The organism is Salinicola avicenniae (assembly GCF_023736115.1).
GTDB classification, from domain to species: Bacteria; Pseudomonadota; Gammaproteobacteria; order Pseudomonadales; family Halomonadaceae; genus Salinicola; species Salinicola avicenniae.
Map to the genome: position 1 here is coordinate 286,351 of NZ_JAKQZC010000005.1, position 115,343 is coordinate 401,693.

The following is a 115,343-nucleotide window of genomic DNA, read 5'->3' on the forward strand; positions in this document are numbered from 1 at the left end:
CCGCGGTGGACTCCGGTCTGCCCATCGTCGGCAGCGTCGCTGCCGGCAGCCCGATACTCGCTGCTGAACATATCGACCGCTACTGCCCGCTGCCGGCGGACTATTTCTCGCCTCGGGCGGACTACCTGCTGCGCGTGCGCGGTCTATCGATGAAGGACGTCGGGATACTCGACGGCGACCTGCTCGCGGTCCACCGTACCCAGCAGGTCCGCGACGGACAGATCGTGGTCGCGCGGCTTGAGGACGACGTCACGGTGAAACGCTTCCAGCGCGACGGCAACCACGTCACGCTGCTGGCCGAGAACCCCGACTTCGCCCCGATCGAGATCGACCTGGCGCATCAGCATCTGGAGATCGAGGGGCTGGGCGTCGGTGTCATCCGCGGCGACAATGGTTCCGGGCTGGGCTGATCGGCACGCCGTGCGCAAGATTCTCCACGCCGATTGCGACTGCTTCTATGCGGCGGTCGAAATGCGTGACGACCCGTCGCTCAAGGACGTACCGCTGGCGATCGGCGGCCGCCCCGAGCGGCGGGGCGTGGTCGCCACCTGCAACTACCCCGCCCGGCAATTCGGCATCCATTCCGCCATGCCCATGGCTCGTGCCCTTCGACTCTGCCCGCATCTCAAGGTTCTGTCGCCCGATTTCCCCAAGTACCGCCAGGTCTCCCAGCAGATCCAGGCGATCTTTCACCAACTGACCCCGCTGGTCGAGCCGCTGTCGCTCGACGAGGCCTATCTCGATGTTAGCGAGGTCTCGCGATTCCAGGGCAGCGCCACTTGGATGGCGCAGTGGCTCAAGCAGGAAATAGCCGCCCACACCGGCATCGTCGTCTCGGTGGGCGTCGCGCCCAACAAGTTTCTGGCCAAGATCGCCAGCGACTGGGACAAGCCGGATGGGCTCTACGTCATTGCGCCGGCGGAAACCGAGTCGTTCATCACCGATCTGCCAGTCGCCAAACTCCACGGCGTCGGCCCCGCGACGGCGACCAAGCTCAGCGCTCTTGGCATCGAGACCTGTGCCGACCTGCGCCAGCAGCCGTTGGATAAGCTCTTCGACCAGTTCGGCAAGTTTGGCCGGCGCCTCCACGAACTGGCGCACGGTATCGACGAGCGGCCGGTCAACGTGACGCGAGAGCGCAAGTCGATCAGCGTCGAGAATACCTACGAACGCGATCTGCCCAACCTGGCCGCCTGCCAGCAGGCGCTCGGCGAGCTGATCGAGAAACTCGATGATCGCATCACGCGCCATGGCCACCCGGGCATCGCCAAGCAGTTCGTGAAAGTCCGCTTCGACGACTTTACCAGCACGACGCAGGAAACCGGCGCCCGCGGGGTCGTCCATGCGCGTTTCCAGGCCCTGATGGAGAGCGCCTGGCAGCGCGGCGGACGCCCCGTGCGACTGCTCGGCGTCGGCGTGCGACTACTGTCGGCCGACGAACAGCGCCAGTTGACGCTGTTCGAGGCATGGCCCGAATCAGGCGACTGAACGCCCCGCCGACAACGTTACGAAAAGACGACCGTCTTGTTGCCGTGGATCAGCACACGGTCCTGCAGGTGCCAGCGCAGGCCCCGGGCCAACACCGCTTTCTCCACGTCGCGGCCGAGACGTACGAGATCTCTCGGCGCATGACAGTGGGACACGCGCTGAATGTCCTGCTCGATGATCGGCCCTGCATCGAGCTCCTCGGTCACATAGTGACAGGTCGCACCGATCAATTTCACGCCACGCTCGAACGCCTGATGATACGGTTTGGCCCCAGCGAACGACGGTAGAAAGCTGTGATGAATGTTGATTACCCGCCCGCTAAAGCGCTGGCAGAGCGCCGGCGGTAGGATCTGCATGTAACGCGCCAACACCACGCTATCCGCCTCGGCGTGCTCGATCAGACGCTCCACTTCGGCAAACGCGGGCGCCTTGTCGGTGGGATCGACCGGCACGTGATGGAAATCGATGCCATACCAGGCCACCAACTCACGCAGATCCTCATGGTTGGAGATAACGCAGGGGATATCGCAGTCGAGCTCTCCCGCCGACCAGCGATAGAGCAGGTCGACCAGGCAGTGGGACTCTCGCGACACCATGATCACCACCCGCTGACGCCGCTCGGACTGACTCAGACGCCAGTTCATCGAGAACTCTTCGGCAATCGGCGCGAAGGCGTCGCGGAAGGCATCCGCGCTCAGCTCGTTCGACTGAATGTCGTAACGCATGAAAAAGCGTCCGGCATCCAGATCCGAGTGTTGATTCGCCTCGATGATCGAGCCGTTCTGGCCGGCAATAAAACTGGAAACGCGAGAAACGATGCCCACACGATCAGGGCAGGAGACGATGAGACGATAATGGTAAGGCATAACTCTCGAGCACTCAGGGTGCCATCGTGGCGGGCACAGTCATAACAGCGTCTAGACGCAGACACCGCGTGATCGGCCAACGATAGCGAAATGGATCAACAAGGCGAGCATTGTACCCCAAAGGCACAGCGAGACTAACGGCGCGCGATTCGCTGGTTTGAGCCTGCCGAGAGGCATGACTTATAGTGAGTCCAGATTTCCCCATCCAAGGATGCCGATGTTTCCTCCGCGCGCGCAGATACGCCCTCGCACCTACCCTCCCCTGCAGTTTCACCCACTGGGCGGCTGCGGGGAGATCGGCATGAATCTCTCGCTCTACGGCTATGACGATCACTGGATTGCCGTCGACTGCGGCATGATGATTCGACAGGATCTGCCAGACCAGCCGCTGCAGATTCCCGACGTCGAGCACCTTGCAGCCCACGGCATGATACCGGACGCCGTTTTCATCACCCACGGCCACGAGGACCATATCGGTGCGCTCGCCTGGATCTGGCCGCGCTGGCAATGCCCGGTCTATGCCACGCCTCTGGTCGTGGAAATGCTGCGCGCCAAGTTCCTCGAACAGGGGCTCAGGACCGACGCCTTGAAGACTGTCCGCCCGGGTGCCGATGTGGCGTGCGGCCCCTTCCGGGTCACCTTTCTTCCCGTGACCCACTCGATTCCGGAAAGCTGCGCCCTGTCGATTGTCACCCCGGGCGCCCGCGTTCTGCACACGGGGGACTGGAAAATCGATGCCAACCCTCTGACCGGCGAACCAATGCAACCCGCGCTCTTTCAGTCGTTGGCACCAGTGGACCTGGTCGTTGCCGACTCGACGAATGCCGACGTCGAGGGACATTCCCGAAGCGAGGCCGAAGCCTCGGCAGCCCTGGAGGCCGTGATCCGCGAGTGCAGCGGACGTGTGGTAGTCAGCTGCTTCGCCAGCAATATCGCGCGCATCCGCGCCCTTGGCAGTATCGCCGAGCGCAGTGGACGTCGCGTCGCCCTGCTGGGGCGCTCGATGGAGCGCATGGCCGCCATCGCGGCACGACTGGGCTATCTGGACGACTTCCCGGCACGCGTTCCCACCCATGATCTGGGCTATCTGCCGCCAGAGGAAGTCCTGATCATCGCCACCGGCAGCCAGGGAGAGCCTCGCTCGGCCCTGTCGCGGATGGCGCAAGGACGTCATGCGGCGATCGACCTGCAACCGGGCGATGACATCATTTTCTCCGCGCGCGCCATTCCGGGTAACGAGCGTCCGATCGAACGCCTCAAGGCCGGGTTCAAACGACTCGACGTGCGCGTACACGATGAGCACAGCGACCCCGCTCTGCACGCTTCCGGTCATCCCGCGCGCGAGGAGCTGCGCCTGCTCTACACCTGGCTCAAGCCAAAGATGCTGCTGCCGGTCCATGGGGAACTCGCGCACCAGGAAGCGCATCGGGCGCTGGCAACGTCACTGGGCATCGCCGTCCCGGTTCTGGCACGCAACGGCAACGTCGTGACGCTCAGGCACGATACCCTCGACGTGACCGACCAGCACCATCCCCGACCGCAACTGATCGCCTCTCGTGATCGCCCGCCGGCTAACGGCGACACTCGCCGTTCGGCGGCCAGCCATCAGCGTTCGCTCTCGATTGCCGTGACAGTGCTGCCGATGGAAGCCGGCTGGACGCGAATTGGTCGCCTGCTGTGGGATTGCGACAGCGCGCTGCCGCTGGACGAAGAGGCGCTCGCCGACTGGCTGGACACTCGCATCGACCGCATCCCGGCGGACACGGTGCTGCAGCTCCGGCAACAGCTATTTCGCCCGCTGCAGGATTGGCTGAGCGAGCGACTGCCTGACTTGCCGGAACTGCATCTGCAATTGATGCCGGCGGACCCGCAACCCGAATACGAAGTCCGCTCCACGTCTTCCCCTTGAAAACGACTGGCGGGGTTTCAACTCGCTGGATAGCCCCAAAAAGCAAAGGCGCACGTGACAATTCACGTGCGCCTTTCTTGAAACGGCTGCTAATCCGACGCAACAGCTCGCTTGAAACCGAGTGCATGGACACGGCAATCGCCGTACTGCTATCGGTGCGTGTCGCACCGCACTCCAGATCTCGCGAAAGCGTAGAGTCTTACCGAAACGTGAGGCCTTGCCAAAAGCGTCAGGCTTTATTGGCATTCTTCGGCGGACGACCACGGCGTTTCCGTGGCTGCTCGCCGACCAGATCATCCATGGAGAGCCCGGCGCTATTCATCGCTTCGCGAATCTCGGCGAGCTTCTTCTGCTTATCCGCTTCATCCTGCTGCCGCTGGTGGTCTTCCTGCTGTTTCTGCTCGATCACTTCGCCGATGACCTCAGACAGTTTGTGAAGCTGTTCCATGCTGAGTTGTCGTGCGGCGGCACGGGCGACATTCTTATTGCGAGCGATGCGCTCCAATGAATCGGTGGACATCGTCCTCTCCTTGCTAGGTACTCATAACGGCGTGACACCGCATGTTTTGCTGAAAGTATATGCTCGCAGCTTTTTTTGGCAAGGAATTAAATTGAAAAAGGCACGCCCGGAAGACGTGCCTTTTCTCTATTCACGGTATGCAAAGCCGTTGCAAAACGTCGGCTCAACCGCCGGTCATATTCATGAAGCGGACCACCTGAACATCACCATCCGTCGTGAAATGGTGACGCTCGGGCTTCAGATCCATGGCAGCGATAATCTGCGCCTTCAAAGGTTCCAGCTCACCGGGATAACGGCGCAGCGTTTCGCGCAGATCGACCGAATGCTCGTTACCAAGACAGAGAAGCAGGCGCCCTTCGACCGTGACCCGGACGCGATTGCAGGTACTGCAGAAGTTATGGCTGTGCGGCGAGATGAAGCCGACCCGACTGTCGCTGTCCGACATGCGAAAATAGCGCGAGGGACCCAGCGTGGATTCCGGCGACGGCATCAGGGGAAACCGCGATTCGATCGCCGCTTGCACATCGTCGCTCGAGTAAAAGGTTTCCCCCCGAGAGTGGTCGGAAACATCGCCCAGCGGCATCTCCTCGATAAAACTAATGTCGACGCGCTCACGACGCGCAAACTCAACGAGATCGACGATTTCGTCCTCGTTACGCCCCTTGAGGATCACTGCGTTCAGTTTGATACGCTCGAAGCCGGCATCCTGCGCGGCATGGATACCGTCGATCACCTTATCCAGGTCACCGGTACGGGTGAGGCGACGAAAGCGATCCCGATCAAGCGAATCGAGACTGATATTCAGACGCGACATGCCACCCTGGTAAAGGCTGTCGGCATGCTTGCGCAAGCCGGCGCCATTGGTGGTCATGGCAAAATCCTTGAGCCCGGGCAGCTGGCCGATATCATTGACCAGCTTGCCGATCCCTTGGCGCACCAGCGGTTCACCGCCGGTCAAACGAATTTTCTCGACCCCGAGCTCGGTAAAAGCCCGGGCAATTTGATGTAACTCTTCCAGCGTGAGCACCTGGGCTCGCGGCAGAAAGGTCATATCCTCGCTCATGCAATAGACGCAGCGAAAATCGCAGCGATCTGTCACCGAAATTCGCACATAGCGAACCTGTCGCGAGAATTTATCGATCAACGCATTCATTCATGACTCCCATCGGCTGGCATCCAGGCGATCGCTCTGCCGCTCGGACACCCAGTAATCGCCGCTCGATGTGTGCTCCTTTTTCCAGAAAGGCGCCCGTGTCTTGAGAATGTCCATCACGAAATCGCACGCTTCGAATGCCGCACGGCGATGGGCACTTCCCACCACGACCAATACGATCGGGTCGCCCGGTTGCAGCTCGCCGACACGATGGACGACGGTGACGGCGTCCAGGCCCCAGCGCTGGCATGCCTCCTCGGCAATATCAGTCAACGCACGCTCGGTCATGCCCGGAAAGTGCTCGAGTGTCAGCGCCCGGACGTCGGGGCGCTCATTGAAGTCACGCACCAGCCCGGTAAAGCTGACCACGGCACCGATATCCGTTCTCCCCGACAGCAACCGCTGCTGCTCGTGGCCGACATCGAAACCGGCCTGCTGCACGCGAACGTCGATCATCATGTCGCGCCCCCCGCTCATCCGCCCGTGACGGGAGGAAAGAACGCGACTTCATCTCCCGCTCTCACGCGCGTCCCGTCGTCGACCATTACCTGATTGCAGGCGGCAAGCACCCGCCGCTCTGCCAACAGGGAGAAGACCTCATCTTCGGCGATCAGCGCTCGCTTGATGCCGGCGATATCGGCCTGTTCAATCCGCGCCCAGGGCAGGTCGTGCTGCTCCCGCCCCAGCCGCTCCCGTAGCTCTGCCAGAAAGCGTACGGTGACAACCGGCGAGGCCGGCTGCCGCGTGACCGGGTCCAGCGGCGTACTGGCCGGGGCCACTGCGGGCGCGGCAACGGCCTCGCGGGACCAATCGCCGGAGCGCCCGCCGCGCTTCTCCTCGAGCCGTACCGCCTCGATCGTCATCGCCTTGTCGACAGCCTTACACATGTCGTAGAGGGTCAGGCAGGCCACGGAAACCGCCGTCAACGCCTCCATTTCCACCCCGGTACGACCATTGAGGCGGCAGTTGGCCTCGACGTGCACGCAGCTTTGAACGACATCCAGCGTGAATTCTACCGTGACCTTGGAGAGCGCCAGCGCGTGACACAGAGGAATCAGTTCGTGGGTGCGCTTGGCGGCCTGAATGCCGGCGATTCTGGCCGTGGCCAGCACATCACCCTTGGGCAGGCCGCCTTCCGCCAGTAGTGCCAACGTTTCGGGCGCCATGCGGATCATTCCGCAGGCGCGCGCCTCGCGGCGCGTTTCCTGCTTATCGGCCACGTCAACCATGTGGGCCTCGCCGCGCGCATTGAGATGCGTTAGCGTCATGCTGTATTCGCCTCATTGCTGAGTAAGCGGAAGTTTCTCATTACCAGTGTGGATGCTCGACGGATGTCTGTCATGCCAGACGATAGCGAAGCTGACGGCCTACCCGATCGTCGTTCAGGTCATGCCCCCCTACCCTCGGCAGCCCAGGCGATCATCCATTCGACAATGGCGTCGACATCGTCGATATCCAGGCGCACGACGGCTTCGGACACCGCTTCGAATTCAGAGGTCAGGCCCGGTTTGATGGCCAGGCCATGCACCCAAGGGTCATGTCGCGCCAGCGGCGGTTGCCCGAGCGGCTCCCTTACCAGCTCCAGCTTCGGCAATGGCCATGTCTTGAAGCCCTCGACCAGAATCAGGGCCGGCCCGAGTGCCGCCACTTGGGCCACCAGCGCCGGCAGATCCGGCTCATCGGCCCCCGGCGTTTCCATCATCAGCGCGTAGCGCTGACCCGACGCCACAACCATGGGAGCCGCCCCCGCCTGCCGCAGACGATGGCTATCCTTGCCCGGCGTGTCGATATCGAAAGCGTGATGCGCGTGCTTGATCACCGCCGTCGGCCAGCCCCGCGCGCGCAGCCTGGGGAGTAGTGCCTCGATCAGCGTCGTTTTCCCGGTACCGCTCCAGGCCACGATACCCAGAATCGGAATGCCGCCGGTCGGGAGATCATGCGCATCATGCATGGTCGGAAGGCTCCTGGCCGCGGCCGTCGCTCTCCGGCGCGCGCTCGACCGGCCGCTTCAGTGACTCGAGCGTATTCAGATTATGGAATCCCGCTCGGCAGTCACTCATGTCGAGCTCATGCCAGTCATGGCGCGCGTACCAGTCGATCGGTCGGCGGCCGCCGTCGGCGAGCCACTGGGCAAGATCCTCGCGCAGGGAACGCCGTATCAGCGCGACCAGCGGCTGGCGATGCGCGCCATCATGGACACTGACAATGTCGCCAGAACCCATGGCGCCCTGCAGGCGAGCAAGCGTGTCGAATGGGACAGCTGGCATATCGACCGGCATCACGAATAGCCAGTCATCTTGCGCCTCTCCCATGCCGGCCAGGACGCCCGAGAGCGGCCCCGCGAAGTCGGGCAAGGTATCCGCCACCACGGCGTGGCCCAGCGCCGCATAGCGCGCGTGATGCCGGTTGGCGCTGATGACCACGTGATGAACCTGCGAGCGCAGGCGGCCCAGCGCATGTACGACGAGCGGCTCACCTTGCCAAAGGGCCCAGCCCTTATCGATTCCCCCCATGCGCTGACCTCGACCGCCAGCCAGCAGCACCCCTGTCACTGCTGTCACGGGGTTCAACGCGTACCGAAAATCTTGTCGCCGGCATCGCCAAGCCCGGGCACGATGTAACCACTGTCGTCGAGCCGCTCATCCACCGCCGAGGTGTAGATCTCGACATCGGGGTGCGCCTGCTGCACTCGCGCGATGCCTTCCGGCGCGGCGACCAGCACGATCACCTTGATCTGCTGGCAGCCACGCTGCTTGAGCATATCCAGCGTAGCGACCATCGAACCGCCCGTGGCGAGCATCGGATCGATGACAATCGCCAGGCGCTCATCGAGCGCGCTGACGAACTTCTCGAAATAGGGTACCGGCTCCAGCGTCTCTTCATTGCGATACAGACCGACCACGCTGATGCGAGCGCTGGGGATGAGGTCGGTCACGCCATCCAGCATGCCGAGCCCGGCACGCAGGATCGGGACAATCGTCACCTTCTTGCCCTTGATCTGCTCGATCTCGATCGGCGAGCCGTTCCAGCCTTCCAGCGTCGCCGGCTCGAGTTCCAGGTTCTGCGTCGCCTCATAGGTCAGGAGCTTGGCGACCTCACAGGCCAGCTCGCGAAAGCTCTTGGTGCTGATATCGGCTGCACGCATCAGTCCCAGCTTGTGTTTGACCAGGGGATGGGCGATGTGGTGAACACTCATGGTCGGCGCCTTCGTAAAAATGAGAAACGTAACAGCGCCATTATACGCGAGGAGGCCGGTTTCAGGCGACGCTAGCGGGCAATTGCCATTCGATGGCGCCTCGGCCACGCCCGCTCAGGAACGCGTTGGCCTGCGAAAAATGACGCTTGCCGAAGAAACCACGATGCGCGGAGAGCGGAGACGGATGCGGCGCGTGCAGCACCAGATGACGCTGGCGATCGACGAAACTTGCCTTCTTCTGGGCATAGCTGCCCCAGAGCAGAAAGACAACCCCTTCGCACTGTTCGTTGATGACCTGAATCGCCCGGTCGGTAAACGTCTCCCAACCGCGATTGCGGTGGGAGCCGGCGTTGCCCTGCTCGACGGTCAACACGCTGTTGAGCAGCATGACCCCCTGCTGCGCCCAGCTCTCGAGGAAGCCATGGTTGACCGGCGTGGTGCCGACGTCCGTCGCCAGCTCCTTGTAGAGATTTTTCAGTGACGGCGGCGCCGGTACGCCAGGACGTACCGAGAAGCAGAGACCGTGAGCCTGGTTCGGCCCGTGGTACGGGTCCTGACCCAGAATCACCACCCGAACCTGCTCCAGCGGCGTCAGATCAAAGGCGCGAAACCAGTTCGATGAGTGGGGATAGATGACCTTATGTGCCGCCTTCTCGGCGGCCAGAAATGCGCGCAGGTGGCGCATGTAGTCGGCGTCGAACTCACCGCCTAGATGGCGGTTCCAGCTCTCCGGCAACGGCGACTGCGGCATGCTCGGTCGCTCCGTCATAGCGTAGCTTTGCGTGGAAATAGTGTTGCTTTGCGTAGAAATAGCGTGGCTTTACGTGGAAAATCGGCCCTGCGGACATTCACGACTTGGGCGGGCGCACCTGGTCGACCAGCGGTTCGACATAGGCATGCCCGAGATCCCAGGGAAACTGGATCCAGCAATCCTGCGCCACTTCGGTCAGGTACTGGTCCACCAGCGGGCGCCCTTCCGGTTTCGCGTAGACCGTCACGAAATGCGCCTTCGGCAGCATCTCGCGCACGGCGCGTGCTGTCTTGCCGGTGTCGACAAGATCGTCGACCAGCAACCAGCCGTCGCCATCGTGGTCGACGCCCTTCATCACGTCGAGCCCACCCTGGTCCTGATGCTCATAGCTCTTGATGCAGACCGTATCGATCAGTCGCACATTGAGCTCGCGAGCGATCAGCGCTGCGGGGATCAGGCCGCCGCGAGTGATCGCGACGATACCGGCAAAATCGCGCTCGACAAGCTGATGACAGAGGGCGCGCACGTCCCGATGAAGCTGATCCCAGGAGACCGTGAAATGTTGATGATAGCGATCGGCAGTCATGGCGTGTCCACCCGGTTGGAAATCGTCGTCACCGGCCGATGACGACAGCGCTAGCCTCACTCGTCTTCGTTGAAACTGCAGACGGAAAAGACACTGTAACCGGCATCCCGGATCTTTTCCGACCCGCCCAGTTCGGGCAGATCGAGGATCGAGGCCAGCTCGACGATATGACCGCCGCTGCGCGTGATGAGGGAGGCTGCGGCTAGCATGGTGCCACCGGTGGCGATCAGATCATCGATCAGCACGATTCGGTCGTGCTCGCGGAACGCATCTGAGTGCAGCTCGACCGTGGACTGCCCATACTCCAGAGAGTAGGTCTCGCTGATCGTCTTGAACGGCAGCTTGCCCTTCTTACGTACCGGCACGAAGCTGCAGCCCAACTCGTAGGCAAGCGGAGCGCCGACGATGAAACCGCGGGCATCGATCGCCGCAATCGCATCCACTTCCAGCTCCTGATAACGGTGCACGAAGCTGTCGACGAGCTTACGAAACGCCGCTCTATTCTGCAGCAGCGGGGTGATGTCGCGGAAGTTGACGCCCGCCTGTGGCCAGTCGGGCACGGTGCGGATGACCGACTTAATATAATCGCCGTAGATACTGCTCATCGAGAAAACTCCATTGGCCCGAGGGGACGCGCCGTCAGGTGTCATCATGGCGCAAAGGTCCGTATGTTACCCAAGCCGACAGCGACACGCGACCCGTCGGCGGTTCACTGGCGTGCAGCCAGTACACGTTCCACGGTCTGGACGATAGCCTGGGTCTGGGGATCGATCTCGATATTGACCCGGTCTCCCGGCATCCGATCACCTAGAGTCGTTCTGGCCAGCGTCTCCGGAATGAGATTGACGCAGAATCGCGCACCCTCGACCGCACCGATGGTCAGACTGATGCCATCGACTCCAATATAGCCCTTGTCGAACACGAAGCGCTCCAGCTGCGAAGGTAGCTCGAACCATAACCGGCGATTGTTCGGCGCTTCGTCGATTTCCGTCAATGTCGCCATGCCCATGACATGACCGGACATGGCATGACCGCCAATCTCGTCGCCGAAACGCGCCGCTCGCTCGAGGTTGACGCGTCCGCCAGGCTTCAGGGCCCCGAGATTGGTCAGGCGCAGGGTCTCGCGCATCAGGTCGAAGCTGACGTGCTCACCCTCGATTGCCGTCACGGTCAGACAGCAGCCGTTATGGGCAACCGATGCGCCCAGCGCCAGCCCTTCGCGCATGGCCGGCGACATGGCAACGACATGCGTATTGAGCTGCTCGCGCTCCTCGATGGCCACGACGGTGCCGATATCCTGCACGATGCCGGTGAACATGACGTTTGCCTCTCCCGCGTTGAATCTGAAGTCGTCGCTGCCGAAGCGCCGAGCGTCGTCGATCGCCAGGGCGATCACGCCACCGGTCGGCAACGGCGCGACAGTCTAGCATGACGCATGGCAAGCCAACGAAATTGACGACCCCGCGCGGTCTCTCTAAGATTGCGCGCAATCAATCGCGCCGATTTATCCCCGACTTGCAGGCGCGCCGGCCTGGCCGGGCAGTTTCGCTAAAGGGGTGTGTCCAGCGTTGATGGCCACCCGCACGGGTGGCCTTTTTTTATGCGGGTGTGCCAACGGATATCGACACAGCCCCCTGCCCGCCCCTCGGGGTCTCCAGCCGCACTCGCGCCGTGCTCACGACGCTCCATGCTCAGGACGCACCGACCCGTTCGACGACGGGCAGGTCGGCGTTGGCCTCCCGCGTCACGACGAATCGACATGCCAGGTAATAGACCGCGGCTCCCAGCAGAGAGCCCGTGAACCAGCCGTAGTCGTAGAACCAACGGCCGATACCCGTTGTCAGGGCGATGAGAGTCAACACGACCGGCACACCGAAAGCGATGAAGCCGGCCACGTTGATGGCAGGATACCGACCACCCTCCCGATACAGACTGATCACGTCCAGGCGCTGTCGCTTGATCAGGAAGTAATCGACCGCCATGATCCCGGCAATCGGCCCAAGCAGGCTCGAGTAGCCCAGCAGCCAGTTCGAATAGAGGCTCTCCATGGTGACATCCGACACGATGACGCCCGCTTTCTGCAGCAGGTCGTAGCCCATCAGCAGCGTGCCGACGAGCCCTGTCAGCAGTACGCCACCGGTACGATTGATCAGCTTCGGGGCGATATTCTGAAAATCGTTGGTCGGCGAGACGATATTGCCGGCGGTGTTGGTGGAGATCGTCGCGATCACAATCAGGACCATCGCTACTGCCACCCAGCCGGGGCTGTCGATGTGGCCGATCAGACTGACCGGATCAGCCACCGTCTCCCCGACCAGCGAGGCCGATGCCGCGGTCATCACCACGCCCAGCGCGGCAAAGAAGAACATCGTCAGCGGCAGCCCTATGATCTGGCCGACAATCTGATCCTTCTGGCTACGCGCAAAACGGCTGAAGTCCGGAATATTGAGGGAGAGCGTGGCCCAGAACCCCACCATCGCCGTCAGACCAGACAGGAAATAGGGGATCACCGAGTCATCGGCCGGACGTGAAGGAGCCCGCGCCATCAACTCGCTCAGAGAAACATGGGGCAGCGCCCATACCATCAGGCCCAGCGCCACAAGCAGCAATAGCGGAGCGGAGAGCGTCTCGAGCCACTTGATCGACTCCGCGCCCCGAATGACGACGTAAAGGTTCATCGCGGCAAAGAGGAAGAAGCCGATCACCTGTCCCAGCCCACCCAAGGTCTGCCAGGGCGGCACGATCGCCGACAACAGCAGATGGATCGCCAGACCGCCGAACATCGTCTGAATACCGAACCAGCCACACCCGACAAGCGCACGGATCAGACAAGGTACGTTGGAACCGCGGATCCCGAACGATGCGCGCAGCACGACCGGAAAAGGAATGCCGAAGCGCGTACCGGGAAAGGCATTCAACGTCAGCGGGATCAGCAGAATCACGTTGGCCAGCAGGATAGCGATCAGCGCCTCGCCGACACTCAAGCCGAAATAGGCCGTCAGCACGCCGCCGAGGGTATAGGTCGGCACACAGATCGACAGCCCCACCCAGAGTGCGGCGACGTTCCATTTCGTCCAGGTTCGCTCGCGTGCCTCGGTCGGCGCGATATCGTGGTTAAAGCAGGCGCTGTCGCGTACGTCATCGCCGAGGCTGAGTTCGACTTTGCCGTCGCGCTCGATCATGCGAGAAACGGAGGTTGTCATTGTTGGTCTCCCAATCCCGATATTGTGAATGGTGACCGCTCAGGCGAGGGAAGCGACCGGCGGCAACTGGTGATACTGCCTGTCGAAATAGAGCAGGCACTCGCGTTCGTCACAGGTAGTCATCGACACGATCTCGCCAAACAGTACGTCGTGCGTGCCGACCGTCACGCGTTGGCTGATGCGACACTCGAAGTGCGCCAGCGCATCCTCGAGCACCGGCACGCCGGTCTCTCGCGTGGTCCAGTCGGCTCGCGCAAAACGCGCCGCCATCGGCGTCTTGCCACCGAAGGTATTGGAGACATCGCGATGGTCGGCACCCAGCACGTTGACGCAGAGCGCCGGATTGTCGGCAAACGCCGAATAGGCTGAGGACCCTCGGTTGATACACACCAGCAGCGTCGGCGGCGCGTCGGTCACGCTACAGACTGCCGAAGCGGTGAAGCCGGCGCGCCCTCCGGGTCCATCCGTCGTGACGACATTGACCGCCGCCGCAAGCCTGGACATGGCGTCGCGAAACGCCGCCGAGGAGACTGCCTCGCGAGTCTCTAGTGTTTCCTCAGGAACTGCCATTGACATCATCATGATGGATCTCTCCTCGAGCCGGCGGCACGCCAGGCGGCCTACCGGCGCCGTGATTCAACGAGTTTCAGTGGCCAGGAATCCGGCGACCGCCGCATTGAAGGCTTCGGGGACGGTCACCGTCAGGCCGTGTCCGCCGTAGTCGAACAGGGCCAGCCGCGCATGCGGCAACCCCGCTGCCAGCCTCTCACTCCGGGTGTAAGGCACCAGCAGGTCATCGCGGGCGGCGACAACCAGCGTCGGGGAAGCGATCTCCGCCAGCCGCGTATCGATATCGAACGCGCGCAACGCGGCGATTCTGGCTGTCACATTCGCCTTACCCGGAAAGTGCACCAGCGCTTGCGCTTCTTCCTCTAGCAATCGGTCGTGATGCTCGGACAGCCAGTCAGCCGGATAGAGAAACAGGGGCTGCGCGTGAAGATAAGGCTGTACGCCACTGTCCTCGAGCAACGCCAGACGCACTCGGAAGCAGCGCTCGCTCTGCACATCGACTCGGCTCCAGGCGTTCACGACCACGAGGCGACCGATCCGCGCAGGCGCCAGCAAGGCCATCTGCAGGCCGACCAGGCCACCCAGTGCATGGCCCATGAAATCGACGTGCTCGATCTCCAACTGATCGAGCAGCGCCAGAGCTTCCCCAGCCATGTCATCGATCGTGTAGTCGTCGGGCAGCATTGCCGGGCTACCGCCAGTGCCAAGATGGTCATAGAGGATGATGCGATGCGTCTGCTCCAGCGCGGCGAGCTGCGGCCCCCAGAAGCGCCCGGCACCGCCGAGCCCGGCGGAAAGAAGCATCGTCGGCGCCTCGGACTCGGTTCGTCCCAGTATTTCGTAGTGCATATCAGGGCGTCTCCGAAAACGGCCGAGTCAATGCGGCAGATGCGCAATAGAAGCGATCTCGATCAGCGCCTCAGGCTTTACCAGGCCGCACTGAATGCAGTAGCGGGCCGGTTTGTCGCCCGGAAAGAACTCGGCGTAGACCGCATTGATGGCGGCGTAGTCTTCCCAATCGCGCAGAAAGATCGAGTTAAAGGTGACATCGGACAGGCTGCCGCCTGCCGTCTCGACCACGCTCTGAATCAGCGTGAGCACATGGCGCGTCTGGGCGCCAGCATCGCCGACATGGACCACGTTGTTCTCCTGGTCGAAAGGCAGCGTACCGGAGACGTAAAGCACGTTATCGGCCTGCGTGCCAGGAACGAAAGGTGCCAGCGGTGCGCCGGAACCGGCGGGAATGACGGAAGTCTTGGGCATGATGTTGTCCTCGATGGTGTTGTTTATGTTGTCTGTATTGTCTGGGATGCGTTCGCGTGTCTTGTCTTTATGTGGCGAGCAGGTGCTCATACCGGCACACTCAAGCCGGCTCGACGCGGTTCGTGGTCGCTTCGCGGCAGGCGGACTGGAACGCCGCGACGCTGGAAACCCAGCCGAAGAAGGTTTCGATATTGAAAATGGCACCGGCCTGCGCCGACGGCGGCCCCGCCTGATACGTTGCATCCTCGAGAACGGTGCCGAAGTACTCGAGGAAGAAACCATCCCGCAGGGTGGATTCCACGCAGACGTTGGTGGCGATACCGGTAAACAGCAGGTGATGGATACCGCGGGCGCGCAGGATGCTGTCCAGCGGTGTGTTGAAGAACCCGCTGTAACGGGGTTTGGGCAAAACGATATCACCCGCCTGAGGCTTGAGTGTCTCGACCAGCGCATAGTCCCAGGTACCGCGAGCCAGAAGCTGACCCTGCAGTTCCGGGCGTAGGCGCATCGTCTTGAGCGCGTTTGACTTGTGCCAGTTGGGAGACCCGTGACCGCCAGCTTCGATATATTCGGCGTCCCAGCCGTTCTGGAAGAAGATCACCTGAATGCCGGCGGAACGGGCAACGGCGATTGCCTGCGCGATGCGTTCGATCACCGGCTCCGTGGCCTCGACGTCGAAACCTGCCAGATCGAGATAGCCGCCCTTCGAAGCATAGGCGTTCTGCATGTCGACAACGATCAACGCGGTCTCCGAGCGCGGCATCGCAATCGCTTCAGGTCGCCCCGCCAGACAGATCTCGTCGCTGACCTTCGACACGCCCCGGCGCACGACCGGCGTGGTGCGCAAGTCGCTCATGACACCACCTCCGCTGGCGCCGGGCGAGACGCCACCTCGACACGCGTCTTCATCAATGGCTGCACCTTCTCCCCAAAGGTATCCAGCCCGACAAGAAAGTCGTCGAAGGTCAGCATCACGCCGCCGATACCTTCGACGGTATCGATCTCGTCGAGCATCGCCGCCACACTCTCGTAGGAGCCGACCAACGTCCCCATGTTGAAATTGACCGCCGACGTAGGATCGGTCATGTGGCGAACATTGGTATCCTTGCCGGAGCTCTTGTCCTGGCTGCCCTGGTCCGCCATCCAGTCCAGCGCTTCCTGATCCGCGCCCGCCTTGTAGTGCTCCCAACGCGCCATGGCGGCCTCGTCGGTTTCGTCGGCGATCACCATGAACAGCACGTAGCAGGCAATCTCGCGCCCGGTCTCCTGCCCGGCCTGGCACAGGCGCTCAGCGGTCTCGGCAAAGGCCGTGGGGGTGTTCAGCCCCTTGCCGAAACAGAAGCTGTAGTCGGCATGCTTGGCGGTGAACGCCATGCCGGCATTGGACTGTCCCGCGCAGACGATCTTCACGCCTTCCGGCGGCCGCGGGCTCAAGCGACAGTCGTCCATTTCGAAGAAGTCGCCCTTGAAATCACTGTGGCCCTGCTCGAGCAACTCGCGCATCACCGTGGTGTACTCGTCGAGATAGGCGTAGCGCTTGGCAAAGTACTCGTCGCCCGGCCACAGCCCCATCTGGCTATATTCCGGCTTCTGCCAGCCGGTCACCAGATTGATGCCGAAACGCCCAGGCGCAATGGAATCGATAGTGGAGGCCATGCGCGCGACGATCGCCGGCGGCATCACCAGCGTCGCGGCCGTCGCATAGAGATTGATCTTCGACGTCACGGCGGCAAGCCCCGCCATGAGCGTGAACGACTCGAGCGCGTGCTCCCAGAAATCGGTCTTGCCACCGAAACCACGCAGCTTGATCATCGACAACGCAAATTCGAAACCGTAGTGCTCGGCCTTCTGCGTCACCGCCTTGTTGAGTTCAAAGGTCGGCATGTACTGCGGCGCGTTCTCGGAGATCAGCCAGCCGTTGTTGCCAATGGGGATGAAAACGCCCAGTTGCATGGAACACCTCCTGGTCGATACGGATTGTCGAGCGCCGAGTCATCGGCGTCGGCCCATCCAACCTGTAACAACCGCCGTGCCAGGTCCGCGCAACATTCTCGTTTTCAAGGGTTTGCCGGGCATGGACGATCAGCGACAGGACCAAATGGTCCAATTGCCATTCCGCGCCCGCGCCAAAATGACGCACCCGACACGCTTTTCGCGCATGGACAGTGCATCGACCGGTTGGGGAGGAAGCGCTGGGACGTGAGAGTCTCGGCGCGAAGGTCGAAGGCGCGCTATCGAGAGCACCATGCTAGAGTGCCTTCACTCGCGCCCGGCACCGTCACGATCGGCGGCACATGCCGAGCCATTGACGGGATACGCAGGAAGAGATGTACCAACGCTCATGAGCCAGACACCCAACCCGCCCCCCGGCCGCCGCGCCACCAGCGAAGCCCGCAAACAGCGCATTCGCGATGCCGCCCTCTCACTGTTTTCTCAGTTCGGTCTGCGTGGCGCGAGCCTGGACGCGATCGCCGAACAGGCCGGCGTCTCCAAGACCAACCTGCTCTACTATTTCGTGTCCAAAGAAGCGCTCTATGTCGAGGTGCTGCAGCAAATACTCGACAGTTGGCTCGAGCCGATGCGCGCCTTCAATGCCGATCAGGCCGCGCACGAAGCGATTGCCAACTACATCTGCATCAAGGTTGCGCTGGCGCGGGACCATGTCCAAGCGTCTCGCCTGTTCTGCCTTGAGATGATCCAGGGTGCACCGCTGCTGAAAGCTGTGCTGGAAGGAGAGCTACGACAGCTGGTCGAAGAGAAGTCGCAGGTCATCGAGGCCTGGATCGAGCGGGGCCAGCTCTCCCCCGTCGACCCGCACCATTTGATCTATCTGCTCTGGGGGACAACCCAGCACTACGCCGACTTCGCAACGCAGATCGAAGCGATTTCCGGCCAGACGCTGTTGGACCCCGAGTTTTTCGAGGCGACGGTCGACAACATCCAGCGCATCGTACTGAATGGACTGTTGCCGCGCCCCCGCTCTCCCGAGTGAACGCGCCGGCGCGAGTGACGGGAGGCAGGCACGCGACGACGGCTTCTACGCGAGCTGACAGGCGTCGTCGAAATCGAGTCGCGGCAGACGCGGCTTGACGCTCGAAGCCTCGCCATAGCCCAGATTGATCAACAGGTTGACGCGCCAGGTCGTACCGGCAAAGAACGCCTCATCGATGGCGTTGGCATCAAAACCGGACATCGGTCCGGTATCCAGCCCCACGGCCCGCGCCGCCAGGATCAGATATCCCGCCTGCAGTGAGCTATTGCGCAAAGCGGTCTGCTCGGCGAACGCCTCACTGCCGGTGAACCAGCTACGCGCATCGGTATGCGGAAACAGCGTCGGCAGTTGATCGTAGAAACGCTGGTCGTAGGCGACAATCACGGTGCAGGGTGCGGTAGCGGTCTTGTCCGCATTGCCGGCAGACACGCACGGCAGTAGCTTGTCCTTACCCGCGGTGGTTCTGACGAACACGAAGCGCGCCGGGCAGCAATTGGCCGAGGTCGGGCCCATCTTCACCAGATCGTAAAGACGCCGTAGCGTTTCTTCGCTGACTTCGCGGTCTTCCCAGGCGTTGTGGGTGCGCGCTTCCAAGAACAGTTGGGCGAGCGCTTGATCGTCGAGTGACGGCAACATGCGTTCTCTCCTTCTTTTTTGTCGTTGAATGGCGAGATCACGGAACGACAAGCCCCCTCCTGCCTTGCCGGGGACTTGATACCTGTATCTTGCCAGAGGCTTGATACACGAGGCGGCCGATGATCGACGTCGCCAATAGGCCGACCTCGACCCTAGCCCGGTCAGGCGCCCATTGCCAGCCGGAAATGCACCTGACGGACCAGGCGGTCTACCCCATGGGACGCGGCGTTCGCTCCCTGCCCGGTGGATCAGTATACTAGCGCCCTCGTCGTGGGCGGCGACCGGCAAGTATTGGGGCGCCCCCACCCATGCCCAGGATTATCGATAGGATCGTTTCTCCCGCTCTCCTCATGATTTCACTCGAGAAGGTTTCCAAGACCTACGGCAGTGGCGCGCGCGCCGTTCAGGCCCTGGCGGATATCGACCTGGAGGTCCCGAAAGGCACCATCCATGGCGTCATCGGCCTATCCGGCGCCGGCAAGTCGACGCTGATCCGCTGCGTCAATCTGCTGGAGCGCCCGACAGCCGGCCGCGTCTACGTCGACGGGCAAGAACTGACAGCGATGAGCGCTGCGGACCTGCGCCAGACCCGCCATCAGTGCGGCATGATCTTCCAGCACTTCAACTTGTTGACCAACCGGACCGTCTACGACAACGTCGCCCTGCCGCTGGAACTGATGCGAGAATCGCGACAGACCATCCGCGAGCGGGTGACTCCGCTGCTGGAGCTCACCGGCTTGGCCGACAAGGCCGGCCAGTATCCCGCTCAGCTCTCCGGAGGCCAGAAGCAGCGTGTGGCAATCGCCCGCGCCCTGGCCAGCCGCCCGAAGGTACTGCTGTGCGACGAGGCAACGTCGGCGCTCGATCCACAAACCACGGCTTCGATCCTCACGCTACTGCAGGAAATCAACCAGCAACTCGGCCTGACCATTCTGCTCATCACCCACGAAATGGAAGTGGTCAAGAGTATCTGCCACCGGGTCGGCCTGATCTCCGGCGGACGCCTGGTCGAGGAAGCGGACGTCGGCGACTTCTTCACCGCCCCCGCCACCCAACTCGGTCGCGAGTTCCTGGACGAATTCCTCAAGCTGGAAGCTCCCCAGGCCCTGGTCGAGCGTCTGCTGCCAGCGCCGACCGCGCAGACCCATCCGGTCGTGCGCCTCACGTTCTCCGGTGACAATGTGGCGACGCCGCTGATCTCGCGCCTGGCGCGCGAACACGGCGTCGATGTCAGCATCCTGCAGGCCAAGGTCGAGTCGATCCAAGGGCGTACGCTGGGGCTGATGATTGCCGAGTTGATGGGCGATGCCGCGCGGACGCAGGACGCACTCGCGACACTTCAATCCTTCGATCTGCAGGTGGAGGTACTGGGCCATGTCCAGCGCACTGATTGATCTCGTCTGGCAGTCCACGCTAGAGACACTCTACATGGTGGCAGTCGCCGGGGTGATTTCGGCGCTGGCTGGCGTACCGCTGGGCGTACTGCTCTATGTCACGCGGCCCGGGCAGATTCTGGCACAGCCGGTACTCAACGGCATCCTGGGCATCGTGACCAACGTCGGCCGCTCGATTCCGTTCATTATCTTGCTGGTGGCGATCATTCCGTTTACCCGCATGATCGTCGGCAGCTCGATCGGCACCAATGCCGCAGCCGTGCCGCTGACCATTGCCGCTATCCCGTTCGTCGCCCGGCTGGTCGAGGGCGCGCTCAACGAAGTGCCGCCGGGCCTGGTGGAGGCCGCCGAGTCGATGGGCGCCACGCCGATGCAGATCATCATGAAAGTCCTGCTGCCCGAGGCGCGCGGCGGTATCGTCAACGGTTTGACGATCACCATCGTGGCCCTGGTCAGTTACTCCGCCATGGCCGGCGCCGTTGGTGGTGGCGGTCTCGGCGACCTTGGCATTCGCTACGGCTACAACCGTTTCAATCCGACGGTGATGCTGATCACCGTCGTGGTGCTGGTCGTCATGGTGCAGCTGTTCCAGAGCCTTGGCGACTACCTGGTTCGCAAGAGCGACCACAAGTGATCGCTGGAATCCACTAGTTTCATAACCAGAATGAATTACCACCACCGCCGTTATTCCGTTATATTGCACCGGTTATCGGTGGTGGCGGCTTCGTGACCACCACCTTTCGCTACACCGATCAGGGAGAGTCTCGCCCATGCCGATTTCACTCACGCGCGCTCTGAGCACCGCCGCACTGGGCCTGGGTCTGGTCGCCGGCGCCGCACATGCCGCCGAAGACAGCATCAAGGTCGGCACCATGGCCGGTCCGGAAACCGACGTGATGCAGGTCGCCAAGCAAGTGGCGCAGGAGCGTTTCGGTCTCGACGTCGAGATCGTCGAATTTACCGATTACGTGACGCCCAACGCCGCGCTGGCCGACGGCAGTCTGGATGCCAACGCCTACCAGCATGAGCCCTACATGCAGGCGATGATCCAAGATCGTGGTTATGATTTCGCTATCGCGGGCAAAACCTTCGTCTATCCGATCGGCGCCTACTCCAGCCGCTACGACAGCCTCGACGAACTGCCCGATGGGGCGACAATCGCACTGCCCAATGATCCGACGAACGAAGGCCGCGCACTGATCCTGTTGCATGACAAGGGGCTGATCGAGCTGAACGATCCGGAGAATCTGGAAGCGACACCGATCGATATCGCCGAGAATCCGCACGACTACGAATTCGAGGAAATCGAGGCCGCACAGATGCCGCGCATTCTGCCGGACGTCGACATGGCCTTCATCAACAGTACCTTCACCCAGCCCGCCGGTCTGACGCTGGACGATGCGCTGGTCAAGGAAGGTCCGGAATCCCCCTACGTCAACCTGATCGTTGTGCGTGGCGGCGACGAGGACCGGGAAGCGATTCGCCATCTGGTCGATGCCTACCAGTCCGAGGCAGTCGTCGAGAAAGCCGAAGCACTGTTTCAGAGCGGAGCTGTTCCCGGCTGGGAATGACCGCTCACGCCCGGCCCTCCATGAACCAGCGCTTCGGCGCTGGTTCTTCGTTTCTATACTCTGCCCTCCTCCCCTTGCACGCTTCAGGAGATCGTCTCGTGAACGACTATGACACGCTTGCCGCGCAGCTGACCGCACTGCTCGACACCCGCGACTGGCTCACCAATAGCGCGCAGACCAGCGCCTTCATCATGCAACAGGTACCCGATCTCAACTGGGTCGGCTTCTATCTGCAGCGGGAGCCTGAGACATTGATCCTCGGGCCATTCCAGGGGCAGCCGGCTTGCAACCCGATTCCGTTCACGCGCGGTGTCTGCGGAGCGGCAGCACGCACCCGACAGACCCAGCGCGTGGATGACGTGCATGCCGTCCCCGACCATATCGCCTGCGATGCCGCCTCGCGTGCCGAGCTGGTCGTACCGCTGCTGGTGGATGATAAGGTATGGGGCGTGCTCGATATCGACAGCCCGCGGCCGTCACGTTTCAGCGCCGAAGACCAGGCCGGTATCGAGCAACTGTGTCGTGTTTTCCTCGCCGCCAGCGATATCGTCGACGAGCATTCGCACTAAGGCTGGCAAGCCTTGTCCGCGGCACATCTGGTCACCTTGTCATTCAATCGTTATCAGGAATCCCCGCCATGTCGACCACTGCCACCCCGAACACCGCCTTGCTGATCATGGATCTGCAGAATGGCATTCTCGCCTCCTATGAGGAGAAGCAACGGCATACGGTTGTCGAGCGCGCCAACCGGCTGATCGCCGATGCACGCCATCGCGGATTGCCGGTCATCTTCGTCGCTGTCCGTTTTCGGCCCGGCTATCCGGAAGTCAGCGACGACAACAAGCTGTTCCGTAACATTCGCGACGCTGGCGTCCTGATCGAGGGCAGCGACAGTGCAGCCTTCCATCCCGACCTGGATTGGCGTGACGACGATATCGTGGTCATCAAGCGTCGTGTCGGCGCCGCCTCGACGACCGATCTGGCAACCTGCCTGAAAGCCAACGATATCCAACACCTGGCCATGGCCGGCGTGGCCACCAGCGGCGTGGTGCTCTCGACCGTGCGCTGGGCAGCCGATCTCGACTATCGACTCACCGTCATCGGCGACGCCTGCCTCGACCAGGATGCGGAAGTTCACCGGGTGCTGACTGAGAAGGTCTTGCCCGTGCAGGCCACGGTCACCGACTGCGAAGCCTGGCTCGGTCAGTCCTGAACGACGCGAACGACCTACCCGGCGCGTTGCCTCTCGCCTTGCACGAGAGGCGACACCCACACCTCACCCCACTGACAAACCGATTAGCTCAGGAAGATATCCAGCTCGTCATCGGCACGCACGTTCTCGAGAATCTCCTCGTAGAGCGCCAGCAGGTCGAGCGCCAGCGGCCGGCGCACCGCCTTCGGCATCTCACCCAAGGCATGCTCTTCTCGCCGTCCGTTGGCAATCTTCTGATAAAGCCCGATCGCCAGATGTACCGCTGCCGCGTATGGCGAAAACGGAACCGCCTCCAGCGGCCTCTCCTGGAACGTCAAGGCGTTGCAGATCGTTTCTGGAAAGCGCCAGCGGCGACCGAGTGCCGCGCCGACTTCGCTGAAGGTGTAGCCAAACTGATTGGCCTCGAGCTCGTCTCGCGGCGCCCCCTGGTCGACCAGGGTGTCGATACGCTGCATGACCTCGGGTTCAGCGATATGCATCAACGCGGACCCGACATGGTGCAGAATGCCACAAGTGAACGCAGTTTCCGGCGACAGCCGTTCCAGGTGGCTGTGACGAACGATGGTACGGCTAAGATTGGCGACCATGAACGACTCTTTCCAGAACGCTTCGCGGTCCAGTCCAGGCACATCCTTGAGCATGCCGACCATGCCCGAGGCAATAACCAGCGTGCGCACACGGTCGAAACCCAACAACAGCAGGGCATCATCGATTGAAGAAACATTGCGTCCGACGCCATAACGGACGGAGTTGGCCGAACGCAACAGTTTGAGACTGAGACTCGGGTCCTTGCGGATGGTGGCTGATACACGGTGAACGCTGATCTTGTCATTGTCCAAGCTGGCCATCAGCTCGGCCACGACAGCGGGAACGCTGGGTAATTGATGAATATGTTCGAAAAGTGAATCCAGTGACATGGTTTAACTCCTGCTATCCCATGCCATGGTAGCGGCCACCACGACAAAAGTCGTGCATGACACCAGAGGCAAAACGCCTCGTCGCGACACGAAGTGCCCCGCCGACAGCCGGTCGGCAGGGCAAATACCACCTACGATATCAATCCGCTGTTTTTACCCCTCGTGTTCATCCTTCCTGCCAGGACTGCACCATCTCGTCGTAGGGCACCGTTCGCCCCTGCGGCTTCTCGTTATCGAGTGGCGGCTTGGGCGCCCCCGGCTGATCCAGCCAGTACTGCGCATCGCGCGGCTCATTCAGGCGCGGACCGCATTGCGGCTGCACGTTGGCGCGCTCCAGGCGCTCCATGATACGGTCCTGGGCCTCCGCCAACCCGTCGAGCGCCGCCTGAGCAGTAGTCTCGCCACTGGCTGCCCGCGAAATATACTGCCACCACAGCTGCGCCAGCTTCGGATAGTCGGGCACATTGGTCCCGGTCGGCGACCACTGCAGGCGTGCGGGGCTACGATAGAACTCCACCAGCCCCCCCAAACGCGGCGCCGCATCGCTCATGGCCTGGGACTGGATGTCCGACTCGCGGATCGGCGTCAACCCGACCAGCGTCTTCTTCAACGAGACCGTCTTGGCCGTCACGAACTGCGCATAGAGCCACGCGGCCAGTCGGTTATCCGTCGGTGTAGAATCGAGAAAGGTCCAGGAGCCGACGTCCTGATATCCTTTCTTCATACCCTCCTCCCAGTATGGGCCGACCGGTGACGGCGCCATGCGCCACTTCGGCGTGCCATCGTCGTTGACCACCGGCAGGCCGGACTCGGTCATGTCCGCGGTGAAGCCTGTGTACCAGAAGATCTGCTGGGCGATATTGCCCTGCGCCGGCACCGGCCCGGCTTCCGAGAACGTCATGCCCTGCGCCTCCGCGGGTGCGTAATCGTGCAGCCAGTCGATGTACTTCTGAGTAGCGAAAACCGCCGCCGGCGCATTGGTCGCCCCACCGCGCGTCACGCTCGAACCGACCGGGTGGCACTCCTCGACTCGGATACCCCACTCGTCGACCGGCAGCCCGTTGGGAATCCCCTTGTCACCAGCGCCGGCCATCGAGAACCAGGCGTCGGTGAAGCGCCACCCTAACGACGGGTCCTTTTTCCCGTAATCCATGTGTCCATAGATGCGCTCTCCGTCGATCTCGCGCACCTCGTTGGTGAAGAAGTCGGCAATATCTTCATAAGCCGACCAGTTTACCGGGACCCCGAGCTCGTAGCCGTAGGCCTCCTGAAAACGCGCCTTGATCTCGGGATCGTCGAACCAGTCGGCACGAAACCAGTAGAGATTGGCAAACTGCTGATCGGGTAGTTGATAGACCTTGCCGTCGGGCCCGGTCGTGAAGGAGAGTCCGATGAAATCGTCGAGATCCAGCGTCGGCGAGGTCACCTCCGCACCATCACCCTCGATCATGTCCGAAATGGGCACGACCTTACCGTAGCGCGCGTGAGTCCCAATCAGGTCGGAATCGTTGACGTAGCCGTCGTAGATATTGCGACCGGACTGCATCTGCGTCTGCAGCTTCTCGATCACATCGCCTTCCTGAACCAGATCGTGAGTGACCTGGATGCCGGTAATTTCCGTGAAAGCTCTGGCCAGAACCTCTGACTCATACTTGTGCGTAGTAAGCGTCTCCGACACGACGTTGATCTGCATGCCCCGGTAGGGCTCGGCGGCATCGATGAACCATTGCATCTCTTCCCGCTGCGCGTCCGGTGACAGCGTCGACGGTGTGAACTCCTCGTCGATCCAGCGCTGCGCCGCCTCCTGGTACGGGTCGGCCATCGCCGTCGCAGAGATGGCCAGCAGGCCCATGACACCCATTGTCAACGGCACTCGGCGACGAGCCCCGACGTGTAATCGCTCGAACATGGCGTTTTCCTCGTTATCGTCCATCAGTGAGTCGCTGCATGCCCCCGCAGCGTTGAGCCGGACCTGCCTTGCCTACCCCCATTTCATGATGATGATCATGACCACCAGAGAGCCGATGCTGGCGCCCCATAGCGGCCAGTCGGTCAAGGCCAGCACCAGCAGGTGCCCATAGGCTGCGACCAACAGCCCGATAAAAAGGCGATCGCCGCGGGTCGTCGTGAGGGGCAAGAACCCCTTGCGTTCATGCCCCGGCGACAGCACCTGCCAGGCCGTCATCGCCGACAGCAGCAGCGCGATGCCGGCGAAGAACAGCGCCGTCGGTAGTGTCCAGGCCATCCATCCCATAGCGCCTCCTGTCGAAGCCGACGATCACACGCGCCCTAGGGCAAAACCCTTGGCGACGTGATTGCGAACGAAATAGATCACCGCGACGCCTGGCAACAGCGCCACGACGCCGGCCGCCGCCAGCACCCCCCAGTCGATGCCTGCGGCGGATACCGTGCGCGTCATCTGCGCGACGATCGGTTTGGCGTCCACCGAGGTCAGCGTGCGTGCCAGCAGCAGCTCGACCCAGGAGAACATGAAGCAGAAAAAAGCGGTGACACCGATGCCCGGCCGAATCATCGGCAGAAAGATCCGAACGAAAAACTTCGGAAAGGTGTAACCGTCGATATAGGCGGTCTCGTCGATCTCCTTGGGCACCGACGACATGAAGCCCTCGAGAATCCAGACCGCCAGCGGCACGTTGAACAGGCAGTGAGCGAGCGCCACGGCTATCGGCGTATCGAATAGCCCGACCGCAGAATAGAGCTGGAAGAACGGCAACAGGAAGACCGCAGGTGGCGCCATGCGATTGGTCAACAACCAGAAGAACATGTGCTTGTCGCCGAGAAAGCGAAAGCGTGAGAAGGCATAGGCGGCCGGCAGCGCCACCAGTAGCGAAATCACTACGTTCATCGAGACATAGGTCAGCGAATTGAGATAGCTGGTGTACCAGCTCGGCTCGGTGAAGATGACCCGGTAATTGTCGAGCGTCGGCGCCGTCGGCCAGAGCGTGAGCCCGCCGAGGATTTCGCGATTCGACTTCAGCGACATGTTCACCAGCCAGTAGATCGGCACCAGCACGAACAGCAAATAGAGCAGCATCACCAGACTTTTTCGAAGAGTCATGATCGCCTCAACGCATGTCGTCGCGATGGGTCATCGCGGTGTAGAAAACCCAGGTCACCAGCAGAATGATCAGGAAGTAGATCAGCGAGAACGCCGCAGCCCGCCCCAGGTCGAACTGGCCCAGCGCCATCTGGGTCAGTGTCTGACTGAGAAAAGTGGTCGCGGTGCCCGGACCGCCCCCCGTCAAGACAAACGGTTCGGTATAGATCATGAAGCTGTCCATGAAGCGCAGCATCACCGCGATCAGGAGCACGTTCTTCAATTTCGGGAGCTGGATGTAGCGGAACACGGCCCAGTTCGAGGCGCGATCGATGCGCGCCGCCTGGTAGTAGACATCGGGAATCGATCGCAGCCCTGAATAGCACAGCAGCGCTACCAGCGAGGTCCAGTGCCAGACGTCCATCACCAGCACCGTGATCCAGGCATCGCGCGGGTTGGAAGCGTAGTTGTAGTCGATCCCGGCATGGTTGATCAGCCACCCGTAAAGGCCGATATCCTCACGCCCGATGATCTGCCAGATCGTGCCGACCACGTTCCACGGCACCAGCAGCGGCAGCGCCAGTAGAATCAGGCTGACCGGTACTCCGAGCCCGCGTCGTGGCATCGACAGGGCGACGACAATGCCAAGCGGCACTTCGATCGCCAGCACGCAGGCCGAATAGAGGAACTGGCGCAGCAGAGAGTCTCGCAAGCGAGGATCAGCGAGGATCTCCCGATACCATTCGGTACCCACGAAGTAGCGTGTGCTGGGGTCGAAGATATCCTGCACCGAATAGTTGACCACCGTCATCATCGGAATGATCGCGCTGAACGCGACGAGCACGAACACCGGTAGCACCAGCCACCAGGCACGATTGTCACGAATCTTCATGCGCGACCTCCACCAGCTGATCGTCCGCATAGGCGCGTAGCCACGTCAGCGGCAGATCGATACCGACACGCCCTTCCGGCACCGTCACCTCCTCGGCGACGCGCGCCTTGATGACCGATTCCGCGGGCGTCGACAGGCGAATATCGACAATCCGAAACGTGCCCTGATCCTGGACCTGAGCGACCGTGCCGGTCAGCGGCGCCGTCTCGGCGTTCACCAGCGACACGAACTCGGGTCGAATGCCGACCTGCAGGCGCCGCCCCGCCTGCCCTGCGAAGGCTTCGCGCCAGGCGCGAGGAAAAGGATAAGGCGCCCCTGCCAACGTGACGATATCGCCATCCCGAGAGACATCGAGCAGGTTCATTCCCGGGCTGCCGATAAAGTAGCCGACAAAGGTGTGACGAGGATTCTCGAACAGCTCGCGAGGCGTCCCGAACTGGACAATCTGGCCGTCGTACATCACCGCGATCTTGTCGGCGAAGGTCGACGCCTCGAGCTGATCGTGCGTGACATAGATCATGGTCACGTCGAAACGCCGATGGATCTCCTTCAGCTTGCGCCGCAGCCGCCATTTCAACTGCGGATCGATCACCGTCAACGGCTCGTCGAACAGAATCGCCGCCACGTCGTCCCGCACCAGGCCGCGCCCCATCGAGACCTTCTGTTTCTCGTCGGCACTCAGATGGCGCGCCCTGCGCTGCAGCACCCCCTCGATCTCCAGGGCCTTGGCGACCTCCCTGACACGGGCGTCGATGGTGTCACGGGGCTGGCCCTGATTGCGCAGCGGGAAGGCCAGATTGTCGTAAACCGTCATGGTGTCGTAGACCACCGGGAACTGGAAAACCTGGGCGATATTGCGCTGCTGCGGCGTCAGGTCATTTACCGGCCTGCCATCGAAAAGCACCCGCCCCTCGCTCGGCGCCAGTAGCCCGGAGATGATGTTGAGCAGCGTGCTCTTGCCGCAGCCCGACGGCCCCAGCAAGGCATAGGCCCCGCCCTGCTCCCAGACATGCGCCATCGGCCGCAGCGCGTAGTCGGTTGCCGGCGCCGCGCGTCCGCCATAGCGATGGGCCAGCTGTTCCAGTCGAATCTCGGCCATGATGTTTCCTCAAACCCGGGAGAGTGAAGGCTGCGGTGCCGAAGGCGAGAGCAGCAGATTGCCTTCGGCATCGAAGACGAACAGGCGACGACAGGCCACCTGCATCGTCAGGGCCTGGTCGACATCCAGCTCGTGAATCCCCTCGAGATGCGCCACCATTTCGAGATCACCATGGCCGATATGCAGGAAAGTTTCCGAGCCGCTGATCTCGGCCACCCGGACGTAGGCGGGAAAGCGCCAGACCACCTCCCCGGCCGAGTCCACTGCGCTACCACTCTGGCGCCCAGGGCTGCCGGCTTCCGCTGCGGGAACGCTCAGAAGGTGATGTGGCCGAACGCCGAGCGAGTAATCTCCGTCCGGCAGCGTCTGCCAGACCGATGGCACCGGCAACGCCCCCTTGCCGATATGGCACTCTTGCCCCCGACGACGCATCGCCACTAGATTGATTGGCGGCTCGCCATAAAGCCTCGCGGCTTCGCGATTGCAGGGCGCGCGATAGACCTGATCGCTGGAGCCGCTCTGAATGATTCGCCCCTCGTGCAGAAGCGTGGTGGTACCGCCGAGCGCCAGTGCCTCGGCCGGCTCCGTGGTGGCGTAAACCGCAATGGTGTGGCGGGAGGCGAACAGCTTGCGCATCTCGTGACGCAGCGCCTCGCGCAGCTTGTAGTCGAGGTTGACCAATGGCTCGTCGAAGAGAATCACGTCGGCATCCTTGACCAGCGCCCGGGCCATGGCCGTACGCTGCTGCTGCCCGCCAGAAAGCGCCTGCGGATAGCGGTCCAACAGGTTGTCGATGCCCAGCATCGCCGCCGTCTCTTCGACACGTCGCGTCACCTCGCGACGCGCCACTCTCGCCTGGCGCAACGGCGAGGCGATATTGTCGAACACCGTCAGCGTGGGGTAGTTGATGAACTGCTGATAGACCATGGAAATATTGCGTCGCCGCACCGGCTCGCCGGTCACGTCGCGACCGTCGACGAGAATGCGACCACGATCCGGTCGATCCAGGCCTGCCATCAGACGCATCAACGTGGTCTTGCCGGCCAGGGTATGTCCGAGCAGGACGTTGAAGGAGCCTGGCTCGAGCGTCAGGCAAGCATTATCGATATAGGTCTCGCCATGCATCGTCAGCGTGACGCCGTCGAGTTGTAATGACATTCGCGGCGCGCTCCCCTGTTCTTTTTCGAGCATCCTAGAACACCCGTTTAAGAAAGCTATACGACCAAAACAGGAGAGCAAAAAAGCGTCTATGCTCCCGATCCAAGCATCTGAATTAAGGGAACAAAAAAAGTTTGTGACCTTAGTCTCAACCACTAATGTTGAACGGCGATATCGGAAAAATGCGATAGGGACACCTGCCAGAACAGTCTGCACCTCGTCCTATTTTTCGTTACGCAACATCGTCCGATGCCTTTCGATGGTCATAGTGCCGGGCGTATTTCGAGCGAGGAATAACACAGCGGGTGTACCGACACCGGTCAGCGATTCAGATTGGTCGGTAACTCAGGAGTTGGTCGGTAACTCAGGAAAGAGAAAGCGGGGGCTGAAACGAAAAAACCTCGAGCCGAGGCTCGAGGTTTCGAATCTGGTAGGACCGAGCGGATTTGAACCGCTGACCTCCACGATGTCAACGTGGCGCTCTAACCAACTGAGCTACGGTCCTGAAACAGTGCGTCATCGGCGTCCAACCCAGTACTGCGAACGATTGGTAGGACCGAGCGGATTTGAACCGCTGACCTCCACGATGTCAACGTGGCGCTCTAACCAACTGAGCTACGGTCCTACTGTTCGGCAGTGCTTGCCGTGACAACGGATGCGAATTCTACCGGCGCGGCGGTGAATTGCAACCCTCTGATGATAAAAAATTTTATCATCCCCACGCGGCTTCGCGCGTCGCTCGATCGCAGACACCGCAGCTGTCCGCCGGCACCCGGCGGACAGGCACAGGAAGCCCGGGGTTAGACCGGCAACAAGCGATGCCACATGCCCGCCGCGACCACGGCCCCGAGCATCGGGCCGACGACCGGAATCCAGGCATACTGCCACCCCGAGTCACCTTTGCCATGAATCGGCAGAACCGCATGGGCCAGACGCGGCCCGAGATCGCGAGCCGGATTGATGGCGTAACCCGTCGGCCCACCCAGCGACAGGCCAATCGCCCACACCAGCATGCCCACCAGGTAGGGCATGAGGCCGCCCCCGATTCGCCCCGAGCTGGCAATGGCACCGATGCCGAAGATCAGCACCAGTGTGCCGATCAGCTCACACAGCAGATTGCCGGTGCGATGAGCCACCGCCGGGTCCGTGCAGAAAACCGCGCGTTTCAAATCACTGCTTTCGGTACGCTTCCAGTGTGGCAGATAGGCCAGCCAGACACCGATGGCCCCGGCAAACGCCCCCGCCATCTGCGCGACAATCATCGATCCGACGAGCTCGGCGCCCGTATGGATACCCAGAATCCACTTGGAGAGCGTCACCGCCGGATTGAGGTCGGCTTGCGGTGAGCCCGTTGCCATGGCGACGAAAACCCCGATCATCACGGCGAAGCCCCAACCGGTCGCGATCACGATCCAGCCCGAGCCGTTCCCCTTGGTATCGGTCAACAGCACGTTGGCGACCACACCGCCGCCGAACACGATCAGAAACATCGTACCCAGAAATTCGCCCCGCATGATGTCCCATATCATGCTCCGGCCTCGCTGGTCTCACGCTGCTTGACGCGTTCAATGGCATCCAGCCAGCCATCGTAGAGACGCTGCCGTTCCGCCTCGGGCATGCGCGGCTCGAAGGTGCGCTCGCAGTCCCAGAGCTGAGCGATCTCGTCGAGATTCTGATACCAGCCGATCTGCAGGCCGGCGAGATAGGCCGCCCCCAGCGCCGTCGTTTCGAGAATCGTCGGCCGGTCGACCGGCACACCCAGCATGTCGGCAAGGAACTGAATGACCCAGTTGTTGCTGACCATGCCGCCGTCGACTCGCAGCCGATCGATCGGCGTACCGATATCGGCGTCCATGCATCCCTGTAGATCACGGGTCTGATAGCAGACGGCCTGCAACCCCGCCGCGACGATTTCGGCAATCCCGGTATCGCGGGTCAGGCCGAAGATAGCCCCACGGGCCTGTGGGTCCCAGTGCGGCGCCCCCAACCCGGTAAAGGCAGGCACCAGATAGACGCCGTGGCCGATCTTGGTGGTCCGCGCCAGCGCCTCCGTCTCCGAGGCGGCACCGAAAAGCTTCAAGCCATCGCGCATCCACTGCACCGTCGCGCCCGCGACGAAGATGCTCCCTTCCATGGCATAGGTGGGCTTGCCGTTGAGCCGATAGGCTACCGTGGTCAGCAGCCGATTGTCCGAGATTGCGGGCGTGTCCCCCGTGTTCATGATCATGAAGCAGCCGGTGCCATAGGTGCTCTTGCACATGCCCGGCGAAAAGCAGGTCTGGCCGATCAACGCGGCCTGTTGATCGCCGGCAATGCCCGCCACCGGAATGGGCCCGCCCAGCAGCTGTGGACTGGTAACCCCGAACTCGGTACTCGAATCGAGCACTTCCGGCATCAGCGAACGGGGAATGTCGAACAGTGCCAGCAGCTCGTCGTCCCAGGACTGGGTATGGATATTGAACAAACAGGTGCGGCAGGCGTTGGTGGCATCGGTGGCATGCACCCGCCCGTCGGTCAGGCGCCACAAGAGAAAGCTGTCGATCGTGCCGAAAGCCAACTCGCCCCGCTCGGCGCGCTCGCGGGCGCCCTCCACGTTCTCCAGCAACCATCGCAGCTTGGTTGCGGAGAAGTACGGATCGATCAACAGGCCGGTACGAGACTGGATGAATGACTCATGCCCCTGACCGATCAACTCACGACAGTACGCACTGGTGCGGCGATCCTGCCAGACGATCGCGTTGTAGAGGGGCTCCCCGGTCCGACGATCCCAGAGGACGGTGGTCTCACGCTGATTGGTAATACCGATACCGGCAATATCGCTGGAGGAAATGGACAGGTTCTGCATCACCTGACGGCAGGTCCGCAGCACGGACTGCCAGATATCCTCGGCGTGATGCTCGACCCAGCCATCATGGGGAAAATGCTGGGCGAACTCCTCCTGAGCCACGCCGGCAATCTGCCCCTGGCGATCGAACAGAATGGCCCGAGAGCTGGTCGTGCCCTGGTCGATCGACAGAATGTATGAAGCCATCGTTTCTCTCCTTGATGTAACGAACCTGGGTACCGATGATCAGTACGCCGCGAGCGCAAGGTTCACAAAGCGTCATCAACCCTATTTTCATTTTCGATTGACAACAATACGAATTCGCATTCCAACACTTAGACCATGGTCTAAAACCTGGTTGCCGGCCAGCGCCCCGCCGGAGCACCGATGGACCAGGGGTTTTGGTAAACTGCGTGTCATGATGCCACTTTCCAAGGCCGCCCGAGGCGCATGCAGGACAACAGAATGACACAGCAGGAACGCCACGAAGCGATCGTCGAACTGGTCCGCCGCCAGGGCTATGCCTCCATCGAGCAACTGGCCAAGGATTTTGCCGTCACCCCGCAGACCGTCCGCCGCGACCTCAACCAGCTCGCGGACGAGGGCATCGTCAAACGCGTCCATGGTGGCGCCGGGCTGGAATCGAGCACCGTCAACACGGCCTACCACACGCGCAAGACGCTCAATCTGGATGCCAAACGCCGGATCGCGGAAATGCTGGCGGCGCAGATCCCGGACTCCGCGTCGCTGTTCATCAACATCGGTACCAGTAACGAATTCATCGCCGAAGCGCTTTGTCACCACAGCGGTCTCGAGGTGATCACCAACAACCTCAACGTTGCCGCCATCCTGCAGCACAAGACCGACTTCAATGTCATCGTCGCCGGCGGCCAGGTGCGCTCCCGCGATGGCGGCATCATCGGCGAGGCGACCATCGATTTCATCAACCAGTTCAAGGTGGATTTCGGCATCATCGGGATCAGCGGCATCGACCGCGACGGTTCGCTACTGGAGTTCGACTATCAGGAAGTCCGCGTCGCCCAGGCGATCATTCGCAATTCGCGTCAGGTCCTCCTCGCCGCCGACCACTCCAAGTTCCACCGCAATGCGGTCGTGCGTCAGGGCAATCTCAGTCAGGTTCATGCGTTCTTCACCGACCGCCAGCCACCCGAGCCACTGTTGCGACTGATGCGTGAACACGATGTCGCCCTGCACGTCGCCGAACCGCTCCTCTCCGCCGACACCAACCGCTCCCTGGCCATGGACGACTGACACGGGACATCTCCGTCCCGCCTCGTTGTCTTCTTGGCGCACGCTCGCTCGAGAACATCTCAGGGCTATGCCATCCGAGCGAAGATAGCGATCGCGATGTTCAGTCGAGGTTGGCTATCCGGCGCCCGTCTCGGGCAGGCCAGACAGCTGTGTTGGCGCAAGATAGCCTCCCCCGCCGGCTGCGCTCCTCTACGTCTGCCGCCGGTTGTATCGCATGCCTGCCGTTGCCGATGCCTCCCAATCGCCGGAGAAACCGCTCGACGCCCCTTGATGTTCGAAATTGATTACACTATGTTCGCATACGAACATCGCGGGATGATCTTCCTTGTGAATCGACGCAGCCCTCACGGAGAGCGCCATGACTTCAGCGACCCAGCCTCATGTCCATGACATCCTCGTCGTCGGCGGCGGCATCAACGGCACCGGCATCGCCAACGACGCGGCGGGGCGCGGGCTCTCCGTGCTGCTCTGCGAACAGGCGGATCTCGCCAGCGCTACTTCGTCCGCCAGCAGTAAGCTGATTCACGGCGGACTGCGCTATCTGGAACATCGTGAATTCCGCCTCGTCCGGGAGGCGCTCAAGGAGCGCGAGGTCATGCTGCGCAAGGCGCCGCATATCGTCTGGCCTCTGCGTTTTATCCTGCCCCACCAGCCGCATCTGCGACCCGCCTGGATGATCCGGGCCGGGCTCTTTCTCTACGATCATCTTAGCCATCGGGACAGCCTTCCCAATGCCTGTACGCTCAAGTTCGATGGAGCAGGACCGCTGGTACCGGCGATCAAGCGCGGCTTCGAATATTCCGACTGCTGGGTCGATGACGCCCGACTCGTTGTTCTGAATGCCCTCCAGGCACAAGATAAAGGCGCCGATATCCGCGTACGAACCCGCTGCGTATCGGCGCACGAGGAGAACGGCGAATGGGTCGTGGCGCTAGAAGATCAGACCACCGGCGAACGCGAGACGGCCAGAGCCAAGGTGCTGGTCAATGCCAGCGGCCCCTGGGTCGAGTCGTTCGTCAAGGGCAACGCGCAACGGGACTCCCGCTACGGGATTCGCATGATTCAGGGCAGCCACCTGATCGTGCCGCGCCTGAACGAGGACGAACGCGCCTATATCCTTCAGAACGAGGATGGTCGCATCGTCTTCGTACTGCCCTATCAGCAGCAGTACAGCCTGATCGGTACCACCGACCGGCGCTATCAGGGCGACCCCTCGGCTGTCGGCATCAGCGATGATGAGGTCGAGTATCTGCTCGATGTACTCAACGCCCATTTCGTCAAACAGCTGACCCGAGATGACGTCATCGCCACCTATTCGGGCGTGCGCCCGCTGTGCGACGACGAGTCGGAGAACCCCTCGGCCATGACGCGCGACTACACGCTGGATCTCGACCGGCATGGCGCACCGCTGCTCTCCATCTTTGGCGGCAAGATCACGACCTACCGCAAGCTCGCCGAGGCCGCCTTGCACAAGCTGGATACGCTGCTGCCGGCCATGGGCGCACCATGGACCGCCGAGTCTCGGCTGCCGGGCGGTGATATTGTCTCTCGCCAGCAGTTTACCGAGCAGCTGCTGGCAGATTATCCCTTCCTGGGTCAGGAGCGAGCCCAGCGCTTCGCCTCCAGCTACGGCACGCTCTGCCTCGAGTTCCTCGACGGCAAGCAGAGTCAGGAAGCGTTGGGCCAGCACTTCGGTGCCGGTCTGACCCGTGCCGAAGTCGACTACCTGGTGGATCATGAATGGGCGCGATCCAGCGAAGATATTCTCTGGCGCCGCACCAAGCTGGGGCTTCGTCTCGATGCCGCGCAGCACCAGAGCCTTGAACACTATCTCGTCAACCGCGCCACCGGCCACTCTGCCGCGCAAGCCGCGACCGCATGAGCGCAATGGGTGTCGCGCTTCTCTGCTACCCTGTGAGGCTCGCGACATCCATTTCTATCAACGAGGTATGGCCAGTTGCTCCAAGTCTTATTCACGCTGCTCGGCTGCCTGATACTGGCAGTCACCCTGGTTCCCTACCTTCGCATCCGCCATTGGAGTGTCCGCAGCTTTGACTTCCCGCTGCTCCAGATCGCCTGCCTGGCAACCGTCCTGGCGCTGGTTCAGCTAGCTTTCGCACCCGATACCTGGCTTGACTGGTGTGGCGTTGCCGCAAGTCTGACCGCCGCGGTCATCCAGTGGTTGCGCATCTATCCCTGGACACCCGTCGCCCGTCGCACTGTGGTAAATGCCGCCGGCGAGCCCTCGCCGCATGATCTGACCCTGATGGTTTCCAACGTTCTGACCCCCAACCGGCAATCGGACAAGCTGATCGCGCATGTCAAACGTCACCAGCCCGACATGTTGCTGACGCTGGAGTCGGATCAATGGTGGGGAGATCGCCTCGACGAGGCTATCGCGACCGAGATGCCGGAAGCTGTGCGCATCCCGCTGGACAACCTCTATGGCATGCATCTCTATTCTCGCCTGCCACTGGAAGACGTCGAGATCAAATGGCTGATACAGGATGATATTCCCTCGATCCATGCCTGGGTTCGACTGGAGAGCGGTCGCCGGGTGCGCTTCCATGCGCTTCACCCGCGTCCACCGGCGCCTTCTGAGAGCGAGGAGTCGCTGTGGCGGGATGCCGAACTGCTGCTCGTCGGTGAGCAAATCGCCCGCAGCGCCAATCCGACCATCGTCGCCGGCGACCTCAATGATGTGGCCTGGTCGCGCACCACCAAGCTTTTCTGCAAGGTCAGCCATATGCTCGACCTACGTCGCGGCCGCGGTCAGTACAGCACCTTCCACGCCAAATATCCGATGCTACGTTGGCCGCTGGATCACGTCTTCGTCACGGACCACTTCACGCTTGTCGACATGCACCGCCTGAGCGAAATCGGCTCCGATCACTTTCCGATTATGGTCACGGTGCGCTACAACCCTTCGCGCGCGGAGGAGAACGAGCCGGAAGGAGCCGACAACGAGGAGCAGGAAGCCGCCGAAGAGACGATCGAAGAGGCACGGGAAAGAAACGACATCTGAACGTGGCGCATTCATCGTTTGCGCTGCGCTTTTGACCCAGCGCACCCTTGACCCACAGCACCGGTTGACCAGCATGAAAAACGGGGCTGCAATAGCCCCGTCAGGTGTCATTCGCCGCTGTTCGCGAACGGCGTGTCATGTATCGACCTTATTACTCGATCTCGATCAGCACCTCGCCCGGCGTGACCCGATCGCCTTTCGCCACATGCACGGCCTTGACCGTACCGGCAACCCGCGCCTGGACCTCGGTCTCCATCTTCATCGCCTCGGTAATCAACACGGCCTGGCCTTCCTGGACGCTGTCGCCTTCGGCCACCAGGACGTCGACGATGTTGCCCGGCATCGAAGTCGATACGTGTCCCGGCGAGCTGGCCTGTGAACGCCCGGCGCCTTTGCTCTCCTGCACGAACTCGTCCTTGGCCTCGAACACGACCTCTTCAGGCATGCCATCCAGCGTGAGATAGACGCGGCGCTTGCTGCCGTTGCCACTGCCGACGCCGGTGATCTGAACCTCGTATGATTCGCCGTGCACGTCGATGACGAACTCGGTCGGTACGCCTTCCGAGACCGGCCGTCCCGCGCCGCCGGTCGCCTCGGCCGCCGGAATGGCTTCCGGCACCAGCGTGCCGTCGCGCCGCCCCTGCAGATAATCGCGACCGAGATCGGGGAACATCGCAAAAGTCAGCACATCCTCCTCGCGCTCGGCGAGATCGCTGATCTCCTGTTCCAACCTGGCCATTTCCGGGCTGAGCTGGTCCGCCGGACGTCCTTCGTCGACCGGCTCGCTACCGATGGCCTTGCGCCGAATTTCGGCATTCACTTCCGCGGGCGGCTGGCCGTACCCACCCAGCAGATAGCGCTTCACCTCGTTGGTGATCGACTTGTAACGCTCGCCGGTCAACACGTTCATCGCCGCCTGCGTGCCGACGATCTGCGACGTCGGCGTCACCAGCGGCGGGTAGCCAAGGTCGGCCCGCACGCGAGGAATCTCGTCGAACACGTCCTGAATGCGACCCAGCGCATTCTGCTCCTTCATCTGATTGGCGAGATTGGACATCATGCCGCCCGGCACCTGCCAGATCTGGACGCTGACATCTTCACGCGTGTATTCGCTTTCGAAGGCCGCATACTTCTTGCGCACCTCGCGGAAGTAGTCGCCGACTTCCTTGAGTGCCACCAGGTCCAGCCCGGTATCGTGGGCGGTCCCCTGAAACGCCGCGACCATTGCCTCGGTAGACGGATGGCTCGTGCCGCCGGCGAACGCGGAAATACAGGTGTCGATATGGCGACAGCCTGCCTCGACGGCCTTCATCTGGCTCAGCGAGGCCAGCCCTGCGGTCGCGTGGGCATGCAGGTGAATCGGGACCTCGACCGCGCTGACCAGCGATTCGATTAGCTCACCGGTCGCGTAGGGCGTCAGCAGTCCCGCCATATCCTTGAGCGCGATCGAATCGGCGCCCATGTCGACCAGACGCTTGGCCTGTTCGACATACATTTCTCGTGTGTGCACTGGGCTAACGGTATAGCAGATCGTCCCCTGCGCATGCTTGCCGCTCGCCTTGACCGCCTTCATCGCGGTCTCCAGGTTGCGCAGATCGTTCAACGCATCGAAGACGCGAAAAATATCGATCCCATTCTCGGCCGATCGGGCCACGAACCGCTCGACCACGTCATCGGCATAGTGACGATAGCCGAGCAGGTTCTGTCCGCGCAGCAGCATCTGCAGCGGCGTGTTGGGTAGTGCCTCGCGCAGCGATTGCAGACGCTCCCACGGGTCTTCCTTCAGGAAACGCACGCAGGCATCGAAGGTTGCGCCCCCCCAGACCTCCAAGGAGTGGAAACCGATGGCGTCCAGCTTGGCGCAGATCGGCAGCATATCCTCGGTGCGCATACGCGTGGCGATGAGCGACTGGTGGCCGTCGCGCAGAACGACATCGCTGATGCTGACGCGTGACTCGGCTTGGTTCATGGCTCTCTCCTGATTCTTGTCGGTTCAGCGTGTCACAGTCCGGCGTGGGCCGAGATGGCCGCCGCGATCGCCAGCGCCACCTCTTCGGGATTGCGCTTGACGGAGTAGTTGAGCAGTTCCGGGTGCGCCGGCACGAAGCCCGTATCGAAATGACCGCTGCGGAAATCCGGGTGACGCAGGATCTCCTGGTAGTAAGGTGCGGTGGTCTTGACCCCTTGCAGACGCATGTCGTTAAGCGCGCGAATGCCGCGATCCAACGTCTCTTCCCAGGTCATTCCCCAGACGATCAGCTTCAGGCACATGGAGTCGAAATAAGGCGGAATGGTGTACCCCGTATAGATCGCGGTATCCGTGCGCACGCCTGGCCCGCCCGGCGCGTAATAGCGGGTGATACGTCCGAAGCTCGGCAGGAATTCGTTCTTCGGGTCTTCGGCGTTGATCCGGAACTGGATCGCGTAACCCTGGTGACGGATATCCTCCTGGCGATAGGCCAGTTTCTCCCCCGCTGCCACGCGCAGCTGCTCGCGCACGATATCGACGCCGGTGATCGCCTCGGTGATGGTGTGCTCGACCTGCACCCGTGTGTTCATCTCCATGAAGTAGACCTCGTTGTCCTTGACGAGGAACTCCACGGTGCCGGCATTTTCATAGCCGACGGCCTCGGCCGCGCGCACTGCCATCTTGCCGACGTAGTTACGTTGCTCGGGGGTCAGCTGGGGGCTGGGGGCAATCTCGATCAGCTTCTGATTGCGGCGCTGGATAGAACAATCGCGCTCGAACAGGTGGATCACCCCGCCCTGGCGATCCGCCAGAATCTGCACTTCGATGTGATGCGGATCGACGACGCACTTTTCCATAAACACTTCAGCGCTGCCGAAGGCTTTGGTGGCTTCGGAGATCACCCGCTCCCAGGCCTGCTCGAGCTGCTCGGGCGTATCGCAGCGGCGAATACCGCGACCACCGCCGCCGGACGTGGCTTTCAGCATCACCGGGTAGCCGATCTCGTCGGCCACCGACAACGCTTCTTCACGATCGGCCAGATTGCCGTCGGAGCCCGGCGTCACCGGCACCCCGGCCTCCCGCATCGCACTGCGAGCCGCCGTCTTGTCGCCCATTTTGGCGATAACGCCCGCACTGGGGCCGACGAAGACGATACCGGCCTCGGCACAGATCCTGGCGAATTCGGCACTCTCGGAGAGAAAGCCGTAACCCGGGTGGATCGCATCGCAGCCGGTTTCGCGTGCCAAGTTGACGATACGACGCGGATCGAGATAGCCGGCGAGGGGCTCGTCGCCGACGAAATGCGCTTCGTCAGCGCGCTTGACATGCAGCGAGAAGCGATCGGGTTCGGTATAAATCGCGACCGAACGGATGCCCATCTCGGCACAGGCCCGTACAATACGCACGGCAATCTCGCCACGGTTGGCGATGAGTATTTTCTTGAACACCGTATGACCTCCGGATGCGCGTGGCCGTGTTTGTTATCGTCACCCTACGCTAGCCATCCGCAAGCCAATAGAAAAATTGATATTTCTTTGCCAACCTATAAGTCAGACCTTATACCTGTCCGCGAGGGCACCCGAATGACGCGTCCCAATCTGCTCAACCGCTTGACGTTTCGCCAGCTTCAAGTCTTCCAGGCCGTCCATCGCCAGCAATCCTACTCGCGGGCCGCGGAACAGCTCGGATTGACTCAGCCGGCGGTGAGTGCCCAGATTCGCCAACTCGAGCAGGCGCTCGGCCAACCACTGTTCAAGTACGCGGGCAAAACCCTGCATGTACTGCCGGCCGCAGATGCGCTGGCCGCATCGGTACAGGCCATATTCGGGCAGGTCTCGAGCCTGCAGATGGAGCTATCGGAGCTGGCAGGGACGATCCGGGGCGAGCTCAATATCGCGGCGGTCTCGACGGCCCAGTACGTAGTGCCGCACATTCTGGCGCGCTTCCGCGCGCGCTATCCAGAGGTGCAGATTCGGCTGCGCGTCTGCAATCGCGTGCAGGCGCTGGAACGCCTCGCCGAACGGCGCGACGATCTGGTGATCATGGGAATGGTGCCGGACGACCCGAATCTGGTATTCATGCCGATTCTCGACAACGAACTGATTCCGGTGGTCTGGCCGGGCCATCCGCTGGTCACGGCGGATCGCCCGACACTGGAAGATTTCGCTCGCCACTATCTACTGATGCGCGAGCCGGGCTCCGGGGCCCGTACGGCCTTCGAGGATTTCGCGGTGCGCGAGCGTATTTCTCTGCATCACACCCTTGAATTGGGCACCAACGAAGCGATCAAACAGGGCGTCATGGCGCATCTCGGCGTCGCGGTGCTGCCACGCCTGGCAGTACAGCTCGAGCTTGCTTCCGGCCTTCTGGCCAGCCCGAGACTGCCTGGATTCCCGCTCCGCCGCTCGTGGTGCACGGTCTACCCAAAAGACCGCTATCCCACGCCCGTCACCGAACTCTTCCTGCGTTTCGTGCGCGAGCTGCTGCCCGAACTCAACGCCCACTTCCGCGCACCGATGACGCCAATCGACACGCCGACACTACTCTGCCTACCGGCGCAGGACGACTGAAGCGGGCATGAAAGGTCTTCAGCCGAATCGGGCTCAGCCCTGATTCTGCTGCAGACGAGCCACGTGTAGCTTGATCAGCTCTTCGGCCTGGGCCGCCAGCAGCGCCAGACGGTGCATCTCGTTGTCTTCGAAGGCCCGTGGCATCGTACCAATGATGCACAGCGTGCCCACGCAGAGATCCGGCGCCGCAAACAGCGGGTAGCCGGCGTAGAAGCGAATGAAGGGTGAACCGGTCACCAACGGGTTGTCCGAGAATCGTGGGTCCTTCAACGCATTACAGACAACCATCGGCATGCCGTCGGCCACCACATGGCCGCAGAAGGAGATCCGTCGCGGCGTCTCGCAGACACTCAGCCCCTGACGCGATTTGAACCACTGACGATCTTCGTCGATCAGCGTGATCATGGACATCGGCAGATCGAAAATCTGTGTCGCCAGCTCGGTCAGACGATCGAAACCGGCATCGGCGCCGGAATCCAGTAGCTGCAGGTCACGCAGCAGGGCCATTCTTTCGGCTTCGTTGGCGGGCACTTCAGGTGCAATCATGGTATGAACTCTTGGTGAATCGGAGAGATATCGCAAGTCGCGCTGAGACCGGTTACATACTCAGAGCGAACTGTTGACGAGAGCATCACGTCAAAGACCCGAACGCGACACTCGAAGTCTCCCCCTCGCTTGCCCGGCGCCAGGCCGGTCTACTGGATAGCATCATACCTTTGAACGAGGCTTGTCAGTCAATCGGTCGCCAACAAACGACAAAGGCCCGCCACAGATCGGCGGGCCTTGATTATCTACAGCACAATGAAGCGGTCACTTCACCTCGACACCATGCGCCTGTTTGTCCGCGTGATAAGAGGAGCGCACCAACGGACCGGAAGCCACGTGGGTAAAGCCCATCTCCTTGCCTTGTTCGGCGAACCAGTCGAACGTACTCGGATGCACCCAACGATCAACGGCAAGGTGGTTACGCGACGGCTGCATGTACTGCCCCAGGGTCAGCATGTCCACGTTGTGCGCGCGCAGGTCACGCATCACTTCCAGCACTTGCTCATCGGTCTCGCCCACGCCCAGCATCAGGCCCGACTTGGTCATCACCTCAGGGCGACGCGCCTTGTAACCCTTGAGCAGGTCAAGCGACCATTGATAGTCCGCCCCGGGGCGAACCTTGCGATAAAGCGACGGCACGGTCTCGAGGTTATGATTGAAGACGTCCGGCGCTTCGCCTTCTAGGATGTCGAGCGCCACCTGCATGCGGCCTCGGAAATCGGGCACCAGCACTTCGATCTCGATCTCCGGGCTGTCACGCCGGATTTCACGGATACAGTTAGCGAAGTGCTGCGCCCCGCCATCTCGTAGGTCGTCGCGATCCACCGATGTCACGACCACATAGTTGAGACGCATCTCCGCAATGGCCTCGGCCAGTTCACGCGGCTCGTTTTCGTTGAGGGCGTTAGGCCGACCGTGCGCGACATCACAGAACGGACAGCGGCGCGTACAGATATCGCCCATGATCATGAAGGTGGCCGTGCCACCGCTGAAGCACTCTCCCAGATTGGGGCAGGATGCCTCTTCACAGACGGTATGCAGCCCGTGCTTGCGCAGCGTCTGCTTGATGTGGGTGACTTCCGGCGAGACCGGCATACGCACCCGCAGCCAATCCGGCTTCTTGGGCAAGGTCTCGGTCGGGATCACCTTGACGGGAATCCGTGAGACCTTGTCGGCGCCGCGCAGCTTGACGCCGCGCTCGGCGCGCCGCGGTTTCTGGGCCTCGGGCGGTTGCGTGACGGTCGTCTCGGTCATAGTTCCCATCCTGATAAGTCGTTGAATGCCGCCAGCTAGGCACTGGCTGTCAATGCGAAAGCCCCGGGGCGCCCCTGACATACCTGCAGCGACGTTTCGAGCCGTCGCGCCAGGCAGCTCGCTAGCGCCTTGCCCACCTCGGGCGCGGTAACGGCCTGGTCCGTGTGGTCGCTCAGTTGCGTCATGCTGAGCCCCGCGTAGCCGCAGGGGTTGATGCGCGAGAACGGCGTCAAATCCATATTCACGTTGAGTGCGACGCCATGAAAACTGCAGCCCCGCCGGATGCGCAGCCCCAGCGAGGCAATCTTCGCCTCGCCGACATAGACGCCCGGCGCATCCGGGCAGGCGCGAGATGCAACGCCGTAGTCTGCCAGCAGATCAACCACGCTTTCCTCGAGTAGCGTGACCAGCTCGCGCACCCCCAAGCCGCGCCGACGAACGTCGAGCAACGGATAGAGCACCACCTGGCCCGGGCCATGATAAGTCACCTGCCCACCCCGATCGGTCGCGACGACCGGGATATCACCCGGCATCAGCAAATGCTCCGACTTGCCCGCTCGCCCCTGCGTGAAGACCGGATCATGCTCGACCAACCAGAATTGATCGGGCGAATGGGCATCGCGTGCATCGGTATAGCGTGACATCGCCTGCCAGACCGACTGATAGGCTTCACGGCCCAATTCGTATAACGCGAGACCGCCCGAGTCGCTCATAGCACCGATTCGCTCATAGCACCATGTGCACGCGGCCGGTCGCCTTGAGCTCGCGAAACAGCGAATCCAGCTGCGCCTCGCCGGTCGCGTGAATGACCACGCGCATCGACTGAAAGCGGCCGTTGCGGCTATCGGAGAGCTTGATGGTCGACGGATCGAAACCGGGAGCGTGGCGCTCCACGATCTGGCTGGCAACGGCGACAAAGTCTTCGGCAGCGTCGCCCACGATCCTGATCGGGTAGTCGCAGGGAAATTCGACCTTGGGCCGCGGCAGATCAACGTCGTTGGGTGTCTGTGTCATGGTATCGAACGCTGGATAATTTCCGACCATTCTACTCAACATCTCGCGACGGACCAACTCATGTTGCTGTCGCGAGCGCTCGAACGGACGCCGGTAGCCACCATGATACGGTAGCTACCGGTCGATCCTTAGTTGAAGAAGCCGGTCACGAAGAGGACCACACTATCCCACAGACGTTTGAAGATGCCGCCCTCTTCGACGGTCTCCAGCGCGACCAGCGGTTCCTGACCCAGCACCTCGTCACCGGACTTGATCTCTAGCGTACCGACCTGCTGGCCTGCCTGTAGCGGCGCATGAAGGGTTTCCGGCAGATTCAGCCGTGCCGTCAGATTCTCGGCACTACTGCGCGGCACCGTCATGCTGACATCGCTCTGCACCCCGAGCCGCACGGTATCACTGGCACCGCCCCAGACACGTGCCTCGTTCAGTACGGAGCCGGCATCGTAAAGCTTGCGGGTCTGGAAGAAACGGAAACCGTAGTTGAGCAGGCGCTGGGTTTCGGCGGCACGCGCTTCGTCGGAATCGGTCCCCATCACCACTGCAATCAGACGCGTGTCCTGCTTCTTGGCTGATGCGACCAGGCAGTAGCCAGCGGCTTCGGTATGACCGGTCTTGAGACCATCGACGTCGGGATCACGCCACAGCAGGCGATTACGATTCGGCTGACGAATATCGTTCCAGGTGAAGTACTTTTCCGAGTAGACCGCGTAGTGGTCAGGAAAATCGCGGATGATATGGCGCGCGAGTCGTGCCAGGTCATGGGCGGACGAGTAGTGATCGTCATGCGGCAACCCGGTCGGGTTCATGAAGTGGCTGTTGCTCATGCCCATACGCTGGGCCTGCTGATTCATCAGGTCGGCGAACGCGGATTCGCTTCCGGCCACGTATTCGGACAACGCGACGCTGGCGTCGTTGCCGGACTGTACGACCACCCCGCGCAGCAGATTCTGGACGCTGACCTGCGTGCCCTCCTGGATGAACATGCGGGAGCCGCCGGTGCGCCAGGCATTCTCGCTGATGCTGACCATGTCGGTGTCGTCGATGCTGCCGCGATCGATCTCCTGCTCGACGATATAGGCGGTCATCATCTTGGTCAGGCTCGCCGGCGGCAGACGCTGATCACCGTTGTGATTGACCAAGAGCTTGCCGGTGGATGCATCCATCAGCACCCAGGAGGACGCCGCAAGATCCGGCGGAGAGGGAATGAGCTGCTCCGGCTGGGGGTCCGTCGACATCTGGCTATCTGGCGTGGGTTGCTGTGCGCTGACCGGCGATGAAAGCAGTCCCAGGCAGAGTGACGCAGAGATGACCAGGCGAGAAAATGACGAAGTGAACAACGCTTTCATGGCAATCGAATTCTCACTGAACAGGGTTACTGAATAGGCGGTACGACGAACGCCTGGCCATAGCCGGCGTCGTTCAGGGTTGCCCGGAGGGCTTCCAAGGACGTCAGATCATGGATGGGGCCGACCTGAACGCGGTACAGAGAGGCCGCATTGTCGATGCGGACGGGCTGCGACAGCAACCCTTGTAGACGTTTTTTCAACGCCAGTGCGTTATCCCTTGAGCCGAGCGCGGCCACCTGGAGATAGCGAACGGTCGTCCTGGCGCTCTCGACCGGGTCGGCGGACGCTGCCGTTGTGGCTGCCGGGACAGGCCGGGTGGCCTCACGACTCGCCATCGCGGACGCGACAGCAGACTCAGACGACCCGGCATTGGCCGGCGCAGCAACGGTGCCGGGAGCCACGGGCGTGCGGGCGCCTGCCCCGCTCGCTTCACCGGCCTGGCCACCCTGCTCACGCGCCCAGGCTCGCGGGTCGATCGCCTCGACCCGAACGCGCCCGGTTCCCTGGTCGAGGATATCGAGGCGCGCGGCCGCCGCGTAAGAGAGATCGATCAGACGGTCGCCGTGAAACGGACCGCGGTCATTGACGCGCACGATCACCTGGCGTCCGTTATCGAGATTGGTAACGCGGGCGTAGGTCGGCAACGGCAGTGACCGATGTGCCGCGCTCATGCGGTACATGTCGTAAGTCTCGCCGTTGGCGGTGTCATAGCCCTGAAACTTGGCCCCGTAGAAGGAAGCCCGCCCCTCGGCCACGTACCCTGTCGGATCATTCAGCACATGGTAGGTCTTGCCCCACACCGTATAGCTCGAGCGATTGCCGCTACGCGAGCGAGGCTCGACGCGCGGCACGGCATCCGGAACCTCGGAGACATCCTGCGGCACATCCGGATAGGCGTCGTTCTGCATCGCGTAGCGCCCTCCACCACTACCGGCACAGCCGGCCAGGAGCAGCGCAAGCACGCCGGCAAGCCACCAGCCTCTCACAGGGCATCCTCCTCGCTCGCCGTCTGGATGGCCTGTGCCAGCGTCGCGACCGCCATGGCGTAGAGATGGCTGTGGTTATATCGGGTGATCACATAGAAATTGCGCAGGCCGAGGACATAGCGAACGTGACCATCCGCATAGTCGAGCGCGATCGGCAAGACCTTGTCCTCCGCCGCCAGCTGTCCGGCAGTCGGCTCGATGCCCGCTGCAGCCAGCGCCGCCAGCGAGGTATCCGGCGGCACTGTCTGATTGAAGACGATCGAAGGGGGCTGGACGTCGGGACCGCTGGCTTCGACCAGCACGGCCTGCCCCCGCTGCCAACCATGTTCGCTGAAATAATTGGCGATGCTACCGATGGCGTCCACCGGATTGTTCCAGAGGTCCCGGAGGCCGTCGTCATCGAAGTCGACAGCGTAGGCCTGATAACTGGTCGGGATAAACTGCGGATAGCCCATGGCCCCGGCATAGGAGCCGTACTGAGAGGCCGGATCGACGCCTTGGCCCAGCGTAATCTGAAGAAAGGCCATCAACTCGCCGCGAAAGAACTGCCCCCTTTCGGGATGATGAAAGGCCAGTGTCGACAGCGAGTCGAGTACACGGTGCGAGCCCTTGTGCTGGCCGTACTGAGTCTCGACCCCGAGAATGGCGACAACCACTTCCGGCGGCACACCATAACGCTGCTGCGCCCGCTCGAGAGCATCACGATGCGCCTCGAGAAACGCCACGCCCTGGCGCACCCGCTCGGGCTGAATAAAGATGTCACGATACTGATCCCAGCGCAGGCGGCGTTCCGCCGCGTGACTCATGGCGTCAAGCACTTGCGGACGAAACCTTGCTTCGCGCATGGCCGCCTCGAGCTTCTCGGCCGGCAATCCATCCTGTTGTGCCAGGGATGCCACCATCTCGCGCACCTCGGGATGGGTGGCGGGATCGAAATTGTCGTTGGCCCTGGTACCGGGCGCTGACGCCATCAGGCAAGCCAGACCGACAAGACCGAGAACAGCCCGGCTTTTCTCTTTCCAGCAATATGTCCAGCAAAACGGCATGCCCTATCGCTCCCTGCTAGCGGACCGCCCGACCCAGCCTCAGTGCGTCAAGAGACGACGGTGGGTGTGAATCGACATGAGAATACCGAACCCGGCCATCAAGGTCACGCTGGAGGTCCCGCCGTAGCTGACCAGCGGTAGCGGCACCCCGACCACCGGCAGAATGCCGCTGACCATGCCGATATTGACGAAGACGTAAATGAAGAAGGTCAGAACGATACTGCCCGCCAGCAACCGTCCGTAGGTATCCTGGGCGCTATTGGCCATGACCAGACCGCGCGAGACCAGCAGCAGGTACAGCACCAGGATGGTGAGCATGCCGATCAGGCCGAACTCTTCCCCCAGCACCGCGACGATGAAGTCGGTATGGCGTTCGGGTAGAAACTCCAGCTGAGACTGGGTGCCGAGCCCCCAGCCCTTGCCCTCGATGCCCCCGCTGCCGATCGCCGTCTTCGACTGGATAATGTTCCAGCCGGCGCCGAGCGGATCGCTCTCCGGATTCAGAAAGGTCAGCACACGCTGGCGCTGGTAGTTGTGCATGTTCATCCATAATAGCGGCGCCGCCCCCGCCGCCATGGCGATCAGCGTCAGGATGAACTTCCATGACAGGCCCGCCAGCAGGATGACGAACGCGGCAGCGGCCGTCACCAGCATCGACGTACCCAGATCGGGCTGACGCGCAATCAACAGGACCGGCACGGCAACAATGACCGCACAGACGAGAAGATCTTTCCACGACGGTGGCAGCGGCCGCCGGTGCAGGTAGGCCGCCAACATCATCGGCATGGCGATTTTCATCACTTCCGAAGGCTGAAAGCGTAGCGGACCGATCTGCAGCCAGCGCTGTGCGCCCATGCCGATGTCGCCCATGACTTCTACCGCGACCAGCATCATCAACCCGGCACCGTAGGCCAAAGGCGTCCAGCGGTAGAGCGTCACCGGCGAGAACTGCGCGATGATCGTCGCACCGAGTAGCGCCACCCCCATGCGAATGGCCTGCGCCAGCGTTGTATGACTCGACATGCCGCTGGCGCTGTAGAGCACGACCAACCCAAACGAGACCAGCAACAGCAGAATCGACAGCAGCCACGGATCGAGATGCAGACGCAGCCAGAGCGAACGTTTGCGGCCGACACGGGCGCGTTGTCCACCCGGCGCGGTGCGTTGGAAATCAGTCGCCATCGAGCCCCTCGACCTCTTCGTTGATCGTGGCAGCCGGCAGATCCTCGTCCTCTGCCCGCGGCTGCAGCCAGGCGTCCGAGATCGCGGTGCCCAAACCGGAAACCCCGCCGCCCGCGTTCTCGACGATTACGGCCAGCGCGATCTGCGGATCCTCGACCGGCGCGAAACCGATGAATAACGCGTGGTCACGCAAGCGCTCTTCCAACTCATCGGCGTTGTAGCGCTGGTTCTGCCCCAGCGAGAAGACCTGTGCCGTGCCAGTCTTGGCCGCCATGTTGTACTCGAGGCTGGCACCCGCCCTGCGGGCGGTTCCTTCATTGCCGTTCAGCACCGCTTCCATGCCTTCGTAGACATCGTCCCACCACTGTCGGTTGTCCATCTGCACGTCGGGCTTGGTATCCGAAAACGGCGGTGTCACCGGCGTATCACCAATGCGCTTGGCAAGGTGCGGCCTGACCCACCGCCCATGATTGGCCAACGTGGCGGTCGCCGTGGCCAACTGCAGCGGCGTGGCCATGAAATACCCCTGCCCGATACCCGCCGACAGCGTCTCGCCGGGGTACCACGCCTGATTGTACTTCTCGCGCTTCCACTCTCGAGAGGGCATCAAACCGGGCAGTGCGCCCTGAACATCCAGCGAGGTTACCTCGCCAAAGCCGAACTCGTGCATGACCGATGACAGCCGATCGATGCCCAGGCGATAAGCCATGGTATAGAAATAGGTATTGTTGGAGACCTCGATCGCCCGCTGCAGGTCGACACGCCCATGCCCCCAGCGCAACCAATTGTGGTAGCGCCGGGAATCGTTCGGCAGCTGAAAGTAGCCCGGATCGTAAATAATATCGTCGGGTTCCACCACGCCATACTCGAGCGCCCCAAGCGCCTCGAAGGGTTTAACCGTGGAGCCTGGCGGATACTGCCCGCGGGCCGCCCGATTGTAGAGCGGCAGATCGATATCTTCCTGCAGCTCGCGGTAGTCGTCGTACGAGATACCCGTTACGAACTTGTTGATATCGAACCCGGGCGCCGAGACCATGGCCAGAATGTCTCCGGTCTTGGGCTGGATGGCGACGATCGCCCCTCGACGTCCGTCCAGCAGATCATAAGCCATGTGCTGGAGGCGACTGTCGATCGTCAGCGTCACATCTTCGCCCGGCTCGGGTGGATCACGCTCGAGCTCGCGCAGCACGCGGCCACGCGCGTTGGTCTCGACCTTGCGCAGTCCGGCACGACCGTGCAACTGGGATTCATAGGTGTCCTCAACGCCGGTCTTGCCAATGAAATGCGTGCCGGCGTAGTTGCCGGGATCGAGATCGGCCAGCTCTTCGGCATTGATGCGCCCGACGTAGCCGAGCACGTGAGACATCACGATGGGATCGGGATAGTAGCGCATCAGCTGCGCCTCCACCTCGACGCCGCTCAACAGATAGCGATTGACCGCCAGCCGCGCGATCTGATCCTCGCTGAGATCGCTCATCAATAACGCTGGCTGATAGGGCCGCTGTCGCTGCCGCGAACGCTCGCGGAAGGTCGCGACCTCATCCTCGGGGAGATCCAGAATCTGCACCAGCCGTTCAAGCGTGGCATCGAGATCATCGACCCGCTCGCGCACGATCGTCAGGTTATAGGTGGGGCGATTCTCCGCCAGCAGCTTGCCGTTCCGATCGTAGATCAGGCCACGCCGAGGCGGCAGTGGCTCCACGCGCATGCGGTTGTTATCCGAACGCGTGATGAATACGTCGTGCTCGAACACTTGCAGGTAGACCAGCCGCGAGACCAGCCCGATGGCCATCAGCAGAATGAGCAGCGCGGCAACCAGAGAACGGTTGCGGAAGAGGCGAGCTTCCTGCTCGTGACTCTTGATCTTCTGACGAGACTTACGCATGCGGCGCACTAACTAACGGAAGGACGTTCCGCGAAAGCGGGAGATAGCGTTCAGGGAGGTCGAATGACTGCAAGCGACGGACTCTCTGGATCAACGGTGGTAAGGGTGACCTGCGAGCAAGGTCCAGGCGCGATAGAACTGTTCAGCCAGCACGACCCTCACCAACGGATGCGGCAGCGTCAGCGCCGACAGCGACCAGGACTGTCGGGCGCGCGCCACGACGCGCGGGTCGAGGCCATCGGGGCCGCCAACGACCAGCGCCACATCCTGCCCCTCGAGGCGCCACCGACCCAGGTTGTCGGCAAGGCGCTCGGTCGTCCAGGCAGCGCCTTCGACCTCGAGCGCCACGACTTGTTCCTGATCGCGGAGCTTCTCGAGCATTCTGTCGCCTTCGACCTGAATCGCCCGGGCCACATCGGCGTTCTTGCCCCGCGCCCCGGCCGCAATCTCGACGATGTCGAACGGCATCTCTCGCGGCAGGCGTTTGCGGTACTCCTCCACCCCGGCATCGACCCAGGCTGGCATACGGGAACCGACGGCGAGCAGCCGTACCTTCATCCCCGCAACTCTTGCTGTCCGCTGTGACGGCTGGCCTGCTGGGTGTCGGCCGGCAGATCGGACCACAGCCGCTCGAGATCATAGAGACGGCGCGTCTCGGGCATCATCACATGCACCACGACATCGCCGAGATCGACCAGCACCCACTCGCCGCTATCCTGTCCTTCGATGCCCAGCGGTCGCAAGCCGGCGTCCTTGACCTTCGAAACGACGTTATCCGCCAAGGCGGCGACGTGGCGCGAGGATGTGCCGTTAGCCACGACCATCATGTCGGTCACGCTGGTCAGTTTCGCGACGTCGAGTTCGACGACATCACGCGCCTTGAGTTCCTCAAGCGCCTCGATGACCAGCGATTTCAGAGTATCTTTCTGCATAGCTCCTCATAGGGGAATCGCAATCCCTGGAATTCGGGAATCGCGCATTCTACTCCGATCACCCATGAACGCCAGACCCGCGGGCCCGATACAGGCCATGGCTGGCAATGTAGTCTTCCACGCTGGGCGGCAGCAGGTAGCGCACACTCTGACCGGCTTGCAGCCGACGACGCACCTCCGTGGCGGCAATCGCCATGCGGCTCGGCAGCCGCAGACGCAAAAGACCACCGTAGGGTGCCTGCATCAGCTCATCGACGCTGGCCGCCTCCCGCCCCGAGATCAGCGCTGCCAAGGCCGGCTCCAGCGGCGACTCATGGTCAGGCCGATCAAGCACCACGATATGCGCCAGCGAGAAAAGCCGCTCGTGCTGGTGCCAGTTCGGCAGCCCGAGAAAAGCGTCGTGACCGACCGCCATGACCAGCCTCGCGGTATCGCCGAGCTCGTCGCGCAGCGAGGCCAGTGTGTCTACCGAATAAGAGTGACCGGTGCGCCGAATCTCGCGATCGTCCGCCACCAGGCCCGGCGTATCGCCAATGCCGGCGGCGAGCATCGCCAGACGATGCTCGGCGGAGATACCCGGCGCCTCTCGATGCGGCGGCACGTGTACGGGAATCATGTGCACGACATCTAACGCCAGCACTTCGCGAAGCTCGATGGCGCTACGCAGATGCCCGAGATGCACCGGATCGAAGGTACCCCCGAGCATCGCAACTCTGGCCGGCACGCCCGCTGTTGAGCTACTGACGGACATGGCCATCGCCGAAAACCACATACTTGCGCGTGGTCAGCCCTTCGAGGCCAACCGGACCGCGCGCATGCAGTTTGTTGGTGGAGATGCCGATTTCCGCGCCCAGCCCGTACTCGAAACCGTCGGCGAACCGCGTCGAAGCGTTGACCATGACCGAACTCGAATCCACCTCGGCGAGAAACCGCCGCGCCAGCGTGAAGTTTTCGGTGACGATGGCGTCGGTGTGCTGAGAACCGTGGCGATTGATATGCGCGACCGCCTGATCGAAATCATCGACTACACGGATCGCCACGATCGGCGCCAGATACTCCTCGTCCCAATCCGATGCCTGCGCGGCCAGCGCGTCCGGCAGCAACGCGCACGTCTGCGGACAGCCACGCATCTCCACGCCCTTGTCCCGATAGATGGCGGCGATTCGCGGCAGCGCCTCGCCGGCCACCGCGCCATGCACCAGCAGTGTCTCCATGGTATTGCACGGCGAGTAGCGCTGCGTCTTGGCGTTGTCGGCAATCGCGACGGCCTTATCGAGATCCGCATGGGCATCGATATAGACATGGCAAACGCCATCGAGATGCTTGATGACTGGTACCGTGGCTTCCTTGGCGATCCGCGCGATCAATGACTTGCCACCGCGCGGCACGATAACGTCGACAAAGGTTGGCATGGTGATCAGCTCGCCGACAGCGGCGCGATCGGTCGTCGCCACGACCTGCACGGCCGTCGGCGGTAGCCCCGCATCTTCAAGACCGGCGCGAATGCAGGCGGCAATCGCCGCGTTGCTCGAAGAGGCTTCGGAGCCCCCGCGCAGAATGCAGGCGTTACCTGACTTGAGGCAGAGGGTGGCGGCTTCGACCGTCACGTTGGGCCGCGACTCGTAGATGATGCCGACGACGCCCAGCGGCACCCGCATCTGACCGACCTGGATGCCGCTGGGGCGATAGCTCAGCCCATCGATCTGTCCCACCGGGTCCGCTAGTGCCGCGACCTGGCGAACGCCGGCGATCATCGCTTCGATACGGGCAGGCGTCAGCGCCAGGCGATCGAGCAGCGCGTCACTCAGCCCCGCGTCGCGCCCGCGCGCCAGATCCTGCTGGTTAGCCGACTCGAGACTCTCTCTCGCGGCATCCAGACGCGCGACAATCGCCGCCAGCGCGGCATTCTTGCGGCCGCTATCGATCCCTCGCAGCGTGGCGCTCGCCTGACGCGCCTGTTCTCCCAGTCGCTGCATATAGCCGGGAATATCGTCGACCTTCTCGGTCGCTTTGTCCTGCATGGCGTACTGTCCCGTGTCGGTCTTCAAACCCGGCATTGCCACCCGTCGGCAGCATTGCCACTATTATGAGTCACTTCGATCACTATGAGTCACTTCAATCGCTATGCGTGCTTCGATCGTGAGCGTCACCGGTGTCCAGAGGTCGCCCCGATCGCGATGGTCAACTGTCAAAGGCCTTTTCACCTACCGTTAGGCCCACCGGCTCACTCTCACTGAAGAGACTGGCCGATGTGCCCTGGCGAGCCCCTTGACCCGTGCCATCGGCCGCGATGCTTTCTACCTCATCGCCAAGCGGACCAAAATGCGCTTAACACATTGTCTTCGATCGTAATTCGCGCTATGCGCCCGGTAACACGGCATGCGATAGTGAACGCCAATCGACGTGCGCAGAATCGTAATCGGCCCAATATAAGACACCATGCAAAGCAAGTACAAAAGCCTCGGCACACGGATGCTGCTGATTCCGGCCGCGTTACTGGCATTCGCCACCGGCTGGTTCGGCGGAGACGTCCTGCGGATCGTCGCCTGGATGGCGGGAGCGCTTCTGCTGGTTCTCGCCGTGCGCCCCGCCTACCTCCGCCGCTACCTGCCGCTGATCGCGCTGGCGGTCGCTATCGCCATGCTCGCGAGCGGGCGAGGTTCTGCGCTGCCCTGGCTCTGGATTATCCCGCTCTGCCTTCAGAGCATCCCGGGGCGCTGTGGCACGATCGTCAATATCATGGTCTACGTGGGTACGCTCGGCTATGCCGCGATCACACTATCGCCACCTTCAGCCCTGGTCGCCGGCATCTCGCTATCCGTGATCTGGCTGCTATGCTTGGAGTATCGCCGATCTGCCTCACCGATTTCGGCACCGGAAACCCACTGGCTCATGCCGGCTAGCCGTCTCGACGCCGACGTGCAGGATGAATTGCGTCGCAGCGAGCGCGAAGCCCTCCACGGCGAGGTCACCATATTCGGCTGCGCCCACCCCACCACAGGACAGATGAACGAGTTCTGCCAGGTGCTGCACGACAATCTGGCGCTCTATGAGCGCGCCTATCATCTTGACGGCCAGGACATTGCCGTATTGCTCGTGGCGACAAACGCCGAGGCCGCGTATGAGCGCCGCCAACAGCTTGAACACGCCATCTCGCCGCACCGTGTGATCTCGTCGACCCCGCTGCGCGACGTAGGCGGCCGATTCCGGAGTTATCGTTCGCGACCTCAGTCTCCCCAGCAGGAGGCCGCCACGTGGTCGTAAGCCGCTATAAGCTCACCGCTCAGGTGCTGGGCCTGGCGCTGTTTTCGGCGCTCGCCCTGTGGCATTACCTGATGCGCCATTACGACCTGATCCTGCCGCCGGCCCTGCTTGCCTCCGCACTGCTGATCTCCATGCCCCTGCAATGGTTGGGGCGCCTGCGACCGGCACTGGCCGATTATTTTCTTCTGATCGGCGCGCTGGCATTGTTCGCGCTAGAGGCGCCAAGCACCGCCCAGGGCATGCTCTGGGCCGGACTCCCCGCCATCGTCAGTCTGCTGGTGCTTTCGCTACCTCTCGCCCTGCTCCTCAACCTGTGCCTGGTGCCTGCCTGGCTCGCGCTGCTGGGCGACATTCACGTGACCGCCCAGAATCTCGCGATGGGCTGGTGGCTGACCATCATGGCCACGGCACTGGTTCAACTCTTCATCTCCGCCCCGCGCCCCGGACGATTCAGCCTGATGCCCTGGCTGCGTGAACGCCGCCTCTCCTCCACGTGCATCCGCGAACGCCTGCGCGTAGAGGTCGCGCGCGCCACGGCAATGGACCGGCCACTAAGCGTACTCGTGCTTTATATCCCGCAACTGGACCAGGCCGACGATCAATTCGGTACCCAGCTTCGCGAAACCCTATCGGAAACATTCAGCGAAGTCGTCACCCACAACAGTCGACACAATGACCTACTTGGCGAGTGTCGCGAGAACGTTTTCTGGCTCGCGCTGCCAAACTCTCGCGAGGCCGGCGCTCTGGCCGCCGCCAAACGGCTTTCGAACGCGATCGTGGCCATCTCTCAACCCGAGATCGGCCCACTCGAAAGCTGCACCCGCGTCTGCACGCTGGTCGATGGCGAAGAGGCGGATCACTTTCTCGAACGCCTCGATCGGGCCGCCGACAAACTATTGGAACCGCAAGCTTGAACGTCACGGACTGGCTCTATTCTCTTGGCGCGTCGCCCGGCTGGATGGCGCTAATCATTTTCGGCCTGGCACTGATCGAGTCGCTGGCCATCATCGGCATCGTGGTTCCCGGCGTCGCGATGCTGGGCGCCGCTGCCTCGGTCGCCGGCCACGCCAACCTGGCAATCTGGATCATGCTGCTGGCAGGCGCATCCGGCGCTTTCGTAGGCGACAACCTGAGCTTCTGGCTCGGGCGAACGCAGCGCACTCGCCTTCCCCGTTGCTGGCCACTCCGGCGTCATCCTGAATGGCTGGAGCGAGGGACCGCCTTCTTCCAGCGCTACGGGCTCCTTTCCGTGGTGATCGGCCGATTCGTCGGCCCGGTCCGCCCTTTCGTGCCCATGGTGGCCGGCATGCTGTCCATGCCGACGCGCCGCTTCACGTTGATCAATGCTGTCTCGGCCCTCGCTTGGGCACCGGTCTACCTGCTCCCGGGGTATTGGCTCGGTCGCTCATGGACCGAGATCGCCCAGCTGCCAGCTGGCACCGAGCGCTGGCTGGTGGCGCTGTCATTGTCTCTTCTGCTACTGGGCGTAATCTTCTCCTGGTTCCGCTACCAACTGAGCGGTGACGGGCGGCTACACCGTTGGCTAGATAGTCGACTGGATGGCGGCGGCTGGCTGGCGGGTCTGTGGCGCGGCCTGAGTTCTCCCGCGCCGGACAGAGAGTTTCCCCTGGCTTCGCTGTCGCTGCTGTTCACCAGTCTGATCGCGCTGATTGCCTGGACTACCTGGGTGCTGCTGCATCACGGGCCGCTGCCGATGGATCAACAGATCCACTCGCTAGCGGCCATGCTGCAACAGCGCTGGCTGGTCGGCACCAGCGAGACGCTGGCGGAGGTCGGTGATGCCTTCGGCATCGGCGTGCTGATGGCACCCTGGCTACTATGGCTGCTATGGGCACGGCGCTTTGCGGCGCTCCTGCACATTGGCGGCGCCCTGGTCACAATCGCGGTCGCGAACACCGTCTTCAAGGCACTGGCGGGGCGTACCAGGCCGGATACACCGGACTATTTGACCGGCTCGATGTCCTACCCCAGCGCGCACACCTCGACCATCGTGGTGGTCGTGGGGCTGACCGCGGCGTTCGCCGCCCAGGCACTACCGCAGCGTTATCGTGCCTACGCCTACTGGAGCGGTATCCTCCTGTGCGCCCCCATGGCGCTGTCACGGCTGGTGATCGGCGTGCACTGGGCCAGCGACCTGATCGGCGGCGCCCTGCTGGGTCTGGTCGTCTGCGCCCTGGCCAGGATCAGTTACCAGCGCTTTCAGCGCCCGGATCGCGACATGCCACCCTGGCTCGCACTGGCGGCGACGTCACTGCTGCTGATCGTGGCACGCGTGATCTGGTTTGCGCCGGTCTAACGCCAACCCGCACTGGACAACCACCGGAAACCCCACTCACCCTGAATCTGTGGGTACCGCGGCCGGGTATCGACGGCGCTATTCGGCGCGCTCACCCCAGGCAGGCATCAACGACTGGTCGATTCCCAGCTGATTGAGCAGGCGTGCGACGATGAAGTCGATCATATCGTCGACGCTCTGCGGCCGATGGTAGAAGCCGGGCGCCGCGGGCAGCATGACCGCGCCCATGTTCGTCAGTTTGAGCATGTTGTCGAGGTGGACCGCCGATAGAGGCGTTTCCCGAGGCACCAGAATCAGCTGCCGGCGCTCCTTCAGCGCCACATCCGCGGCGCGCTCGATCAAGTTGTTGCTGGCCCCGGTCGCCACGGCGGAGAGCGTACCGGTCGAACACGGGCAGATGACCAGCGCTCGCCAGCGACCCGAACCCGATGCCACTGGCGCCATCCAGTCCTCTCTGCCGAAGCAACGAATCTGCGAGTCTCCGGCACCGGTACGCGCCGCCAGAACCGCCGCCAGTCGATCCGGCTGGGCAGGCAAGTCAATGTCGGTCTCGACGGCGATGACCCGATGCGCCGCCTTCGACACCATCACGTAGATTTCGTGACCGGCAGCGACCAGGCACTCGATCAAGCGCAGCCCGTACTGCACGCCGGAAGCACCGGTCAGCGCCACCGCGACCGGTGGCGCGTAATGCGTCGTGTCCGACGTTGCGGCGGGGGCCGAACGGTCGCGCTCAATCGCTACCTCAGGGCGTCGTGACATGTCGTGCCTCCAGTGCCGCGAGAAGCTTGGCATGAATGCCGCCGAAGCCGCCGTTGGACATCACCACGATTCGGTCTCCAGGTCTCGCCGCCGCGACGACGTCGCTGACCAGCGCGTCCAGATCAGTCTCGACCTGACTGGTCGCGTGGGCGGCGACCACGCTCGCCAATGACCAGTCCAAGCCGGGCGGCTGGTACCACCAGACGCGGTCGGCGGACTGAACGCAATCGGCCAGCCGCGCCTTCATCTTACCTTGGCGCATGGTATTGGAACGCGGCTCGATCACCGCAAGCAGCCGCCCGGGAGCCGCGTCGCCCAGGCCCTCCAGCGTCAGGGCAATAGCCGTCGGATGATGGGCAAAGTCGTCGATGACCTGAATACCCTCGACTTCACCGCGAACCTCCTGACGCCGTCGCGGCGCCACGAAATCACCCAGCGCACGACAACCCGCCGCCGGATCGATGCCCAACTGGCTTGCCGCTGCCAAGGCCGCGACCGCGTTGGCGGCGTTGTGACGGCCGCTCATCGTCCATTCGACACGCTGCTCGGTCAGCCCGCGGCGCACGCCAAAGCCACCGCGGCCCGGCTGCCAGTCGATCTGCCAGTCATTGCCGTCCCCTTCGCCGAAGCGTTCGATCGGCGTCCAGCAGCCTTGGGCTAGCACCCGCTCTAGCGCGGGTTCCCCGCCGGCCACCACAAGCGCCCCCTTGCCCGGCACCGTGCGCACCAGATGATGAAACTGACGCTCGATAGCCGCGAGATCCTCGAAGATATCCGCATGATCGAATTCCAAGTTATTGAGAATCGCCACGTCCGGACGGTAATGCACAAACTTGGAACGCTTGTCGAAGAAAGCGGTGTCGTACTCGTCCGCCTCGACGACAAAGGGCGCACCGGCCGCCCCAAGGCGCGAAGAGACGCCGAAGTTACCCAGTACGCCGCCGATCAGGAAGCCCGGCTCCTGGCCATTCGCCTCGAGCAGCCATGCCAGCATACTGGCAGTGGTGGTTTTACCGTGTGTACCGGCGACCGCCAACACCGGCCGCCCCGGCAACACGTGCTCCGCAAGCCACTGGGGGCCGGACACGTAAGGCAGGCGCGCATTCAACAGCGCCTCGATCTCAGGGTTGCCACGTGACAGCGCGTTGCCAACAACGACCAGGTCGGGATGCGGCTCGAGGTTGGCCGCGCGATACCCCTCCATAAGAGTGATGCCCATCTCCTCGAGCTGGGTACTCATCGGGGGGTAGACGTTGGCGTCGGAGCCGGTCACGTGATGCCCGAGCAGCTTGGCCAGTCGCGCCAGACTGCCCATGAAAGTCCCACAGATACCTACGACGTGAACGTGCATGCCACTCTCCCTACGCTGAACCGGCGAGACTAGCATGGCGCCGAAAACCGGACCACCGCAGGCCCCTTCCACGCCTGCCACAAGCGGCGCGCGCGATGTCCTTGCCACCACGACCATCGACGCTCGCCGCCTTATCTCAACGCTTTGTCGCAGAAAAATGACCGGTATCCGCACCGGCGTCTCGTATTAACAGCCATCAGCCTTTCGGCTATGCTGGCCCCGCACCCGTGACTTGCACCACTTTCGAACACCGGGATCGGGCCATCGACCCCTGGCAGCGCTCTCGCAGGCCCTGCCGGGCAGGTCGCCTCGAGTCTGCGGCCCAGGGAAGCGGCCTGGCGGACTCGGTCCGGCACGACGGCGGATCCAGGCACCGATACCGGCGACTACTGCCCCTCAGGAGATCAGAGCCGACATGGCCAAGCACAACGCCTTCTACGCCCAGTCCGGTGGCGTCACCGCCGTCATCAACGCCAGCGCCTGCGGCGTGATCGAAGCCTGCCGCCGCCACCCGGACCGCATCGGTCATCTCTACGCGGGACGCAACGGGATTATCGGCGCGCTGCTGGAAGACCTGATCGACACCAATGACGAAAGCGACGACGCAATCGCGGCGCTGCGCCATACGCCGGGCGGCGCCTTCGGCTCCTGCCGCTACAAGCTGAAATCGATCGAAAGTCATCGCGCGGAGTACGAACGGCTGATCGAAGTCTTCAAGGCCCACGACATACGCTACTTCTTCTACAACGGCGGCGGCGACAGCGCCGACACCTGCCTGAAGGTCTCCCAGCTGTCCGAGACGCTCGGTTATCCGCTGACCGCGATCCATGTGCCGAAGACAGTCGACAATGATTTGCCGATCACCGACAACTCTCCGGGCTTCGGCAGCGTTGCCAAGTATGTCGCCACCTCCACGCGAGAAGCCGCTCTCGATATCGAATCGATGTGCTCTACGTCGACCAAGGTCTTCATCCTCGAGGTCATGGGACGACACGCGGGCTGGATCGCTGCCGCCGGCGCACTGGCGGGCGATTCTCAGAAAGAGGCCCCGCATGTCATCATCTTTCCGGAGATTGCCTTCGAGCGTGACAAGGTGATGGCGCGTATCGACGATGCCGTCAAGCGCCATGGCTTCTGCGTGATCGTGGTTTCGGAAGGCGCCCAGCATGCCGACGGCACCTTCCTCGCCGATGCCGGTAGCACCGACGCCTTCGGCCACAAGCAGCTGGGCGGCGTCGCCCCGGCCCTGGCCTCGATGGTCAAGGAAGACCTAGGCCACAAGTATCACTGGGCCGTCGCGGACTATCTGCAGCGGGCGGCACGCCACATCGCCGCCAGGACTGACGTCGAGCAGGCCTACGCCGTCGGTGAGTCCGCTGTCGAACTGGCGCTCGACGGACAGAACGCCATGATGCCGGCTATCAAGCGCGTCTCGGAATCCCCTTACGAGTGGTGCATCGAGGCTGCCCCCCTCTCGCAGATTGCCAATCACGAGAAGTTCATGCCGCGCGACTACATCAGCGAAGACGGCCTGCACGTGAGCGAGGCCGGGCGGCGTTATCTTGCGCCGCTGATTCTCGGCGAGGATTTCCCGCCGTTCGACAACGGCCTGCCGCGCGTCGCCAAACTGAAGAAGACACCGGTAGCGCGCAAGCTGGCCGATTTCGAACTGTAGACTTCAAAGACGGCAGGCTTCCTCCCGAGCCCGCCACAGCCCCAGCACGCAGCGCCGTCAATCGACGGCGCTGCTGTCGTTCAACACCCGTCCACCAGCCGCTTGTTACACGCAAATCGTTTGACAACCCTCCCGCGTTTTGGAATAACCGAAGCATCCTACGACAATAACGATCCCCGCCATGAGCGACCCCGACGAAGGCACCGACGAGCTTCGGGAAGCCCGTGTTTTTCTGCAGGAACACCCTCGAATTCAGAGCGTCGACTTTCTGATCAGCGACCTCAATGGCGTGCTGCGCGGCAAGCGTGTCCCCCGCGAGAACGTACTCAACGTGTTGACCTCGGGCATGCGCCTGCCAGCATCCGTCTTCGCCCTGGATATCTGCGGCAATACCATCGAGGAGACGGGCCTGGGACTTTCCTCGGGCGATGGTGATCGTCGCTGCCGCCCTGTCGCCGGCACCCTGGTCGCCGCCCCCTGGGCGCGGCGCGACAACCAGGCCCAGATGCTGATGACCATGGAAGAAGCCGACGGGGCGCCCTTCGCCTGCGATCCGCGTCATCTGCTGTCGCGTCTCGTCGAACGTTTCCATGCACTGGCATTGACACCGGTGATTGCCGTCGAGCTCGAGTTCTATCTGATCGACCGCGAACGCGACGGTGTCGGCGCTCCCCAGCCACCGCGCTCGCCGGCAACCGGCGAGCGTGCCAGCCAAAGCCAGCTCTACTCGATGACCGAGCTGGACGAATACGCCGACTTCCTGGAAGACATTACCGCGGCGGCGCGCCGGCAAAGACTGCCCATAGACACCGCGCTGAAGGAGTGCGCGCCCGGACAGTTCGAGGTCAACCTGCTGCACCACGCTGATGTCCTGCGCGCCTGCGACGAAGCGGTCATGCTCAAGCGCCTGATCAAGGGCGTCGCGCTCCGCCACGGGTTCGAAGCCACCTTCATGGCCAAGCCTTACAGTCAGGAAGCCGGCAACGGCACGCATGTGCACATCAGCTTGCTGGATAGCGCCGGTCGAAATGTCTTTGCCTCCGGCGATGACGATCCGCTCGGCAGCGTCGTCCTGAAACAGGCCATTGCCGGGCTGGTCGAACTGATGCCGGCATCGATGGCAATTTTCGCGCCCAACCTCAACTCCTATCGGCGCTTTCAACCCCACCTCTACGTACCCATGGCACCGACATGGGGGTTCGACAACCGCTCTGTCGCGCTGCGGATTCCATCGGGCAGCGCCCAGGCTCGTCGGATCGAGCATCGAGTTGCCGGTGCCGATGCCAACCCTTATCTCCTGGTGGCAGCCATGCTCACCGGTATCGACTATGGCCTGCAGCATCGGCTGACACCGCCGCCACCGATCTGCGGCAATGCCTACGAGCAGGTCGTCGAGCCCAGCTTGCCGATCAGCTGGCCTCAGGCCCTGGAGGCATGGCACGAGAGCGCGGCCTTCGCCGAGCGCTTTGGCGCGATCTTTCACGGCGTCTACCATGCGAATCGACGGGCCGAATACGAACTCTCCCGGCAAGCCATCAGTGCGCTGGAGTATCGCTGGTATTTGCGCAATGTCTGAGCGACCGAAGCCGCCCCCTGGCTGCCGAACGCGACCGAACCATCGGCAGACCGCTCTCACGGCTCGACACCTCGGAACGCCTCCAACGGCAACAGGAACCCGTGACTGATGAACGAGTCTTCCTCCGCGATCGTCTCCCCGGAATCAACAACCGCTATTGGGGGACAGGCACGCGATGCGTCGGCGATCACGCTGACGAACCTGCACAAACGCTTCGGCCACGACGCTATCGCGCTCGAGGGCGTCGATCTCGATATCCACGCCGGCGAGTTCTTCACCCTGCTGGGCCCCTCCGGCTGCGGCAAGACTACGCTACTACGCATCCTGGCGGGGCTTGAAGCGCCTGACCAAGGCAGCCTGACGATTGGCGGTCACCCCGTGACCGACACGCCGCCTCACCTGCGCAGCGTCAATACGGTATTTCAGTCCTACGCGCTGTTTCCGCATTTGTCGGTACGCGACAACCTCGCCTTTGGTCTGCGCATGAAAGGCATGGCCGCCGCGGCGCGACGCCAACGCGTCGACGATATCGCCGAGTTCATCAAACTGGGGGCCCTGCTCGAGCGCCGCATCGATCAGCTCTCCGGCGGCCAGCGCCAGCGCGTGGCCCTGGCACGAGCCCTGGTCTGTGAGCCCGACGTGCTGCTGCTTGACGAGCCGCTCTCGGCGCTGGATGCGGGACTGCGCTCACAGCTTCAGGTCGAACTGCAGCGCACCCAGAAACGGCTCGGCATGACCTTTGTCTTCGTCACGCACGACCAGGAAGAGGCAATGGTCATGTCGGATCGCATCGCCGTGCTCGATGGTGGCGTGATCCAGCAGGTTGGCCCGCCGGCCGACGTCTATGAGCGGCCGGTGAATGCGTTCGTGGCGCGCTTCATGGGGCACGTCAATCTGTTCGAGATCTACGCCGCCGATGGCAACCAGGCCCACACCGCACTCGGCTGGCTGACGCTGCCCCGCTCGCTCGCCCCCGAGGAGCGCAAGGGAGTATTGCTGATTCGCCAGGAGGTGATCGAACTGGACGCCGATGCCACGGAGAATGCCAACGCCCTGACAGCGACGGTCCGCGAGCGTCTCTATCGTGGCAGCCGCATCGAGTATCGTCTCGATGTCGGCGGTGTCACTCTGATGGCGACCGCCAGCAATCTTGGTCAGCGTCTGCACTCGGTCGGCGACCAGGTCAAGGTCAGCATCTTTGCGGACGATATCGTCAGGCTCGATGCCTGACACCGATGCCCAGGGAGCCCACATGGCAGAATCGCCCTTTCCGCTGGCGGCGCATAGCCGCTCGATCTCACCGGATACGCGCCACCTTTTATGGAGTATCGCGCCCGGTGCGATCTGGATCGTGATATTCCTGGTGCTGCCAAGTCTCTACCTGATCGGCGTCGCCTTCATGACCAACGGCGCCTACGGTCAGCCGCAGATGCCGTTGACACTGGACGCTTTTCGCCAGCTCGCGGGCTTCGGCTTCCTGGGCTGGAGCCCGGGCAATCTCTACACGCTGCTGCGCTCGCTGTGGCAGACGGTCGTCGCCACAGGACTCGTCATCCTGATCGCCTATCCGCTGGCGTATTACATTTCGACCTGCCGCGAGAAATGGCGCGCGATCATGCTGTTGGCCGTAGTGGTGCCATCCTGGACCAATCAGGTCATTCGCGCCTTCGGCTGGATGAACCTGCTGTCGCCGGGTACCCCGATGGCGGAAACGGCCCAGTTTCTCGGCCTGATCCCGCCCAATATGGGCCTTTACCCCTCTAACTTCGCGGTCACGCTCGGGCTGATCTACAATTTTCTCCCGTTCATGGTGCTGCCGCTGTATGCCGCCTTCGAAAAACTGGACCTGAGCCTCGTCGAGGCCGCTCGCGATCTGTATGCCTCTCCCGTCAGCGCCTTCCGCCACGCGGTCTTTCCGCAGACGCTGGCGGGGCTGCTGGCCGGAACCGTGCTGGTGTCGATCCCGGCCTTCGGCATGTACGTGGTTCCCGAACTCCTCGGCGGCGGACGCGCGATGATGCTTGGCAACCTGGTCGCCAACCAGTTCGCCGGCGGTTCCAACTGGCCGCTGGGCGCCGCCGGCGCATTGATCATGCTGCTGGCCACGCTGGGCGGACTCTATGCGATGCGCAAGGTGGGCAAGCGCCTGGGCGGCGGCGAGGAGGTGGTGATATGAGAACCTCTCGCTTCCGCCGTGGTCTGGCGCTGTTCTGGTGGCTGATCGTGGCCTTTCTGTATTTGCCGCTGGCAGTCATCGTCTTCTACTCATTCAACGCCGCCAACAGTGCCGCCTACTTCGCCGGCTTCTCGCTGCGCTGGTACCAACGCTTGGCGCACAACGACCAGCTTCTGGGGGCACTCTCCAACTCGTTGATCCTGGGCATCGCCTCCTCCCTGATAGCGCTGATCGTCGGCACCCTCATCGGCTATGGCCTCTATCGCCACCGCGCACGCCGCCTCGGCTGGCTCATCGTGCTGATCTACCTGCCGATCGTGATGCCGGATATTGTCTTCGGCATCTCGGAAATGACCTTCTTCGTCACGCTAGAGCGCCACTTCGGCGTCCTCGGGCCCAGCCTCCTGACGATGATCATCGCCCATGTCACGTTCCAGCTCCCCTTTGTCGCGCTGATCGTCTACTCGCGATTCGTCGGCCTGGACCCGACGCTGTTCGAAGCGGCCAAGGACCTGTATGCCTCCCCCTGGCAGCGGGCCCGTCACTTCCTCTTGCCCACGTTGAAACCCTCTCTGATCGCGGCGTTCTTCCTCTCGTTCACCCTATCGGTGGACGACTTCGTGATCAGTTTCTTCACCGCCGGCCCGGAAAATGCCACGTTACCTATCTACATCTGGGGCGCGATTCGCCGCGGCGTCTCGCCGGAGATCAACGCCATCGCCACCCTGATGATCGCGACGGTCATGCTGGCCGCCATCCTCAGTCTGCTGTTCAATCGTCGTGATCGCCCCGGTCGCGATTCATGACCTTCAGGAGAGTTGCCTCGATGCCCACAACAACCATCACGAAGTCGCTATTCGTCGCGCTCGCCGGCGGTCTGCTGGCTGGCCCGGTCAGTGCCCAGGAGGAGAATAAGCTATATCTCTTCAACTGGACGGAATACATGGATCCCGCGGTCATCCAGGCTTTCGAGGATCAGTACGACGTCGAAGTCGTCGAGAGTTACTACAACTCGTTGCCGGAAATGACCGCCAAACTCAACGCTGGCGGCGTGTCGCAATATGACATCATCGTGCCTTCCAACTACTACGTGCCACGGCTGATCCAGAGCGGTCTCGTCCAGCCGCTGGATAAATCGAAACTGTCGAATCTCGACAATGTCATGACGGAATTCGCCGACCCGGCCTACGATCCCGGCGCGCAATATTCGGTGCCTTATCAGTGGGGAACGAGCGGTATTGTCTACGACACCGACACCTTTCCCGACGCCCCGAAAAGCTGGTCACTGCTGTTCGACTCGGACGTCAATCCGGACCAGCCTTTTGCACTGATGGGCGATGGCCAGGTCACCATGGGCGCCGCTTGCGCCTATCTCGGCAACGGCTACGACTGTGACGATCCAGAGGCGTGGCAAGCGGCCGCCCGACTACTGCTGGATACGAAGCATCGTGCGACCTTCAGCGGCTTCACCGACGGTACCCCCGTACTGCAGCAGATTCAGCGCGGCGTAGTGCGAGCCGGCGTCTCCTACAACGGCGACTACCTGCAGCAGAAGCAGGAAAACCCGGAAGCCTTCGAACATATCGCGTTCATGATCCCGGACGAAGGCACGGAGATGTGGGTCGATACCATGATGATTCCAGCCGAAGCGCCACATCCGACGCTGGCGCACCAGTTCATCGACTTTGTGCTGGATGCAGAGATAGGCGCTCAGCTCTCGAACTACATCTACTACGCCAGCCCCAACCGGGCAGCACAGCCGATGCTGGATACCGTACTGACCGAGCCGCCGGTATTGCCGACCGATTCGGACCGGGCGCGACTCGCCTTTACCCCGAGCCTCGACGGCCAGAACCTGCAGCACTTCCAGCAGCTCTGGAGCGAAGTGCAGTCACGCTAACCTCGATAACGCGCGGTATCCGAAAGACCGCGCCGCGCTTTGCCTCGAGGCGGGCGTCATCGACCCGGCTTCAAAGGAAGGTGTCATGAGCGATACGCAGCGTCACGTGCTCGAGGAGTGGTTCGACCGGCACGGCATCACCGAAGTGGAGTGCCTGGTCTCGGACCTGACCGGCATCCTCAAGGGCAAGATCATGCCTGCGGGCAAGTACCTGCGCGGCGGCCGTACCCGCTTGCCGGATTCCATCTTCATCCAGACCGTCACCGGCGGCTATCCGGACGATGACGACATCCGCTTCTGGAATCCGGCGGAGCTGGACATGCAACTGGTACCGGATCCCAATTCGGCCTATCTGGTTCCCTGGGCCGACGATCCCACGGCACAGATCATCCACGACTGCCTCTACATGAACGGCGAACCGGTGGAGCTCTCGCCGCGTCACGTGCTCAAGCATGTTCTATCGCTCTACGAGGCGCGGGGCTGGCAGCCGATCATGGCGCCGGAGCTGGAGTTCTACCTGGTCAAGACCAACACTGACCCGGACTATCCGCTGGAGCCACCCATCGGTCGTTCCGGCCGACAAGAGAGTAGCCGCCAGTCGTTTTCGATCGATGCGGTCAACGAATTCGATCCGCTGTTCGAGCAGATGTACGACTACTGCGAGGCCCAGCAGCTCGATATCGACACCTTGACCCACGAAGAAGGTGCCGGCCAGATGGAGGTGAACTTCCGTCACGGCGATCCACTGCGCCTCGCCGACCAGGTCGTCATCTTCAAGCGCACCCTGCGCGAGACAGCACTGCGCCATCAGATGTACGCCACCTTCATGGCCAAGCCGATGGCCAACGAACCCGGCAGCTCGATGCACCTGCACCAGAGCCTGATCGACCGCACCCAGGGCCATAACCTCTTCGCCGGCGAGGATGGACAACCCGCCGCCCTCTTCCATCACTATATTGGCGGGCTCCAGCAATACCTGCCGGCAGCGATGCCGTTCTTCGCCCCCAACGTGAACTCCTACCGTCGACTACTACCGGGCAGCAGCAACAGCTCGGTACCGATCAACACCGAGTGGGGATACGATAACCGTACGGTGGGCCTGCGCGTGCCGGTCGGCTCCCCGTCGGGTACCCGCGTGGAAAACCGTCTCGCCGGAGCTGACGCCAACCCCTATCTGGTCATGGCGGCATCACTCGCCTGCGGCTATCTCGGCATGCTGGCACAGCTCGAACCGCGAGCCCCACTCACCGGCTCGGCCTGGGCCGCTGGACATACCCTGCCGGATGACATGGGCCCCGCGCTCAACGCGCTGGGCGACTGCGCGCCCCTCGCCGACTTGCTCGGCGAGCGTTTTACCCGCAGCTATCTCGCGGTCAAGCGCGCCGAGCACTCTGCCTACTTTCGCGTCATCAGCTCCTGGGAGCGAGAGCATCTGCTGCTGCGCGTCTAAGGCAGCGCTCAAGCCGGCAGCATCGACCTGATCGCCCGACCGATGCCACCCCGGATTCGCTTACCTGTCCATACCACCATCCGTCCGGTCAGCCACCATCGGCGAACCGGCCAGCCAGGGAGATCTCCGCATGGTTCGCCTCACTCCGACGCTGCTGCTGCCGCTGACGCTATTGGCCACCAGCGCCCTTGCCCAGGAAAGCGACAAGCTCTACCTGTTCAACTGGACCGAGTACGCCGACCCCGAGGTGATTGCGGCGTTCGAGCGCGAGACTGGCGCCGAGGTCGTGCAGAGCTATTTCACGTCCAACGCCGAAATGTTTGCCAAGCTGGTCGCCGGTGGCGATGCACAATTCGACGTCGTGGTACCGACCGACTATTACGTGCCGAGACTGGTTGACGCCGGGCTGATCCAGCCACTGGTGGATGGCATTGAAGGTCGCAACCATCTGATGCCGGCGTTCCGTCAGCCCGACTACGATCCACTGGACCGTTTCAGTGTGCCGTATCTGTGGGGCGTCACCGGCATCGTCTACGATAGCGCCGTCTTCCCCGATCCCGCTCCCTCCTGGTCGCTACTGTTCGACCCCGAGGTCAACCCCGACCAACCCTTCGCGCTGCTCGGCGGCGATCCGCAGGTACTGTTCGGTATGGCTTGCGCCTACCAGGGCAACGGCTTCGACTGTACCGACCAGAGCGCCTGGATCGACGCCGCGAAACTCGTCAGCCAGACGCTCGATCGACCCAACTTCACCGGCTTTGCCGACAGCACGGCGGCTATCGACCAGGTCGCGCGCGGCGTCACTCGTGCCGCCGTTACCTACAGCGGCGATCTCGACTATCGCAAGGCCGATGCGCCACAGACCTACGCTTCGCTGAAGTTCTTCATCCCCGAAGAGGGCTCGCAACTAGGGGTCGATACGCTGGTCATTCCCCGCCGCGCGCGCCATCCGGAACTGGCCCGCGAATTCATCAGCTTCATGCTGCGACCCGAAAATGCCGCTCGCAGCGCCAGTTACGCCTATTACCGCACCCCGAATGCCGGTGCGCTGCCGTTGCTGGACGAACCGCTTCGCACGGCCTCCCAGCTTAACGACGAGCAGCGCCTGCACCTCTCTGCCACGCCGGAACTGGCCGGCGATCAGCTGCAGCTGTTGCAGCAGTTGGCCACCGAGGCACGCAGCCGCTGATCATCGCCTGACCGCGACGTCAGTAACGGCGTTGCCGGTCAGCGACATCGCCACCGCGCATTGTGAAAACAGCGTTCAATAACCCACCTCCTTGGCACGTCCGCAGCCTGGCTGCACTAAACTGCAAAGCGTGATCCACTCGGGCCGTTCGCGCCCCAACGCGGCCGTCACCGCGAGGTCGATCACCTTGGAATGGGCGCTCAGGCGCCACCGCGACAGGGAAGTCGCCGCTATCAACAAGCCGCGCAGTGAGCGGCCAGGCCTTTCGCCAGGCCGTGAGGTTTTAAGGATTCGCCCTGGAGAACGAGCACCGTTCCAGCGGGCGAATCGGGAGGAGGAGCATCATGAATAAAGCGATCATCATCGGCAGCACGATTGCGGTGCTTGGCATCGGCGTCGGTGCCTACCAGGCCGGCAGCGATGAACCCGATTACGCCGACATCATCAGCGTCGAGCCGATCGTGGAGACCACCGAAACGCCGCGACAGGTGTGCGAGGATGTCACCGTAACGCATCAACGCCCGGTTCAGGACGAACACAAGATCGCCGGCACCGCGATCGGTGCGATCGTCGGCGGCGTGGTGGGCAACCAATTCGGTGGCGGTAGCGGCAAGAAGATCATGACCGCTGCCGGGGCCGTCGGCGGCGGCATCGCGGGCAATCAGGTGCAGGGCCGCATGCAGCAGGGCGATACCTATACCACGACCGAACAGCGGTGCAATACGGTGACCGACAGCCAGGACAACACCGTCGGCTACGCCGTACGCTACCGCTACGAGGGCGAAGTCCACGACGCACGGCTGGACGACGAGCCCGAGGGAGATCGCGTGCTCATGCGCGACGGTCAACCGCAGTGGCAGGCCACTTCGCCGACGCCCTGAACGCAAGGCGCTACGGACTAGGCGTTACCCCATCTGCCAACGCGGCGATAGGCCACCGTCGCAGCGTTGGCATCCCCTCACGCGTCATGGCGACGGCCTCGTTGATCGAGCATTGTGACTTCCGCCCCCCGCGCTTTAGCGCTATCGTCGGCCGATGCCCACCGCTCGAGAGCCACCGTGGACCAGCGACCAATCGCCACCGACAACGCCATACCTTCCCGCGATGATCGAAACCCCGTCATGCGCGTCGACCATCCGCGCTCCTACTATGCAGCCTCCGCCAACGCAGCGCCGGTACGCCCGCCGCTTACCGGCGGGAAGCGGGCCGATGTCTGCGTCATCGGGGGTGGCTTCACCGGGCTCTCTTCCGCACTACATCTGGCCGAGCGGGGTTTCGATGTCACCTTGCTGGAAGCCTCTCGGATCGGCTTTGGCGCCTCGGGCCGCAACGGCGGGCAGATCGTCAACAGCTACAGCCGTGACATGGATGTCATCGAGGCGAAATACGGCGGGACCACGGCCAGGGCGCTGGGGAGCATGGCGTTCGAGGGCGCGCAGATTATCCGTGAGCGCGTTGCCACCTATGACATCGCCTGTGACCTGAAGGCGGGCAACCTCTTCGCGGCCTGCACCGACAAGCAGATGCGTGGTCTGGTGGCGCACAAGGCACTCTGGGAACGGTACGGCCACTCGGCGCTGTCGTTGCTCGACAGCCGGACGTATCGTGACGAAATCGGCTCGCCGCGCTATGTGGGCGCCCTGCTCGATCAGGCCGGCGGGCACCTGCATCCCCTCAATCTGGCTCTCGGCGAGGCCGCCGCTTTCGAGGCACTGGGTGGCACCATTCACGAAGCCTCGCCGGTCGTGGAGCTTGTTCATGGCGCGCCGGCCCGCGTTCGTACCGCTCAGGGTGAAATCCGCGCCGACCACGTCATCGTGGCGGGCAACGCCTACCTGAGTGGCCTGCTACCGGCGCTTGAGGGGCGCTCCATGCCCTGCGGGACACAGATGATCGCGACGACGCCACTGGAAGCCTCGGTCGCCCATCAACTGCTTCCCCACGACCGCTGTGTCGAAGACAGCAACTACCTGCTTGATTACTATCGACTCTCCGCGGGCCGACGCCTGCTATATGGCGGCGGCGTCACCTACGGCGGAGGAGACCCGGCCAGCATCGAAGCGAGCATTCGTCCGAATCTCGAACGGACCTTTCCCCAACTGCGAGGCATCAAGTTCGATTATGCCTGGAGCGGCAACTTTCTCCTCACGCTCAACCGGCTGCCGCAGTTCGGCCGCATCAATGGCAACGTGCTCTACGCTCAGGGCTATTCCGGGCATGGCTTGACCTGTACGCACCTGGCCGGACGCCTGATGGCGGAAGTGCTATGTGGCGAGCATGACCGCTTTGACGCCTTCGCTGGCATCCCTCATACCCCTTTCCCGGGCGGACGCCTGTTCCGCGTTCCTCTGACGACGCTGGGCGCCTGGTTCTACCGTCTCCGTGACCGCCTAGGCGGCTAGCCCAGTCGATCGCAGCAATAGCTCGCGCTATAACCGGTCGCGCAGCCGATAGAACGTTGTCGCTAGCGCCAGCAACGGTACCCGCAGGCGCTCGCCACCCGGAAAACGGCGATGGTCGATAGCCGCGAAATCATCGAACCGCTCGGCCTGACCGCCAATCGCGTCGGCCAGCAGTTGCCCGGCAAGCCCTGCCAGGGTCATGCCATGCCCGGAATAGCCCTGGGCATAGAAAATATTGCTGTCGACCCGGCCGAAGTCCGGCGCGCGGTTGCGAGTGATGCCGACATCCCCCCCCCAACGGTAGTCGATACCGACATTCTGAAGCGCCGGGAACAGGGAGCGCATCTTGTCACGCATGCGCGAGTCCAGACCCCGTGGCGGCTGCCCGGTATAGCTGACTTCACCGCCGTACAGCAGGCGTCGATCGGCAGAGAGTCGGTAGTAATCGAGCACGAAATTGGCATCGGAGACCGCAGCGTTGCTGGGCAGTATCGCGCGCGCGGTAGCCGCTTCTAGCGGCTCGGTGGCGATGATGTAGTTGGCGACCTTCATCAGACGCCCCGCCAGCGCCGGGACTAGGCCATCCAGATAAGCATTGCAGGCGATCACCGCGAATGCGCAGCGCACCGAGCCTGCCGCAGTCACCACCCTTGGTTGGCGGCCGGACTCGACCCGCAGCGCCGGCGTGCCTGTATGCACCACGGCGCCTGCCCGTTGTGCCGCTTGCGCCAGTCCCAGGGTGTAATTGAGCGGATGCAGATGACCGCCCTCGGCGTCGTAAAGTCCGCCGAGGTAGCCCTCGGCGCGGACATGGGCCTGAAGCCGTTCGCGATCCAGCCAATGCTCACCGTGGTAACCGTAGCGCTCGGCCATGCGCTCGGCATGCCGGCGCATGGCGCTGACATGACGCCGCTTGACCGCCACATGGACATAGCCCCAGACAAGATCGCAGGGAATCTCGTGTCGCCGCACCAAGGACTCGGTCAAACGCACCGATTCGCAGCTCATCTCCCACAGCCGACGTGCCGCTTCTTGCCCCACGGCCCTCTCGATCGTCGACATGTCGGTACCGAAGCCGGGCAGGATCTGCCCGCCGCTGCGCCCGGAAGCCCCGTGGCCGATCTCGCCCGCCTCGAGCAGCACCACGCGATAGCCCCGCTCCGCCAGATGCAGCGCCGCCGAACAGCCGGTCACGCCGCCGCCGACGATACACACATCGGCCGTCACATCACTATCGAGTGTCGACGAGGGTGCGAGCGTGACACGCCGACTGGCCTGATAGTAGGAGTCAGGAATGAATCGCTGCATGACGTTCGCTATCCCGTGTCATCTCACTGAAAGCCCTGTGAAAAAGTGCCAAGGCCATCGTAGCGGGACAACGAGACGCGTGGTAGCACCCGCAGCGGCAACAACACCATTACATGCGGATTAGACCACTGATCCGCGAAACGCTTAGCGCATCGAGCACACTGGGCATTGCGGGTCGCGTGGCAGCGCGAAACGGCGCCACTCGCCAGCAAGTGCATCGAACGTGGCGAGCCCCGAGTGCGGCCGACCCGCGCCAGTAATGAGTTTGAGCGCTTCCAGTGCCTGGAAACTACCGATGATGCCGACCAGTGGTGACACCACACCGCTCTCGGCACAACTCAAGGCATCGTCGTCGCCGGCTTCGCCGTAGAGACAGGCGTAGCAGGGCGATGCCTCCGTTCGCGGATCGAAGACCGCCAACTGCCCGGAAAAACGGATGGCCGCACCGCTTACCAGTGGTGTTCGCGAGGCGACACAGGCACGGTTGATGGCGAAACGACTGGAAAAACGATCGGTACAGTCCAGCACGATGTCGGCATTCTCGACGGCTTCACGCAGGTCGTCGCCGGTCAGGCGACGAGCCAGTGCCTGCACGCTAGTCTCCGGGTTAAGCGCCTGCGCCGCCGCGGCGGCCGATTCGGCCTTCGAATTGCCGATGCCCGCCGTGACGTGCGCGATCTGGCGCTGCAAGTTGGATAGCTCGATGACATCGTCATCGGCGATCGCCAATCGCCCGACACCGGCACCCGCCAGATAGAGCGCCGCCGGCGACCCCAGCCCCCCGGCACCGATGATCAATACGTGTGACCGCAGCAGGCGCTCCTGACCGACGATGTCGATCTCTTCCAGCATGATATGGCGGCTATAGCGCAGCAACGCGTCGTCGTTCATTGTCCTTCCCGTCGTGATCAGGCACGCCTGCCATCATTTGGGTTCCGCTGGCTCGAGTTCGGGAATCGGCAACGCCAGCTCTTCCTTGACCTCCTCCATGACGACATAGCTCTTGGACTCCTTGACCCCCGGTAAGGTCAGCACCACATCGCCAAGCAGCTGACGGTAGGCAGACATTTCAGGGATCCGGCATTTGAGTATGTAGTCGAACTGGCCGGAGACCAGGTGGCACTCCTGGATCTGCGGGAGTGTCGCCACCGCCTTGCGAAATTCGTCGAACACGGCCGGCGACTGGGTATTCAGGCTGATCTCGACGAAAACCAGCAGGTTGGCCCGTAGCGCACCGGGGTCCAGCACCGCCTTGTAGCCGCGGATCACACCCGCTCTTTCCAGTCGCTTGACGCGCTCGAGACAAGGCGTGGTCGAAAGGCCGACCTGCGATGCCAGATCCACGTAGGAGATGCGGGCATTGTCCTGGAGACAGCGCAGAATGTTGAGGTCGATTCGATCCAGAGATCGCGATTTGGCTTTCATTGCTGTAATTGTTCCAAGCCGTTGATTGATCGGTTTTTCATGACTTCACGCGCGTCCTGCTCACACTCGGCATGACGCACCATTTCATAGCGGCATTATTACTAACACAGCAAGATAACGCTCACTAGCCGCGATCTCGCTTACCGTTCAACGCACAGGTAACTCAAAACCACAGACGGCAACGACAATTCAACACCATTGCCCGCCGGAAACCCGCTCGTGTCCGCCCAGATCGCGATACGATTCGACCTGCTGGAAACCTCGCTGCGTCAGCGCGTCGCGCACCGCCGCCGCCTGGTCGTAGCCATGCTCCAGCCACAGCCAGGCACCGGAACGCAGATGGTCTGGCGCCATCTCGACAAGATGGAGCAGCGCGGCCATTCCATGCGCTTCGGCCACCAGCGCAGAGCGCGGCTCGAAGCGGACATCAGCTTGCCCGAGATGCGGATCGTCATTGGCGATATAGGGCGGATTGGAGACGATCAGGTCGTAGCGTTCGCCCGGCATGGCGGCAAACCAGTCGCTCTGGCGAAAGGTGGCGTTGACGATACCCAACGCTTGCGCATTGGCGCGTGCCAGCGCGACCGTCTCCTCGGTCAGGTCGGCGCCGGTGACTTGCCATTGCGGTTTTTCGCTGGCGAATGCCAGGGCAATGGCACCGGTCCCCGTCCCCAGATCGAGCAGCGCGCCTTGCTCGCCGGCACAGGCCAGAGCGACTTCGACGAGGCACTCCGTATCGGGCCGCGGGATCAGCGTCGAGGCAGACGTCTGCAGTGACAGTCCCCAGAACTCTCTCACGCCGGTCAGATAGGCGACCGGGCAGCCACCGACGCGCCGCTCGATCAGGTCAACGAACGTGGCCAGCTCGGCCTCCGTCAACTCGCGGTCACCCCAGGTATAGAGCCAGGTCCGGTCTCGGCTGCAGACGTGGCTCAGCAGCACTTCGGCGTCCAGACGCGGAGTCGGCGAACCTTCGAGCCGAAGCGCCGCCTCGCGCAGGGCATCGTCGACCGTCATTCCTCGGCCTGCAGCGCCGCCAGCTGGTCAGCCTGGTACTCGTTGACCAGTGGTACGATGACCTCGTCGAGCTCGCCGCCGAGCACTTCCCCGAGCTTGTAGAGCGTCAGATTGATGCGGTGATCGGTAAGCCGCCCCTGAGGAAAGTTGTAGGTCCGGATGCGCTCGCTGCGGTCACCGGAGCCGACCAGCGAACGTCGGGTATCGGCCTGCTGCTGGCGCTGGGAGTCAACGGCCGCCTGCTTGAGCCGTGCCGCCAACAGCGACATCGCCTTGGCCCGGTTCTTATGCTGGCTGCGCTCCTCCTGGCACTCGACCACGAGCCCGCTCGGCAGGTGGGTGATGCGGATCGCCGAATCGGTGGTGTTGACGTGCTGGCCACCCGCACCGCTGGAGCGGAAGGTATCCACCCGCAGGTCATTGGTGTCGATATCGACCTCACCGACCGCGCTGGCTTCGGGCATCACCGCCACCGTACAGGCAGAAGTATGTATCCGCCCCTGAGACTCAGTCGCCGGCACGCGCTGCACGCGATGGGCACCGGACTCGAACTTCAGCGACGCATAGACGTTCTCGCCCTTCACCCGTGCGATGATCTCCTTGTAACCGCCCTGCTCGCCGTGGCTGGCACTGACGACCTCCACGTTCCAGCCACGCTTCTCGGCATAACGCGAGTACATGCGAAAGAGATCGCCGGCGAACAGCGCAGCCTCGTCGCCGCCGGTTCCGGCGCGAACCTCCAGAAAGACGTTGCTGTCGTCGTCCGGGTCCTTGGGCACCAGCAGCCGCTTGAGGGTCTCCTCCAGCGCGTCAAGGCGAGTGCGCGACTCGCGCCACTCCTCTTCGGCGAGCTCGCGCATATCGGGATCGCTGTCCTGACGCATCTGATCGGCCGCCTCGATGTCGCTTTCCGTGCGGCGATAAGCGAGCCATGCCTCGAGCAACGGCTCGAGTTCGGCATATTCGCGGGAGTAATCACGGAAGCGGCGCTGGTCGGCAATGACTTCGGGATCGGAGAGTAACGCCGCCAGCTCTTCAAAACGTTCCTGAAAGGCGTCGAGTCGTTCGCGCAGAGACGCTTTCATGCAGAATCCTGTGTTGTGGCGGAGGCTTCCAGCAGCAGACTATCCGCCGCCTGAATGATGTCCTGACGGGACTGTCCCGACGCCTCGCGCAACCGCAGGGTCGGAACGTGCATCAGTTTGTTCGCGAGCTGGTGGGAGAGCCGCTTGATGACGGCTTCCGGATCCTCGCCGCGCGCCAGCTGCGCCAAGGCTTCCGCCTCCGAGGCCTGGCGCAGCGCCTCGCCGTGCTGACGATAGCGCCGGATGAGATCCCCGGCGCCTCGGACGCGACGCTCGTGCTGCCACTGGCCGACGCCGCTATCGATCAGCGCCTCCGCCTCGCGGGCGGCGACCTCTCGATGCCGCCGATTCTCGGCAATGACCTGCTGCAGGTCATCGACGCTGTAAAGAAAGACATCGTCGAGATTCCCCACCTCAGGCTCGATATCCCGCGGCACGGCGATATCGACCATGAGCATCGGGCGATGCCGACGCACCTTCAGCGCGCGCTCGACCATACCCTTGCCGAGGATCGGCAGGTCGCTGGCCGTCGAGGCGATCACGATATCCGCCTGTTCGAGTGCCTGTGGAATACCGCCCAGCTCGATGGCCCGCCCGTCACAGGTTGCGGCCAGCGCCTGCGCCCGTGCCAGGGTCCGGTTGGCGACGGTCAGCCCCATGATGCCGGCCTCGCGCAGATGCTGCGCCACCAGCTCGATGGTCTCGCCGGCGCCGATCAACAGCGCCCGCGCCCGGCTGAAGTCGTCAAAGATTCGACTCGCCAGACTGACGGCGGCATAAGCGACGGAGACAGGATTTTCGCCAATGGACGTCTCTGTGCGCACCTGCTTGGCGACGGAGAAAGTCTGCTGGAACAGGCGCTCCAGCTCACTGCCCAGTCCAGCGTGCTGACGCGCCATCTGGTAGGCGTCCTTGAGCTGGCCAAGGATCTGCGGCTCACCCAGCACCATGGAGTCGAGGCCTGCTGCCACGCGCATCAGGTGTCGCGCCGCTTCGCCCTCGTGATAGTGGTAGGCGCAGTTGAGCAGCTCGTCGATGGGCATCTGATGGAAGCCGCTCAGCCAGTCGAGCAGCTGACGCTCACCCTCGGCGACGGTGACGCAGTAGAGTTCGGTCCGATTGCAGGTCGACAGGATCGCCGCCTCCTGCACGTCGGGCAGCCCTCGTAGCTGCACCAGCGCGGATTCGAGCTGGGCCGGCGAAATGGCGACTCGCTCGCGCATCTCGATGGCGGCGGTTCGGTGGTTGATACCCAGAGCTAGCAGCGTCATGAAATCACGGTCATTAGTCTTGCATGGGGCTGGCACTTGCGCCGCGCATCAGCGCTGCGGCAGGCCGGAATCGGGAGCGCGCGGAGGCAACCTCACGACCCGCTCCCCGAGTCATCTCGACCGACTGTCAGGTTCCCGCCGAGACAACGCGAGCCGGACGCTCCGCACGATGCCAGTGCGGCCCGCCCGGCCCCGGTGGCGCCATTCTAGCACAGCCCGCGCGGACTGAGCAGGCGGCCCCCTTGTCAAGATTGACCCCGGCCCGCCAGCCGTTATGCTGGAACGACCGATCGATCTCGAGGGCGGCATGTCCACACGTCTTTTCTTCGCCGCCGGCTGCGCGGCCCTGCTGGCTGGCTGCCAACACATATCGACCGACGGACCGTCTGCGCCGGCGGACGACCCGATGCGGACAGCGCCGCCCATCACGCGAGGCTTCGATGCGCAGGGCCTCTCCGATGTCCTGCTTTCCGAAATGGCTGGCCAGCGCGGTGATTTTCAGCGTGCCGCCGAAGGCTACCGGGCCGCCGCCGAGCGTTATCGCTCGGCGGCGCTTGCCGAACGCGCCACGCTGGCCGCGCGCTATACCGATGATACCCGGCTACTGCAGTCGAGCGCCGACCTTTGGCAGCGCCTGGCACCAACGGCCACGGCACCGCGTGAACTGCTGTCGGGCATGGCCATCGATCGCGGCGACTGGCCAACCGCCTTGCAGTATCGGCTGGCCCTGACTGACAGCGGCGAGGATGCCCAGCTACTGGAATTTAGCGAGCTGGCCATGCAGGCGGGCGCCGACCTGCCGACACTTCTGGCACAGCTTCGTGATTTCGCGCGCACGCACCCGACACATGCCGACGCCCAGATGGCCACCGCGCGCCTGGAAGCGGCAACCGGAGAGACAGACCGCGCCCAGCAGCGGCTATCAAGGCTGGCAGCCTTACATCCCGAGGTGCCGGCGCTCTGGCTGACCCGTTCGCAGATTGCCGTCGAGAACGGCGATAATGCCACGGCAATCGCCAGCGCACGCCGTGGCCTAGAACTGGCGCCCGATGACAGCCGTTTCCTGCTGGCACTGGCACAAGCCGAGATTGCCAGTGGCGATATTGCCGCCGCGGAGCAGCGAGTCGACCTCTTGCTGGCGCGTCACGATGAAACCCCAACCCTGCGACTCGCCCTGGCGCGACTCTACCTGGAGGCCGACGCGCTGGAGCCCGCGCGACGCCTGCTACTACCGCTACTGGACCGCGACGAGACGCCGCCGGCGACCTACCTGTTACTGGGAAGCATCGCTGAGACCCAGGAAGAGCCGGACAACGCGCTGCTCTACTATCGACAGGTACCACCGGGACCGGGATTCCTCGACGCACGCGCCATGGCCGTGCAGATGCTGGTCGATGCCGACCGACTTGACGACGCACAGCGTTTCCTGCGTATCGAAAGCCTGCGTCACCCAGAGCAGCGTGCTTCGCTGACCCAGATCGGCCTCCAGGCCTTCGACGCCGCTGGCCACACAGCCGTCGGCGATGAGCTGCTCGACGACGCCCTGCAGCAGGCACCAGATGATACCGACCTGCTCTATGCACAGGCGATGCGTGATTACACACGCGGTGATGTCGGCACCATGCTCTCTCGGTTGCGGCGCATTATTCAGCTCGACCCCAACGATGCCGCCGCGCTCAACGCGCTCGGGTACACCCTGACCACCACGACCGAGCGCTACGACGAAGCTCTGACATTGCTCGAGCGCGCCCATGCGCTCGAGCCCGACAGCCCGGCGATCCTCGATAGCCTCGGCTGGGCACACTTCAAGCGCGGCGATACCGATACGGCGCTGGACTACCTAAGTCGCGCCTATTCAGCGCAGCCCGACCAGGAAGTGGGCGCGCATCTGGCCGAAGTGCTCGCCACCCAAGGCCGGACGCGCGAGGCGCGCCGGATTGTCGAGGCCGCACTCGCCGCCGGGGCGCCGCATCCCGATATCGATGAGTTGCTGAAACGCTACCCTCAGCTCTCGACGGCAACCGATGCAAATTCCCACCAACCAACCTCCCCGACCGATTCGACAGGACGTCACGATGCCGTTTCTCCCCCAGGCCAGTGATCGGCCGCCCCTTCGCTCCCCGGCTCGCGAGCCTTCCCGCGCTACTTGGCGGTGGCCACCGCTCGGTGCGCTGCTGCTGAGTGCTTGGCTGGCAGGCTGCGCCAGTCAGGCGCCGACGCCCGACATGCCACGTCAACCCGACGACTGGCAGAACCAGCAGCCAGCGCTCGAGGCGCTGACTCACTGGAATCTGGCCGGCAAGGTCGGTCTGCGGACACCGGAGGACAGCACCAGCGCCAATCTCGACTGGCAGCAGGCACCGACGCACTACCGCATGCTGATCAGCGGCCCGTTTGGGGCCGGCCGTAGCGTGCTGGAAGGCCGCGACCGACGCGTCACGCTGACCACCGGAGACGGCACCTTCGAAGCCGCATCCCCCGAAGCCCTGATGATGCAGCAGCTTGGCTGGTCGCTACCAATCTCGGCGCTCGATTACTGGATCAAGGGCTTGCCAGCGCCTGGCGCGCCACATCAGGTGACCGCCGACGAGTTCGGCTTCCCCGATACATTGCGTCAGGCCGGCTGGGATATCGACTATCGCGCCTGGACCTATGCCGGCGGCCTGTGGCTACCCAGCCGACTCGTCATGACCTATGACGACATCCGCGCCACTCTCGTCGTCAACCGCTGGTCTCCCGGGCAGGACACGCCTCGATGAAATCGCTGACGCTGCCATCACCGGCCAAGCTCAATCGTCTGCTGCGGATCACCGGGCGCCGCGCGGATGGTTACCACGAGCTGCAGACCCTGTTCCAACTGCTGGACTACGGCGATACGCTGCACGTCACCGCCCTACCGCCCGGCCACGAAACGATCGAACTGACTTCAGACCTTGCCGGGGTCGCGGCCGAGGACAATCTCATCGTGCGGGCCGCACACCTGCTTCAGCGTACGACCGGCTGCCGCCAGGGCGCTCGAATTCGCCTCGACAAGCGGCTTCCCTTGGGTGGGGGACTCGGCGGTGGCAGCTCCAATGCTGCCACCACGCTGCTGGCACTGAATCGACTATGGGCGCTCGATCTTGACCTGGAGCGCCTGGCGACGATGGGGCTCGAACTCGGGGCCGACGTACCGGTTTTCGTGCGCGGACAGACCGCCTGGGCCGAAGGGATCGGTGAAAAACTGGAACCTGTCACGCTTCCGCCCTCATGGTTCGTGATCATTCACCCTGGCGTCTCTGTCTCGACGCCTGCGGTCTTTGGACACGCAGATTTGACACGCGACAGCGCGGTCATTACTATGCGTCGCGCACTCGACGGGGCCACCCCCGAAACGGTGTGGCGCAATGACTGCCAATCTGTGGTCAGAGCGCTCTATCCCGAAGTGGATCGTGCACTGAACTGGCTTGGCCAGTACGGTGACGCCATGCTGACCGGGACCGGAGCCTGCGTCTTTTGCCCGATGGATGATGAGGCCAGTGCCGATCGCGTACTGCGCCATGTCCCCAAAGGGTGGCAAGCCTTCAAGGCACAGGGAGATAACCTGTCTTCCCTGCACCGAACGCTGGAGGCTGACGAGGTCCGAAATAGAGACCCGGCGTGATGCGACATACGTGATTCTGGGCAGTTTTCTCAGACCGTTATCGCCACCGCGACTGGTTTTGTCTCCGGACCTAGCCAAAGGTTAGCGCGATTACGCATAATGAGCGCTGCCGATGTTTGCTGGGGTATAGCCAAGTGGTAAGGCACCGGTTTCTGGTACCGGCATTCCCAGGTTCGAATCCTGGTACCCCAGCCACTTCCCTGAATTTCTCGACAAGCCTGCATACGGAAAACGGGACGCGATGGCCATTCAGCCCACACGATTTCCCTACCGGCGTTGCGGTTGCTTCTCCTGCCGTTTCGACACGCCCCGCTGCCGGGTCGCCTTGTGCCGTTTTCACGTCACACGTCGCCTGCCTGCAGAGGTCGGTGTCGCGGCGTCAGCGCCCCGCAGGCTTGCCCGCCGCTCCAACGGCAAACGAATGCTCTCTCCCGACCTTCAACAGCTCTCAAAGGTGGCCGCGCGTGTCTAAATTGATGGTTTTCACCGGTAATGCCAACGTTGGACTCGCGTCCAAAGTAGCCGAATGCCTGGACAATCGACTCGGCCATGCCACGGTCGGACAGTTCAGCGACGGCGAGATCGCCGTCGAGATCAACGAGAACGTTCGCGGCAAGGATGTCTTCATCCTGCAGTCGACCTGCGCACCGACCAACGACAACCTGATGGAACTGATCCTGATGGTCGATGCTCTGCGTCGCGCCTCCGCTACGCGCATCACCGCCGTTGTCCCCTACTTCGGCTATGCCCGCCAGGACCGCCGCGTGCGTTCGGCGCGCGTCCCGATTTCGGCAAAGGTCGTCGCCGACATGATGGTCAAAGCCGGCGTCGACCGCGTGATGACCATGGATCTTCACGCCGACCAGATCCAGGGCTTCTTCGATGTGCCGGTGGACAACGTCTACGGCTCGCCGATCCTGCTTGACGATATCGAGCGTCAAAACTACGACAATCTCGTCGTGGTCTCCCCTGACGTCGGCGGCGTGGTACGTGCCCGCGCCATCGCCAAGCAGCTCAACGTCGACCTGGCCATCATCGACAAGCGCCGCCCGCAGGCCAACCAGGCGCAGGTCATGCATATCATCGGCGACATTCAGGATCGCACCTGCGTGGTGGTCGACGACATGGTCGACACCGCCGGCACCCTGTGCAAGGCAGCAGAGGCGCTCAAGGATCGCGGCGCCCGCCGCGTGGTCGCCTACGCGACGCATCCGATCCTTTCCGGCCCCGCCGTCGACAATATTAGCGGTTCGGTGCTTGACGAACTCGTCGTTGCCGATACCATACCGCTCTCCGAACCTGCGCGTCGCAGTGGCAAGATTCGTCAGTTGACGGTCGCCGGCCTCATCGCCGAAGCCATTCGCCGTGTCAGCAACGAGGAATCCGTCAGCGCAATGTTCCACTGACCGCTTCACGGCTCGACCGTGAAGACGAGCAGGACATTCGTACGGAGACATGAGCGACTGCCGTGTGGGTAGTCGCTTCAATGGAAACGACAAGGTCTGGTCGCGGGCCTTGGCGATTTCCTTTATCGACCGATAGAGGTGACACTCAATGTCCCAATACACACTGAATGCCAACGTTCGTACGGAGCTGGGGAAAGGTGCGAGCCGCCGCCTGCGCCGCAAGAACGAACAGGTTGCTGCCATCATCTACGGTGGCGAAGCCGCTCCGCAGCCGATCACCATCGACAAGCCGGCCTTCTACAAGGCGATCGAAGACGAAGCCTTCTTCTCCTCGGTCATCGACCTCAAGGTCGACGGCAAGAGCGAGCAGGTTGTCATCCGTGACCTGCAGCGCCATCCGTACAAGGCGCTGATCACCCACGCCGACTTCATGCGTGTCGATGCGACTCACGAGCTGACCCTGAACGTGCCGCTGCACTTCCTCAACGAGGAAACCTGCAAGGGCGTCAAGGACGAAGGCGGTGTACTGCACGTGCTCAACAACGACGTTCAGATCAGCTGCTTGCCGTCCAAGCTGCCTGAGTACCTGGAAGTCGACGTTGCCAACCTGGGCCTCGGCGAAACCATTCACCTTTCCGACATCAAGCTGCCGGAAGGCGTGACGCTGGTTGAACTGAGCCATGGCGAAGAGCACGACTATGGCGTCGTCAGCGTTACCCAGCCGACCGTCAGCCGTGAAGACGAAGCTGCCGGTGAAGGCGTCGACGAAGACGGCGAACCGAAAGACGAAGCATAAGCCTTCGTCCAAGACCGGATAACAGGCAGTCGGCATGGCAGTGAAAGCGATCATTGGCCTCGGTAATCCCGGGGCGGAATACGAAGACACCCGCCACAATGCCGGCGCCTGGCTGGTCGAAAGACTCGCTCGGGACGCTGCCGAAACACTGCGTTCCGAGCGAAAATTTTTGGGTCTTCACGCCAAGATCCGCCTGGGCAGGCATGACCTTCACCTGCTCAACCCCACCACATTCATGAATCGCAGCGGTGCCTCCGTGGCCGCGCTGTGCCAGTTCTTCAAGATCGCTCCCGACGAGCTGCTTGTGGCCCACGACGAGCTGGATATCGCTCCCGGGTGTGCGCGCTACAAGACCGGCGGCGGGCATGGTGGCCATAACGGTCTGCGCGACATCATCAGCGCGCTGGGCAACGCCAACAGCTTCCATCGTCTACGCATCGGCATCGGCCATCCCGGCAGTGCCAAGCTGGTAACCAACTACGTGCTCGGCCGCCCCGGCAAGCAGGAACGCCAGGTGATCGACGACGCCATCGACGAAATCATCACCACCCTTCCTGACGCGATCGGTGGGGATTGGACGCGCGCGATGCAGCGCCTGCACAGTTTCAAACCGGCCTGACCCTCAGTCCCGACCGCTAGGAGTGGCCCACGCCGGCCGCGTCCCGTAGAATGCCCGCCATCCAGGGCGTTGCCCTCTCGTTGTTTCAGTATCGAATCTCTCAGGATCAGACCATGGGTTTCAATTGCGGCATCGTCGGTTTGCCCAATGTCGGTAAATCGACTCTCTTCAATGCGCTGACACGCTCCGGCATCGACGCCGAGAACTTCCCGTTCTGCACCATCGAGCCGAATACCGGTATCGTGCCGATGCCGGATCCGCGTCTCGACAAGCTCACCGAGATCGTCAAGCCGGAAAAGGTCGTCCCCAATACCATGGAGTTCGTCGATATCGCCGGACTGGTCGAAGGCGCGTCCAAAGGCGAAGGACTCGGCAACCAGTTCCTGGCCAATATCCGCGAGACCGACGCCATTGCCCACGTCGTGCGCTGCTTTGACGACGACAACGTCATCCACGTCGCCAATCAGGTCGATCCGACCGCGGATATCGAGACGATCAATCTCGAGCTGGCACTGGCCGACCTGGATGCGGTCGAACGCGGCATCCAGCGTCTGACCCGCGTGGTCAAAGGTGGCGACAAGGACGCCATCGCGACCAAAGCGATACTCGACCGAATTCAGCCGCACCTGGCCGAAGGCAAGCCATTGCGCAGCTTCGGCCTGGATGCCGACGAACAGCGCCAGGTTCGCAGCTACGGCTTTCTGACGCTGAAACCCACGATGTATATCGCCAACGTCAACGAAGACGGTTTCGACAACAATCCGCATCTCGATACCGTGCGCGCGATCGCTGCGGAAGAGAACGCCGTCGTGGTGCCAGTCTGCAACAAGCTCGAGGCGGAAATCGCCGAGCTCGAGGACGAAGAGCGCACCATGTTCCTCGAGGAGATGGGCATGGAAGAGCCCGGGCTCGACCGCGTCATTCGCGCCGGTTTCGGTCTGCTCGGCCTGCAGACCTATTTCACCGCCGGGGTGAAGGAAGTCCGTGCCTGGACGGTGAAGATTGGCGCCACCGCACCGGAAGCCGCTGGCGTCATCCATACCGATTTCGAGAAAGGCTTCATTCGCGCTGAAGTGGTCAGCTATGACGACTTTGTCACGCTGGGCGGCGAGAGCGGCGCCAAGGAAGCGGGCAAGTGGCGCCTCGAGGGCAAGACCTACATCGTGCAGGATGGCGACGTGATGCACTTCCGTTTCAATGTCTAATGCCCGCCCGCGCTTTTTTGATAAAAAGCGTTGACGTTTCATCGGCTTATGGTATTATTCGCCCCCGTCGACAAACGCTACGGCGAACGACGAAGGCTACGTAGCTCAGCTGGTTAGAGCACATCACTCATAATGATGGGGTCCCCTGTTCGAATCAGGGCGTAGCCACCAGATACGCAAAAGCCCACCGAATTCGCTTCGGTGGGCTTTTTCTTTGCCTGCGGTTACCGCACGATAGCTGCCGCCCGATACACCACGCTACCTATCCAAGACGCGTTGGTGCAGGCGGCAGCGACCCGGGCGAACTTAAACCGCGCGGCGGCGGCTCTCCTCGATGTAGGCGGCTCGCAGCCGCAACGCGACCTCTCCCGGGACACCATCACCAATCGGCACACCGTCCACGGCAATCACCGGCGTCACAAAAGATGTGGCCGAGGTCACGAAGCATTCCCTGGCCTGCTTCGCCTCTTCCACGCTGAACGCGCGCTCCTCGATATCCAGAGAGAGCGCCTCAGCGATTGCCATCACGGCAGCCCGCGTAATGCCAGGCAAGATGGCGCTGGAGAGCTCGCGCGTCACCAGCACCCCCTCCCACGTCAGCATCCAGGCGTTGTTGGAGGCCCCTTCCGTCACCTTGCCGGCCTCGACCATCCAGGCGTCGTCTGCCCCTGCCGCCTTCGCCGCCATCTTCGCCATGGAGGGATAAAGCAGCTGCACGGTCTTGATATCACGTCGGGCCCACCGCCAATCGGGTTGCGTGGCGACACGAATGCCTTCACGGCCCGAGCGGCTTTCCAGTAGAGGCTTGGCCTGCGTGAAGAGGACGAGCGTTGGCGTGAGATCCGCCGAGGGAAAATCGAAGTCTCGATCTCCCGGGTTGCCGCGTGTCAGCTGCAGGTAGACCAGCCCCTCGGCCAAGTCATTGCGACGTACCAGCTCGCGATGAATCTCGAGCAACGCCTCGTCTGCCCAAGGCAGGGGCAGCTCGAGCTCGGCCGCCGAACGACGCAGACGCCGCATATGCCCCTCGAAATCGACCAGCTTGCCACCGAGCACCGAGCAGACTTCGTAGACCCCATCGGCGAACAGGAAGCCGCGATCGAAGATGGAGACCTTCGCGTCCTGCTCCGCCACATAGTTGTTATCGATATAGACCGTGCGTTGTGTCATTTCTCTACCGTCTCTGGTTATCGGTTGCCACTTCCGATCCGGGGGCGCTGTCGGCGCTCAGGCCCCCTGCGCCAAGGTTGGTGACAGTGTCAGTCGCAAGCCCCAGTCACCATCGCGACGAGGTCGCCACGGGATCGGTAATCGACTTCAGCCCCAAAGCGCCGCCGACGCTGGATGTATCCCCTCGCTGTCGAAACGCATGCCAGGATCACGGTCCTGCGCCAGCAGCAAAGGGCCGTCCAGATCGACGATCGCCGCCCCCTGTGCCACCAGCAGCGCCGGCGCCATCGACAGCGAGGAGCCGACCATGCAGCCGACCATGATATCGAATCCCTGCGCCAGCGCCGCCTGTTTCAGCGCCAGCGCTTCCGTCAAACCGCCGGTCTTGTCCAGCTTGATATTGATCATGTCGTAACGGCCGACGAGCTTCGCTAGCGACTCGCGATCGTGGCATGCCTCATCGGCACAGACCGGCAGCGGACGCGCGATCTCGGCCAGCGGCGCGTCGGCATCCGTTGGCAGCGGCTGTTCGACCATGCTGATACCGAGCTCGACCAGCACAGGCGCCAGACGCTGATAGGCTTGGGCATCCCAGCCCTCGTTGGCGTCGACAATGATGCGTGCCGCCGGCGCCCCCTCACGCACGGCTTGCAGGCGCTCGATATCGCCCTCCCCGCCCAGCTTGAGCTTCAGCAGCGGCTTGTCGGCATGTCGCTTCGCTTTCTCACGCATGATGTCCGGCGTGTCGAGCGACAACGTGAAGGCCGTAACTTCCGGCTGCGGCGCATCGAGCCCGGCCAGCGCCCACACCGGCTTGCCGGCCACCTTGGCCTCGAGATCCCAGAAGGCGCAGTCCAGCGCGTTGCGCGCGGCGCCGGCCGGCAACCGCGACTGTAGCCCCGCGCGATCCAAGCCCTGGGCGAGATCATCGCCCACCGATTCGATCTGCGCGATCACGCTTTCGACAGACTCGCCATAGTGCGCATAAGGCACACACTCGCCGCGACCGACATGCAAACCATCGGAGAGTGTCACGACTACCACGCGAGCATCGGTGCGCGACCCCCGCGAGATAGTGAACACTTCCGCCAGGGGAAATACCTGCTCTTCTACCGTCAGCTTCAACATGCCAATACCGCCTCGGCGAGACGCTTGGCACCCTGACGATAAGGATCGACGCAGGGCAGCCCCAAACGTTCCTCCAGTGCCTCCAGATATGCATCGGCTTCATCCGCCGCCATGCCGGAGGTGTTGACCGACACACCGACCACCTGGCAGTCAGGATTGACCACTCGAGCCAAAGGCAATGCGGTGTCGCGAAGCTGCTCCAGCGTCGGCAGCTGATAGTGCGGCAACCCGCGCATGTGCGTGCGCGTCGGCTCATGGCACAGGATCAGCGCATCGGGCTGGCCGCCATGAATCAGCGCCATGGTGACGCCGGAATACGAAGGATGGAACAGGCTGCCCTGTCCTTCGATGATATCCCAGTGATCATCGTCGTTGTCCGGGGTCAGCCACTCGATCGAGCCAGCCATGAAGTCGGCGATGACCGCATCCAGCGGCACGCCCTGACCGGTGATCAGGATGCCGGTCTGGCCGGTGGCCCGGAAGCTGGACTTGGCGCCGGCATCCCGCAGGGCGATATCGAGCGCCAGCGCGGTGTACATCTTGCCGATGGAGCAATCCGTACCGACCGCCAGACAGCGCTTGCCGCGGCGCTTCTTGCCATCGCCAATGGGGTACTGAACCTGAGGCACGCGCACGTCAATCAGTTGCCCGCCGTATTGTTCGGCCGCCTCGACCAGCTCGGGCTCATCACGTAGCAAGTTGTGCAGGCCGGAGGCGATATCCATACCGGCCGCCAGCGCCTCCTTCAGTACCGCGATCCAGCTACGAGAAATCACCCCACCGCGGTTGGCCGCGCCGATCACCAGCGTCTTGGCACCCTGCTCGACCGCCTGCTGGATATCGAGATCCGGAATGTTCATGTCCGCCTGGCAGCCGGGCAAACGGTACTGCCCCAGCGCATACTCGGGACGCCAGTCGCGGATACCCTGTGCGACCTTGGCGGACAACGGATCGGGGACATCCCCGAGAAACAGAAGATAAGGCGTCTTGAGCATGTATGCTTTTCCTAGTGAATGAAAACCGAATTCATCAGTAACAGGTTGCACGCCCGCCCATAACGGGGCGCACTTTACGTCACAACGGCAGAGGCCTGCCCACATCGAGACGTCTTGGCGTCATCACATCATGCTTTGCGGCAACCATAGCGAGATAGCGGGAAAGGCCAACAACAACGCAAGGATGATCAGATCGCATGCCACGAACGGCCACACCCCGGCGAAGACCTCGCTGATGCGCACGTCCTTCCCTGCTGCGCCAGCCAGCGCAAAGGCATTCAACCCTACCGGTGGCGTTACACCCGCGATCTCGCACATCTTCATGGCGATGATGCAAAACCAGATCGGCTCGTAGCCCAACTCGACAACGATAGGAAAGACGATCGGCAGCGTCAGTGCAAACGCGGCCGCCGGCACGACAACCATCCCCATCACGAACCAGATCAATAGAATCAGTCCTAGCACCATCCAGGAAGGCACATCCCAGGATGTCATGAAACCGGTGATCTCGAAGGGAATGCGTGTCAGGCCGAGAAACCGGCTGAAGAACAGCGCCGCCACGATGATGAAGAAAAGCGTCGTGGTAATGCCGGCCGATTCGCGCAGTGCTGCGCGCAATTTGTCGAGCGATCGTAGCGGACCACTGATGACCCCCAGAACCAGCGCGCCCAGCGCACCGACAGCCCCTGCCTCCGTCGCGGTAAATAGACCTCCGTACAGGCCGCCGATGACCACCCCGCCCAGCAGCAGGATCTGCCAAAGGTCTGCCAACCCGCGCACGCGGTCACGAAGCAAGACACGTTGCTCCTCCTCCAGAGTCGGCGCCAGTTCGGGATTGCGCCACGCTCTCCAGACGATCGACACTGCGTATACCACTGCGGTGAGCACGCCGGGCACGATTCCCGCAATGAATAACTGCCCGACCGGCACGCCGGTGAAGATCGAGAACAGAATGAACATGCCGCTGGGCGGAATCATGGCGGCGAAGGAACCGGCGCAGGCGATACTGCCCAACGCGAAGCGTTTCTCATACTGGTAGCGACGCATCTCCGGGTAGGCAATGCGGCCAAATACGCTAGCGGTCGCCAGCGACGACCCGCAGACGGTCGAAAATGCCGCACTGCCGAATGCCGTGGCAACCGCCAGCGAACCGGGAATCCGCGCACTGACCCGATGTAGGCCCTTGTAGGCGAGCTCAGCAAAACCGCTGGCGGCCGCCAAGGCCCCCATCAGAACAAAAAGCGGCAGAACCGTGAAGGTCGGCGAGGCAATCGCCGTATACATGGTGTCGCCGAGCAGCGAGATGGCGCTGGAGGGCGTCAACAGCATGGCGATACCGATGAACGCGACCAGCAGGAAATTGATCGCGAGAGGCACACCCAGCACGAGCAGTGTCAGCAGCGCCGCGATACCGACGACGCCGATTAGCGTGAAATCCATGAGGGAATCCGTTCAGAGTGGAACCAATAATCAACGGCGACGCAGGCTGATCAGACGTCGACAGAGCTGAAGCGCGTAGAGAGCCAAGGCAGCGAACATCACGAATTTGACCGGGTAGACCTGGATCGGGCGTGGACCGGCGATGGCCTGACGACTCTCCAGCGCACCCACGGCGTTATGCCAGACCGCCCAGGCCACGATGAGCACCGTGAGGAGCGAGACGAGCGTGATGAATCCCTCCAGCAGACGACGCGGCAAACCCGAGAGGCGATCCGTCAGAAACTCGACCCGAATGTGCGCCTCTCGCTCTGCGGCGTGAGAGAGGCCGAGATACACGATCGCAATCATGGTGAACATGGCCAGCTCGGAGACGCCGTAAAGCGGTCGGGAGAAGCCACGGGCGACCAGATCGACCACCATGAACAGTACGACCACAAGCAACAGCCAGCCGCAAAGCTCTGCCAGACATCGATTGAGCTGCGTCAACAGGCGCGGCTTGCGCGCCTGGGACGGGGACGACTCGCTCATGACCCGCTTGCTTCTGAATTCACTTCAGAAGAGGCATCGATGATCGTCTGCATCTGCTCGATGATGTCTCCAGGATGATCGGCGCCAGCCTCCTCGGCACTCTCGATCCAGATGCGACGGTTATCGTCGACGGCCGGCAGAGAGGCAAAACGTTCGATATCTTCCTCGGAGGCGGCGGTAACGGTATAACCCGCGTCCTGCTGCTGCGTGGAGATGCGGTCGAATTCATTGGCGTAGTAGTCGCCGAACGTCTGCTCAGCCTTGGCGGCAGCTTCCTGAAACCAGGCTTTTTCCTGCTCCGAGAGCGACGCCCACTTCTGCTGATTGAGCGTGATGACCATCGGGGAAGCGACCCACAGACGCTGAGTCGTCAGAATGTTGGGCGCCACCTCGTCCATGCCGGTTCGGCTCAGGCTATCGTAGTTGGTGAACACGCCATCGATGGCACCGGACTGCAGCGACTGATAAGTGTCACTCCACGGCACGGAAACCGGCGTGGCGCCCAGGCCACCAAGCAAGTTCAGCACCCACTGACTGGAAGCACGAATCCGCAGCCCTTCGAAATCCTCGAATGACGTGACAGGCTCATTGAAGACCCCTGCATAGGGTAAGTACGGGTAGAGATAGACAATCTTCTGCCCCTGGCGAGAGAACTCTTCACGCAGCGCCGGCACCTGATCGTAGATATCATGGTAGGCCTGCATCTTGCCGGCATAGCTCCCCGGCCCCTCCGGGAACAGCTGGAAGGCGCCATTCAGCAACAGCTGGTTGGGGTAGTAGTTCAGGTTGATGAACCCCATGTCGGCGACGCCGTTCTTGACACCGCCCAACGTCTCGTCACCTTTCAGGACGGAGGCGCCCCAGTAGGGAACGACCTTGAGCTCGCCGCCGGAGACCGAGGCCAGCGCATCGATAAAGCCCTGCTCCGCCTCGCCACGCAGGCCAGTAGGCGAAGTGTTGGTCGCGTAGGTTAGCGTCTGCGCGGCGTGAACCTCGCCGGACAGGAGCGTCGTCCCGGCCGCGAACACGACGGCGGCCAAGCCCGAAGTCAAAAACGTGAACGGACGGGTATCACGGAAAGTTGTCGTTGGCATTGTTCTACCTCAATTGTCGTTGTCATTAGGTCGAGAGGGACGAAAATGCCCCTCCCTCATGGTCAGCGAGCGTCGGGCTGGCGTCTTATACCTTTTTGTCGCCGCGCCATAACACGGCGTTAATCGATAACGCCCTCACGTTTCAGCAACCGCCCGCTACGCTGCTGGACTTCTCCCGCCGTCAGGGCAACGCGACCATTGACCATGACCCATTCGATGCCGATGGCCGGCGTCGCCGGCTCGACGAAGCTGGCGCCATCCAGCACGCTGTCGTAATCGAACAGGGTCAGATCGGCGAAGGCCCCCTCGCGGATGACACCCCGGTCGGTTAGCCCGAAGCGGGCCGCCGACATCGACGTCATCTTGCGAATGGCTTCCGGCAGTGCAAATAGCCCTTCGTCACGGCAGTAGTGGCCGATCACGCGCGGGAAGCTTCCCCATAACCGGGGATGCGGGTTGGGGTCGCTGGGCAATCCGTCGGACCCGATCATCGTCAACGGATGCGCCAGAACACGGCGAACGTCGGCTTCGTCCATGTTGTGGTAGATCGCGCCGGCCGGCATCAGACGCCGCGCCGCCTCGGTCATGTCGACCTCCCACTCGGCGGCAATGTCCTTCAGCAGCTTGCGACCCATGTCAGGGTGTGGCTTGGACCAGGTGACAAGAATGTCGAACTGGTCCGATACGCGCCAGAGATCCAGCGTGGTGGAGCAGGCGGAGTACGGGTAGCAGTCGCAGTTACACGGCTGTCGGGCCGCCGCCTGCTCCAGCTTCTCGATGGCATGCTCGCTCTTGCCCCAGTTCTCGACATCGGCACACTTGAGATGCGAAATCACCAGCGGCACATTGCCATGCGCGGCGGTCTCGAACGCTTCATCCATCGCCTCGAACAGCGTCTCGCGTTCGTTACGCATGTGCGTGGTATAGATTCCCCCCTCTTCGCCGACGACCTTGACCAGCGCCTTGACCTCATTGGCCGTCGCCTGACGTGCATTGGTGTAGGCCAGACCCGTGCTGAGCCCGATAGCCCCCGCGCGCAGCGCTTGGCGAAGCGACTCGCGCATGGTGTCGATCTCCGCCTCCGTGGCAGGCCGATCAAAGCGGTTCATGGCCCCGGCACGCAGCGTGGTATGCCCGATCAGCGCCGCCACGTTGACGGCGGGTTGCGCCGTTTCGACAGCATCGGCGAAAGCCTCGAAGGTAGCGAAGAAGTCATCGCTCTCGCCCAACAGGTTCATCGGGTCGGGCACTTCGCCGGCAAGCTTGACCGGCGAAGCGCTGATACCGCAGTTGCCGACGATCACGGTGGTAATGCCCTGGGTGATCTTGGGCAGCATTGTCGGCTGATGAATCGAACTGTTGTCGTCGTGGGTGTGCACGTCGATAAAGCCGGGGGCCAGGTAGCGACCTTCCGCTTCGATCACCTGACGGCTCGAAGCCGTCGACAGCTCGCCAATGGCCACGATGCGGTCGTCGTATACGCCCACGTCCGTGATATAGGGCTCGGCGCCGGTCCCGTCGACGATGCTTGCACGACGAATAAGGATGTCGTAGGTCATGATGCGTCCTTTGAAACGAATTCGATTCCGGTCATCACGCCGGAAGTCAGCGGAAAGGGACTGTCGCCAGCGCCGGGCTCATTGCGGCGACGCCAGCAGGGTGTCGGGCTCGACAACGATCGCCTCCAGCCCCGCGTCCCGTATACAGGCCTCGCCTGCCGGTGTAGTGACCATTCGCCCACCGTCGCCGACGACGCTGTCGCCATCCAACACACAGGCACCGTGGGCGTAGCTCAGGATCGGGCGGCGTCGTTCAAGATCCAGCACGGTGATATCGGCATCGGCCCCGATACCGAGATGCCCCTTGTTCGATAGGCCAAGAATCCTTGCCGGATGCAGGCTGGCCTTGCGCACAAAGCCCTCCAGGCTCAACGCATCCAGATGCACCAGCGCCAGCCCGCGGGCGACGATATCGTTGCGGGGGATGCCACCACCATCGGTGGCCAGCGCATCGACGGCGTAGCGGCCGTCATCTCGCGTCGCCGTCACCAGCCGCAAACGCGGCTCCGGAGGATTGGCACGAAAACTGATGCCGATCTGGGAGTCGCGTGCCTGCCACGCGGCGACTCCTTCGCGCCCTCCGATCAATTCGATGACACCGTCGCGCTCCACGTTGACCAGCGCCCAGCCGGCCTCGATGGCTTCGCGCATGCCGGCCCTGGTCGGCGAGAAACCGCCGCGCTCGAGACCGAAGATGGCCAGCCGGCTGCCGGGCACGCCCTCGATGCACTCACCGCTGACACCATTGAACGGCGCCAGATAGGACTCGGAGCGGATATGCGGATGCGCGGCCAAGAGCGACAGCGCCTCTTCGCCCTCCTGAACCGCATCGTGGATCTGCCCGCGACAGTAGCTATTGATATGCGCGAGATGCAGGGGGTGTCCGGCACTCAACTCGCAGGCCTCCCGCATACCCTCGATGTTGGAGCCTGCCGACTGGGTGCCGGCATGGAAGGCCACATAAGCACCACGAGAAGCCGCTGTCGCAATGGCCCGAGCCGTCGACTCGGCAGTCAACGGATAGTGCCCACCCAGAAGTTTGAGTCCGATCGCACCCTGCCCGAGCGCGTGTGTCAACGCCCTGTCGATCGCGTGCTGCGAGGGGTTGTCGCTGTCGATCGTGTGCCCCGGTCGCAGATAGTTGACGCAGGCCACACTAAGGCCGCAGCCGTGTCGGGCCGCCAGATCCACGACACCCTCGATTGGCCCCGCCATGTCGAGTGCAGTCGTCACCCCCGCGAGGGCCAGCATGCGATGGCCGCAGCCGCCCCCCAGAAACGGCGAGAGATGCACATGCATATCGACGATACCGGGCATGACCACACGGCCAGCGAGATCATGCTCTCGAGCCGCCGTACCGGCGATGGTCGGCGCCACCTCGACGACCCGCCCTTCGCGGATCGCCACATCTCGGACACCGTGCACACCGTTTTCTGGATCGACGAGCGTGCCATGGCGCAAGAGCACATCGTAAGAGTGACTCATCTGGGCTTCTCTGAGTTGTTGTTGTGTAGGCGGCCGGGGCAACGCATCGGCTCAGGATGGCATGACACCATCCTGGCATCGCACGCCCCGGTCAGACGCGGCGCTGACGATCAGCGCTTAACGCCTGTCTGCGACGTGATTCGACCGTAGTGTTCGACGCGACGGTGGCGCGCGAAGTCGAAAATGGTTTGCTTGCCGAACTGGCATCGATCCATGTCGCAGGTCGCCGTCACCAGCTCGTCGCTCTCCGTTTCGGTGCGCGCGACCACGAAGCCGTCCGGATCGACAATGATAGAGCCGCCCATCAGCGGAAACCCGTCCTCGACTCCGGCCTTGGCAACCGCCACCGCCCAGGTGGCGTTCTGATAGGCCCCGGCGGTAACGGAAAGCTCCGAGTGATAGAGCCGCTTTTCCAGGCCCTCGCCACGGTTCTGAGAGTTGATCGATGGAGTGTTGTAGCCCAGCATCACCAGTTCCACGCCCTGCAACCCCATCACGCGCCAGGTTTCCGGCCAGCGTCGATCGTTGCAGATGCACATACCCATCAGCGTGTCTTCGTTATCGAAGGTTTCGAATCCCAGATCGCCCGGCTCGAAATAACGCTTCTCGAGGTGTTGAAAATCTCGTTCGGTGTCGTACTCGACATGCCCCGGCAGATGCACCTTGCGATACTTGCCGACAATGTGGCCCTGACGGTCGGTCAGAATCGAGGTATTGAAATGCCGGCCTTCCGGCGTCAGCTCGGCATAGCCGAAAGAGATCGCGATCTCGTGCTCACGAGCGCGATCGAACAGCGGCTGCGTTGCGGCATTCGGCATCTCCCGCTCGAACCATGTATCGACTTCGGCCTGATCTTCCATGTACCAGCGCGGAAAGAACGTGGTCAGCGCCAGCTCGGGATACACGACCAGGTCACAGCCTTTGGCCGCCGCCTGATCCAGCAGCGCTATCATGCGCCCCACAACGGCCTCTCGACTGTCACTTTTCTGGATGGCTCCCAACTGAGCCGCACCGATTACCCACTCACGCATGGTCTGTCCGCCTGTTACTGTTGTGTCGTTGATCGACGTCATGCTGCGGATCGACGTCGCTTATCGCACCTCAGTGTCTGCGTTGACCCTGCCGCTGTCGTATACCGATTCATTGCCGATTCATAACTTTATGTTAACTCCATGCCCGACTCCCCGCAGCGGGCGAAAGCGGCATCGAGGTGGCTAATGAAAGCTCGCGCCAGCTGCGATAACGGCTCCGTGCGCGGATAGGCGAGACTGACGATCAGCCGCTGCTCATCCGGCAATGGCACGGCCGTCAAGCGGTCTCCACGCCATCCCCGCCACGTAAACTCGTCAATCAAGGCAATGCCGCCGCCCGCGTCGGCCAACGCGCAGGCATAGTGCGGAGAGTCCACCTCGGTCGCCGGCCGCCAGGGCTCTCCAGCACTCTCGAAGGCCGAGCGGATATGCTGGCCGAACGGCGTCTCCGCGCCGTAGCCGATCAGGTCGAACTGACGCAACTCGGCCAGCGTGACCGTGCCGCGATCCGCCAGTGGATGGTCGACCGGACAGACACAGACCATGCGCGCCTGATGCAACGGATGCACTTCCAGGTTGGGATGATTGACCGGAAACAGCGAAATGCCGAGATCCGCCTGGCGGTCCAGCAGTTGGTCCCGCAGCTGCACATGCCGCTGACAATCCAGGCTGACCCTGACATCGTGCTGCGCCCGGAAGCTGGTAATCGCCCAAGGCACCAATTGATGGCCGAGACTGGAACTGGCAGCGATGCGAACCACGCCGTGCCGGCGCTGCGTCAAGTCATGCAACGTGGTGTTGACGCGCTGGACATCGCGATAGACGTTCTCGACGTCGCGAAACAGCCGGCGCGCCTCCGGCGACGGGTACAGCCGACCTTTGACGCGTTCGAACAACGGGAATCCGATACGCTGCTCGGTGTGCGACAGCATGCGGCTGACCGCCGGCTGGGAGATCATCAGAACGCGCGAGGCCCCGCTGATGCTGCCGGTCGTCATGACAGCCCGAAAGACTTCGATCTGGCGTAAATTGAGGGCCATGCTTTTTCCTTGTCAGCCATAACGTACCGTTAATTCGGCAATGATCGCTGCCAAAGATCAAGGGGAAGCGTACAGGGCGCGCACCGATATGCCGGCGACCGGGGGCCGGCTACCGCGAGGGGGCATAAAACAAGAGGGACATAAAACAAGAAAAGGCATAAACAAATCGGCATAGCCAAAGCGACAGTCGCCGGCGCCGACGGGGATTAACAGTGGATGCCGGGGCTCGCCAGGCTCGAGTGCCGCATCAGGTCACCAGACGGCACACCGGATGACCGGTGTGCCGGGCGAGACTGTCGGTCGAGCCTCGCCTCGCGACTTACTCGACCTTCAGCGACGGCCGCTCGAAAAACGCGGTGAGTGCCCGAATCAGGTACTCGGGGTCGTGCGTGCCGGCAGTCTCGCGAATGGAGTGCATGCCGAACTGGGGCACACCGACGTCGATTGTCGGCACACCGAGCTCGGTCGCCGTGATCGGCCCGATGGTACTGCCGCAGCCCATGTCGGCACGGGTGACGAACTGCTGGACAGGCACGTCGGCTTCGCGGCAAAGATCTTGAAACAGAGCCGCTGTGGCGCTGTTGGTCGCGTAGCGCTGGCTGGCATTCGTCTTGATGACCGGCCCGGCATTGAGTCGGGGGCCGTGACCGGGATCGTGCTTGTCCGCAAAGTTGGGGTGGACAGCGTGGGCATTGTCGCAGGAAATCATCAGCGAACGCTGAATCAGCCGCACGAAGCCTTCGTCGCCCGCCTCGCCTAGCGCCGAGTTGACGCGCCGCAAGACATCAGCGAGGAATGGGCCCTGGGCACCGCAGGCGCTGGCACTGCCGACCTCCTCATGATCGTTGGCCACGAACACCGCACCCTGCGTGCCGTCGCATGCCAGCAGCGCTTCAACCCCGATAAAGCAGGAGAGCAGGTTGTCGAGTCGGGCGCTCGCCAGCAGCTCACGGTTCACGCCAACCCGCGACGGCGGCTGAACATCGTAGAAGCCCAGTTCGAAATCGACGATTTCGGCAACGTCGATATCATGTTGTCGCGCGATCCAGGTTTTCAACAAGCGATCCAGGTCCGGGGCATCGCCGCCTTGCATCAGCAGCGGGGCCATCTGGGTCTGCGGATTCAACGCCCGGCCACTGTTGGCTTCGCGATCGAGGTGAATCGCCAGGCTGGGGATGATCGCGATCGGCTCGGCCACGTCGAGCAGCACCCCTTGCAGTCCGCCGTCGGCTCGACGAACATGCACGCGCCCGGCCAGCCCCAGATCCCGGTCGAACCACGGTGCCAGCAGTGCTCCGCCGTAGACCTGAACACCCAGCTGCAACCAGCCTTGGCTGACGACCGCCGGCTCCGGCTTGAGGCGCAGTGCCGGGCTATCAGTATGTGCCCCGACCATGCGCAACGCTGCCAGGGGTTCCGTCGGCAATTGCAGTGCGATCAGTGAACTGTCGTTGCGCGTCACGTAGTAGCGCCCGCCGAGCGCCAACTGCCAGCACTCGGTCTCGTCGAGCCGCCGGTAGCCGGCGGCTTCCAGTCGGGCGGCGAGATTGGCGGTGGCGTGCCAGGGAGAAGGAGAGCGTGCCAGGAAGTCGATCAATCGGTCGACGCGGCTCGCAGCGTCGTCAGTCGCGGGCATGGGATTCCTCGGATGTTGGTCTGTAGTCGAACGAGCGGGCTGCTACAATGGACCCCGGACCTGAAAAAGATTCATGGATCCGGTGGTCTTCTAGGGAAGAGAGTGTACAGGAAACCGGGAGTGCTTCATTGATGACCCTGACTGTTGCCGCCAGGTGCGCGGCCGCGTGCTTGTTACTGCTGGTCTCTAGCGCTGCGGCGCTGGCCGGCCCCACCCCAACGGATGAGCAACGCCAGGCAGCAAGCGATGTCGCGGAGTCGTTGCAGTATGGCTCCTATGCCGACGTCGACATGAACGACGAGTGGTCACAGCGAGCCTTCCAACGCCTGCTCGACGTACTGGACGACCAGCGCGCCTATCTCCTCCAGCGCGACGTCGACAACTTCAGCGATCTCGAAAGCAGCCTCGACGATGCCGTTCAATCGGGTGATCTCGAGCGTGTCTACGCCTTCTATTCACGTTATCAGGAGCGTGTCGAAGCGCGGCTTCAGTGGCTCGTCGATCGCGTGGACCAGGGCATCGACTACGACTACGCCAGCAACGAGAGACTGGCGCTGGATCGTGAAGACTCCCCTTGGGCCGGCAACGAAGAGTCGTTGGATGACCTCTGGAGCAAGCGCCTGGAAAATGCAGCACTGACGCTCTCGCTCAACGACCAGTCGCCGGCAGAGATCCAGGAAACGCTACATGATCGCTATGCCAATCAATTGAACCGCGTGCGCCAGACCAACCCGGAAGATGTTCTGGTGCTGCTGATGGCCGCGGTGACCGGCACGGTCGACCCGCATACCGAATACCTTTCTCCCCAGCAGAGCGAATCCTTCGACATCCAGATGCGGCTCTCGCTGGAAGGGATCGGTGCGCTGCTGCAGAGCGACGGCGAGTACGTCAAGGTCTCGAGCCTTGTGCCCGGCGGCCCGGCGGACAAGAGCGGCGTTCTCCAGCCGGCCGATCGCATCGTGGCCGTCGGTCAGGGCGAGGACGGCGAGATGACCAATGTCGTCGGTATGCGCCTGGACGAAGTCGTCGATCTCATCCGTGGCGCGAAGGGCTCCACCGTGCGGCTCGACATCATCCCCGCGAAAGCGGTCGACGTGACCCGAACGCATGTGGTCAATATCGTGCGGGATACGGTAAAGCTCGAGGACCAGGCCGCCCACAGCCGCGTCGAAGAGATCGAGCGCGACGGCGAGACGCACCGCGTCGGTGTCGTCACGGTGCCGGCGTTCTACGTCGATTTCGATGCCTGGCAGGCGGGTGAATCCGACTATCGCAGCACCACCCGCGACGTCGCCATGGAGATCAAGAAGCTCAAGGCGCAGCAGGTCGAGGGCATCGTGCTGGACCTGCGCAACAACGGCGGCGGCGCGCTGCAGGAAGCCAACTCGATGATCGGCCTGTTCATCGATCGTGGTCCGACGGTGCAGGTCCGCGATGCCGGCGGACGCATCAATCTCTACGGCGATACCGACTCCGGCGTCGTCTACGATGGGCCGCTGGCGGTGCTCGTCAATCGCCTCTCTGCCTCCGCCTCCGAGATCTTTGCCGGCGCGATACAGGACTATGGTCGAGGCCTCGTCATTGGCAGCCGTACCTTCGGCAAGGGCACCGTGCAAACACTGAGCGACCTGAGCCATGGTCAGATCAAGCTCACACGCGCCAAGTTCTACCGCATCTCCGGCGAGAGCACCCAGCATCGCGGTGTCGAACCCGATATTCTCTATCCCAGCCTGATCGACCCCGAGGAAATCGGCGAGAGCGCGCTAGACAATGCCCTGCCCTGGGACCGCGTTCGCCCGGTGCAATATCGCCTCTACGGCGAACCGTGGCGCTATCTGGAAGCGCTGCAGGATCGCCACGAGCAGCGTATTGCCGATGATCCGGATTTCGTCTATCTCGAGCGACAGGCGCAGCTGAGCAAGCGGCTTCGCGAACAGCAGACCAGCATCAGCCTCAATCGGGAGCAGCGTCAGCGCGAAATGGACGCCCAGGAGGGCGAACAACTGGCCCTGGAGAATCAGCGTCGTCGTTCGCTCGGTCTGGAACAGCTCGACAACTGGGCCGATGCGCGCACGCCAAGCGATGCGGCATCACCCGGCGACGCCTCGTCCGGCGACACCCCGTCCGACGAGACTTCGGCATCCGAGGCGCGCGGCCAGGACGAAGAGGCACGCGCGGAAGAAGAAGACGAGCCGATCGACCGTGCCGAACTCCAGGAAACCTCGCAGATCCTGCTGGACTACGTCCAGTTCAAACAGGCTCAGTGAGCCCAGGCACCAGGCCGTCGCGCGCGGCCTGATTGCCAGATAGCGCTGACGGCCCCGCCATGTGCGGGGCCGTTTCGTTTCCGCGTTCGCCCAGCGACCGCCAGCGGGTCCTGAAAACCGGTCGAACAGGCGCGCCACACGACGACCTCGGCACAGGCAATGACAAGGCCGTCATGACAGGGCCGTCACGACAGAGCCGTGTCGTGGCGTTGACATCGTCGACAGGAAAACAGGCCGCCGAAGCGCTCAAGAAACCGCGATCCTAGCCGTTGAAAGAGACATGGCCCTGAACCGATACTGCTCATGATCTCGCGACGGCGCTGGCTGTCGGCACTGCTGACGACCGGACTGTGCGCCCTGGTTGCCAGTCACACGGTGGCCGGAGAGGCTTCCTCGCAGGGTGACCGTTGCCCCGCCGGTAGCCCGGCGACGCGCCAGGCAACCTACGACTCCCTGACCCGTCAGCTCGAGACGTGGGACGACGCTTACTATCATCACGCACAGCGCCTTGTCGCGGATGGTGTCTACGACGAGGCCAGGCGCCGCTGGCTTCGTTGGCGAGCGTGCCTCGAGCCGGACGCCGAGCCCGCTGGTCCGTCGACACCGTCTTCTCGCGGCGATCTCATCCACCACCCGTATGCGCAAACCGGGCAGCAAAAACTGCCCGACCGTGACGCCATCGAGACCTGGGTGAGCGCCCAATCAGGTGCGCCGCTCTGGATTCAACCCAAGGTCGACGGTGTCGCCGTCACCCTGGTCTATCGCCGGGGCGTGCTGATGGCGGCCATTAGCCGTGGCGATGGCGAATTCGGCCAGGACTGGACAGCTCAGGTCTCTCATGTCCGGGCAATCCCTCAACGCCTTCCGACCGCTATCGATGCCACGCTCCAGGGCGAGCTTTACCTCAAGCTCGAAGGACATACCCAGCAGCGAGACGGCGGCACGGCCGCCCGCGCCACCGTCGCCGGACTGATGGCCAGACATCGACTCTCGCGATCCGATGGCGATCGTATCGGCTTCTTTGCCTGGGCCTGGCCCGACGGACCGCGAGACGGCACCCAGCGGCTGTCGCGACTGACGGCTCTCGGCTTCGGTGACACCGCCACCTATACTCGAGCGGTCACCCGTACCGCTCAGATCGCGCGCTGGCGTCAGCACTGGTTCCAAGCCGCCCTCCCTTTCGCGTCGGATGGTGTGGTGATCAAGCGCCGGGAGCGGCCAGACGGGACCCGGTGGCAAGCGACACCGCCTGACTGGAGCACCGCCTGGAAATATCCGGCCAGCCGGACCCTGGCCGTGGTGACCGATATCGATATCTCCGTCGGTCGCACCGGTCGCCTGACCCCGGTCGCGCAACTGCGCCCGGTCGAACTCGCCGACCGGCAGATCAGCGCGGTGAGTCTGGGCTCGGTGGCGCATTGGCGCGAACTGGACGTCCGCCCAGGCGATCAGGTAATGCTATCCCTCGCCGGCGCAACGATCCCGCACCTGGATCGTGTGGTTCTGCCGTTGCAGCCACGCCCGAGGATGGAGTGGCCCGACGAGAGGCGTTTCAACGCGCTCTCGTGTCTAACGGCCGAAGAAGAAGGCTGCAAGGCACAGTTTCTAGCCCGGCTGACCTGGCTGGGCGGCCGACAGGGACTGCATATCCCCGGGGTCGGCCCCGCCAGTTGGCAGCTGCTGGTGGATAACGGGCTGGTTCACGGCCTGCTCGACTGGCAGTCACTGACACCGGCACAGCTGGTAACGCTACCCGGGGTCGGCGAGGCTCGCGCCCGTCGCTGGGCGGCGGCCTTTCGGGCTACTCGGGAGGAGGAGATCACACGCTGGCTGGTTGCACTTGGCCTACCGTCGATACCCGACGCGGTACGTGACGACGCCTTGGCAGCGCCGCTGGCTCGTCTGCGCGAGCGCTCGCGCGCGGATTGGCAAACCTATCCCGGCATCGGCGAGGTGCGTGCCGGTGAGCTGGTTAACTTCTTTCACAACCCGACAATGATTAATTTAATCGACATCATCCATAAGTCTTAATAGTTTAATGCCGTATTTTATCGCCCCCCTGATTTAAGCCAACGCCAAATTCACAAAAACGGTTCATGGCAGAAAGTCGACCCCGAGATATAGTCAAACTGTGACAGCGTGTTAAATCGTTTCGGGGTTGCCGAGCTCTTTCACCTCTCAGCATGAAGCGCGCCATGAACGGCGCAGGCAGCAATGTTGCAGATCGTAGCAATCAAATAATGACCCGGCGCAAGTGCCGCCGAGCCTCGCCATTATTTGTGCGTATTTTTCGATCTATTGCCTTAATAAACTTCATGCTTATCCGGCTCCCGAGTTTATCTCGTTGATGACAAACACAACGATTCACGACGTGAGCCGAGCCATGATATCCCAGCGTTCCGCATTGACTCACATGCCGATCACGCCAACCCCGGCGATGACGACGCCGTCGACGATGACGGCGGCCTACCTGTCCATGGGGCTATCGCGCTGGCACGGATTGAAGGCACTGCTGCCAGAATTCCATCGCCTGCTTTATCTTCATGGACGTCTGGGCCGGCAGGTCGATGCCGTACTCGGCTGGGGGCTGAAGCCCAGCGGCGTGAAGGCGCACCGCTACGCGCAGCGCCACCACTTGCCCTACGTCGCCCTGGAGGATGGCTTCCTGCGCTCGCTTCAGCTCGGCATTGCCAAAGCGCAGCCGCATAGCATGATTGTCGACTTCAGCGGCATCTATTACGACGCCGGGCGCGCGTCGGATCTCGAGCAGACGATATGGCGAGCAGATTTCTCCGCCGAGGAGCTGAAGCGTGCCCGGGATGGCCTGCGACAGATCCGCGAGCTGAGACTTTCGAAATACAACCATGCCCCGGACCGATCGCTCTCGCGCGGCGACCGAGAGCGCATTCTCGTGGTCGATCAGACCTGCGGCGACGCTTCGGTCACGCTTGGGCGCGCCAATGCGGCCACTTTCCAGGCCATGCTGGCGACTGCCTGTCGCGAGCATCCGCACGCAGAGATACTGGTCAAGACCCATCCCGACGTCATCGCCGGACGCCGCCGCGGCTACCTGGCAAACGTCGCGGCGGAGCACCCGCGTATACGTCTGATCACCGAGGATATCAATCCTTGGGCGCTGTTCGATCAAGTGGATGTGGTACACGTGGTGACCAGTCAGCTCGGCTTCGAGGCCTTGATGGCCGGCAAACCCGTCCACTGCCACGGCATGCCGTTTTACGCCGGCTGGGGACTGACACAGGACCGCCAGACCTGCGAGCGACGCGGCGTGCCCCGCGATCTGCTGCAGCTATTCGCCGCGACCTATCTGCGTTACAGCCGATACGCCAACCCGATCACCGGACAACCCAGCACACTGGAAGCGACGATCGACCTGATCGCCGATCAGAAGCGACAGCGGGATCGCCTGAGCGGTCACTGGGTCGCCCACGGGTTCTCTCGTTGGAAACGCGGTTTCCTGGGCGATTTTCTGGGCCCCGATGCCCAACTGGCCCATGTGACGAGAGAGCCCCGCGAGACCGACGATACCACTGGAGCTAAGCGCCCGAACGCCTCCCCTGAGGGCTCCGTGGCGGCGCCAATGGCGCATGAGGCCGTCAATCCGGCCACGATTCCGCCACGGCTGCTGGTTTGGGGACGCCTGTGCCCAACGGCCTGGCGGGGCCATGAGCGCCTCTGGCGTGCCGAGGATGGATTCCTGCGCTCCGTGGGGCTGGGCGTGGACCTGACACGTCCTTGCTCGCTTGCACTCGATGCTACCGGCGTCCATTACGCCGGGCGCCGCCCGAGCGATCTGGAAACGCTGCTGGCCACCACCGAATTCTCGCGAAGGCTGTTGCAGCGTGCGGCCAACCTGCGCCGGCGGCTGGTGGCCGAGGGACTGAGCAAATACAACGTGGACCGCCATAGCGGTCAACAGGATCTGACCCGTCTGGAGGTGCTGAAACGACGCCACGTGCCGCTGATTCTGGTGACGGGGCAAGTAGAGACCGACGCCTCGATCACCAGTAATCCGACCGAAATTCGAACCAATCATCAGTTGCTGGCCAACGTCCGCCAGGCCAATCCGCATGCCGTGGTGATCTACAAACCCCACCCCGATGTAGTCTCGGGCGCGAGACTCGGCACCCTGCCACCCGAAGCCCGACGGCTCTACGACATCGAGCTGCCATGCACCGATATCGCGCTGCTGCTCGAGCGCGTGGACGCACTGCACACGATCAGCTCCCTCAGCGGCTTCGAAGCTTTGCTGCGCGGCGTCGAGGTTCATACCTACGGCATGCCGTTCTACGCCGGCTGGGGACTGACGCACGATCGCTGTCGATTTCCGCGCCGCCGCCCGTTGACGCTCGACGCGCTGGTCGCTGGCAGCCTCATCCTCTACCCGGTGTATGTCGCGCCGGGCAGCCGGCAGCTATGCAACGCGGAGACCATCGTCGATCTGCTGACCCGTCAGGCCCGTACGATCCAGCCATCGATCGCCACCCGCTGCTATCGCGTCTATCGCCGTATCTGGGAAGGGAGTCACTGAGATGCTGATCGCCAAACGTGCCTTCCTCTTTCTTCAGGGCGTCTGCTCGCCGTTCTTCAATCAGCTAGCGCAGCGCCTGATCGATGATGGCCACAAAGTGATCAAGGTCAACTTCAATGCCGGCGATCAGTGGTACTGGCGCCAGGATCAGGCGCATGCGTTCCGCGATCCGCTTCCCATGCTCGGCGACTTCGTCGCCGATCTGTGGCGCCGTCACGGCATTACCGACCAGATCGTCTTCGGTGACTGTCGGCCAGTGCACCGCGACGTGATTCGCGCCGCGCGGCGTTTCGGCATTCGCAATCACGTCTTCGAGGAGGGCTATTTCCGCCCGTACTGGATCACGCTAGAGCGCGAGGGCGTCAATCGCCATTCACTGCTGCCCCGGGATCCTGACTGGTACCGAGAAGTCGGCGCAATGATTCCCCGTGCCCTGCCGCCTCGCGCATTTTCTAATGCCTTCGCCAGTCGTGCCGCACACGATGTCGCCTACCATCTGGCGGGCATCGCCAATCCGCTGCTTTTCCGTCACTATCGTCGCCACGCGGCCCTGCCGATCGCCAGGGAGTACGCCGGCTACGTCAAGCGCTTCAGCGCCTTGCACGTGCAGCGCTTACGCGACAACCGGCGCTGTTGCGACCTGCTGAACAAAAACCGGCCCTTCTATCTGCTACCGCTGCAGCTCGACGGCGATGCACAGATTCGTTTCCACTCACCGTTCCCGAACATGCGCGACTTTCTCACGCATGCGGTCACCTCGTTCGCCGCCTTCGCCCCGCAGCGAACTCGGCTGGTGATCAAGAATCATCCGCTGGATATGGGGCTGTCGGGCCATGCTCGCCATATTCGCGAGCTGGCACGAGAGCTGTCGCTGCAGGGCCGACTGGTCTATCTGGAGTCCGGCGATCTCGATGCCCTGATCCAACACGCCTCCGGCATGGTCACCGTCAACAGCACCGCCGGACATGTCGCGCTGGAACAGGGCTGCCCGACACTCGCACTGGGCCAACCGCTTTACCATATGCCAGGGCTGACCGCGCCCGGATCGCTGGACGACTTCTGGCAGCATCCGATTGGCCCACGCCCCTCCCTTTTCAATGACTATGCCCGCGTCGTCATTCACGCCGCTCAGATCAATGGCGGATTCTACAGTCGCCAGGGTATCGACTTGGCGGTGATCAATGCCGTGCCACAGCTGACCAGCCCCATTTCACCGCTTGAGCAACTGCTATGCGCTTCGCGTCTCCCCGTCGCATCGTGATCACCGGCGCGACCGGCGCCATCGGCCAGGCTCTGGCCGAAAACTATGCCGCGCCCGCTTGCCAACTCTATCTGCATGGACGCGACAGCGCCCGCCTGGAGGCAGTTGCCGAGCGCTGCCGCCAGCGTGGTGCCGAGGTCACGACCAGCCGCATCGACCTGCAGGACGACCAGACACTGCACGCGTGGCTCGAGGCCCTCTGCTGGCCGGAAGCGCCGGATCTGGTCATCGCCAATGCCGGCATGAACGTCGCTATCGGCCGAGAGGGCAACGGCGAGCCCTGGCAAAAGGTTTCGCAGTTGCTGGAGATCAACCTGCGCGTCCCTCTGGCCATGTGCAACTACCTGGCGACACGCATGCTCGCTCGAGGCTCGGGGCAGCTGGTGCTCATGAGCTCTCTCGCCGCCTTCCATGGCCTACCGGTAACGCCCAGCTACAGCGCCAGCAAGGCCGGCCTGAAAGCCTATGCCGAAGGCCTGCGAGGCTGGCTGGCCCCTTATGGGGTCGGGGTCTCGGTCATCATGCCCGGGTATGTCAGCTCCCCGATGTGCGATGCCATGCCGGGGCCCAAGCCCTTCGTCTGGAGAGCGACACGTGCCGCCAAATGCATCCGCCGCGGCCTGGCGAAGAATCGCGCACGGATCAGCTTCCCGTTCCCACTGAATTTTGGCTGCTGGTGGCTGGCCGTGCTGCCTGCGCCGCTATCCCAGCGACTGCTGCAATGGTTCGACTACGGAGAGCCCCGGACATGACCCTCGACATCGTCCTCGCTGCGAGTCTCGCGGCCATTATCCCCGGGGCGCTTGATACGCGTCTGAGCCCTAGACCGCGACCGACATGGCGCCGCCCCAGGGCAACGGCCGCGGTCGAAGTCGGCACGCATCTGCTGCATTACAGCCTCTGGCTGGCGCTGGTACAGCGCCCCCTGTTCGCGCTCGCCATCACCCTTGCGCTCTACGCGCTCCTGATACAGTCCAACAATGCCAAGGTTCGCTCACTGCGCGAGCCCTTTACCTTCATGGATTTCGAATACTTCAGCGACGCCCTGCGGCATCCGCGACTCTATCTCCCTTTTTTTGGCATCGGCCTCGCCATTGCCGCAACCGCTGCCGCGGTGCTGGCGATCATTGCCGGCTTTCGCTGGGAAGCGTCCCTGTTCACCACCCACTCGACCGCCGAAGGGCTGGGCCTGATCGCCATGCTCGCCCTCGCTGGCGCGCTGACGCTATGGCAGGGCCTGTCGAGACTGCCCGCCTGTCGACTGGAACCCGCGCGGGATCTTCGCCGGCTGGGCTTCGTGAGTTACCTGTGGGCCTACGGTCTGATGATGCGTCAGCCGCTCGAGGCACCGACCACCCGCTGGCCTGCGCCCCTGACGGATGCCGCGCACGCGCAGGACCAGCGACCCAACCTCGTCGTCGTTCAGAGCGAATCGTTCTTCGATCCCCGGCGCTGGTATCCCAATATCCATCCGTCGGTGCTACGCCACTTCGATGAGCTCAAGCGCGAGGCTTCGCTGCATGGCATTCTGGATGTGCCGGCCTGGGGCGCCAACACGGTCCGGACCGAAACCGGCTTTCTCACCGGCCTGACACCGGCGGAACTCGGCGTGCATCGTTTCAATCCCTATCGCCAGCTGCGCCATCGCGAGGTGCCCAATCTGGCGGCCAGCCTCTCGGCGCGGGGCTATCGGACCATCTGCATCCATCCGTATCCTTCCCGTTTCTATGCCCGTCATCAGGTCTTTCCCCGCATGGGGTTCGACGAATTCATCGACATTCGCGACTTCGACCCCATGGACCGCGAAGGCCAGTATATCGGTGATCACGCCGTGGCCAGCCGCGTCGCGCGCCGTCTGGAGACCGACACGTCACGCCCGCTATTCCTGTTCGTGATCACCATGGAGAACCACGGACCTCTGCACCTGGAACCCGCCGCCAACGCCTCGCATCACTGGTATCACGCAAGGCCCGGCGGCAAGTTCAACGATCTCTCCGTCTACCTGCGCCACCTGCGCAATGCCGATCGCATGATTGGCTCGCTGAAACGCGCGCTGGGCCGCACCGCCCGTCCCGGCATGCTCTGCTGGTACGGCGATCACGTGCCGATCCTGCCCGATGTCTATGCCCAACTGGGTGCTCCGGACGGCGCGACGGACTATGTGATCTGGTCCACTCATCGTCGCCCGGACGATCAGCCATCGATCCGGCCGCAGCGAGCAGACCAGCTGGGCCAGACCCTGTTGCATCACCTGTTGACCCGCATCGATGCCGTCGCCGCGACGACTTCGACACCGAGCACGACTCGCCCTGCCATTTCGACCCCTCAGGAGGGCGCCTCATGACAACCGCCGTCGCCATCATCGGCACCGCATTCCGTTTTCCCACAACCGACGGCGAAGGTGGTTTGCGCGCCGAGGCGTTCTGGGAGGCGCTACGGGAAGGCCGTGATCTCGTCACGCAAGTCGCGGCAGACCGGTGGAGCCAGGAGGCCTACCTCCATCCGGACAAGCATCACCCGGGAACCAGCTATACCTTCGCTGCTGGCAGTCTCGGCCGCATCGACGGTTTCGATGCCTCATTTTTCGGTATTTCCCCGCGGGAAGCGGCGCAGATGGACCCCCAGCAGCGAATGCTGCTGGAATTGACCTGGGAAGCGATGGAAGATGCCGGCATTCCCCCCGAGTCGCTGCGCGGCAGCCAGTGCGGGGTGTACATGGGCATCGCCAGCCTCGACTACTCCTATCGCATGTCGGACGACATGGCCGCCGTCAGCTCCTCGACGGCCACCGGCAACGCCTCCAGCCTGGCCGCGAATCGAATCTCGTATGCCTTCGATCTGCGCGGGCCCAGCATGTCGATGGATACCGCCTGCTCCTCGTCGATGGTCGCTTTCCATCAGGCGTGTCAGGCAATCCGCAGCGGCGAGGTCGATGCCGCCCTCGCCGGCGGGATCAGCCTCCACCTCCATCCTTATGGCTTCATCGCCTTCTCGAAGGCCACCATGCTCTCGCCCCGCGGTCGCTGCCGCGTATTCGATGCCTCCGGTGACGGCTACGTGCGCTCCGAGGGTGGCGGCATTTTTCTGCTCAAGTCCTACGACAAGGCACTGGCCGACGGTGACCGCGTACTGGCCGTGGTCGCCGCCAGCGGAGTCAATACCGATGGTCATAAGCACGCGCTCACCGTCCCGACCGGACAATCCCAGGTCGCGCTGATGTCGCGGACGCTGGCCCGCGCCGGGCTCTCCGCCGATGACCTGGACTACCTCGAGGCCCACGGTACCGGCACCGCGGTTGGCGATCCGATCGAGACCCACGCCATCGGAACGGCGCTAGGCCGAAAACGCCGCCGACCGCTGCCCATCGGCTCGGTGAAGAGCAACGTGGGTCATCTCGAGACAGCCTCCGGTGTGGCCGGACTGGCCAAGGCCATCGCGATCATTCGTCATCGAGAGATTCCGCCGACCATCGGTATCGATACCCTCAACCCGCGTATCGATTTCGCTGGCCTCAATGTCGAAGTGGTCACACGTTCGCGTGCGCTCGAGGGACCGGGGCGCATCACCGTCGGCATCAACTCGTTCGGTTTCGGTGGCGCCAACGCGCACGTCATCCTGCAGAGCCCGCTATCCGACGCGACCCCTACCGAGGTCGCCCCGGTCGTGGCACTTCCCCAGCCGCTGCCGATTCGCGTGTCGGCACGCAGCCCCCAGGCCTTGCGTGCGATGGCCACACGCCTCGCTGACAGCCTCGCCGCGACGCCCCACTCGCTCTATGACGTCGCCCACGCGCTGTTTCATAAGCGCGACCACCATCGCTACGGCGCTCTCTGTTTTGCCACCGCGCTGCCGGAAGCGATCAATCACTTGCTCGCCTTGGGTCGTGGTGACGACGCCATGACGCTGGGCGAGCGTCTCGACGCACCGAGCGGTCCGGTCTTCGTGTATAGCGGCAACGGCTGCCAGTGGCTGGGCATGGGACGAGCGCTGCTCAAGACCTCCAGCCTCTTCTCGGCAGCCATCGATGAAGTCGACCGGCTGTTCTCGCCCCTCGCCCGACACTCCCTGCGCGAGTGCCTCGAAAGCGATGACGAGGCGCGCCTGTCACTGACCGAGATCGCCCAACCGACCCTCTTCGCGATACAGGTCGGCCTTACGCGCCTGTTACGGGAGCAGGGCGTCATGCCCACGGCCGTGGTCGGCCACAGCGTGGGCGAAGTCGCGGCTGCCTGGGCCAGTGGCGCGCTCACCCTGGGGGATGCGATCAAGGTCATCTACTGGCGCAGTCGCCATCAGGGCTATACCCGCGGCGCCGGAGGCATGACCGCGGTCGGAGCAGGCGTCGAGACCATTCAGCGATGGCTGGATCAACCCCGGTTCTCGCGCATTGCTCTGGCGGGAATCAATAGCCCGCGTGGCGTCACGCTTGCGGGGCCAACCGATGACCTGGAAGCGCTCGAGACCGCGCTGGCCGACCAGCGCCTCGCTTCCCGACGCCTGCCTCTGGACTATGCGTTCCATAGCGCAGCGATGGAGCCGATTCGTGAGGGCGTGCTGCGCGAGCTCGCCTCGCTCCAGCCGCAACCCAGCACAATTCCCTTCTATTCGACCGTCACCGGCGATCTGTTGGAAGGACGCCATCTCGGCGCAGAGTACTGGTGGCAGAACATCCGCCAACCGGTCAGTTTCGCGCCGGCGATCGACGCCCTATCCGATTCGGCCAACGTCTTCGTCGAGATCGGTGCGCATCCGATCCTGGGCCGTTACATCAAGGACGTTCTGCAAAGCCACGCCCGGGAAGGGCTGGTGCTGTCGACCATGTCCCGGGACAGCGCCGACCTGGCGAGTCTGACACGGGCCCTGTCTGGCGTACTGCTCAGTGGCGTGGCCCTCCCGCTATCGCGCTGGTTCCCCGTGACCGCCGGCTTCATCAGCCTGCCAAGCTATCCCTGGCAGCGCGAGAGCCACTGGTATTGCCCCACACCCACATCCCAGGGGCTGATGTCGAGACACTATGCCCATCCCTTGCTGGGCTACCCGCTGGCCCAGCAACGACTGACCTGGGAGAGCCAACTCGACATCCATCGACTCCCCTGGCTGCGCGATCATCGGGTCGGTGATGGCGTCGTCTTCCCTGGCGCCGGCTTCGTGGAATTGGCCCTGGCGGCCGTGACCGCCTGGCGCGAGGCGCCACTGGTCGATCTCGAATCCCTCGAAATCCGTGCCCCGCTGCTGCTCGACGGCACGCACGGCAAGCGACTTCGGCTCACCATCGATGACGTCAGCGGTGACATCGACATGATCGCCCGCGACAGCGACGGTGAGGGAGACTGGACGCACCATGCCACGGCCCGCGCTCTCGAACAGTCGCGCGGCCTGCTGCTCACCACACACAGCCCGGCGCTGCCATCGAGAACCCCCGACTTCACGCGAGACCGTCACCTTGCCGCCGCCGACGCGCTGGGGTTGAACTATGGTCCGGCCTTTCAGGCCATCGGTAGCGGCTGGATCGATGGCAATGCTGCCATAGGCCGTATTGAACTCACCGAAGCGCTGACGACATCGCAAGCCGACTGCCTGCTCGCGCCGGGCATCCTCGATAGCGCCTTCCAGCTTTTCATCCCTCTGCTCGCCGCGGGGCGCCGCGTCATCAGCACGGAAATCGCGTTCGTGCCCGTTCGCCTGGAGCGCGTGCAGTGGCGAGCGACCGGCACCCCGCCCGCCATCGTTCGCCTGCAACTGACCGGCGAGGCGCCCCATTCCCTCTGCGCCGACGTCGCACTCTTCGATGCCGCCGGCAATGCTATCGCGGTGGTCCAGGGGGCACGCTTCCGCGCCGCCCGACTACGCCAGCCGCCGCGGCAGCGGTTGAGCTATCTGCGCCACCGTCTGGTGCCCGCAGCGCTTCATCGCTCGCCGCTGCCGCTGGACGATACGCTCGGTGACGCGTTGGCCGATGCCTGGCAACAGCACTTTCGCCAGGCTACCGGCTGTCGCTATGGCCGCGAAGTCGACCCCCTGATCGATAGCCTGATCATGACGGCGCTGAGCGAAGCCTTGACACCGCTGGTCAACGAACACGGCATTCTGCCGCTTGGCTGGCTGGAGACCGGATCCAGTGAACGACGCCAACAGCGTCGTCGGCTGTTGACGCTAGCGCACCATGGCGGACTTGTCGTCGAGGAGGCGGACGCCGGCTGGCGCCTGCACGCCGACAGCGAGGGGGTCGAGGCGCGCACCATCTGGAATCTGCTGATTCGCGACTACCCCGAGCATGCCGGCCTCATCCATCGTATCGGCCGACAGACGCTGCATCTGGCGGCACTGATGCGAACCGACACGGATTTCGCCTTGCCCAGGCTCTCGGCCGAACAGCATGCCGGGCTGATTCACGATGCTATCGGCGAACCCGGCTGGCAATCGCTCGCCGACACGCTCCTGGGCCAGTGTCGCGACCTGTTGGCGCTTCTGCCGGCCAGTCAGCGCGTGGACATTCTGGAGCTGTCAGCGTGGCGTCCCCAGTTCGGCTCTCGACTCCCTCACGACTGGCCCGATGATCGTGCCCGCTATCGCTTCGTGGCACTGGGTGACGCCGCCATCGGTGCTGGCGAGTCCCTCACCGAGCGCTACCCCGCTCGCGAAAGCCTATCGCTGGCGGCGGAGACAGGGGATGCTCAGGAAGACGCGCAGTTCGTGCTGCTCGCGCTGGATGCGCCGCAGGCTACCGTCGCCCAGACACTCGAACGCCTCGCACCGCGCCTTGCCGAGGATGCCACGCTCATGATCGTCGGACTTGCGCCAAGCAGCTGGCAGCATCTGCTTTCGATCACCCAACCGGCGACAGAACTGCCCTGTAGCCTGCCGCAGGTGGAACAACTGCTGACTGCGTTCGGCTATCGTGACACGCGGCACATCGACCTTGACGACGACGGCGGTATCCAGGTCCTCCTCGTCCGGCCTCCTCAGGCGGCCGCGTGCGATGTCATGGCCGATAGAGACACCCAGCACGCGATGCCCGCCACGGTAGAACCTGACCAGGCGAGTATCGGGGAGTCGGCCGACATTGAAGACTGGCTGCTGGTCTTCGGCCGCCACGAAGCGGCGCTGGCCAGACAGCTGAACGCAGCGCTCACGCAACGCGGTGCACGGGTGCGACTCAGCTCGCAGGACGATCGGGACGCCCCCAGTCTATCGATGAAAGTGACCGCTGATCACGTGGTCGACCTGCGCGGACTCGCTCACGGCAGTGCCGGCGAGCGATGTCGGCACGTCATGCATTGGCTGCAGCAACTGGAGGCAGACCACTCACGCACCGCGCTGCATGTGATCACGCGAGGCGTCGCCCGGCAGCTCGAGGAGATCCCCGCCGCCTCGCGGCTGGCCGCCGCCGGAAGCGCACCCGCCACGCCTTGCGAAGACAGCGCGCTCTGGGGCTTCGGTCGCGTCCTGCAGAACGAGGCCGGCGAACGACGTATTACGCTGATTGACCTGCCACTCCCCGCCATGCCCAAGGAGCGGCTCGCCTCGACTGGCGTCGAGGCGACCCAGCAGGTCGTGGAAGCGCTCGTCGACACCCTGCTGCACCCGGACGCCGAGCAAGAGCTGGTGATCGATGCCGAGGGAGGTCGCTGGGCGCCCCGTCTCGTGACAACGGCCGCACCGGAGGTAACCATGCCGCCGCGCGGCGAGAACGAAGCCCTGAGTCTCGGTTTCGATCTGCCCGGTCAGTTGCGTCATCTGCGCTGGCAGCGTCGAACGCTGCCGCCGATGGGGCCGGGCAAGATCAAGATTCAGGTCGCGGCGACCGGGCTCAACTTCCGCGATGTCATGTACGCACTCGGCCTGCTGTCCGACGAGGCGATCGAGCACGGTTTTGCCGGTGCGACGCTGGGACTCGAGTTTGCCGGTCGTGTCGTGGACGCCGGTGACAGCGACACCTACCGGGCCGGCGACCGCGTTGTCGGCTTCGGCCCCGCCAGTTTCAGCGACTATCTGGTCGCCGACACCGATGCCGTGGCGCCGATTCCGGACGGCATC

102 protein-coding genes and 4 tRNA genes (2 of these 106 only partly in view) are annotated in these 115,343 nt (G+C 62.9%); 42 read left to right on the top strand and 64 right to left on the bottom strand.

The annotated features are described in order from the left end of the window. Both lexA and dinB read left to right on the top strand, forming a co-directional pair. Positions 1-410 carry the 3' portion of a transcriptional repressor LexA gene (gene lexA, locus MC381_RS13415; RefSeq protein ID WP_251978253.1) on the top strand. Its footprint begins 235 nt before the window's first position, so only the last 410 of its 645 coding nucleotides appear in the window; its start codon lies off the left edge, out of view; its stop codon occupies positions 408-410. A gap of 10 nt (positions 411-420) precedes the next feature. Continuing rightward, on the top strand, positions 421-1,488 hold the full coding sequence (gene dinB / locus MC381_RS13420) for a DNA polymerase IV (protein WP_251978254.1): 1,068 nt from the start codon (positions 421-423) through the stop codon (positions 1,486-1,488). Positions 1,489-1,505: 17 nt separating this feature from the next. On the opposite strand, the gene purU is transcribed toward dinB, so the two are convergent. Further along, entirely contained in the window at positions 1,506-2,354 is an 849-nt protein-coding gene (gene purU / locus MC381_RS13425) for a formyltetrahydrofolate deformylase (protein ID WP_251978255.1), read from the bottom strand. 301 nt (positions 2,355-2,655) lie between these two features. Here purU and MC381_RS13430 point away from each other — a divergent pair, with 301 nt between their 5' ends. Then, positions 2,656-4,263, top strand: coding sequence for a ribonuclease J (locus MC381_RS13430; protein WP_251978256.1), 1,608 nt, complete (start codon positions 2,656-2,658; stop codon positions 4,261-4,263). A 229-nt stretch (positions 4,264-4,492) separates the two neighbouring features. Here MC381_RS13430 and MC381_RS13435 read toward each other — a convergent pair whose 3' ends face one another. From MC381_RS13435 to rutA, 17 genes are all read right to left on the bottom strand, one after another. Beyond that, entirely contained in the window at positions 4,493-4,783 is a 291-nt protein-coding gene (locus MC381_RS13435; RefSeq protein WP_251978257.1) for an H-NS family histone-like protein, read from the bottom strand. A 163-nt stretch (positions 4,784-4,946) separates the two neighbouring features. Further along, the gene (gene moaA, locus MC381_RS13440; protein ID WP_251978258.1) at positions 4,947-5,936 is read right to left on the bottom strand and encodes a GTP 3',8-cyclase MoaA; all 990 of its coding nucleotides are present in this window, start codon (positions 5,934-5,936) and stop codon (positions 4,947-4,949) included. After that, positions 5,937-6,395, bottom strand: coding sequence for a molybdopterin synthase catalytic subunit MoaE (gene moaE, locus MC381_RS13445; protein WP_374708176.1), 459 nt, complete (start codon positions 6,393-6,395; stop codon positions 5,937-5,939). It lies immediately after the preceding gene. Between the two features lie 14 nt (positions 6,396-6,409). Next, positions 6,410-7,204 (bottom strand): cyclic pyranopterin monophosphate synthase MoaC, encoded by a 795-nt coding sequence (gene moaC / locus MC381_RS13450; RefSeq protein WP_251978259.1) that lies wholly within the window; start codon positions 7,202-7,204, stop codon positions 6,410-6,412. A gap of 119 nt (positions 7,205-7,323) precedes the next feature. Further along, positions 7,324-7,887, bottom strand: coding sequence for a molybdopterin-guanine dinucleotide biosynthesis protein B (mobB, locus tag MC381_RS13455; RefSeq protein WP_251978260.1), 564 nt, complete (start codon positions 7,885-7,887; stop codon positions 7,324-7,326). Then, entirely contained in the window at positions 7,880-8,497 is a 618-nt protein-coding gene (gene mobA / locus MC381_RS13460; RefSeq protein WP_251978261.1) for a molybdenum cofactor guanylyltransferase MobA, read from the bottom strand. Before mobA ends, mobB begins: the two co-directional genes overlap by 8 nt. 5 nt (positions 8,498-8,502) lie before the next feature. After that, complete coding sequence (upp, locus tag MC381_RS13465) at positions 8,503-9,132, bottom strand: uracil phosphoribosyltransferase (RefSeq protein ID WP_251978262.1); 630 nt, start codon at positions 9,130-9,132, stop codon at positions 8,503-8,505. Between the two features lie 61 nt (positions 9,133-9,193). Further along, positions 9,194-9,883, bottom strand: a complete 690-nt coding sequence (gene ung, locus MC381_RS13470; RefSeq protein WP_251978263.1) for a uracil-DNA glycosylase — start codon at positions 9,881-9,883, stop codon at positions 9,194-9,196. Between the two features lie 97 nt (positions 9,884-9,980). Next, entirely contained in the window at positions 9,981-10,469 is a 489-nt protein-coding gene (gene gpt / locus MC381_RS13475) for a xanthine phosphoribosyltransferase (RefSeq protein WP_251978264.1), read from the bottom strand. Positions 10,470-10,525: 56 nt separating this feature from the next. Continuing rightward, complete coding sequence (locus tag MC381_RS13480; RefSeq protein ID WP_251978265.1) at positions 10,526-11,074, bottom strand: adenine phosphoribosyltransferase; 549 nt, start codon at positions 11,072-11,074, stop codon at positions 10,526-10,528. A gap of 104 nt (positions 11,075-11,178) precedes the next feature. Continuing rightward, complete coding sequence (locus tag MC381_RS13485; protein ID WP_251978266.1) at positions 11,179-11,787, bottom strand: riboflavin synthase subunit alpha; 609 nt, start codon at positions 11,785-11,787, stop codon at positions 11,179-11,181. 373 nt (positions 11,788-12,160) lie between these two features. Next, positions 12,161-13,672: an NCS1 family nucleobase:cation symporter-1 gene (locus tag MC381_RS13490; protein WP_251978267.1), complete on the bottom strand. Its 1,512-nt coding sequence runs from the start codon at positions 13,670-13,672 to the stop codon at positions 12,161-12,163. Positions 13,673-13,711: 39 nt separating this feature from the next. Further along, on the bottom strand, positions 13,712-14,254 hold the full coding sequence (locus tag MC381_RS13495) for a flavin reductase (protein ID WP_251978268.1): 543 nt from the start codon (positions 14,252-14,254) through the stop codon (positions 13,712-13,714). 54 nt (positions 14,255-14,308) lie between these two features. Further along, entirely contained in the window at positions 14,309-15,091 is a 783-nt protein-coding gene (gene rutD / locus MC381_RS13500) for a pyrimidine utilization protein D (protein WP_251978269.1), read from the bottom strand. A gap of 27 nt (positions 15,092-15,118) precedes the next feature. Further along, on the bottom strand, positions 15,119-15,505 hold the full coding sequence (gene rutC, locus MC381_RS13505; RefSeq protein WP_251978270.1) for a pyrimidine utilization protein C: 387 nt from the start codon (positions 15,503-15,505) through the stop codon (positions 15,119-15,121). Positions 15,506-15,605: 100 nt separating this feature from the next. Then, the gene (gene rutB, locus MC381_RS13510; RefSeq protein WP_264297440.1) at positions 15,606-16,361 is read right to left on the bottom strand and encodes a pyrimidine utilization protein B; all 756 of its coding nucleotides are present in this window, start codon (positions 16,359-16,361) and stop codon (positions 15,606-15,608) included. Further along, the gene (gene rutA, locus MC381_RS13515; RefSeq protein ID WP_251978271.1) at positions 16,358-17,458 is read right to left on the bottom strand and encodes a pyrimidine utilization protein A; all 1,101 of its coding nucleotides are present in this window, start codon (positions 17,456-17,458) and stop codon (positions 16,358-16,360) included. The genes rutB and rutA overlap by 4 nt, the downstream gene beginning before the upstream one ends. A gap of 388 nt (positions 17,459-17,846) precedes the next feature. On the opposite strand from rutA, the gene rutR reads away from it, so the two are divergent. After that, positions 17,847-18,497, top strand: coding sequence for an HTH-type transcriptional regulator RutR (gene rutR / locus MC381_RS13520; protein ID WP_251978272.1), 651 nt, complete (start codon positions 17,847-17,849; stop codon positions 18,495-18,497). Between the two features lie 45 nt (positions 18,498-18,542). On the opposite strand, the gene MC381_RS13525 is transcribed toward rutR, so the two are convergent. Further along, entirely contained in the window at positions 18,543-19,133 is a 591-nt protein-coding gene (locus tag MC381_RS13525; protein WP_251978273.1) for a malonic semialdehyde reductase, read from the bottom strand. Positions 19,134-19,483: 350 nt separating this feature from the next. On the opposite strand from MC381_RS13525, the gene MC381_RS13530 reads away from it, so the two are divergent. From MC381_RS13530 to MC381_RS13550, 5 genes are all read left to right on the top strand, one after another. After that, positions 19,484-20,527 carry a methionine ABC transporter ATP-binding protein gene (locus tag MC381_RS13530; RefSeq protein ID WP_251978274.1) on the top strand — a complete coding sequence of 348 codons (1,044 nt, stop codon included), beginning with the start codon at positions 19,484-19,486 and terminating at the stop codon, positions 20,525-20,527. Continuing rightward, positions 20,508-21,161 (top strand): methionine ABC transporter permease, encoded by a 654-nt coding sequence (locus MC381_RS13535; RefSeq protein ID WP_251978275.1) that lies wholly within the window; start codon positions 20,508-20,510, stop codon positions 21,159-21,161. The genes MC381_RS13530 and MC381_RS13535 overlap by 20 nt, the downstream gene beginning before the upstream one ends. A gap of 136 nt (positions 21,162-21,297) precedes the next feature. After that, complete coding sequence (locus MC381_RS13540) at positions 21,298-22,098, top strand: MetQ/NlpA family ABC transporter substrate-binding protein (protein WP_251978276.1); 801 nt, start codon at positions 21,298-21,300, stop codon at positions 22,096-22,098. Positions 22,099-22,196: 98 nt separating this feature from the next. After that, positions 22,197-22,667, top strand: a complete 471-nt coding sequence (msrC, locus tag MC381_RS13545; protein ID WP_251978277.1) for a free L-methionine (R)-S-oxide reductase MsrC — start codon at positions 22,197-22,199, stop codon at positions 22,665-22,667. A 68-nt stretch (positions 22,668-22,735) separates the two neighbouring features. Continuing rightward, the gene (locus MC381_RS13550; protein ID WP_251978278.1) at positions 22,736-23,311 is read left to right on the top strand and encodes a cysteine hydrolase family protein; all 576 of its coding nucleotides are present in this window, start codon (positions 22,736-22,738) and stop codon (positions 23,309-23,311) included. Between the two features lie 83 nt (positions 23,312-23,394). On the opposite strand, the gene MC381_RS13555 is transcribed toward MC381_RS13550, so the two are convergent. The 11 genes from MC381_RS13555 to glpK all read right to left on the bottom strand — a co-directional run bounded on the left by MC381_RS13555 (position 23,395) and on the right by glpK (position 33,466). Continuing rightward, positions 23,395-24,228 carry an HDOD domain-containing protein gene (locus MC381_RS13555; protein WP_251978279.1) on the bottom strand — a complete coding sequence of 278 codons (834 nt, stop codon included), beginning with the start codon at positions 24,226-24,228 and terminating at the stop codon, positions 23,395-23,397. Positions 24,229-24,394: 166 nt separating this feature from the next. Next, entirely contained in the window at positions 24,395-26,089 is a 1,695-nt protein-coding gene (locus MC381_RS13560; RefSeq protein ID WP_374708180.1) for an ABC transporter substrate-binding protein, read from the bottom strand. A 120-nt stretch (positions 26,090-26,209) separates the two neighbouring features. Beyond that, on the bottom strand, positions 26,210-26,482 hold the full coding sequence (locus MC381_RS13565) for a DUF2160 domain-containing protein (RefSeq protein WP_251978280.1): 273 nt from the start codon (positions 26,480-26,482) through the stop codon (positions 26,210-26,212). Positions 26,483-26,506: 24 nt separating this feature from the next. Beyond that, positions 26,507-27,307 (bottom strand): carbohydrate ABC transporter permease, encoded by an 801-nt coding sequence (locus MC381_RS13570; protein ID WP_251978281.1) that lies wholly within the window; start codon positions 27,305-27,307, stop codon positions 26,507-26,509. A gap of 7 nt (positions 27,308-27,314) precedes the next feature. Beyond that, positions 27,315-28,178, bottom strand: coding sequence for a carbohydrate ABC transporter permease (locus MC381_RS13575; RefSeq protein ID WP_251978282.1), 864 nt, complete (start codon positions 28,176-28,178; stop codon positions 27,315-27,317). Beyond that, complete coding sequence (locus tag MC381_RS13580) at positions 28,165-29,277, bottom strand: ABC transporter ATP-binding protein (RefSeq protein ID WP_251978283.1); 1,113 nt, start codon at positions 29,275-29,277, stop codon at positions 28,165-28,167. The genes MC381_RS13575 and MC381_RS13580 overlap by 14 nt, the downstream gene beginning before the upstream one ends. 9 nt (positions 29,278-29,286) lie before the next feature. Next, the gene (locus MC381_RS13585; protein WP_251978284.1) at positions 29,287-30,435 is read right to left on the bottom strand and encodes an ABC transporter ATP-binding protein; all 1,149 of its coding nucleotides are present in this window, start codon (positions 30,433-30,435) and stop codon (positions 29,287-29,289) included. A gap of 428 nt (positions 30,436-30,863) precedes the next feature. Next, positions 30,864-30,940, bottom strand: a tRNA-Val gene (locus tag MC381_RS13590). Positions 30,941-30,983: 43 nt separating this feature from the next. Continuing rightward, positions 30,984-31,060 (bottom strand) — tRNA-Val (locus MC381_RS13595). Between the two features lie 175 nt (positions 31,061-31,235). Continuing rightward, entirely contained in the window at positions 31,236-31,964 is a 729-nt protein-coding gene (locus tag MC381_RS13600) for an MIP/aquaporin family protein (RefSeq protein WP_251978285.1), read from the bottom strand. After that, positions 31,961-33,466 (bottom strand): glycerol kinase GlpK, encoded by a 1,506-nt coding sequence (gene glpK / locus MC381_RS13605; RefSeq protein WP_251978286.1) that lies wholly within the window; start codon positions 33,464-33,466, stop codon positions 31,961-31,963. The genes MC381_RS13600 and glpK overlap by 4 nt, the downstream gene beginning before the upstream one ends. Positions 33,467-33,724: 258 nt before the next feature. On the opposite strand from glpK, the gene MC381_RS13610 reads away from it, so the two are divergent. The 3 genes from MC381_RS13610 (at position 33,725) to MC381_RS13620 (ending at position 37,556) form a co-directional block, all read left to right on the top strand. Next, positions 33,725-34,531: a DeoR/GlpR family transcriptional regulator gene (locus MC381_RS13610; RefSeq protein ID WP_251978287.1), complete on the top strand. Its 807-nt coding sequence runs from the start codon at positions 33,725-33,727 to the stop codon at positions 34,529-34,531. Between the two features lie 358 nt (positions 34,532-34,889). Beyond that, positions 34,890-36,413 carry a glycerol-3-phosphate dehydrogenase gene (gene glpD, locus MC381_RS13615; RefSeq protein ID WP_251978288.1) on the top strand — a complete coding sequence of 508 codons (1,524 nt, stop codon included), beginning with the start codon at positions 34,890-34,892 and terminating at the stop codon, positions 36,411-36,413. 75 nt (positions 36,414-36,488) lie between these two features. Then, the gene (locus tag MC381_RS13620) at positions 36,489-37,556 is read left to right on the top strand and encodes an endonuclease/exonuclease/phosphatase family protein (RefSeq protein WP_251978289.1); all 1,068 of its coding nucleotides are present in this window, start codon (positions 36,489-36,491) and stop codon (positions 37,554-37,556) included. A gap of 151 nt (positions 37,557-37,707) precedes the next feature. On the opposite strand, the gene oadA is transcribed toward MC381_RS13620, so the two are convergent. Beyond that, positions 37,708-39,525 (bottom strand): sodium-extruding oxaloacetate decarboxylase subunit alpha, encoded by a 1,818-nt coding sequence (gene oadA / locus MC381_RS13625; protein WP_251978290.1) that lies wholly within the window; start codon positions 39,523-39,525, stop codon positions 37,708-37,710. Positions 39,526-39,557: 32 nt separating this feature from the next. Beyond that, positions 39,558-40,973 (bottom strand): acetyl-CoA carboxylase biotin carboxylase subunit, encoded by a 1,416-nt coding sequence (locus MC381_RS13630; RefSeq protein WP_251978291.1) that lies wholly within the window; start codon positions 40,971-40,973, stop codon positions 39,558-39,560. A gap of 135 nt (positions 40,974-41,108) precedes the next feature. On the opposite strand from MC381_RS13630, the gene MC381_RS13635 reads away from it, so the two are divergent. Then, positions 41,109-42,095, top strand: a complete 987-nt coding sequence (locus MC381_RS13635) for a LysR family transcriptional regulator (RefSeq protein WP_251978292.1) — start codon at positions 41,109-41,111, stop codon at positions 42,093-42,095. 33 nt (positions 42,096-42,128) lie between these two features. Here the strand turns inward: MC381_RS13635 and MC381_RS13640 are convergent, their stop codons facing one another. From MC381_RS13640 to MC381_RS13700, 13 genes are all read right to left on the bottom strand, one after another. After that, entirely contained in the window at positions 42,129-42,641 is a 513-nt protein-coding gene (locus tag MC381_RS13640) for a GAF domain-containing protein (protein WP_251978293.1), read from the bottom strand. Positions 42,642-42,905: 264 nt separating this feature from the next. Beyond that, a complete protein-coding gene (lipA, locus tag MC381_RS13645) occupies positions 42,906-43,895 on the bottom strand; it encodes a lipoyl synthase (protein ID WP_251978294.1) in 990 nt (329 codons plus the stop codon). 35 nt (positions 43,896-43,930) lie between these two features. Further along, positions 43,931-44,608 carry a lipoyl(octanoyl) transferase LipB gene (lipB, locus tag MC381_RS13650; protein ID WP_251978295.1) on the bottom strand — a complete coding sequence of 226 codons (678 nt, stop codon included), beginning with the start codon at positions 44,606-44,608 and terminating at the stop codon, positions 43,931-43,933. 13 nt (positions 44,609-44,621) lie between these two features. Beyond that, a complete protein-coding gene (locus MC381_RS13655; RefSeq protein ID WP_251978296.1) occupies positions 44,622-44,909 on the bottom strand; it encodes an HP0495 family protein in 288 nt (95 codons plus the stop codon). A gap of 128 nt (positions 44,910-45,037) precedes the next feature. After that, a complete protein-coding gene (locus MC381_RS13660; protein WP_251978297.1) occupies positions 45,038-46,255 on the bottom strand; it encodes a D-alanyl-D-alanine carboxypeptidase family protein in 1,218 nt (405 codons plus the stop codon). 26 nt (positions 46,256-46,281) lie between these two features. After that, entirely contained in the window at positions 46,282-47,241 is a 960-nt protein-coding gene (locus tag MC381_RS13665) for a septal ring lytic transglycosylase RlpA family protein (protein ID WP_251978298.1), read from the bottom strand. Next, positions 47,238-48,212 carry a lytic murein transglycosylase B gene (mltB, locus tag MC381_RS13670; protein ID WP_251978299.1) on the bottom strand — a complete coding sequence of 325 codons (975 nt, stop codon included), beginning with the start codon at positions 48,210-48,212 and terminating at the stop codon, positions 47,238-47,240. Before mltB ends, MC381_RS13665 begins: the two co-directional genes overlap by 4 nt. A 114-nt stretch (positions 48,213-48,326) precedes the next feature. Continuing rightward, positions 48,327-49,469 (bottom strand): rod shape-determining protein RodA, encoded by a 1,143-nt coding sequence (rodA, locus tag MC381_RS13675; protein WP_251978300.1) that lies wholly within the window; start codon positions 49,467-49,469, stop codon positions 48,327-48,329. Further along, positions 49,459-51,354 carry a penicillin-binding protein 2 gene (mrdA, locus tag MC381_RS13680; protein WP_251978301.1) on the bottom strand — a complete coding sequence of 632 codons (1,896 nt, stop codon included), beginning with the start codon at positions 51,352-51,354 and terminating at the stop codon, positions 49,459-49,461. Before mrdA ends, rodA begins: the two co-directional genes overlap by 11 nt. Before the next feature lie 90 nt (positions 51,355-51,444). Further along, complete coding sequence (gene rlmH / locus MC381_RS13685) at positions 51,445-51,912, bottom strand: 23S rRNA (pseudouridine(1915)-N(3))-methyltransferase RlmH (protein ID WP_251978302.1); 468 nt, start codon at positions 51,910-51,912, stop codon at positions 51,445-51,447. Next, positions 51,909-52,286 (bottom strand): ribosome silencing factor, encoded by a 378-nt coding sequence (rsfS, locus tag MC381_RS13690; RefSeq protein ID WP_251978303.1) that lies wholly within the window; start codon positions 52,284-52,286, stop codon positions 51,909-51,911. Before rsfS ends, rlmH begins: the two co-directional genes overlap by 4 nt. Positions 52,287-52,344: 58 nt before the next feature. Beyond that, positions 52,345-52,992 (bottom strand): nicotinate-nucleotide adenylyltransferase, encoded by a 648-nt coding sequence (gene nadD / locus MC381_RS13695; RefSeq protein WP_251978304.1) that lies wholly within the window; start codon positions 52,990-52,992, stop codon positions 52,345-52,347. 31 nt (positions 52,993-53,023) lie between these two features. Then, complete coding sequence (locus MC381_RS13700; protein ID WP_251978305.1) at positions 53,024-54,307, bottom strand: glutamate-5-semialdehyde dehydrogenase; 1,284 nt, start codon at positions 54,305-54,307, stop codon at positions 53,024-53,026. A gap of 418 nt (positions 54,308-54,725) precedes the next feature. On the opposite strand from MC381_RS13700, the gene MC381_RS13705 reads away from it, so the two are divergent. From MC381_RS13705 to MC381_RS13715, 3 genes are read left to right on the top strand one after another with little or no spacing between them, the layout of a single operon-like run. Beyond that, entirely contained in the window at positions 54,726-55,550 is an 825-nt protein-coding gene (locus tag MC381_RS13705; protein WP_251978306.1) for a hypothetical protein, read from the top strand. Continuing rightward, positions 55,541-56,464, top strand: coding sequence for a diguanylate cyclase domain-containing protein (locus MC381_RS18365; protein ID WP_251978307.1), 924 nt, complete (start codon positions 55,541-55,543; stop codon positions 56,462-56,464). Before MC381_RS13705 ends, MC381_RS18365 begins: the two co-directional genes overlap by 10 nt. Next, positions 56,461-57,867: a bifunctional DedA family/phosphatase PAP2 family protein gene (locus MC381_RS13715; RefSeq protein WP_251978308.1), complete on the top strand. Its 1,407-nt coding sequence runs from the start codon at positions 56,461-56,463 to the stop codon at positions 57,865-57,867. The genes MC381_RS18365 and MC381_RS13715 overlap by 4 nt, the downstream gene beginning before the upstream one ends. Positions 57,868-57,945: 78 nt before the next feature. On the opposite strand, the gene MC381_RS13720 is transcribed toward MC381_RS13715, so the two are convergent. Together MC381_RS13720 and mpl are read right to left on the bottom strand one after the other, a co-directional pair. Continuing rightward, positions 57,946-58,629 carry a flavin prenyltransferase UbiX gene (locus MC381_RS13720; RefSeq protein WP_251978309.1) on the bottom strand — a complete coding sequence of 228 codons (684 nt, stop codon included), beginning with the start codon at positions 58,627-58,629 and terminating at the stop codon, positions 57,946-57,948. Further along, the gene (gene mpl / locus MC381_RS13725; RefSeq protein WP_251978310.1) at positions 58,613-59,980 is read right to left on the bottom strand and encodes a UDP-N-acetylmuramate:L-alanyl-gamma-D-glutamyl-meso-diaminopimelate ligase; all 1,368 of its coding nucleotides are present in this window, start codon (positions 59,978-59,980) and stop codon (positions 58,613-58,615) included. The genes MC381_RS13720 and mpl overlap by 17 nt, the downstream gene beginning before the upstream one ends. Positions 59,981-60,395: 415 nt before the next feature. Here mpl and MC381_RS13730 point away from each other — a divergent pair, with 415 nt between their 5' ends. From MC381_RS13730 to MC381_RS13775, 10 genes are all read left to right on the top strand, one after another. After that, positions 60,396-61,655, top strand: a complete 1,260-nt coding sequence (locus MC381_RS13730; RefSeq protein ID WP_251978311.1) for a 6-phosphofructokinase — start codon at positions 60,396-60,398, stop codon at positions 61,653-61,655. Positions 61,656-61,836: 181 nt separating this feature from the next. After that, positions 61,837-63,231, top strand: a complete 1,395-nt coding sequence (locus MC381_RS13735; protein ID WP_251978312.1) for a glutamine synthetase family protein — start codon at positions 61,837-61,839, stop codon at positions 63,229-63,231. Between the two features lie 108 nt (positions 63,232-63,339). Beyond that, positions 63,340-64,461, top strand: coding sequence for an ABC transporter ATP-binding protein (locus tag MC381_RS13740; protein ID WP_251978313.1), 1,122 nt, complete (start codon positions 63,340-63,342; stop codon positions 64,459-64,461). A gap of 22 nt (positions 64,462-64,483) precedes the next feature. Then, complete coding sequence (locus tag MC381_RS13745) at positions 64,484-65,407, top strand: ABC transporter permease (protein ID WP_251978314.1); 924 nt, start codon at positions 64,484-64,486, stop codon at positions 65,405-65,407. After that, positions 65,404-66,213, top strand: coding sequence for an ABC transporter permease (locus MC381_RS13750; RefSeq protein WP_251978315.1), 810 nt, complete (start codon positions 65,404-65,406; stop codon positions 66,211-66,213). Before MC381_RS13745 ends, MC381_RS13750 begins: the two co-directional genes overlap by 4 nt. Positions 66,214-66,233: 20 nt before the next feature. Further along, entirely contained in the window at positions 66,234-67,307 is a 1,074-nt protein-coding gene (locus tag MC381_RS13755) for an ABC transporter substrate-binding protein (RefSeq protein ID WP_251978316.1), read from the top strand. An 85-nt stretch (positions 67,308-67,392) separates the two neighbouring features. Next, entirely contained in the window at positions 67,393-68,757 is a 1,365-nt protein-coding gene (locus tag MC381_RS13760) for a glutamine synthetase family protein (protein WP_251978317.1), read from the top strand. Between the two features lie 130 nt (positions 68,758-68,887). Next, the gene (locus MC381_RS13765; RefSeq protein ID WP_251978318.1) at positions 68,888-69,946 is read left to right on the top strand and encodes a polyamine ABC transporter substrate-binding protein; all 1,059 of its coding nucleotides are present in this window, start codon (positions 68,888-68,890) and stop codon (positions 69,944-69,946) included. Positions 69,947-70,290: 344 nt separating this feature from the next. After that, a complete protein-coding gene (locus tag MC381_RS13770) occupies positions 70,291-70,827 on the top strand; it encodes a glycine zipper 2TM domain-containing protein (RefSeq protein WP_251978319.1) in 537 nt (178 codons plus the stop codon). Between the two features lie 240 nt (positions 70,828-71,067). Further along, positions 71,068-72,348: an NAD(P)/FAD-dependent oxidoreductase gene (locus tag MC381_RS13775; protein WP_251978489.1), complete on the top strand. Its 1,281-nt coding sequence runs from the start codon at positions 71,068-71,070 to the stop codon at positions 72,346-72,348. Between the two features lie 27 nt (positions 72,349-72,375). Here the strand turns inward: MC381_RS13775 and MC381_RS13780 are convergent, their stop codons facing one another. The 6 genes from MC381_RS13780 to hemA all read right to left on the bottom strand — a co-directional run bounded on the left by MC381_RS13780 (position 72,376) and on the right by hemA (position 78,454). Then, positions 72,376-73,656, bottom strand: a complete 1,281-nt coding sequence (locus MC381_RS13780) for an NAD(P)/FAD-dependent oxidoreductase (protein WP_251978320.1) — start codon at positions 73,654-73,656, stop codon at positions 72,376-72,378. Positions 73,657-73,800: 144 nt separating this feature from the next. After that, positions 73,801-74,547 (bottom strand): HesA/MoeB/ThiF family protein, encoded by a 747-nt coding sequence (locus tag MC381_RS13785; protein WP_251978321.1) that lies wholly within the window; start codon positions 74,545-74,547, stop codon positions 73,801-73,803. A 33-nt stretch (positions 74,548-74,580) separates the two neighbouring features. Further along, a complete protein-coding gene (locus MC381_RS13790) occupies positions 74,581-75,081 on the bottom strand; it encodes an Lrp/AsnC ligand binding domain-containing protein (RefSeq protein ID WP_251978322.1) in 501 nt (166 codons plus the stop codon). A gap of 189 nt (positions 75,082-75,270) precedes the next feature. Further along, positions 75,271-76,098 carry a peptide chain release factor N(5)-glutamine methyltransferase gene (prmC, locus tag MC381_RS13795; protein WP_251978323.1) on the bottom strand — a complete coding sequence of 276 codons (828 nt, stop codon included), beginning with the start codon at positions 76,096-76,098 and terminating at the stop codon, positions 75,271-75,273. Then, positions 76,095-77,183 carry a peptide chain release factor 1 gene (gene prfA / locus MC381_RS13800; RefSeq protein ID WP_251978324.1) on the bottom strand — a complete coding sequence of 363 codons (1,089 nt, stop codon included), beginning with the start codon at positions 77,181-77,183 and terminating at the stop codon, positions 76,095-76,097. Before prfA ends, prmC begins: the two co-directional genes overlap by 4 nt. Further along, a complete protein-coding gene (gene hemA, locus MC381_RS13805) occupies positions 77,180-78,454 on the bottom strand; it encodes a glutamyl-tRNA reductase (RefSeq protein WP_251978325.1) in 1,275 nt (424 codons plus the stop codon). The genes prfA and hemA overlap by 4 nt, the downstream gene beginning before the upstream one ends. Positions 78,455-78,761: 307 nt before the next feature. Between hemA and MC381_RS13810 the strand changes: the two genes are divergently transcribed. From MC381_RS13810 to MC381_RS13850, 9 genes are all read left to right on the top strand, one after another. After that, entirely contained in the window at positions 78,762-80,555 is a 1,794-nt protein-coding gene (locus MC381_RS13810) for a tetratricopeptide repeat protein (protein ID WP_251978326.1), read from the top strand. Beyond that, positions 80,530-81,213 (top strand): lipoprotein insertase outer membrane protein LolB, encoded by a 684-nt coding sequence (gene lolB, locus MC381_RS13815; RefSeq protein ID WP_251978327.1) that lies wholly within the window; start codon positions 80,530-80,532, stop codon positions 81,211-81,213. The genes MC381_RS13810 and lolB overlap by 26 nt, the downstream gene beginning before the upstream one ends. Further along, positions 81,210-82,097 (top strand): 4-(cytidine 5'-diphospho)-2-C-methyl-D-erythritol kinase, encoded by an 888-nt coding sequence (gene ispE, locus MC381_RS13820; RefSeq protein WP_251978328.1) that lies wholly within the window; start codon positions 81,210-81,212, stop codon positions 82,095-82,097. The genes lolB and ispE overlap by 4 nt, the downstream gene beginning before the upstream one ends. Before the next feature lie 120 nt (positions 82,098-82,217). Continuing rightward, a tRNA-Gln gene (locus MC381_RS13825) sits at positions 82,218-82,292 on the top strand. Positions 82,293-82,561: 269 nt separating this feature from the next. After that, positions 82,562-83,503: a ribose-phosphate pyrophosphokinase gene (locus tag MC381_RS13830; RefSeq protein ID WP_251978329.1), complete on the top strand. Its 942-nt coding sequence runs from the start codon at positions 82,562-82,564 to the stop codon at positions 83,501-83,503. 148 nt (positions 83,504-83,651) lie between these two features. Then, positions 83,652-84,299, top strand: coding sequence for a 50S ribosomal protein L25/general stress protein Ctc (locus MC381_RS13835; RefSeq protein ID WP_251978330.1), 648 nt, complete (start codon positions 83,652-83,654; stop codon positions 84,297-84,299). A gap of 34 nt (positions 84,300-84,333) precedes the next feature. Next, entirely contained in the window at positions 84,334-84,918 is a 585-nt protein-coding gene (gene pth, locus MC381_RS13840; protein WP_251978331.1) for an aminoacyl-tRNA hydrolase, read from the top strand. Between the two features lie 113 nt (positions 84,919-85,031). Next, the gene (gene ychF, locus MC381_RS13845; RefSeq protein ID WP_251978332.1) at positions 85,032-86,123 is read left to right on the top strand and encodes a redox-regulated ATPase YchF; all 1,092 of its coding nucleotides are present in this window, start codon (positions 85,032-85,034) and stop codon (positions 86,121-86,123) included. Positions 86,124-86,217: 94 nt separating this feature from the next. After that, positions 86,218-86,294 (top strand) — tRNA-Met (locus MC381_RS13850). A gap of 135 nt (positions 86,295-86,429) precedes the next feature. Here the strand turns inward: MC381_RS13850 and MC381_RS13855 are convergent. The 11 genes from MC381_RS13855 to MC381_RS13905 all read right to left on the bottom strand — a co-directional run bounded on the left by MC381_RS13855 (position 86,430) and on the right by MC381_RS13905 (position 99,229). Then, a complete protein-coding gene (locus MC381_RS13855; protein ID WP_251978333.1) occupies positions 86,430-87,293 on the bottom strand; it encodes a D-amino-acid transaminase in 864 nt (287 codons plus the stop codon). A gap of 147 nt (positions 87,294-87,440) precedes the next feature. Further along, positions 87,441-88,421, bottom strand: coding sequence for an N-acetyl-D-Glu racemase DgcA (dgcA, locus tag MC381_RS13860; RefSeq protein ID WP_251978334.1), 981 nt, complete (start codon positions 88,419-88,421; stop codon positions 87,441-87,443). After that, positions 88,415-89,416 carry an N-acetyltransferase DgcN gene (gene dgcN / locus MC381_RS13865; protein WP_251978335.1) on the bottom strand — a complete coding sequence of 334 codons (1,002 nt, stop codon included), beginning with the start codon at positions 89,414-89,416 and terminating at the stop codon, positions 88,415-88,417. The genes dgcA and dgcN overlap by 7 nt, the downstream gene beginning before the upstream one ends. A gap of 123 nt (positions 89,417-89,539) precedes the next feature. After that, positions 89,540-90,856: a TRAP transporter large permease gene (locus MC381_RS13870; RefSeq protein ID WP_251978336.1), complete on the bottom strand. Its 1,317-nt coding sequence runs from the start codon at positions 90,854-90,856 to the stop codon at positions 89,540-89,542. 30 nt (positions 90,857-90,886) lie between these two features. Beyond that, positions 90,887-91,384 (bottom strand): TRAP transporter small permease, encoded by a 498-nt coding sequence (locus MC381_RS13875; RefSeq protein ID WP_251978337.1) that lies wholly within the window; start codon positions 91,382-91,384, stop codon positions 90,887-90,889. Continuing rightward, positions 91,381-92,478, bottom strand: coding sequence for a TRAP transporter substrate-binding protein DctP (gene dctP, locus MC381_RS13880; RefSeq protein WP_251978338.1), 1,098 nt, complete (start codon positions 92,476-92,478; stop codon positions 91,381-91,383). The genes MC381_RS13875 and dctP overlap by 4 nt, the downstream gene beginning before the upstream one ends. A gap of 119 nt (positions 92,479-92,597) precedes the next feature. Continuing rightward, positions 92,598-94,037, bottom strand: a complete 1,440-nt coding sequence (locus MC381_RS13885) for an N-acyl-D-amino-acid deacylase family protein (RefSeq protein WP_251978339.1) — start codon at positions 94,035-94,037, stop codon at positions 92,598-92,600. 78 nt (positions 94,038-94,115) lie between these two features. Further along, on the bottom strand, positions 94,116-95,522 hold the full coding sequence (locus MC381_RS13890; RefSeq protein ID WP_251978340.1) for an amidohydrolase family protein: 1,407 nt from the start codon (positions 95,520-95,522) through the stop codon (positions 94,116-94,118). Positions 95,523-95,632: 110 nt separating this feature from the next. Then, positions 95,633-96,553, bottom strand: coding sequence for an N-carbamoyl-D-amino-acid hydrolase (locus tag MC381_RS13895; RefSeq protein WP_251978341.1), 921 nt, complete (start codon positions 96,551-96,553; stop codon positions 95,633-95,635). A gap of 128 nt (positions 96,554-96,681) precedes the next feature. After that, positions 96,682-97,593: a LysR family transcriptional regulator gene (locus tag MC381_RS13900; protein WP_251978342.1), complete on the bottom strand. Its 912-nt coding sequence runs from the start codon at positions 97,591-97,593 to the stop codon at positions 96,682-96,684. A gap of 319 nt (positions 97,594-97,912) precedes the next feature. After that, a complete protein-coding gene (locus MC381_RS13905) occupies positions 97,913-99,229 on the bottom strand; it encodes a M18 family aminopeptidase (RefSeq protein WP_251978343.1) in 1,317 nt (438 codons plus the stop codon). 131 nt (positions 99,230-99,360) lie between these two features. On the opposite strand from MC381_RS13905, the gene MC381_RS13910 reads away from it, so the two are divergent. The 7 genes from MC381_RS13910 to MC381_RS13940 all read left to right on the top strand — a co-directional run. Then, a complete protein-coding gene (locus MC381_RS13910) occupies positions 99,361-101,496 on the top strand; it encodes a carboxy terminal-processing peptidase (protein ID WP_251978344.1) in 2,136 nt (711 codons plus the stop codon). A gap of 303 nt (positions 101,497-101,799) precedes the next feature. Continuing rightward, positions 101,800-103,527: an NAD-dependent DNA ligase LigB gene (gene ligB / locus MC381_RS13915; protein WP_251978345.1), complete on the top strand. Its 1,728-nt coding sequence runs from the start codon at positions 101,800-101,802 to the stop codon at positions 103,525-103,527. Between the two features lie 352 nt (positions 103,528-103,879). Beyond that, positions 103,880-106,045 carry a capsule polysaccharide biogenesis protein gene (locus tag MC381_RS13920; protein ID WP_251978346.1) on the top strand — a complete coding sequence of 722 codons (2,166 nt, stop codon included), beginning with the start codon at positions 103,880-103,882 and terminating at the stop codon, positions 106,043-106,045. 1 nt (position 106,046) lies between these two features. Beyond that, complete coding sequence (locus MC381_RS13925) at positions 106,047-107,306, top strand: capsule polysaccharide biogenesis protein (RefSeq protein ID WP_251978347.1); 1,260 nt, start codon at positions 106,047-106,049, stop codon at positions 107,304-107,306. Then, complete coding sequence (locus MC381_RS13930) at positions 107,276-108,058, top strand: SDR family NAD(P)-dependent oxidoreductase (RefSeq protein ID WP_251978348.1); 783 nt, start codon at positions 107,276-107,278, stop codon at positions 108,056-108,058. The genes MC381_RS13925 and MC381_RS13930 overlap by 31 nt, the downstream gene beginning before the upstream one ends. Next, positions 108,055-109,650, top strand: coding sequence for an LTA synthase family protein (locus tag MC381_RS13935; RefSeq protein ID WP_251978349.1), 1,596 nt, complete (start codon positions 108,055-108,057; stop codon positions 109,648-109,650). Before MC381_RS13930 ends, MC381_RS13935 begins: the two co-directional genes overlap by 4 nt. Next, on the top strand, positions 109,647-115,343 hold the 5' portion of the coding sequence (locus tag MC381_RS13940; protein ID WP_251978350.1) for a type I polyketide synthase. It continues 1,878 nt past the right edge of the window; the window shows 5,697 of its 7,575 coding nt (coding positions 1-5,697); the start codon lies at positions 109,647-109,649; the stop codon falls past the right edge of the window. The genes MC381_RS13935 and MC381_RS13940 overlap by 4 nt, the downstream gene beginning before the upstream one ends.

Bases quoted from the DNA above. Each gene is read 5' to 3' on its own strand.
- purU (WP_251978255.1), bottom strand. From the start codon at position 2,354: ATGCCTTACCATTATCGTCTCATCGTCTCCTGCCCTGATCGTGTGGGC.
- MC381_RS13430 (WP_251978256.1), top strand. From the start codon at position 2,656: ATGAATCTCTCGCTCTACGGCTATGACGATCACTGGATTGCCGTCGAC.
- MC381_RS13435 (WP_251978257.1), bottom strand. From the start codon at position 4,783: ATGTCCACCGATTCATTGGAGCGCATCGCTCGCAATAAGAATGTCGCC.
- moaA (WP_251978258.1), bottom strand. From the start codon at position 5,936: ATGAATGCGTTGATCGATAAATTCTCGCGACAGGTTCGCTATGTGCGA.
- moaE (WP_374708176.1), bottom strand. From the start codon at position 6,395: ATGATGATCGACGTTCGCGTGCAGCAGGCCGGTTTCGATGTCGGCCAC.
- moaC (WP_251978259.1), bottom strand. From the start codon at position 7,204: ATGACGCTAACGCATCTCAATGCGCGCGGCGAGGCCCACATGGTTGAC.
- mobB (WP_251978260.1), bottom strand. From the start codon at position 7,887: ATGCATGATGCGCATGATCTCCCGACCGGCGGCATTCCGATTCTGGGT.
- upp (WP_251978262.1), bottom strand. From the start codon at position 9,132: ATGAGTGTTCACCACATCGCCCATCCCCTGGTCAAACACAAGCTGGGA.
- ung (WP_251978263.1), bottom strand. From the start codon at position 9,883: ATGCCGCAGTCGCCGTTGCCGGAGAGCTGGAACCGCCATCTAGGCGGT.
- gpt (WP_251978264.1), bottom strand. From the start codon at position 10,469: ATGACTGCCGATCGCTATCATCAACATTTCACGGTCTCCTGGGATCAG.
- MC381_RS13480 (WP_251978265.1), bottom strand. From the start codon at position 11,074: ATGAGCAGTATCTACGGCGATTATATTAAGTCGGTCATCCGCACCGTG.
- MC381_RS13485 (WP_251978266.1), bottom strand. From the start codon at position 11,787: ATGTTCACCGGCATCGTGCAGGATATCGGCACCGTCGTGGCCATCGAG.
- MC381_RS13490 (WP_251978267.1), bottom strand. From the start codon at position 13,672: ATGACAACCTCCGTTTCTCGCATGATCGAGCGCGACGGCAAAGTCGAA.
- MC381_RS13495 (WP_251978268.1), bottom strand. From the start codon at position 14,254: ATGATGATGTCAATGGCAGTTCCTGAGGAAACACTAGAGACTCGCGAG.
- rutD (WP_251978269.1), bottom strand. From the start codon at position 15,091: ATGCACTACGAAATACTGGGACGAACCGAGTCCGAGGCGCCGACGATG.
- rutC (WP_251978270.1), bottom strand. From the start codon at position 15,505: ATGCCCAAGACTTCCGTCATTCCCGCCGGTTCCGGCGCACCGCTGGCA.
- rutB (WP_264297440.1), bottom strand. From the start codon at position 16,361: ATGAGCGACTTGCGCACCACGCCGGTCGTGCGCCGGGGCGTGTCGAAG.
- rutA (WP_251978271.1), bottom strand. From the start codon at position 17,458: ATGCAACTGGGCGTTTTCATCCCCATTGGCAACAACGGCTGGCTGATC.
- rutR (WP_251978272.1), top strand. From the start codon at position 17,847: ATGAGCCAGACACCCAACCCGCCCCCCGGCCGCCGCGCCACCAGCGAA.
- MC381_RS13525 (WP_251978273.1), bottom strand. From the start codon at position 19,133: ATGTTGCCGTCACTCGACGATCAAGCGCTCGCCCAACTGTTCTTGGAA.
- MC381_RS13530 (WP_251978274.1), top strand. From the start codon at position 19,484: ATGATTTCACTCGAGAAGGTTTCCAAGACCTACGGCAGTGGCGCGCGC.
- MC381_RS13535 (WP_251978275.1), top strand. From the start codon at position 20,508: ATGTCCAGCGCACTGATTGATCTCGTCTGGCAGTCCACGCTAGAGACA.
- MC381_RS13540 (WP_251978276.1), top strand. From the start codon at position 21,298: ATGCCGATTTCACTCACGCGCGCTCTGAGCACCGCCGCACTGGGCCTG.
- MC381_RS13550 (WP_251978278.1), top strand. From the start codon at position 22,736: ATGTCGACCACTGCCACCCCGAACACCGCCTTGCTGATCATGGATCTG.
- MC381_RS13555 (WP_251978279.1), bottom strand. From the start codon at position 24,228: ATGTCACTGGATTCACTTTTCGAACATATTCATCAATTACCCAGCGTT.
- MC381_RS13560 (WP_374708180.1), bottom strand. From the start codon at position 26,089: ATGGGTGTCATGGGCCTGCTGGCCATCTCTGCGACGGCGATGGCCGAC.
- MC381_RS13565 (WP_251978280.1), bottom strand. From the start codon at position 26,482: ATGGGATGGATGGCCTGGACACTACCGACGGCGCTGTTCTTCGCCGGC.
- MC381_RS13570 (WP_251978281.1), bottom strand. From the start codon at position 27,307: ATGACTCTTCGAAAAAGTCTGGTGATGCTGCTCTATTTGCTGTTCGTG.
- MC381_RS13575 (WP_251978282.1), bottom strand. From the start codon at position 28,178: ATGAAGATTCGTGACAATCGTGCCTGGTGGCTGGTGCTACCGGTGTTC.
- MC381_RS13580 (WP_251978283.1), bottom strand. From the start codon at position 29,277: ATGGCCGAGATTCGACTGGAACAGCTGGCCCATCGCTATGGCGGACGC.
- MC381_RS13585 (WP_251978284.1), bottom strand. From the start codon at position 30,435: ATGTCATTACAACTCGACGGCGTCACGCTGACGATGCATGGCGAGACC.
- MC381_RS13600 (WP_251978285.1), bottom strand. From the start codon at position 31,964: ATGATATGGGACATCATGCGGGGCGAATTTCTGGGTACGATGTTTCTG.
- glpK (WP_251978286.1), bottom strand. From the start codon at position 33,466: ATGGCTTCATACATTCTGTCGATCGACCAGGGCACGACCAGCTCTCGG.
- MC381_RS13610 (WP_251978287.1), top strand. From the start codon at position 33,725: ATGACACAGCAGGAACGCCACGAAGCGATCGTCGAACTGGTCCGCCGC.
- glpD (WP_251978288.1), top strand. From the start codon at position 34,890: ATGACTTCAGCGACCCAGCCTCATGTCCATGACATCCTCGTCGTCGGC.
- oadA (WP_251978290.1), bottom strand. From the start codon at position 39,525: ATGAACCAAGCCGAGTCACGCGTCAGCATCAGCGATGTCGTTCTGCGC.
- MC381_RS13635 (WP_251978292.1), top strand. From the start codon at position 41,109: ATGACGCGTCCCAATCTGCTCAACCGCTTGACGTTTCGCCAGCTTCAA.
- MC381_RS13640 (WP_251978293.1), bottom strand. From the start codon at position 42,641: ATGATTGCACCTGAAGTGCCCGCCAACGAAGCCGAAAGAATGGCCCTG.
- lipA (WP_251978294.1), bottom strand. From the start codon at position 43,895: ATGACCGAGACGACCGTCACGCAACCGCCCGAGGCCCAGAAACCGCGG.
- lipB (WP_251978295.1), bottom strand. From the start codon at position 44,608: ATGAGCGACTCGGGCGGTCTCGCGTTATACGAATTGGGCCGTGAAGCC.
- MC381_RS13655 (WP_251978296.1), bottom strand. From the start codon at position 44,909: ATGACACAGACACCCAACGACGTTGATCTGCCGCGGCCCAAGGTCGAA.
- MC381_RS13660 (WP_251978297.1), bottom strand. From the start codon at position 46,255: ATGAAAGCGTTGTTCACTTCGTCATTTTCTCGCCTGGTCATCTCTGCG.
- mltB (WP_251978299.1), bottom strand. From the start codon at position 48,212: ATGGCGTCAGCGCCCGGTACCAGGGCCAACGACAATTTCGATCCCGCC.
- rodA (WP_251978300.1), bottom strand. From the start codon at position 49,469: ATGGCGACTGATTTCCAACGCACCGCGCCGGGTGGACAACGCGCCCGT.
- mrdA (WP_251978301.1), bottom strand. From the start codon at position 51,354: ATGCGTAAGTCTCGTCAGAAGATCAAGAGTCACGAGCAGGAAGCTCGC.
- rlmH (WP_251978302.1), bottom strand. From the start codon at position 51,912: ATGAAGGTACGGCTGCTCGCCGTCGGTTCCCGTATGCCAGCCTGGGTC.
- rsfS (WP_251978303.1), bottom strand. From the start codon at position 52,286: ATGCAGAAAGATACTCTGAAATCGCTGGTCATCGAGGCGCTTGAGGAA.
- nadD (WP_251978304.1), bottom strand. From the start codon at position 52,992: ATGCTCGGGGGTACCTTCGATCCGGTGCATCTCGGGCATCTGCGTAGC.
- MC381_RS13700 (WP_251978305.1), bottom strand. From the start codon at position 54,307: ATGCAGGACAAAGCGACCGAGAAGGTCGACGATATTCCCGGCTATATG.
- MC381_RS13705 (WP_251978306.1), top strand. From the start codon at position 54,726: ATGCAAAGCAAGTACAAAAGCCTCGGCACACGGATGCTGCTGATTCCG.
- MC381_RS13720 (WP_251978309.1), bottom strand. From the start codon at position 58,629: ATGTCACGACGCCCTGAGGTAGCGATTGAGCGCGACCGTTCGGCCCCC.
- mpl (WP_251978310.1), bottom strand. From the start codon at position 59,980: ATGCACGTTCACGTCGTAGGTATCTGTGGGACTTTCATGGGCAGTCTG.
- MC381_RS13730 (WP_251978311.1), top strand. From the start codon at position 60,396: ATGGCCAAGCACAACGCCTTCTACGCCCAGTCCGGTGGCGTCACCGCC.
- MC381_RS13735 (WP_251978312.1), top strand. From the start codon at position 61,837: ATGAGCGACCCCGACGAAGGCACCGACGAGCTTCGGGAAGCCCGTGTT.
- MC381_RS13740 (WP_251978313.1), top strand. From the start codon at position 63,340: ATGAACGAGTCTTCCTCCGCGATCGTCTCCCCGGAATCAACAACCGCT.
- MC381_RS13745 (WP_251978314.1), top strand. From the start codon at position 64,484: ATGGCAGAATCGCCCTTTCCGCTGGCGGCGCATAGCCGCTCGATCTCA.
- MC381_RS13750 (WP_251978315.1), top strand. From the start codon at position 65,404: ATGAGAACCTCTCGCTTCCGCCGTGGTCTGGCGCTGTTCTGGTGGCTG.
- MC381_RS13755 (WP_251978316.1), top strand. From the start codon at position 66,234: ATGCCCACAACAACCATCACGAAGTCGCTATTCGTCGCGCTCGCCGGC.
- MC381_RS13760 (WP_251978317.1), top strand. From the start codon at position 67,393: ATGAGCGATACGCAGCGTCACGTGCTCGAGGAGTGGTTCGACCGGCAC.
- MC381_RS13765 (WP_251978318.1), top strand. From the start codon at position 68,888: ATGGTTCGCCTCACTCCGACGCTGCTGCTGCCGCTGACGCTATTGGCC.
- MC381_RS13770 (WP_251978319.1), top strand. From the start codon at position 70,291: ATGAATAAAGCGATCATCATCGGCAGCACGATTGCGGTGCTTGGCATC.
- MC381_RS13775 (WP_251978489.1), top strand. From the start codon at position 71,068: ATGCGCGTCGACCATCCGCGCTCCTACTATGCAGCCTCCGCCAACGCA.
- MC381_RS13780 (WP_251978320.1), bottom strand. From the start codon at position 73,656: ATGCAGCGATTCATTCCTGACTCCTACTATCAGGCCAGTCGGCGTGTC.
- MC381_RS13785 (WP_251978321.1), bottom strand. From the start codon at position 74,547: ATGAACGACGACGCGTTGCTGCGCTATAGCCGCCATATCATGCTGGAA.
- MC381_RS13790 (WP_251978322.1), bottom strand. From the start codon at position 75,081: ATGAAAGCCAAATCGCGATCTCTGGATCGAATCGACCTCAACATTCTG.
- prmC (WP_251978323.1), bottom strand. From the start codon at position 76,098: ATGACGGTCGACGATGCCCTGCGCGAGGCGGCGCTTCGGCTCGAAGGT.
- prfA (WP_251978324.1), bottom strand. From the start codon at position 77,183: ATGAAAGCGTCTCTGCGCGAACGACTCGACGCCTTTCAGGAACGTTTT.
- hemA (WP_251978325.1), bottom strand. From the start codon at position 78,454: ATGACGCTGCTAGCTCTGGGTATCAACCACCGAACCGCCGCCATCGAG.
- MC381_RS13810 (WP_251978326.1), top strand. From the start codon at position 78,762: ATGTCCACACGTCTTTTCTTCGCCGCCGGCTGCGCGGCCCTGCTGGCT.
- lolB (WP_251978327.1), top strand. From the start codon at position 80,530: ATGCCGTTTCTCCCCCAGGCCAGTGATCGGCCGCCCCTTCGCTCCCCG.
- ispE (WP_251978328.1), top strand. From the start codon at position 81,210: ATGAAATCGCTGACGCTGCCATCACCGGCCAAGCTCAATCGTCTGCTG.
- MC381_RS13835 (WP_251978330.1), top strand. From the start codon at position 83,652: ATGTCCCAATACACACTGAATGCCAACGTTCGTACGGAGCTGGGGAAA.
- pth (WP_251978331.1), top strand. From the start codon at position 84,334: ATGGCAGTGAAAGCGATCATTGGCCTCGGTAATCCCGGGGCGGAATAC.
- ychF (WP_251978332.1), top strand. From the start codon at position 85,032: ATGGGTTTCAATTGCGGCATCGTCGGTTTGCCCAATGTCGGTAAATCG.
- MC381_RS13855 (WP_251978333.1), bottom strand. From the start codon at position 87,293: ATGACACAACGCACGGTCTATATCGATAACAACTATGTGGCGGAGCAG.
- dgcA (WP_251978334.1), bottom strand. From the start codon at position 88,421: ATGTTGAAGCTGACGGTAGAAGAGCAGGTATTTCCCCTGGCGGAAGTG.
- dgcN (WP_251978335.1), bottom strand. From the start codon at position 89,416: ATGCTCAAGACGCCTTATCTTCTGTTTCTCGGGGATGTCCCCGATCCG.
- MC381_RS13870 (WP_251978336.1), bottom strand. From the start codon at position 90,856: ATGGATTTCACGCTAATCGGCGTCGTCGGTATCGCGGCGCTGCTGACA.
- MC381_RS13875 (WP_251978337.1), bottom strand. From the start codon at position 91,384: ATGAGCGAGTCGTCCCCGTCCCAGGCGCGCAAGCCGCGCCTGTTGACG.
- dctP (WP_251978338.1), bottom strand. From the start codon at position 92,478: ATGCCAACGACAACTTTCCGTGATACCCGTCCGTTCACGTTTTTGACT.
- MC381_RS13885 (WP_251978339.1), bottom strand. From the start codon at position 94,037: ATGACCTACGACATCCTTATTCGTCGTGCAAGCATCGTCGACGGGACC.
- MC381_RS13890 (WP_251978340.1), bottom strand. From the start codon at position 95,522: ATGAGTCACTCTTACGATGTGCTCTTGCGCCATGGCACGCTCGTCGAT.
- MC381_RS13895 (WP_251978341.1), bottom strand. From the start codon at position 96,553: ATGCGTGAGTGGGTAATCGGTGCGGCTCAGTTGGGAGCCATCCAGAAA.
- MC381_RS13900 (WP_251978342.1), bottom strand. From the start codon at position 97,593: ATGGCCCTCAATTTACGCCAGATCGAAGTCTTTCGGGCTGTCATGACG.
- MC381_RS13905 (WP_251978343.1), bottom strand. From the start codon at position 99,229: ATGCCCGCGACTGACGACGCTGCGAGCCGCGTCGACCGATTGATCGAC.
- MC381_RS13910 (WP_251978344.1), top strand. From the start codon at position 99,361: ATGACCCTGACTGTTGCCGCCAGGTGCGCGGCCGCGTGCTTGTTACTG.
- ligB (WP_251978345.1), top strand. From the start codon at position 101,800: ATGATCTCGCGACGGCGCTGGCTGTCGGCACTGCTGACGACCGGACTG.
- MC381_RS13920 (WP_251978346.1), top strand. From the start codon at position 103,880: ATGATATCCCAGCGTTCCGCATTGACTCACATGCCGATCACGCCAACC.
- MC381_RS13925 (WP_251978347.1), top strand. From the start codon at position 106,047: ATGCTGATCGCCAAACGTGCCTTCCTCTTTCTTCAGGGCGTCTGCTCG.
- MC381_RS13930 (WP_251978348.1), top strand. From the start codon at position 107,276: ATGCGCTTCGCGTCTCCCCGTCGCATCGTGATCACCGGCGCGACCGGC.
- MC381_RS13935 (WP_251978349.1), top strand. From the start codon at position 108,055: ATGACCCTCGACATCGTCCTCGCTGCGAGTCTCGCGGCCATTATCCCC.